This window comes from Lamprocystis purpurea DSM 4197, assembly GCF_000379525.1.
Taxonomy (GTDB): Bacteria; Pseudomonadota; Gammaproteobacteria; order Chromatiales; family Chromatiaceae; genus Thiodictyon; species Thiodictyon purpureum.
This window is the reverse complement of record NZ_KB902474.1, coordinates 8,294-123,636: the sequence shown is the minus strand read 5'-3', so window position 1 is coordinate 123,636 and position 115,343 is coordinate 8,294. Positions and strand designations below refer to the sequence as shown.

Below are 115,343 nucleotides of genomic sequence, written 5' to 3'. Positions count from 1 at the left end.
CAAGGCGTTCGAGTGGTTCGACAAGCGGATCGGTGAGATCCTCAAACAAGAAACCGGAGACCAGGGCCGCCGCCTCGCCCAACTGGTGGAAGACTTGAGTGACCGACTCTTCTTCACCGTGATCACCGTCACTGACGAACTCAACGCCTACAAGGTCTTCGAGACGCTCAACGCCCGCGGTGTGCGACTCTCCGCTACCGATCTGCTCAAGAACTATCTGTTCTCGGTGCTGGATCGCGGCGGCCAAAACGACCACGAACTGCGCAGCCTCGAAGGGCGTTGGGAGTCCATGCTCGGGCGCCTAGGCGCGGAGAGCTTTCCGGATTTTCTGCGCATGCACTGGAACAGCCGCCGCGATTTCGCCCGTCAGGCGGAGCTGTTCAAGACCATTCGCGGACACATCAAGACCCGTGAGGCCGTGTTCCAACTCCTGCGCGACATGGACGAGGATCTCGATGCTTACCTGGCGCTGACGTCCCCGGAAGTGTCGGACTGGTCAAGGGACCTCAAAGGCCTGGCCGGCACGCTGCGCACGTTCAATGTGCGCCAGCCGTTTCCGTTACTGCTCGCGGGTCGACGCGCCTTCACCGACACCGATTTCGCGGGACTGGTGCGCGCCTGCGTCGTCATTTCGCTACGCTACAATGTCATCTGCGGCTATAGCCCCGCCGAGCAGGAACGCATCTATAACAAGGTCGCCGCGCAGATCGCCAGCGGCGGCATTGTCGCCCTCGGCGCGGCCCTCGGTGCAATGGCGGGCATCTACCCGGACGATGCGCCATTCCGCGCCGCCTTCGCCGATAAAACCATCCGCACCACCCAGTCCCGCAACAATCGCGTGGCCCGCTATATCCTCTGCAACTTGGAGCGGCACCTGGCGCCCGAGCATGGGCTCGACTTCACCAGCGACGCCTTCACCCTGGAGCATGTCTTGCCCCAGAACCCCCAGGAGGGCTGGGACAGGTTCACCGACGAAGAGACGGAGGCACTGGTCTACCGGTTGGGCAATATGACGCTGATGCAGACCGGTACCAATCGGAATCTGGGCAATGCCACCTACGCCGTCAAACGCGACGCCTATGCGCACAGCGGCTTTGCGATGACCCGTCAGTTGGCTCAGGACTTCGCGGAATGGACGCCGGAGCGCATCGCGGCCCGGCAACTGTGGATGGCCAACCAGGCCACGGCGATCTGGCGTATTGCGCAGCTTGGGTGAGGTGCCTGGTCCGCACAGCGGACCCTACGGTCAAGTGCCTGGTCCGCGCAGCGGACCCTACGGTCAGGCCGCGATTCGTGGGGCGCGGAACGGATGACGGGCTAGGGTTTTTGGTCACCCCGCGCCTCCTCGCCGTCGACGACACAAAAGAACCGGCAGCGGATGCCGTCGATCTCGATCTGATCCCCGTCGGTGAGTTGCACCGCGTCGTCGCCCCGCAGGAAGCGCTGACCTACCTGGACCTGGTTGGCTTCCCCGATGCGGCTGAGGATGTAGTGCGTGTCGCGATGGGCGATGATGACCTCGTGGCCGCCGATGCGATTCAGGCGGGTGACCGCCCGCCAGATGGGAATCACCTGCCCGAGGTGCGAGCCGCTTTGGACCTGCAGATAGGCCGGCAACAGGTCCGGCACTTCCGACGAATCATCGCGCTGCGTGGTTGGCCGGGCCGGCAGCGTCAATTGCGGTGCGTCCTCATCGGTCAGCGAGACGCTCAGGGTGTGCTTGCCGACCAGAATCAAATCGCCGTCCGCCAGCGGACTGTAATCGACTCGCGTGCCGTTGCGAAACACGGGGTGCGCCGGGTCCAGCGCGGTCAAAGTCAGGCTCTCCTCGGCCTGTTCGATCCGCGCATGCCGGGGGGCGACGGCCAGACTATCGATGCATATCGCGCAGTCAGGATCCCGCCCGATGATCGAGGACACCGCTTCCAGGCGGTAAACCGCAAGCAGACGACCCTTGAACGTCAGGGTAAGTTTGGCCATGCGGTTTCCTGCACGAGTGGATGAACGACGTTGCCGACGGATACGGGCAACCCAGGAAGCCTAGGCTACGGGGCAGGAAGTATATAGCAACTGCGAGGCGGCGATATCCTCAACCGGGGGCCAGCAGCAATTCCAAATTTGAGGGTCTCGTGCGACCCCTGGTGGATGCGGCGCGCACAACCGGCGTGCCGCGTCCCGAACCTTGTGCCGCGCGCCTTATCCACCCTACAACAGCGCCGGTTTTGTAGGGTGGATAAGCGCAGCGCATCCACCATCAGCCACGCCGACGGCTCCGTGCCGGCGGCTCCCGTCCAGATTTGGAACTGCCGCGGGGCCGGGCAAGCAGCCTGCCCGCCCCCCGCCTTACCCCGGCCGCTCCTGACGCCATCCCTTGCGTGTCGCGCGGGGCGGAACTTTGACGGTCTTGACGGCGTTTTCCGTGGTCTGCACGATTTCGAGCGGATGACCATGCAGTTTGAGGCTGGTGCCGGATTCCGGAATGGTTTCCAGGTAGTCCAGGACCAGCCCGTTGAGTGTCTTGGGACCATCGGTCGGCAACTCCCAGCGCAAGGCCCGGTTGAGGTCGCGCACACCGATGCCGCAGTCCACCAGGATGCTGCCGTCCGCGGTCCGATGGATTTCAGGGATGCTATCCGAGGGGTCGGTGGTGAATTCGCCGACGATCTCCTCCAGCAGGTCCACCAGGGTGATCAGACCCATGAAGTCGCCGTATTCGTCGACGACCAGTGCGATCCGCTGTTTCTCGCGCTGAAAGTTCAGCAGCTGCTGGTAGAGCGGCGTTCCCTCGGGAACGAAATAGGGCGGCTGGGCGATAGCGCGCAGGTGCTCCTTGCCGAGTCCTTGATCGAGCATGGCATGCAGCGCATGACGTGCGTGCACGACTCCGATCACATTGTCGATACCGCCGTCGAACAGCGGCAGGCGGGTGTAGCCGGCATTGCGGATGGCCTGGCTGATCTCATCCGCCGGGTCCTGGATGTCGATGCCTTCAACTTCGTTGCGGGGGATCATGATGTCCTCCACGGTGGCGTGCTCCAGGTCGAGGATGGCGAGCAGCATGGAGCGGCTGCGTTCCGGGATCATGGCGCCGGCCTCGGTGACGACGGTGCGCAGTTCCTCCCGGCTCAAGGCCGTACCGGGTCCGGATGACAGGGGCACGCCGATCATGCGCAACAGGCCGTTGGCGATCAGATTGACCAACCAGACCAGGGGATACAGCAGTTTGAGCAAGGGGCCATAAACATAGGCGGCCGGGTAGGCGAGGCGCTCCGGATCCAGGGTGGCCAGGGTCTTGGGGGTGACCTCGCCGAAGATCAGGATCACGAAGGTCAGGAGTCCGGCGGCGATACCGATGGCCGCATCGCCGCCGAGTCGCAGGGCGATGACGGTCGCAATCGATGAGGCCAGAATGTTGACGAAGTTGTTGCCGAGCAGGATCAGACCGATCAGTCGGTCCGGCCGTTCCAGCAATTTGCGGGCGAGGCGGGCACCGCGGTGACCCTGCTCGGCCCGGTGGCGCAGCCGGTAGCGGTTGATGGTCAGCAGGGCCGTCTCGGAGCCCGAGAAGAAGGCGGAGAGCAGGATCAGGATCAGCAGCAGGAGTAAGAGTCCGGTCAGCGGGATGTCGTTCACGATCGGCCGCCGAAGGACTCGGTTTGATAGCATGAGACCTTCAGCGTCTCACTCCAATAGTTGGCCGGGAGCCCGGCCTTGCGTTTGAGTTCGTTCAGGAACTGCCGCGGCTCAGGCAGTGACTCCCAGACCGCCGGCAGGAAGGTTCCGCGCGCCCAGCCGTCTTCCAGGATCAGGCCGTCGACGTGGGGCCGCAACTGGCGCAGGAGGTCCGGTTCGTCCCGGAAGGTCATCGGCCGCGGCGGCGTCAAAACCGAGCAGTCCAGTTCCAGATCCTCCAGTTCCCAGGGCTCCAGCCGTCCGAACCTGGGGTCGCGGAAGGCCGCGGCGAAGGCATTGTCGGCGACGTCCAGGACCAGCGGCTGGCGGGCCTCCAGATGACCGATGCAGCCGCGCAAGGCCCCCCGGCGATGCAGCGTGACGAAGGCGGCACGGGCTGCGCGCAGGACGTCGGGATAATCCGCGGGATTCGGCTGCAAGGGCGCGCCGACGGCGAGGCCGTGGCGGATCGACTCCCAGGCGACCTCGAGCAGCAGTCCGCGCGCGGCCGCATCCAGGGTATGTGCTTCAGAAGAGGGCATAGGCACCGTACCCGACCACCTGGTCACGAGGGCCGGCCGTATCGCCGGAGTTACGCAGGTCCAGGGTGCGCACCGACAGCCCGTGGCCGCGCGCCGCGAGCAAGAGCCCGGCCACCGGGGTGGCGCCGCAGGCGCTGTCGTGGTGCAGCGCCTCGGGTGCGAGCCGCTCGATGGCGCTGCTGGTGGCCCGGTCGGCCCGTTGCGCGCTGGTATAGTCCAGATAGTGACTCAGGTCGGAACTGACGACGATCAGGGTCTCACCCCCGCCCCAAATCCGCTCCAGAAGCTGTGCCACCGCCTCGGGCGCCACGGCGCCCACGATCAGCGGAACGACCCGAAAATCAGCGAGCAGGGTTTGGAGGAAAGGCAACTGCACCTCCAGGCAATGTTCGCCGTCGAAGGCCGCATCCAGCGGCTCGACCTGCGGCAGGTCCGCGAGGTCATCGAGCGCCGCGAGATCCAGCTCGACCGCACCCAGCGGGGTGATCAGACGCTCCGCCGTCGGATAGGCGATGCCGCGAAACGGCAGCCGGTGGGCCGGACCGAGCAGCACCACCCGGCTGATGCGGGCGGCGATCGGGGCGAGCTGGGCATAGGCCGAGGCGGCGATCGGCCCGGAGTACGGATATCCCGCGTGGGGCGCGATCAGCGCCTTGGGATGGGTCTGCACAGTCGGCGCGACGGCCGCCAGCAAGGCGTCGACCTGACGGCGCAGCGTCATGGGATCGGCCGGGTAGAAGCGCCCGGCCACGGCCGGTTGACGATCGATCATCATATGCAACCCCCTTTTACAGGCCCGTCGATGTGGGCCGACTACTATTAAGTGTAGTGAAAGTGCCGCCGCGGGGCGAGTCGGACCGACCGGGCCGGCCCCGGACCACCCGCACCGCGCATCTTTCAGATCGACCGGCGTGCGCTTTCGCGCCGTCATCGCCGACAGTGTCAGGAGTTCTAACCCATGTCCAAGCATCCTACCCAATTCTGGCACGCGCTCCCGGACGGCCGGGTGCAGTGCGACGTCTGTCCGCGGGCCTGCCAACTGCACGAGGGCCAGCAAGGGTTCTGCTTCATGCGCGGCTGCCGCGACGGCGCCCTGGTCCTGGACGGCTACGGACGTTCCAGCGGCTTCTGTGTCGACCCCATCGAAAAGAAACCGCTCAACCACTTCCTGCCCGGTACACCGGTGCTTTCCTTCGGCACCGCCGGGTGCAATCTGGCCTGTCGCTTCTGTCAGAACTGGGACATGAGCAAGTCACGGGAGCAGGACACCCTGGCCGCGGCGGCGACCCCGGAGGCCATTGCCCGACGCGCGGCGCAGCTCGGCTGCCGCAGCGTCGCCTACACCTACAACGATCCGGTCATCTTCCTGGAGTATGCGGTGGATACCGCGGCGGCCTGCCGCGCACTCGGCATCCGTAACGTGGCGGTCACCGCGGGCTATGTGAGTCCGGGTGCCCGCGAGGTGTTTTTTGCCGCGATGGATGCGGCCAACGTGGATCTGAAGGCCTTCACCGAGGACTTCTATCACCGGGTCTGCGGCGCGCATCTGGCGCCGGTGTTGGACACCCTGCGCTACCTGCACCACGAGACCCAAGTCTGGGTCGAACTGACCACGCTGCTCATCCCCGGCTATAACGACAGCGACCAGGAACTGGACGCCATGACCTGCTGGGTGGTGGACAACCTCGGGGTGGACGTGCCGATGCATTTCACCGCCTACCATCCCGACTGGAAGCTGCGCGATGCCCCGCCGACCCCGCCCGCGACCCTGCGCCATGCCTGTGAGATCGCACGGCGCAACGGCGTGCGCTATGCCTATACCGGCAACGTCCACGACAGCGCCGGCGACAGCACCTGGTGCCGCCACTGCGGCGCCCTGCTGATCGAGCGGGATTGGTACCAGCTCGGCGCCTGGGGCCTCGACGACCAGGGCCGCTGCCGTTCGTGCGGCACGCCGCTGCCCGGTGTCTTCGAGGCGCGGCCGGGCACCTGGGGGCCGCGCCGCCTGCCGGTGAGCTTCGGTTAGAATCCAGGCGAGGGCGTCACTGGATCGCATCCTTCACGCCCTGGTCATTCGTGCTCTGTCCTCGATCCGGACCTGATCGCCATGCCGCCACAACTCTCGCTTTCCGGCCTCGTGCGCAACATACCGGTGCTCCTGTCGGCGCTCCTTTGCGCTGGTGCGAGCCTGGTCCTGGTCACGGCCAGGGCTGACCCCGGCGCGGTCCCGGCGGCTTGGCCGGCGACGCTTTATAATCCCAAACCGCTGCCTGACGACCTGATCGTACCGCTGCCGTGCGGGGGTGCGCTCGCCTTCCGGCCGGTGGCGACACCGGCCGGCAGCACGCGCACGGCGTTGGTCGGCGCCTTCACGAGCATGGGCGGGACAGCGGAGCAGCACCTGCTGATCGGCAAGTACGAGGTCACGACGCTGCAATATCTGACGGTCACGGCGCAGGCGGCGGGCGGGGCCTGCCCGCCGGCACCGGCACTGACCGGGGCGGCGGCGGTGACCGCGCAGGTCGGCGTGAGTCGGATCGACGCGATCAACTTCGCCGCGCAACTGTCGCGCTGGCTGGCCGCCAATGCGGAGCGGATTCCGCCGTGCACCGCTGCTGCGACACCCTGTCTGCCGCGAGTCGACGGCAAGCCGGCCTTCGTCAGGCTGCCGCTGGACCTGGAATGGGAGTACGCGGCACGCGGCGGTGCTCTGGTCTCCGCGGAGGACTTTGCGCGATCCCGCTATCCCATGCCGGAGGGACTCGACCGTCATGCCTGGTACAACCGCAACGCGGATGGAACGATCGCACCCATCGGACTGCGCTTGCCGAATCCCCTGGGGCTGCACGACCTGTACGGCAATGCCTGGGAATGCATGAACGACCCCTATCGTTCCGAGCAGTTTCCCGGCCAGGTCGGCGGCGATGTGCTGCGCGGCGGGGGCATCCACAGCACCGACGAGGATCTGCGGGCGGATCGGCAGGTCGAGGTGCAGCCCTATGATGCAGCGGGCGATGTACGGACGGCGGATACCGGTTTTCGGGTGGTGCTGGCGGCGCCGGTGGTGACTTCGATGGCGAAGCGGCTCGCTGCATCGGGAGCGGTCGGCGGGTCAGAGGCCGGAACATCGGCGGCGAATCTTGCGGCTGGACCCGAGGGGGCCGACGAGACGGCGACCGATCCGGTGCCGAGCGCCGAACCCGAGTCGGCGTCTGTTCTTGATGGACGCCTGCGCATCCAGGTGGACACCTCCGCGCTTGTCTTCGTCGACGGCGAAATCAAGGGCGCGGCGGGCATGGATCGACCGATGGAGGTGAGCGGCCTGTCGCGCGGCCCCCATCGGGTCGAGGTACGGGCCGCGGGTTACCCGGATGCCGAGGAGTGGGTCGAGGTCACCGGGGAGGCGCCGGTCGAGCTCAGCTTGCATCTGGAGCCGACGCCGGAGCGGGCCGAGGAACTCCTGGGACTGTCGCCGGCCGATCGGCAGTTGATCGTGGATCAGCTTGGCGAACTCGGCTATCTCTGCCGTTTGACTCAAGGCAAGTTCGGACGGGACTTTCGCCGTGTCCTGGGCGCCTTTCAACGTCGGCAAGACCTTGAGGAGACCGGCTACCTGACGGCCGCGACCCGTACGCTGATCGAGCGGCAAGTCGCCGCGCACAAGCAGCAACGGCAGGCGGCCGGAGCAGGTGTCACCCCGCCGCCGGCCTCCGGCCGCTATCTTCAGCTCCCCGAGCGTCCATCCGGCGGCGGGATGAATTGGACGGACACGGTGCCGCCGTGATGCGGTACGCGGGGCCTTGATCGTAATCCCGGCCAGCGGCTTGCGTAGTCAGGGCTTCCAGCCCTGACGGTGTCAGGCCAGGATGGCCTGACTACGCACCCGGCGAGTCCAAGTGGCCGGAATCTTGGAGGTCTTGTTCGTACTCGGCTGGGGGCGCTGCAGGCCGCATTGGCAACCTCCGGAAGCTGTGAAACCGTGATGTTCTGAATTCTACACGTGGGGCGACTGAAGCCGCGCGTACATGTGCGGCGGCAGATCCTTTCTCGGAAATCACTTTAAACCGCGCCAACTCCAGCAATCGTCGCGTCTGCCGGGGCCGATCCCATCCAACAACATCGCATACCGCGCTGGGCGCGGTTTAGCCCTTGCCAGGTCAAGCCCAAACTGGCTACTCTAAGGCGCTACACATCACAACCGATGTCCGGAACATGCTCACTGCCGCTCAAGTTCGTGCCGCACGCGCCCTGCTCGGGCTCGACCAGCGCCGTCTGGCCGAGGCGGCGGGGTTGTCGCTGCCGACCATACAGCGGATGGAGGCGAGCGATGGGCAGGTGCGCGGCAATGTGGACTCGCTGATGAAGCTGGTCGAAGCGCTGGAACGGTGCGGTGTCGAGCTGATCGGCGAGGGTGCGGTGAGCAGCGGCGGCGGGCGCGGGGTGCGGCTGAAAACCGTGCCGAACAGAACGGGGCGCATCTCAACACCCGGAGCGAAATCATGAGCCAAACCCCATGAGCCTGACCGCGCTCCTGACGCCGGCGCTGTCGATGGACACGGCCCTGCACCTGGCCGGACTCGCGGTGGTCCTGGCCCTGCTCTCTTCAATCGTGTCGCTGGCCGCCCGGCGAGCGCCCTGGGTGCTGCGCCGGGTCGCGACGCCGCTGCTCGGTTTCGTCGGACTCGCGGCCCTGGCGGCCGGGGTGATGGCGCTTTTGGTCGGCGAGGTGGTGTCGGTGACCCTGCCGCTCGGGTTGCCCTGGCTGCCCTGGCACATCCGGCTCGATGCCCTGTCCGGGTTCTTCCTGGCCGTGATCGGGGTCGTGACCTGTGCCGTCGGGATCTATGGTCCGTCCTATGTCCGGAGTTTCGAGCACGGTAAGGATTCGCTCACGGCCCTGGGCGGATTCAGCGGGCTCTTTCTCACCGGGATGCTGCTGGTGGTGCTGGCCGATGACGCCTTCCTGTTCATGGTCGCCTGGGAGTTGATGTCACTCTCGTCTTATTTCCTGGTTGCCTTCCATCATGAACACGCCGAGAACCGCCGCGCCGCCTTCCTTTATCTGCTGATGGCCCATGTGGGCGGGCTGATGATCCTGCTCGCCTATGGCGTGTTGGCCGCCTTCGGCGACAGCTTTGCCTTCGTCGATCTGCGCGCCGCGCCGGTGCCCGCGGTCTGGGCCGGGGTGGCCTTCGCGCTGGCCTTCGTGGGTTTCGGAATGAAGGCCGGTCTGGTGCCGCTGCACGCCTGGCTGCCGGAGGCGCATCCGGTCGCGCCCTCGCATATCTCGGCGCTGATGTCCGGGGTGATGCTCAAAGTCGCGGTCTACGGCTTCATCCGCGTGTGCTTCGATCTGATCGGGCAAATCCAGTGGCAGTGGGGCGTGGTCGTACTGGCGATCGGCTGCCTCTCGGCTTTGTTCGGCGTGCTCTCGGCGCTGATGCAGACCGACCTCAAGCGGCTGCTCGCCTACTCATCGGTCGAGAATCTGGGCATCATTTTCATTGCCCTGGGTCTGAGCCTGGTGTTCCTGAGCGCGGACTTCACCGAACTGGGTGCGCTCGCCTTCGTCGCCGCCCTGTATCACTGTTTGAACCACGCGCTCTTCAAGGGTCTGCTGTTCCTGGGTGCCGGGGCCATCCTGCACGGGACCCACGAGCGCGACCTGGATCAGATGGGCGGACTCTTGCGGCGGATGCCCTGGACCGGGCTCTTTTTCCTGGTCGGGGTGCTGTCGATCTCCGCCCTGCCGCCGTTCAACGGTTTCGTCTCCGAGTGGCTGACCTTTCAGGCGGCACTCCAGGCCTGGCAACTCGACAGCGGCGTGCTGCGCAGCCTGATTCCGATCGCCTCGGCGGTGTTGGCCCTGACCGGGGCACTGGTGGCGGTGACCTTCGTGAAGGTCTACGGCATCGCCTTCCTGGGTCAGGCCCGGTCGCGTCATGTGCGCCGGGCCCGCCGGGGACCCTGGGGGATGCTCGCGGGCCAGGGCTTGCTGGCGGTGCTGTGCCTGGCGCTCGGGGTGCTGCCGACCTGGGTGATCGGGCTGATCGACGCGGTGCCGCGACAGGTGCTGGGCGACGGTCTGCCGCAGGCCGGTGCCTACGGCTGGCTGTGGCTGACCCCGGTCTCGCCACAGACCGCGAGCTACAGCGGCCCGCTGGTGGTACTGATGCTGGCCGGGATCGGCTTGACCGCTTTCTGGGGACTGAACCACCTGTGGGCGAAGGGCGCGGCGGTGCGCTGGGTCCACCGCGGCGATGCCTGGGACTGCGGTTTCGCGCCGCCCTCGCCGCGGATGCAGTACACCGCCACCTCCTTCGCCCAGCCGATACGGCGTGTGTTCGGCCTGCTGTTCCAGATCGAGGAGTCGGTCACCATCCAGGAGGACGGCAGCACGCGCCATCGGCTGCGCATCCGCGACCGTTTCTGGGGTCTGCTCTACCTGCCGATCGCCCGCGCGGTCGAATCTTCGGCGCGCCGGGTGGTGCGGCTGCAATCGGGCAATGTCCGGGTCTATCTCGGCTGGACGCTCGCGACCCTGGTGGGGCTCCTGTGGATCATCACATGAACGCAAGACGCGTGCTCACACGGACCCGCGGGCCCGGCGCACAACGGCAACCGGCGTCCGTTCAAGCATCCGGATCTGCATGGTGCCGTGAGCGGTTTTTCCTGACAGTCGGTCCGGGGTGGCGACATGGGTAACTTCCTGACCGGGTCCGGTTGGGGGATCGCGGCCCTCCAGTCATTGCTCTACGTCGCACTCGCGCCGCTGCTGGTGGGCTGGCTGCGCAAGGTCAAGGCGCGCCTGCAGAACCGCCGCGGGCCGTCCCTGCTCCAGCCCTATCGGGATCTGTACAAGCTGCTGGCCAAGGAGGCGCGGGTCGCCCATACCACCTCGCCGCTATTCCGTGCCGCGCCCTATATCGTCTTCACGGCCACCTGGATGGCGGCGGCGACCGTGCCGCTGTTGGTGGTGGACCTGCCCACCGCGGCCATCGCCGACATCATCGTGCTGGTGGGTCTGCTGGCCTTGGCGCGGGTCTTTCTAGCCCTGGCGGGCATGGACGTGGGCACGGCCTTCGGCGGCATGGGGGCCTCGCGTGAGATGCTGATCGGCGCACTGGCCGAGCCGGCCATGCTGATGGCGGTCTTCACGCTCGCGATGACCGCCCATTCCACCAACCTCTCCAGCGTGATCGATCACCATCTGAGCGACGGCTTCGTGTTGCGTCCGTCCTATCTGTTCGCCCTGGGCGGCCTGGTCCTGGTGGCCATTGCCGAGACCGGCCGGATTCCGGTGGACAACCCGACGACCCATCTGGAGTTGACCATGGTTCATGAGGCCATGCTGCTCGAGTATTCGGGCCGGCATCTGGCGCTGATGGAATGGGCCGCACAACTCAAGCTGCTGTTGTACGGAACCCTGATCGTCAATGTCTTTTTCCCCTGGGGGATCGGCCAGGGGTTGAGCCCGGCCGCCCTGGGTCTGGGGTTGGCCGCGGTGGTGGGCAAGCTCGCCGTGCTCGCCGCGGTGCTGGCGGTGGGGGAAACGGTGCTGGCGAAGATGCGGCTGTTTCGCGCCCCGGCCTTTCTCAATCTGGCCCTGCTCCTGTCGCTGCTCGGCTTGCTCAGCCACGTGATTCTGGAGGTCGGCGCATGAATTTGACCCTGCTGCCGCTCCTCCAGCAGTTGTTGCTGGTGCTGGCGGCCATCGTGCTGTTCCTGTCGTTCGTGCTGCTGGCGCAGGTCCGGCTGATCTCGGCGATCCATGCCTTCGCCTGGCAGGGCGCGCTGGTGGCGGCCGTGACCGCGGTGGTCGCGGCGACCGGGCAGGTCCATCACCTGTATTTCTCGGCCGCGCTGACACTGGCGCTGAAGGCGCTGCTGATCCCCTGGATGCTGCACCGCCTGACCCGCCGGCTGAACCTGGAGCGTCACACCGAATCCCTGCAGAGTCCGGCGCTGGTGACCATGGGTGCGGTGGCGCTGGTGATCTTCAGTTATTGGCTGGTGCTGCCGATGATCCATGCCGAGATGACCTTCACCCGCAACATCATCGCCATCAGCCTGTCGGTGGTGCTGATCGGGCTGCTGATGATGGTGTTCCGGACGCAGGCGGTGGCCCAGGTGCTCGGCTTCATGTCGATGGAGAACGGGCTCTTCCTGGCCGCCGTTTCGGCCACCGACGGGATGCCGTTGGTGGTCGAACTGGGGGTCGCCTTCGACGTGCTGGTCGCCATGGTGCTGTTCGGTGTCTTCTTCCTGCAACTGCGCGACAGCATCGATTCGCTGGATGTCGACCGGCTGAACCGACTGCGCGAGACCGGGGGAGACAGCCAGTGACCCCGCTGCTGCTCGTCCTGCTGACCCCGCTGCTGGGTGCCCTGGCGCTGGGGCTGGTGCGCCGGCCGGTGGTGGCCGGGTGGTTCAATCTGGGCGTCTCGGTGATCTCGCTGGGCGGTGCCCTGTGGCTCGGCGCCGCGGTCGCGGTGACCGGCGAGGTGTCCGGTACGCTCGGCGCGCAACTGTTCGGCCCGAGCGCCGGCCTGGGCTTCCGGGTCGATGCCTTCAATGTCTATCTGGTGGTGCTGACCGCCTTCGTTGGGGTGACGACCAGCATCTTCTCCCGGCCCTATATGCGCTATGTGCTGGAGATCGGCCGGATCGGCCCGCGCCGCATGCGCACCTACCACTCCATGTACCAGCTCTTCATGTTCACCATGCTGCTGGCGCTCACCACCGATAACCTGGGGGTGATGTGGGTGGCGGTCGAGGGCGCGACCCTCGCCACCGTGCTGCTGGTGTCGCTTTATCGGACCCCGGAGGCGGTGGAAGCGGCCTGGAAGTATTTCATCCTGTGCGGCGTGGGGATCGCGCTGGCCCTGTTCGGGACCGTACTGACCTACTTCGCCGCCCAGCAGGTGATCGCCGACCCCGCCGCCGGCCTGACCTGGAGCACCTTGTATGCCAATGCCGGCGGCCTGGAACCGGCGGTGATGCGGCTCGCCTTCGTCTTCCTGCTGGTCGGTTACGGGACCAAGGTCGGTCTGGTGCCCATGCACCAATGGCTGCCCGATGCGCACTCGGAAGGCCCGACCCCGATGTCGGCCGTGCTTTCCGGGCTCTTGCTCAATGTCGCCCTGTACGCGGTGGTGCGGCTCAAGATGCTGGTCGACGGGTCGCTCGCGGAGACGGCCTCGCCGCAGTTGGCGGGCCATTTGCTGATGGGTTTCGGGCTGGTGTCATTCCTGGTCGCCGGGCTCTTTCTGCATCGGCAGCGCGACATCAAACGGATGTTCAGCTACTCATCGATCGAGCATATGGGGCTCATGACCTTTGCCTTTGGATTGGGCGGGCCGCTCGCGACCTTCGGCGCCTTGCTGCACATGCTGGTGCACTCGCTCACCAAGTCGGCGATCTTCATCACCGTCGGCCACGCCACACATATCGCCGGCACCCAGTCGATCGACCAGATCCGCGGCCTGATCCGCACCCAGCCCGCGGTGGGCTGGTCGCTGTTGATCGGGGTGGCGGCCATCGCCGGCTTCCCGCCCTTTGGCGTCTTCATGAGCGAGTTTCTGTTGCTGACGGCGACCATGAAATCAGCCCCCTGGTTCACATTGGCCCTGCTGTCCGGGCTCGCGGTCGCCTTTGCCGGACTGTTCCGGCACATCCATCCAATGGTCTACGGGGTCCCGCCCGAGGGTCAGCAGCCGGTGGAAGCCAACATGATCCCGGTCGCGGTGCACCTGAGTCTGGTGCTCTGGCTGGGGTTGGCGATCCCCGGATTCCTCGCCGGCTGGCTGGATCGGGCGACCTTGCTGATCACGGGCGCGCATCTGCTATGAGCCAATTATGAGTCCATCATGAATCGCTTCGACTGGCTGTCCGAATTCCTGGCGCGGCTGGAGGACGAGCACTTGCTCGCGCACTCCGGCAACGCCCGGCTGCTGGCCCCGGCCCACCGGTTGGTGCTGGATGCCGAGGATTGGGGCAACGTGGCCAAGGTCGCGGCCAGCCTGGGGATGCGGCACGCGGGGGTCTGGGCCGATTGCGGTGCCGACCATCAGCCGGCCGACAGTGAGGATGATGGTCAGCCGGTCGGCCGTCGGCACCAGAACGAGCCGGCCGGCAGCCGGCCACCCAGCAGCATCGCCGTGTACGCCTGTCTTGAGAAAGAGGGCGACTATGTGGTGCTGGAAGCGCGTGTCCCGCTGGAGCGACCCAAGCTGCCCTCCCAGACGCCGCGCTTCCCTGGACTCGACCGTCTGGAGCGGCACTGCCATGACCTGACCGGCGTGGTGTTCACCGGCCATCCGGACACGCGCCGCTGGACCCGCCATCAGGCCTGGCCAGCCGATGTGTTTCCGCTGCGCGCGGACTTCCCGGCGGCCGGGCACGTGACCTGCCAGATCCCGGCCGACGCGGACTATCCGTTCACGACCATCCACGGCAGCGGGGTCTACGAGATCCCGGTCGGCCCGGTGCATGCCGGCATCATCGAGCCCGGTCACTTCCGCTTCCACGCCATGGGCGAAGAGGTGCTGCGACTGGAAGAGCGGCTGGGCTATGTCCATAAGGGGATCGAAAAGATTGCCGTCGGCCGCGATCCGGCGGGGCTTGCGCGCCTCGCCGGGCGGGTCTCCGGCGACTCCACGGTCGCCTACGCCTGGGCCGCCTGCCAGGCCATGGAGCGCGCCGCCGGCTGCGCGGTGCCACCGCGCGCCCTGTGGCTGCGGGCAATCATGGCCGAGCGCGAGCGCATCGCCAACCATTTGGGCGATCTCGGCGCCATCTGTAATGACGTCGCTTTCACCTTCGCCCTGATCCAATGCGGCCGCCTGCGCGAGCGCTGGCAGCGGCGCAGCCGCGAACTCTTCGGACATCGCCTGATGATGGACGCCGTCATCCCCGGCGGTGTCGCCGGCGATCTGACGCCCGCGGCGCCCCGCACCCTGGGTGATGATCAGGCCGCCCTGCGCAAGGCGGTCCTGCCGCTGTTCGACATCATCGACGATCACCCCTCGCTGGACGACCGGCTGGTGACCACCGGGCGGCTGTCGGCAACGGATGCCCGGTCGCTGGGCTGCACCGGTTATGTGGGCAAAGCCAGCGGCCTGCCCTTCGACGTGCGCCGCGACTGCCCCTATCCGCCCTACGATACCCTGGAGGTCAAGCCGTCGGCGGAGAGCGACGGCGACGTGGCCGCGCGGGTGCGGGTGCGCATGACCGAGGTGCTCGGCAGCCTGGATCTGCTGGATGTGCTGCTGGCGACCCTGCCGGAGGGCGCGGTCACCGCGCCGGTGCCAACGGCGGCGTCGGGTGCCGTCGGTCTCGGGCTGGTGGACGGCTGGCGCGGGGAGATCCTGACCTTCGTCCGTTTCGGTACGGACGGACGCGTCGCGCGCTATTTTCCGCGTGATCCGAGCTGGTTCACCTGGCCGGCACTGGAACGGCTGATCCTGGGTAACATCGTCCCGGATTTTCCGGTCTGCAACAAATCGGTCAATGGGTCCTATTCGGGCCAGGACCTGTAGACCATGATTCGCATACTCAAGCAATCCCTGGGGATCGGCGTCATCACCGAGGCCGCACCCGGCATCGAGGATGAGGAACTCGAACGGCTCGGGGTAGAGGTGCTGCGCCATGTCCATGCCCGGCTGGGGCGCAGTCTGTCCATTCGCCAGGTCGATGCCGGCTCATGCAACGGCTGCGAGCTGGAAATCCATGCGCTGAGTAATCCCTATTACGACCTTGAACGCTTCGGCCTGCATTTCGTTGCCTCTCCGCGCCATGCCGATGCCCTGCTCATCACCGGACCGGTCTCGCGCCACATGGAAACGGCGCTGCGTCGGACCTGGCAGGCGACTCCGGTGCCGAAGATCATCATCGCCGCCGGCACCTGCGCCTGCGACGGCGGCGAATTCGGCGTCTCCTACGCGAGTTGCGGCGCGGTCGAGAACGTCATTCCGGTCGATGTGAAGATCCCCGGCTGTCCGCCGGCACCGCTGGACCTGCTGCGGGGGCTGTTGGCGGCGCTCGCGGCGCCGCGGAAATTAAGCTAACCTTGGGCCGAGGCAAGACCAGAAAGAGCATCCGCCGGCGTCATGTACCCGCAACGCCAGGTCGCCTTTGCCTTTTCCCGCAGCATTGAGCAGGACGCTGAGCTGCAGATTGATGGATCGCCCTGGGACACCGGCGCCTTTTTCCGGCACGTCGCACCACTCCTGCGCCTCGATACGGATGAAGCCAAATCGAGCGTATTCCATGCCCACACCCTTGGAGCGCCCTGGTATCGTGACTACCTGGTCGCCTATGTTGCGACCTGTTTCGCCTGCGCGGCCGATTATCTGCGTAGCGGGGCCTATGCACAGCCAGACCCCGCGCAAGTCATGTCTTCGCGCCCTAACGACTTCCTGCTGCGCGTGTTCGAGGTGAGAGTCCGTCCCAGACTGCCCCTGGAATCACGGTGTATCCTCGCTCTTTTTCTTCCATCGCCTCGCTACTTAACACCGTCTATTGCCGAGCACCTGTGCCCGGTGATCGAAGGTTCCGGGGTCCGCATCGAATACTACGGCCGCCCCCCGCGGCACGGTGTCAAGACCAACCCCACCCCAGACGATTTGAGACGCTATGTCACCGCCTGGATGTGCAATCGGATTCAGCGGGAGGCCAAACCATGATCGAGTCGGGCAAGGGCTACGTCGTCATCGGCGCTACTGCAGCTCCGGGCAGGGACGAACTCCCACAGTTTCTCGACCCCGTTTGCCGGGCCCCGGACCAAGACGAGATCTATTTCGTCGCGAACGTAGAACCTTGGGACGGATCGGAACAAGGGTTTTCCCCCGTACCGCGGCTATCTTTCGATGAGGAATGCGAAGCTGGGTATTGGCAACGTCTGGAGCCGGGATTCTCCTTTGCTTGGGACTACCACCTGGTGGCCATGGATGCCGAAGTGCCCCCCATTTATCTCCCGGCTCGCGACGCCGCTTCGGTTCTGTGGAGCCGCGGCAAGGAGGCCCTCGCCGCCGTCGCCGAGGATCTGGAGCGAAGCATAACAACCGATAAAATGGACGAACGCATCTGGTATGCCATTCGCGCACTCCCGAAAGATCCGTTTCCCTTGCTAGCCTTTGTTGCACTGATGCGGGGCCACCTGTCTCCGAGCCTGCTCAAAGAGTTTGAATCCGAGCTGCCAGTGGAATACAGAGGTCCTTCGCCCCTGCACCGGCACGCTCAGGAACATCATTGGGGAGTGTTGCTCCAGAGGATACGCGAAGATCCGGTTGGCGCGCGATTCATTACTACTGTCGGCGACTCGGGCCCTAAGCGCAAGTCATGGCTGGAAAGGTTTCAGGACGTTCCCGTTTTCTTGCCGACCATGCAGCAGGAGTTCGGGTTTAGGTAGCGCCACACCTGCGCCTTCACCCTATCCCATGGTCATCACCTTCTATTCATACAAGGGCGGGGTCGGCCGGACGCAACTGCTTGCCAACGCTGCCGTCGCCCTGGCGAACCGAGGTCGCGATGTCGTCATGGTCGACATGGACCTCGAGAGCCCGGGATTGCACACCTATTTCACGGAGTCCAACGCGGGAGGAGTGGCTCTCTCCGACCAGGATCTCGCGAGTCGCCCCGGCCTGATCGATATCCTCACAGAGCAATGGCAGGACGGCAGCATCCCACCCGACATACGGGGCCTGCTGATGCCCGTGGACCACTCTGCCCGCGAGCGACACTGCGGCTCGTTGCGGCTTCTCCCCGCCGGGTGCCTGGACGAGGGCTATCCGCAACGGGTAGCCAGTTTCCCCTGGGAGGAGTTCTATGCCGACCGCCAGGGCTACGCCTTCATGGAGTACGTGCGCGAAGCGCTCGTTGGCGAGGACGACAGCACTCCGCGGCCTGACTTTGTATTGATCGACAGCCGTACCGGCCTCACGGACATCGGGAGCATCTGTACCGCCCAACTGCCCGACGTCCTGGTCGTGCTGTTCGCCCTCCACGCCCAGGGGATCGATGGCGCCAAGCGCATTGCACGCGCCGTCGATGCCTACCGCTCTAAGGCCGGCCAGGACGCCCGCTTACAAAAGGTTTTCTTGCTTCCGTCGCGGGTAGAAGAGGTCGGTTCCCGAGACGAGCGCAACCGAATGTTGGAGTATGCAACTCGTCAGCTCACGGGATTCGGCGAATTGTTGATCGACCTGTTCGACCGCGTGCCCTATGACCCTGAAATTGCCTACGGCGAACCCATCGTCGTCGGTTCGACCACGGCGCAGTCTACTTACCTTTCTCGGGCCTACGAACGCTTCGTGGATCGCCTGGAAAAGCTCGCGATTGCCAAAGGTACCCAGGACGAGGCACTGGGGCCGCCCGCCGCGGAGCAAGGCCTGGCCCCAGGGCAATTGTTCGCCGCTGTCGACCGCTTAGCTGGCGAGATTCGGCAACTGCTCGACCCCTGGGGGAAAATCCGGAACGGTATCATTGGGGATTTCCTACCCCAGGCCCATGCGCTTGCCGACCTCCTTCGGGGCGCACATGCCGCCTATCACAAAGCGTGCGATCTATTCGGTCGTCTGGCTGAGGATGGCGATTCAGTCCCGTTCCCTCCCCTCCCGGAGCGCCTGACGGACCTCGACTCGTTCCTTCATGAGGTTCGGCGCCAGGCCGAAGTGTGCGCCGACGCTTGGATTGACCGCTGGTTCGAGCAGGCGACCGGGCGCCTGACCGCCGCCAGTGTTGCCGACCCTGAGACGATCACGGGGCACTTGGCGGCGCTGACCACTGCAGCCCGGAGCGAGACCTTCGAAGAGATCGAGGCCCAACTCGGGGCTATCGAGTCGCATCTGCGGCGCGACTCGTTGGACCATCTGCTTCGGGAACGCCGCCTGCGCCCCAAGGACTTTGAGCGGGTTATACCGGAGCCGGCCAGCCGGCGGCAATGGCTTGAGGATCGGCTCGCCCGCTTGCAGGAGGATGGCGATCTTGTAGACCCGAGCCTTCCGAATCAGCTCTGGAACGCACTCAGGTTGCTCCTGCCCCTCCTCGGCGATCGGCCCGACGGCTACCCAGAGCCGATCCATTGGAATGCCTACGACCTACTCTGTATGTTGACCTCTGCGGAGCAGCGAGCGGAGCGACGCGAGGAGGAGCTTCATTGCTTCGTCGAAATCGGATTCGAGCTATGGGCTCGTGATTGGCACGCCCTGTTGTGCAGCGACGGCACCCGCACTCCGGAATGGCCTTGCGATCTCGACGCGCGGGGTCAGCTCCGGCGCGTCGCCGAAGTGGGAACAGATAAATTCAATGAGCTGGTCGATGTGGTCGCCGATGACTTCAGGGCTGGTCAACAATCCCACGCGGCGCTGCGGCGCTTGCTTGAGCAGCGGGGCGATGACCCGGTCGTCGCGGGGGCGATGGAGCGATTGGCCGGGGACCCGACGCCCGGCGCCAGTCGCGACCTGTTGGCAAAATGGCTCTATGTCCGAGCCGCCAAGTCGCCGCCGGACCTGATGGGGTCCTTTCTGCGCGGACTGGCCGACGAGGGGTACGTGGCGGAGGCGTTCATCGCCGCCTGCGCGTTCCGGCAACGCAATCCCGATGCAGCAACTGAAGACTGGTTGGCGGACCTGGCAGCGCGCTATATCGCCTTACTGGCCAGTAACGGGCTGATCTCGGACATCGAAGCGCTGATCGTGCAACCTGACTTCCTTGGCGCCCTGTGTCAAAGCCGCCCGGGCCTCGCGGTAGCGGCGCTGCTGGCCGGATTCGAGCGCGGCGCACCGATCGGTGAGGACGCGCGACGGGTGGTGGTCACCGACCTGTTGCACAACCGACGCCCCAGTGACCTCCCGGAGTCGGTTTACGACTGGCTGCAGCGCGTGGAGCGTGGGGAAACACACCAGGAGGCCCTGGCAACCAGCCTTGCAGGCCTCAGCGAGCGCGTGGAAGGACTGATGAACGTCAGCGTTTATGGCGCATGGGACGGCAGCCCTCATTTCGCCCAGGCGTTCAGAGACGAATGGGAGCCTCGGTACGAGGCGTTGCTCGACGAGCCGGGAAAGCCAGGTCAACTCGCCCTCGTTTCCGCGGCCCCGGAGGCCGAGGGCTGGATCCGTGCGACCGGTAAAACACTCCGGACCAACGGCAAACACCTCAAACAGCCCGATGGGGCCGCCGCAACCAATTTGATTGCGGGCTTTCGAAATATGACGGAGGCGATGGAGGAACTTGCGGCCGCGGCGCCCTCCGGGGCATCGATTCGCACTGTCCTGGAGCAGGAGCGCCAGCGGCAGGAGGCATTTCGCGAGCTGGCGGCCTGGTTCGCGAGCGATGCCGCCGGAGGTGCCAACGGCGCCTATCGGCATGTCTCCGAGGCGTTCGGCCTAGGTGAGCCATGAGCAGCGACTGTCCCAACTGGCTTGAAGCGGCCCCGCCGCCCCTGAGCCTACTGCGTATCGATCCACTCCTGGTCAGGTTAGGCGGGACGGCGCGACAAGACCTCCAGACGTTTCTCGACGACCTCGTCGCATGGAGCGCCGGTATCCGCGACTACGTCTCTGCGGCTGACGGATTTCTGGAACGGCGATCCTTCTCCGAGGCGGCGCGGTGTCTCGTCAACCTTTCCTCCACGCTTTCCTCTGCACAAGTCGAAGGTTTGGACGTCGCTTTACGCTTTCCGCGCCTTTGGTCGGAGTGGCGAGAACAAATCGAGAAAGATATCGGTCGGGCAACGCAGGATAGGCAGCGCTTCGCTGACCAAGATTGCAACCCAGAACTCATGGAGGAGATCGACAAGGCGCTCGCCGATATCGAGGCAGGACTTCGGCGTCTACCCGGCCGCTTGGAAGAATTGACCAGGGCCAATCTTGATCGCCTCGCGGGCATTGACCCCTCCGATCACGCCACGGTAAACGAGCAACGCGAGTACCTCACTCTTTGGCTGGAGGAGGCGGAGCACTCCGCCCGCGAGAGGGACAGGGATCTGGACCAGCGGCTTGGCGTCGTCCGTCATCGTAGCGCCCAGGCCATCGGCAAGGTCCTCAGCATGGAATCGCTGAGCGCTGGGATCGAAGCGCGTGCGCTGTGCCTGCAAGGCGAGATCCGAAAGCACCTGGAGCAGCGGGCCGTTGGCCCGGCCGAGAACGCGTTGGAAGAACTGGAGCAATTGGCCCAGGGGGGAGTCGTCGAGCCGAGACCGACGCCGACGTCCGCGAGTCCGGCCCCGGCCCAAGCTCCGCCCGTCCGGTTATCGACCATTGCGCAGTTGGCGCTCGATGCGCCGAGTACCCAAGCGGCGCCGGAGTCCTTCCCGAAAGAATTGGGCGATCCGCCAGGGTGGGATTGGAATCCGGAGCGGTTAGCCGACTTGGCCGCGCAAGCCTTGGCCTTCGTCAAAGTTGGGCCGGAACAGACTCAAACCGCGGATGCGGAAGTCGCGAGGGGCGCCTATCTGGCGATCAGTGCCAAGCAGCGCTTGATGGCGGGCGAATCGCACGATGCCCTGGTGTTCTTTAGAGATGCCTACACCTGGGCCATGCGCCCGGTACGGGGCTTGCTGGAGCCTGAGCGTGGGCGGTGGCGTCAGGACTGTGCCTGGGGCCTGCTGCTTTGCACCGCATTAGCCTTCAGCCCAAAGGAAGACCGCGAGGCAGTCATCTTCCCGCGGAATCTCGCGGCGCTGTTTCAAAGCGACCTCGGGCGCCTAGCCCTCGGCGTGATGGACGACCGGGAGTTGTTCCCCGACCTTGCCCACATTCTTCTTTCCATGACCACCGAGGCCATGGACCTCTTTCTGCGCGAGCACCTTTGGGACTATCTTGGGTCGCATCCCGTCGCCCTCCAAGACCTGGTGCGCGGTTTTGCGTCCGACTTTCCGGAGCTGCCGGGCCGGGTGCTCGCGGTGATCGCCACCCTGATGTCGGGACTTGGCGAGGGCACGGACAGTGTGGCGGGCGAGGCGCTCAGGGACCTATCCCGGCGAGGGGAAACCGCCGGACGCGATCGACGCCAGACGCGACGCCTTTGCGAAGAGGCGTTGCGGGTACTGCACCCTCAGAGCGACGAATCGGGTCTGGCGGAAGCGGCCCGAGACGGGCTGGAGTCGCGGGTTACCGCCCTCACCGATTCGCCCGTACCGCGCGTCGCGGTGCAACTGGTGGCGGGCAAACAAGGGCTGTCGTCGCGCAAGCGGGTGGTGCTGCGCCTGCATTATCTCAGGGGGGCAGACATCTTGCGCCGGGTCCGGGTCCAGCCGGGGGTGGACCAACAGGACAACCAGGCCGTCGGCCTGTTCGAGCGGCCCGCTGCAATCGGTCGACTCAAGCCCGACAACACGGCCGAGATCGCGGTTCGCTATACACGCATTCCGGACCTGGGCGGACCCGTGACCTTGTTGATCACCGTGAATCAGTGGGACGCCACCGAGGGCGTCACCCTGCCGGTCGAGGTGCATGGCGAGCGTGCGCGCTTCGCGGTCGCCCCGCAGACACCGCTGAAAGATAAGCCCGTGAACCCCTATGTGGTTGGCGGGGCAATCACGGATATCGACCGGATCTTCGGGCGCCAGGAGAAGGTGGAGGAGATCGTGCGCCGACTCATTGGGGAGCGCCAAGACAACATTGTCCTGGTGCTGGGCGAGCGGCGCATCGGCAAGACCACGGTACTGAACCACCTACGGGAGCACCCCGCAATCAAGGACCGTTATGTCTGCGTATTCTCCGACCTCCAGTCGGCGGGGGATTTCCGCGATATCGGGGCCTTCTATCGCGCTTATCTGATCGATCCGATCCTCTGCGGCCTCAGAGACAAGGGTCTTCGGGAAATCCAGGCGCCGAGCGCGGCGGCGCTGTCCGCTGCTCCGCACAAGGCATTCGAGGCATTCATGGCGACAGTCGACAAGGCTGTCGGTGGATCTGGGAAGCGTCTTCTCGTACTGCTGGACGAGCTGGAAAAAGTTCTGGTGGCCGAGGAGCGCCGGCGCGAGCAGTCGGATGTCGAACTGCCGGATGATGTGATCGCGGCTATCCGGGCGGTCTTGCTTGCCTCGCGCTCGGTGAGTTTCGTGCTGGCCGGAGTCACCGACGTCGTACGGCGCCACATTGAGGGGCCAGACAACCGCTTGTTCAGTCTCGCCTTGCTTGTCGAGCTTGGACGTTTAGGTCCTAACGCCGCGAAACGCCTGATCGCCGATCTCGCGGATCCCCATTACGAGGTCACCACGTTGGCCCAAAAGCGGATCATCGCGGAGACTGGCGGTCATCCCTACCTGCTGCAACTCGTCTGCTTTGAACTGTTCGAGCAGATCGTCCAGGAGGGAGAACTGGTGGCCACCGAGGCGGACGTTGTGCACGTCATGGAACAGAAGGTCATCCCTAAAGCCCAACCGTTTAGTTACATCGTGGAGACCATCCGGGATCGCAACGACTTGGCGGTATTGGATGCCCTCGCGGCGCTTCAGACGGGTACGGCGTTCGTGTGCGTCAAGGACATCCACCGGCACCTGCGGCGAAAGGGCGTGGAGTGGTCGGAGGAGGAACTGGTCCGGCGCCTCGACTCAATGCGCCGCCAGGCGCCCAGCCTGATTGCGCGGAGGACCAATCGGCCCTCCCAGTACCGCATCGAAACTCCGCTGGTGGCGCGACATCGCAAGCTCCTGCAGCAAAGCCGGACCAGCCTGGTGGTGCGTACCCCAAGCCCAGCGGCGGAGTAGGCGATCTCAATCAGGACGGTCATGCGGGAGCAGACACCGGCGTTCGCCTTCAAGGGCGGCTGTTGAGCGCGCTTAATGAGATTCCGGCGCGGCTCTACTCAGGGCCGACACCACGCCGCGGCCGCAGTGCATGAGCGAGGGTCGGTACATCCGTGCGCCATTAGCACGACTCGAATGAGATGGCCAGGCCCGTTTAGCTGATGACCGTGTCCGGATAAAATCCCGTATCCATCACCTGTTCGATCGAATACCGACAAGCAGGCGGAAAATCGCCCTCCTCCATGCCGGTCTCATCCGCTGCCCAGCGCAGCGCGCTGTCGTAGGCATCCGCGATCAGATCGGGAAGCTTTGACCTCAGACTGGGGCTGTCGTCCAGTAGCCGGCCGATACGTTTGCGTTGCTCGATCAAGGTCCACCGCCGACTCTTGGTCCTGTTGCCCGGCTGATGTTCCCATATCAGCAGATGCGCCAACAATACGACGAGCCGACTCTCCAGCGCGCGCAGTTCGGTCTTGCCCATAGACTCCAGCTCTTCGGCAAGGTGAACACAGTCGATCTCAGCGAACCGGTGCTCGCGCACCTGCCGGGCGGTCTGCATCGCCCAGGAATAGAGGTCTTGATCGTACAAGGAGGCAGACATGGAAACGATTCCCCGTGTTCGATGGACGCACCGCGCCGACACTCACCGCCGCTTGTTCAGGCTCTCCTGCAAAAGCGCGCCGAAGCTGCCCATGGTCTTTTCCGGCGCCGGCTCGGCCGGCTTGGCGCCGCCCTTGGCCTGGGCTTTCGGCGGGGCGTATTGACGCGCGTCGGGTACCCCCTCGGTCTGCTTGTCGGCATCCAGGGTCAGGCTGATGCGCTTGCGCTCCAGGTCCACCCCGAGCACCGTCGCCTCGACGCTGTCGCCGACAGTCAGCACCTCGCTCGGGTGATTGACCCGCCGACCGGCGCCCAATTCACTGATATGCACCAGGCCATCCACGCCCGCGGCCAACTCGATGAAGGCGCCGAAGGGCTGCAGGCGGCTCACCGTGCCGCGCACCCGGGTGCCGACCGGGAAGCTCTCCGCCGCATCCGCCCAAGGGTCGCGCGACAGGGCACGGATCGACAGGGCAATCTTGGGGCGGCCCTTGCCGTCGGTGGCGGGCTCGATCCGCAGCACCGCGACCTCGACCGCCTGACCGGGGTGCAGCACCTCGCTCGGGTGTTTGATGTGGCCGAAGGCGAGTTCGCTGATATGGATCATGCCCTCGATGCCGCCGATGTCCACGAAGGCACCGTAGTCTTTGAGGGTCGTGACCGTGCCCGGCAGGATCGCGCCTTCTTTGAGGTTGGCACGTGTCTGCTCGGCGCGAATCCGCTGCTCCTCTTCCAGGATGGCGCGACGCGAGACCACCAGATTCGGATGCCGGCCACCCTCGATCTTGGTAACGCGAAAGTCGAGCTTCTGGCCGATGAACTCCGACAGATCCTCGACGAAGCGGATGTCGATCTGCGAGGCCGGGCAGAACGCCCGCATCCCGGCGATCTGGACTTCCACCCCGCCCTTGATCGATCCGGTCACCTGACCCGAGACCGGCAGGCCCTGGCTGTAGGCCTGCCGCACCTCCTCCAGACCGTGATACTTGTGCCCATGCTGACTGCCGAGCAGCAGAAAGCCGCTGTCCGGGTCCTTGCCGGTGACCGCCGCCTCGACCGCATCACCCACCGCGGCGGTGATCTCGCCCTCGGGGTTGCGCAACACCGACACCTCCATCCGCCCCTCGGTCTTACCGCCTAGGTCGATGAACGCAAAGTCATCGCCGATGGAGACGATGGTGCCGCGCACCATCTCGCCCACCTTCGGCTCGCCCTGTTTGGCGGGCCGGGACTGGTCGTGTTGTTTGAGGAGGTCTTCGAAGCTCTCGGAACTGGACATCACTGTGCTCTAAAACGCGGGGACCGGGTAGGGGGCGACAGGCCCCGGACTGTGCCGCGGGACTCGCGGCTATGCCGCAGTATACCCCGGTATCCGGCGGATGCGCCTTTTGGGGGGCTTGGGGTGCGGTCAGCGCGACCACAACGAACTGGCGCAGCAGACGCCGTGCGACCCGCTGGTGTTCGACACCGGGCGAGGGCGCCATCGCCAGCGGCATGCCCCGAATCAGCTCCCAGTCGCCCTCCCAGCGCCGGTAATCGTCGAGACAGTAACGTTCAATCGGGGTATTGATCGGCGCGGTGTCGGACATCGATCCGGTCTCCGTTGGGCCTGGTTGAAGAATCCGCGGTGCTGCACTCGTAGTGGAATCGCCCTTGAAGAAACTCGACGCGGTCATGCTTGACCAGGTAGACGCAGCGGTGCTCCGCGGTGATGCGGCGCGACCAGACGTCCCCGCCCAGATATTTCAGCGGCTCCGGTTTGCCGATACCCGAGTAGGGCTCTCGTAACACCGCCTGCACCAGATCCAGCAGGCGTTTTGCCGTGCGGCGATCGGTGGTGACCCAGTACTGTAAATCCTCAATGAAACCCGGCTGAAAGACGGCGAGCCGCGGCGGCTCAATCTTCAAGGCCCACCGCCTGAGCAAGCGCCTCGACCGACATGGGCTCGCCGGCGCCGTGGCGGGCACTGGCCAGCGCGGCGAGCAGGCGCTCGGCATTCCGCGGCGAGCGCAGCAGGTGCGCCGTCTCCATCAGGCTCTCCAACTCGTCGGCCGCGATGATGGCGACGGCATCGCCGCTGCGGCGTCGGACCATAATCACCTCGCGGTCGTCCACGGCGCGATCCATCAGCGTCTTCAGTTGCCCGCGCGCCTGGCTGTAGGTGGTTTCGATCATGGCGAAGCCCGAGGAGAGTTGGACAGGAAGTCTGTACATTATAGCGAATTCCGGGGACAGTGCGGCTTGGCAGTCTCGCGCGAACGAACGGATTTATTGCCGGACCATGAGCCGGATCGGGTCGGTGTGAGGACGGCGGTCCCGACTCGGCTGACACCCAGCGCGGCGCAGCGTCCCGAAAGTGCGCGATCGATTCTCCGCACAACAGCCGCCCCGATTTAGCGTTGCCGGCTCTGCAGGGAACAACGATGCCCCGCATGCAGCGCGGAGGCGGTACCGCCGACCAGCACCGCGCCCGGCAAAATGGTCTGCAAGTGCGCGGCGGCGGCGAGCACCCGCTCCCAGTCAGGCAGCGGTGCGGTGGGCTTGGGCATAGTGCAACCAGAAATGGTGGCGCTGGGCATAGGGGTCCGCGACCCGCGCCCGGCAGACCTGCTCCACCTTGTCGAGCAGCGCGGGGTCCGCAAGCACCGCCCGGCGCAACGCCGCCCAGTCATCCCAGCGCCCGCGGGCGATCAGGTCGTCGATGGCGGCCAGGGTCAGGCGCTGATGGTTCAGATGGCGGTGTTGCATGGGGTGTGCCGGGTGGAGGATCGCTGAACCGATATCCGCCGAACCACGGCGCGATCCATCAGCGTCGTCACTTGCTCGCGCGCCTGGCTGTAGGTGGCTTCGATCATGGCGGCGCCCGGGAGCGGTGGACGGGAGGTCTGTTCATTGTAGCCCCTCACCGACCCGTCAGGCGGCAACCGCCTCGCGCCCAGCGCGCGGCCCAAGCTGCGCCAGGGCCTGCCCGAGTGCGGCCTCGCGTTCCGCCACCCAGCGCTCCGCGGGCAGGACCTTGCCCAGGCCCAGGTGTTCGAGCCGCTGCCTGGGTTGGCCGTGGCCGACGGCGAGATAGACCTGGGCCCCTTGGGCGAGCGCGTCGCGCACCGTCGACTCGATCGCCACGGCGGTGGTCACGCCCAGGTGCGGCACCTGGCGCAGGTCGATCACTACTGCCTGCGCACCGATGAGCTTGGTCGCCTGGCGGTCGATGGCGACGGCGGCACCGAAGATCAGGGGGCCGCTCAGATACAGGAGCTTGAGACGGCCGCGGCCCTGGGCCAGCAGTGAGCGCTCCTCGCAGGTGAGGCCGGCGCAGGGGATCTCGTCGGCCTTGCGCCGGGCCGGCAGGGTGCAGACGGACTCGGCCTGGGTGTCCGCCAGGCGCCGGATGGTGAGCATGTTGGCGACGAAGAGGCCGATGCCGACGGCGGCGATCAGGTCGACGAAAACGGTCAGGGCGATGACGCCGTACATGATCGCGGCGCCCTTGATCGACACCCGATGCGCCCGGCTCAGGAAACGCCAGTCGATGATGTCGATGCCGACCTTGACGGCGATGCCGGCCAGGACGGCCAGCGGGATCTGGGCGGTGAGTCCACTGGCCCAGATCACCACCACGGCGAGGATGGCAGCGCGGGTCAGGCCCGAGAGCGCGGTGCGTCCGCCGGCCTGGATGTTGACCACGGTGCCCATGGTCGCGCCGGCTCCGGGCAGGCCGCCGAAGAGCCCGGAGACCAGGTTGCCGATGCCCTGACCCATCAATTCCTTGTCCGCCGCCACCGGTTTGCGGGTCAGGCTGCCGGCGATCACGGCGGTCAGCAGGGCGTCGACGCAGCCGAGCAGGCCGAGCACCGCGGCATCGACCACGATGGTCTGCCATTGAGCCAGCGTGAACACCGGCAGGTGCAGCGACGGCAGTCCACTGGGGATGGCCCCGATGCGCCGGATGTCCTGGTCTCCCAGCCACAGCACCGCGAGCAGGGTGCCGGCGACCAGGGCCAGCAGTTGCGGGGGCAGGTAGCGCTTCACCTGACGCGGCAGCAGGAAGAGAATCGCGAGCGTGAGGCCGGCGAGGGCGGCCTCCTGCGGGTCGATGGCGCGGACCAGGTCCGGCAGCGCCTGCAGGGCGCCCAGGACGCCGCCGCCCGGGGCGGCGTGCCCGAGCAGGCCCGGCAGTTGCAAAATAATCAGGATGAAGCCGATCCCGGACATGAAACCCGAGATGACGATGTAGGGCATCATCGTGATGTAGCGCCCCAGCTTCATGGCCCCAAAGGCGATCTGAAACAGGCCCGCCAGCATGACCACCGTGAAGGCCATGGCCAGCCCTTGCTCGGGGTCGGCGGCTACCAGGTTGGTGACCACCGCGGTAAAGACGACCGTCATGGGTCCGGTCGGTTCGGAGATCAGGGTCGGGGTGCCGCCGAATAGGGCAGCGAAGAGCCCGATCAGCACCGCGCCGTAGAGCCCCGCCTCCGGGCCGGCGCCGGAGGCGACACCGAAGGCCAGCGCCATGGGCAGAGCGATGACCGCGGCGGTGACCCCGCCGAAGAGGTCGCCGCGCAGATTGTCGAAGCGGATTTCATTCAGAATCTTCATCCGGACTCACCCGTGCAGATCGACTGGGCAGCTATACATGAGCAGACCATAATCGCGGTCATAGTCCGCCCGAAGTTGGTCGACGATCCGCGCGCACTGATCGCTGTCGGCGACGATATCGACCCGGATGTTTCCATCCTTGCGCCAGTTGCCGGTGCGCAGTCCGTGGGTGCCGAGGCCGCGGGCCTCGGAAATGGTGTAGCCGATGACACCGAGCCGCTTGAAGTCATCGATCAGGCTGTTCTCCAGTACCCCCTCGGTAATGATGGTCAGCAGTGTTTTTGGTTGGGACGTCATGGTACGGATACTCCCAGGCCATGGAAAAACTCGGCCAGCCAATAATAGATGGGCAGGCCAATGAAAATGTTGAATGGAAAGGTCACGCCCAGGGCCGCGCCAATGGACAGCGCCGGATTGGCCTCAGGTACCGCGATACGCATGGCGGCGGGCGCGGCGATATAGGAGGCGCTGGCGTACAGGGTGGCAAGCAGCAGCGTGCCGCCCACGGACAGACCGACCAGCGTGCCGGTCAGGGCACCGATCACGGCGGCCACCAGGGGCATGACCACGGCGAATCCCAGCAGGAAGGCGCCGTAGGTCTTGAGTTCGGCGATGCGGGTGGAGGCGACCAGCCCCATCTCCAGCAGGAACAGAGCGAGCATGCCCTTGAACAGGTCGAAAAACAGGGCATCGAGCGGCTTGATCCCCTCCGGCCCGGCGATCAGACCGATGATCAGACCCCCGCTCAGGAGCAGGATGCTCTTGCCGAAAAAGACCTCGTGCAGCATCTTGCCCCAGCGCACCGGACCGCTGCCGTGTTTCGCCAGGATCACGCCGATGATCAGGGCCGGCATCTCCAGCAGGACCAGAAAGACGATCAGATAGCCCTCGTAAGGGATGGCGCGCTTGCTGAGAAAGGCCACGGCCACCGAGAAGGTCACCACGCTGACCGAACCATAGTGACCGGCGATGGAGCCGGCATCGGCCCGCGACAGGCCGCCCACCGTGCGCAGCACGGGAAAGGCGATGAGCGGGATGGCGGCCGCCGCCACCATAACCACCAGACTGACCAGGGCGATCTCGCCGAGCGGGTATTCGGCCAGCTTCACGCCGCCCTTGAGCCCGATGGCCAGCAGCAGATAGATGGACAGGAATTCGTAGATGCTGCCCGGGATCTTGAGGTCCGAGCGCAGCAGACCGGCTGCCGCACCCAATACGAAGAAGAAGACGACTGGCTCGAATGGCATCGGCTTGACATCCCACCGGGTGGCTAGAAGCGAATCAAGAACAGGTTAAACATGAACATCAGCGTTCCCATTTTCGTTCTCGGCCTTGATCGTCGTTTCGGCCATTGGAGGTCGAGGCTTTAGCCGGTCCGGCGTGCAGGCTAAATTGATTTCTGTTGGCTATGTCGGGAACCGCCACCGGCTAAAGCCTCGGCCTCCGGTCTTCCGGCGGCCGGGACGACAACTAAGGCCAATGGTGCGCCTGGCATTCCTTGATGGATTTTGTTGATCACCGCGTCAGGCTCAAGTACAGGGCGGGAAGCTTTTCGGGCAGCCGGGCGACCTGGTCGAGCACCATGTAATTGCGGGCGCCGAAGATGCGCGAGACATAGTCGTCGGCTGCCGGGTCCAGGCTGACGCAGAAGGTCTGGATGCCGCGCCGATGCAGCTCCTCCACCGCCTTGCGGGCGTCCTGGCGCAGGTATTGCGGGTCGCGCACGTCGTTGTCGGCGGGCTCGCCGTCGGTGAGCACCAGGAGCAGTCGCTGGTGGCTCGGCCGTCGCGCAAGCAGCGTGCCCGCGTGGCGCAGCGCCGTGCCCATGCGGGTCGACAGTTGGCCGGTCATACCGGCCAGACGCGCCCGCGCCGTGTCGTCATAGGGCGCATCGAAGTCCTTGAAGCGGAAATACTCCACGTCGTGCCGTCCGTTGGAATCGAAGCCGTGGATGGCGAAGGGGTCGCCGATCTTGCCCAGGGCGTCGGCCAGCAGGGCCGCGGCTTCGCGCGCCAGGTCGAGCACGGTGCGCGCGTCGGCCGACTCGCGGACCGGATCGTTGGTGGACTCCGACAGGTCGATCAGGAGCAGCACCGACAAGTCCCGCACCTGCAGGCGGGTGCGGATGCCGATGCGGGTGTCCGGCTGCAAACCCAGGCGGATGTCCACCAGGGCGCGGACCGCGGCGTTGAGATCGATCTCGTCGCCGTCCTCTACCCGGCGCTGGCGGATCACGCCCTGGGGCTGGACCGCCTCGATCAGGAATTTCAGGCGCCGAATCAATGGCTGGTGCTGCTCCACCACCGCGTCGATCCGGGCCGGATCGCCCCGCTTGGGCCGCTTTTCGAGCAAGGTGGCCCAGTTCGGCCGCTCCAGTTGGGTCTGGTAGTCCCACTCGTGGTAGTGAAAAGGGGAGGAAATCGGCTCCTTGCCCTCGCGTTCGTTGAAGCTCACGCCGTCATCGTCGAACAGCTCGCTTGCGAGCACCCAGACCTCCTCGGCATCGTCGCCGGCCGTCTCCACGTCCAGGGTGTTGAGCATCTCCATCAGACTGACGTACTTGCGCACCTGCCGGGACTGGCCGGGCAACAGCACCAGGTCCTGCGCGTCGTCCGGGTCCGCCCACAGATGGCGATTGTCGTCCCGGTAGAGGCAGGACGGCTGATCGGTCCGGGGATTGAACGGCAGTTCCAGGGCCCGAGCCGATTCGGCCAGCGCGAGTCCCAGTGCCTGGGCCAGGTCGGTTTCCTCCAAACGCCCGGCGGCGGCGCTGAACGCGGTGCGCGCCTGCTCCACCAATGGATGGCTGTCCCGATAGTCCGGGTCCAGCAGAGCGCGGGCGATCCGGTCCAGCAAGCCGCCCCAGCCATCGCCGCGCTCCGCATCGACGCACAGCAGGGGCTGCCAGATCAGCCGCAGTCCGGGGAAGGCACGCACGGCCAGGGCTTCCACCCGGGCGTCCTCGAAGGCCCCGATCAGCGCCCGCTCCAGTGGACTGCGATCGGCGGCCCCCGGATCCCGGCGGGAATAGACCTGATGGGCGGCGGCATGGGCCGCAGCGGCGCGGTAGATGGCCAAACCCGCGATCCGCTCGCCGGCGGGCAGGGTCAGGTCGTCGAAGGCATCCGGGAGGTGGATGAATGGCTGCTCGATATAGGGCTGGTAGCCCTCGCGGGTCTCGAAGTCGCCGGAGGTGGGGCGCAGGAAAAAATCCCGCGCCCAGAGCGAGCGCAGGTACAAAACCAGCCGGCGCTGCACGTCGACGAAGAGCACGCCGCGCTGCTCTTTCTTCATCACCGCCAGGGCGTCATCGCTCTGCAAGGCGAAGTACCGGGCCTGGGCGGCAAAGTCATGGCGATGGGCCGAGATCCCCCAGAGGGCCCAGCGGCGCAGGCCCCCCAAGGTCAGGTGGCCGAACAGGACATCCAGGTTTTCCAACAGCGGACGGATCGCCCGCGGGGCCTGCGCCAGTAACTGGTCCAGCAGGCTCAGATAGCCCTTGAAGAGCTCGAGCTCACCCAGTCGGGCCGCCGCGGTCGGGGCGGTGGAGAAGAGCAGCGCCAAGACCCCGGCACTGGTCTTGGAATACATCTTGATGGCCGCGGAGAGCAGTTCCGCCACGGCCTGCTCACCGATCTCGCGGGCGACCAGGGGTGCGCCCTCGATGAACGAAACGACCAGGTCGGTACCGCGGCCCAGCGCCTTGAGCCCCGCGGCGCCGCGGATATAGGCGTCCAGTCCGCGCGGCGAAAAGACGCGGGCGGCCTCGTGCCAGGCGCCCTCCAGCACCGCGCCGGCATGTTCGCCCAGCTCGTCGAGAACGTCCTGATACTCGGCCAGTTGAATTGCCATGCTCGCCTCGCCGTACGCCGTCGCCGGATTCAGTCGGGCCAGATGCGCCGCGGATGCAGCGGTCGGGCGGGGTCGTTGAGGTCCGGCAGCCGTGCGGGCGCCGCCGGGGGCGGCGGTGCCTTGGGGCGGGCGGCGGCCTTGGTCGGCCTGATGATCGCCGGGATCGGCGGCGCGATCGACGCGGCGGTCGGCGCCGCACCCTGTGGTTCGTCCGGTGTGCTCATGATCGCGGTACCTCGTGCGTGGTGCCTGTGCGCAGCGACGGGGATTGCGGTTTCAAGCCCCGACCGGGGAGGGGGCGGCGAGGGCCGTCACCTCCGCCGCCAACCGCAGATCGTCCGGTTGCAGAGCGGAGCCCTGGGCGCCAAGGGTGACGTTGACGTAGGTCCGGCCGAAATTCAGGTCCGGATAGACGCCGCTGCGCTCGGACCAGCCGGCCAGGGTGTCGAGCCAGGCCCGGGTCTCGGCATAGGATCCGAACTCGAACCGCCGGGTCAGCAGCGGCGGACGTTGCTGGGCCTGCCAACCCGGCGCCAGCGTCGGTTCAGTCTCGGTCATCGCAGATCTCTCCTTCGTATTCATTCGGGGTCATGGACGCCGGCCGCCGCCTCAGGCCGACGGCGGCAGGGGTGCCGCCAGGATCCGGTTCAGTGTCGCCAAGTGGCGCTCCTCGTCCCGCCGCAGGTCGGCGAACAACTGCGCCGTCGCGACATCGCGCAGGCGCACACAAGCCGCCTCAGCATCGGCATAGAGACGGACCGCGGCCGTCTCCAGCGCGTGACTGGAACGGAGCATCTCGCCGCGGTCGCGGCCCGGCCGCGCCGGGGCCACCTGGGTGGCCTGGGGTGTCAGCCCCAGGAGCAGCAGTCGTCCGATGATCCGTTCGACGTGTTCACGCTCCTCGTCCGCCTCGCGGCGCAGCCCCGCGGCCGCCTCCGGCAGCCCCCACAGGTCGCACAGACAGGCCTGGGTGAGATAGTGCTGGACGGCACTCAGCTCATGCCCCAGAGCCTGGTTCAGGTAGCCGACCACGCGCGGGTTTGCCAGCATGGCGCCGGGCCTTAGCTGCGGGCCGGCGCGATGTCGCCATCGCGACCGCTGCCGCCGGCGCGCGGCGATTTGGGCAGGATGCCTTCCACCTCGCCATGCACGCGGGCGATGATGTGGGCGGCCACCAGGCCGTCGCCCACCCGCTCGCAGGCGTCCGCCCCGGCCCGCACCGCGGCATTCACGGCGCCGGTCTCCCCGCGCACCAGCACCGTCACGTAGCCGCCGCCGACGAATTCGCGGCCGATCAACCGCACCTCCGCGGCCTTGGTCATGGCATCCGCCGCCTCGATGGCGGGCACCAGACCACGGGTCTCGATCATCCCCAAAGCAATTCCAGTCACGTCAGCCATGTGCTTCCTCGATCAGTGTGCGTCAGAGTCCGCTTAAGTCCCGGCGGCGGGTGAACCGCCGCCGCTCGGCCCGACAGGCAGCCGGGGCATATCAAGCCTCGGGAGCCTTGGGCAGGATGTGCTCCACCTCGCTGTGGACGCGGGCGATGATGTGAGCGGCCACCAGGCCGTCGCCGACCCGCTCGCAGGCGTCTGCCCCGGCGCGCACGGCGGCGTTGACGGCGCCGGTCTCCCCGCGCACCAGCACGGTGACATAGCCGCCGCCGACGAACTGCCGGCCGATGAGACGGACCTCCGCGGCCTTGGTCATGGCGTCCGCCGCCTCAATGGCGGGAACCAACCCACGGGTCTCGATCATGCCGAGCGCGATACCTGATACTTCAGCCATTTCTTTCTCCTGACGTTGTGGGGGGGAAGTGGATAGTGGTTAGTGGTTAGTGGTGTTTGATTAAGAACGGGTCACTCAGATGCCACACGACTCGATTCGGGAATGTTCCAGACTGTGACTCAGCTCATTGGCCGCTGCCCTCCTCCCACCGGTCGATGATGCCGGCGATGGTTAGGTCCGTTAGGACCTGGACATCCCCGACAGCGTACCGGGCGGCGGAGCCGCTGACGGTGAAGACCCATTTGCCCGGCGGGACCCCGACCGGATCGCAGGCGACACTGAGCGCGCCGCGCGCGTCCGTGAGCACCCGCAAGGACAGATTCTTCAGACCCGGCGCGCGGCGCGTGGCGACCAGCTCGGAGGTCACTTGCATGATTTCCATCTCATTCTCCTTTCCAGTGGTCGATGATGCCGACGATGGTGAGGTCCGATGGATACTCCTTGCTGCCGGCCGCCTCGCGGGCGGCGGAGGATCCGACACAGATCACCCAGTCGCCGGGCATGCAGCCGATGGCATCCACCGCCACCTGGCGGGCGCCGCCGGCCTTCTCGCGCACCACCAGCAAGGGCCGATGGCCCAGTTCGGCGATGCGGTTGGTGGAGACCAGGGTCTTTTCCACCTGCATGATTTTCATAGCGTCCCTCCGTCAACCAATTCGAGCGGGCTGCCCGCGGGCCGGTCCTGCACCGACAACTGGCAGATCAGCAGGCCCTGGCCGGACAGGTCCGGATAGCGCGCGCCGATCGCCGCCGCGACCCGCCGCACCTTCTCGATGGTGCGCTCGCGGGCACCGGGCACCTGGCTGTCGTAGCGGTAATGCACCGCGACCGGGATCGGCAGGCCCCGTTTGAGGTTCAGCCCTTTGAAGATCTTGATGCCGACGTCCAGATGGGCCGCGCCCTCCTCCACCGTATGCAAATGCGAGTAGTAGGAGATGTTGCGCAACTGCACCTCCTCGAAGCCGTCGCCGACGCTGATGTAGCGCTCCGCGTGGCCCACATCCGGGTAGCAGCCGTCGTACAACTCCTGCACATAGTCGATCTGGGACAGGTTGTTGATCAGCAGATTGGCAATCAGTCGGCGCATCCCCTCGTGGGGTTCGCCGGTGCCTGCCCCCCAGCCGGTGGTCGCGGCGGCGGCGCGGATCGCCTCATGGACCGCCAGTCGGGCCTGATCGGCCGAGAGGCCCTGGGTGTCCCGAAAGACCTGGGCGTTATCCACATAGCGATAGGCATTCAGCGCGCCCTGGGCATCCGGGGTATGGATGCGGATGGCATCGGTATCGGTATCCACCCCGATCAGCAGCAGATCGGTGCCGGCGCCGCAGCAAAAGGAGTTCTCGATCGCCTGCCGGAACTGATTCAAACGCTCCAGCGCCGCATCGATCGCCCGGTGTTCGTTGCTGCCGTGGGCCGCACAGCCCTCGTGGCCGGGGGCCGAGCTGCTGATGTGATAGACCGCGACCTTGAGATAGCGGGTGTTGGCGTCGGCGGTGCTGGGCACGCCCTCGCGGTAGCGCCGCAACTCGGCCGCCATCCAGTGGCGCACGTCGGTCTCGATGTCGAACAGGGCGCCGGCGTAGGCCTTGTGCCAGGTGAACGAGGACAGCGGCAGGCGCAGGATGTAGCGCAACAGGCCCTTGAGTCGGCCATCCGCGCAAGGACTGATGTCGACCGCGTGGAAGCCGCACTCCAGAAAGAAATTGCTGGCGTCGCGGGCGGTCTCGCGCTGGGCCAGGAGATCCTGGGTGAACTGTGCGATGGCCGCCCGCAAGGCGCCGAAGGTGCAGTGCGCGAACAGCGCCCTGAGATCGGGCCCGGCGATCCAGGCCGAGGCCAGCACCGCCGCGGGCAGGGCGTAGCCAAGCCGCGCCTGGGCCAAGGCCTGGGCCCGCTCCGGGAAGTCGGCATCACGCGGCAGGCCGGCGATGGCCTGCAGGGCCGGGACGATGGCGTCGAAGCGGCCCTTCACCGATTCCTCGCAATAGGCCAGCCGGGCGTTGGCGGCCCGGTCGGTCAGGGCATGGGACCCCAGCGCCGACGACCCGCCGACCGACGCCGAAGCGCCGGCGTCGACGACCGGCACAGACCGGGCGGGCGGCGCGCTGGAGGCGACCGCGGCGGCCGCTGCCGGGCGGGTCCCAGTGGCCTTGCGGGCGCGCAGTGCATAGGCATTACGGGTATTCATGGTCCATCCGACTCCCGCTTAGCCCCGAGCCCCGCCCGAGTAGGTGACGCAGGTCCCCTTGGTATTGCCGCCGCTGCTGCCCGTGACCCGGGCCGGGGGCGGGGGCGCGGGGCGCTCCAGGTCCTTGTTGCCCCAAGCGCCGGCGGCCATGGGCAGCCGGTTCTCGCCGCGCAGAGTCAGGTTGCGGCCTTGGGCCCAATGGCCCTCGGTGCCCGTGACCCGCCCGCTGCGCGCCCAGTCATCGCCGGTGATGCGCCGCCCGCTGTCCCGCCCCTCGCCGGTGATCCGGCCGACGGGTTCTTCCATCGGCACGGCCGGTGCCGCCGCGACCGCGGCCGGCGCACTGAAGGCCGGCGCGTGGTAGTCGGTGGGCTGTTCGTCCCGATAACGGAACTCCGGGGTGCCGGAAACCAGGCCCGCGGCCAGATTGACCGGACCGGTGATCCGGCTCAGGCCGCCGCTGCCGACGCTGCCGAGTGCATTGCCGGTGATGCGTCCGCGCGCCGCCCGCGCCGGGGAGACGATGCTGAAGTCAGCCGGGCCCGGGGCGGCCGGCGGCCGCGGTTCGGCGTACGGCAACGGCTGGTCGGCCGGCGCCAGATAGCGCGGGACGCGGCGGGCGGCCGGGGCTGGGGCCGCGGGCGCCGTCTCCACCCGCGGCTGCGTCGCCGAGTGGCCGCCGCAACCACAGGCCCCGCCGCAGGCGCAGCCTTCCGACTGGCCTTGACGCGGGCCGCCGCCGTAGGGCGTACCGGTGATGGCGCTGGCGCTGCCGGGCTCGTTACCGGTGACCAATGGGCTGCGCCCGAGCATGACGCCGGACACCTGTTGTCCCCGCTCGGTCCGGCTGACGCCGACCTTGTCCGCACGGGGGGCGGGAGTGCCTTCGCAGTACGCCTGGTACTGCTCCTGACCGACGTACTCGGTCCCGGTGACGAGCTGGCACTCTCCGTGCTCGTCACCGGTCAGTTTTGGGCCCAAGTTTGGGATCGGATCGGCTCCGAGGCTCACCGCGGTGCCGGTCAGCGTCCGTCCAGCCAGGGTGTGCATCGCCGACACCTTGACCGGGGCGCCGTCGCACAGGCTGGTTTGGCCATACTGGGAGCCGGTCACCCGCTCACAGGCGCCGGGCTCGTTCCCCGTCACCTTGGGCGAACGATCCACCAGGTTACCGGTGATTCGTTGACCGGCACGACTGCTGTCCTCGCCGACCTTGGGCGGGGGCGGTTCCGGACGGGTCCGGCAGATGGTCTGGAACTGCTCGTTGGACAGATATTCGGTTCCGGACACCGGCCGGCAGGCACCGGCCTCGTCACCGGTGACCTTGACCGAGCGCCCGACCTCGGTGCCCGACACCGGGCGGCCCGCCAGGGTGTGCGTTAGCGCGACCTTGGACGGCGGGCCGTTGATGGTCAGACGGGCCAGCCCGGCATCGGCGTACTGCGACCCGGTGACGGCGCGCCGGGCGCCGGCATCGGCGCCGGTCACCGCCCCGGAACGGGCCTCATCGGTGCCGGTGACGACCAGACCCTTGCGCTCGGTTGCACCCACGGCGACCTTCGCCGGACGCGCGGGCAGCATGGTGTTGCCGGGGCTGCTGGGGCAGAAGTCGGCGAGGGCCTCGCTCCCCAGGTACTCGGTGCCGGTGACCGAACGGCAGGCACCGGACTCGTCCCCGGTCACGCGCGGCGAGCGGCCGACCTCGGTACCGGTCATCCGCTGGCCCTGGCTGGTCGCGCTCACGCCGACCTTGGGGACAGGGGGCAGCGGCCGGGTGCCGCAGAATTGGTCGAACTGCTCGGCGCCGATGTATTCGGTGCCGGTGATCACCCGGCAGGTGCCGGGCTCATTGCCGGTGACCTTCGGGTTGCGCTCGACCAGGGTCCCGGTGACGGCGCTGCCGGAAAGGGTGGTGCCGAGCGCGACCTTGGCCGGGGCGGGCGGGCGCACCCGGCCGCTGGGCCGATAGTCCGACGGGGTGCCGCGGCCGTTCTTTCCCAACTCGGCCCGCCGCTGGCGCGCCAGGTCGCGGACCGAAACGGCAGGCCCGGCCGCACCGGGGCGGATCCGGGCGGACCCGCGCCCCGCGGCCAGGCCGCGCGGGCTGGCGGGCAGCGCGGCCTGACCCCGGTGGGAGAGATCACGGCGACGCTCGCGGCACAGCTCGCGGACCGAGGCCGGCAGCCCCTCATTCGACGGGGCCGCCTCGACCAATGAACAGATGGCGTCCAGGAGATCCGCGTCCCCGGCGCCTGATTCTCCACTGCCGACCGGTTCCGCGCCGGCGCTGACTACTGCGCTCTGCGCCGCCGGGGCCACCAGGGGCGCGGCCGGGGAGCCGGCGAAGGCGGTGGCGCCGCTGCGCTGCCGGGCCGGGCGGGAAGGCCGGCCCTGAGCACCGGCCCGCGCCTGCGCCGCGCGGCGTGCGCGGGCGAGATCGCGGCCGTTGGTCGCCCCACCCGGTGACATTCCGGCCGGCACCGCCGTCGTGGACGCCGGGGTCAGGTCGGCGGGAGCGTCGAACGTCTGCGCCTGAGCAGGAGCAGCGACCGGATCGACGCCGCTTGGCCTTGGCACTGGTTCGGGGCGCGCCGGTGCCGCCGTCCTTGGCGCGTTGCGCGCCCCGGCGGACGAAGACTGGGCGCGACCGCCGCGCTGGGCCTGGTCGCGACGTCGCGCCAGCGCCAGCGCCTTGCCGCTCAGCGCGGTGGTGGGCGTGGGACCAGACATGTTCAAATCTCCCTCATGCTGTGGTGCGGGCCGGCCGAACCAGGGGGTCGGCAGCGCAACGGGCGGTCGACGGGTTTACCGGCCGCGGTGGACGACGAACTGCAACCCCTGACTCTGGGAGAAGTTGTCGTAGCCGATCAGCCGCACATGGTTGGCGGGATGGGCACGGTGGCAGGCCTCGATTTCACCGAGCACCCGATCCACCGATTGCTCACCGAACATGGGCAGCTTCCACATGTACCAGTAATATTTACCCGCACGCTGGGGCTCCACGTGCTCGATCGCCGGGTTCCAGCCCTGACTGATAATGAAAGCAATCTGCTCCCGGGTCTGCTCGGCAGTGAATTCCGGCAGATAGGAGAAGGTGCCGTATTTTGGGGTCGATTCGTAGTCCTGCATGTCGGCCATGGTCGTTACCTGATCAGTCGTGGTGAATGGAATCAGCGGTTCTGCACGTCGAGCTTATCGACCGTGTCGAATTCGAACTTGATCTCCTTCCAGGTCTCCATGGCGATCTTGAGCGCCGGGCTGCTCTGCGCCGCCTTGGTGAGGATCGCCTTGCCTTCCTTTTCCACCGCGACACCGCGGTTACGGGCCTCAACGCAGGCCTCGAGGGCGACCCGGTTAGCCGCGGCGCCGGCCGCGTTGCCCCAGGGATGACCCAGGGTGCCGCCGCCGAACTGGAGCACGGCGTCGTCGCCGAAGATCGCAACCAGGGCCGGCATGTGCCAGACGTGGATACCGCCGGAAGCGACGGCGAAGACACCCGGCATGGAGCCCCAGTCCTGATCGAAGAAGATGCCGCGGGCACGGTTCTCGGGCACGAAGGACTCACGCAGCAGGTCGATCCAGCCGATGGTGGCCTCGCGGTCGCCCTCCAGCTTGCCGACCACGGTGCCGGTGTGCAGGTGATCGCCGCCGGACAGCCGCAGGGCCTTGGCCAGGACGCGGAAATGGATGCCGTGGTGCGGGTTGCGGTCGACCACCGCGTGCATGGCCCGGTGGATGTGCAGCAACATGCCGTTCTTGCGGCACCAACGGGCCAGTCCGGTGTTGGCGCAGAAGCCGCCGGTGAGGAAATCGTGCATGATGATCGGGCTCTTGAGTTCCTTGGCGAACTCGGCCCGCTCGTACATTTCCTCCGGCGACGGGGCTGTCACATTCAGATAATGCCCCTTGCGCTCGCCGGTCTCGGCCTCGGCGGTCTCGATGGCGTCCTGCACGAACAGGAAGCGGTCACGCCAGCGCATGAAGGGCTGGGAGTTGACGTTTTCGTCGTCCTTGGTAAAGTCCAGACCGCCGCGCAGGCACTCGTAGACCGCCCGGCCGTAGTTCTTGGCGGAGAGGCCCAGCTTGGGCTTGATGGTGCAGCCGAGCAGGGGCCGGCCATATTTATCCATCTTGTCGCGCTCGACCTGGATACCATGGGGCGGGCCGTTGCAGGTCTTCACATAGGCGAGCGGAAAGCGCACGTCCTCCAACCGCAGGGCCCGCACGGCCTTGAAGCCGAAGACGTTGCCCACCAGCGAGGTGAACACGTTGACGACCGAGCCCTCTTCGAACAGGTCGATCGGATAGGCAATGAACGCATAGAAGCAGGTGTCGTCACCCGGCACATCCTCGATGGCGTAGGCGCGGCCCTTGTAGTAGTCCATGTCGGTCAGCAGGTCGGTCCAGACCGTGGTCCAGGTGCCGGTAGAGGACTCGGCGGCCACTGCCGCGGCGGCCTCCTCCCGATCCACCCCGGGCTGGGGGGTGATCTTGAAGCAGGCGAGGATGTCGGAATCCAGGGGTAGATACTCCGGCGCCCAGTAGGTGTGCCGGTATTCCTTTACGCCGGCCTCATATTTCTTCACAGCCATCGCGGTCTCCTGAGTTTGGTCACTGGCGGATGCCCGCCGGGGAGGAGCGGGATGGCGCAAGGTTAGAGTCCGCGATGCTTCAAGTTAAGCAAATAGATCTTAAGATTACGTTTAGCAAAAACCTGAGGATCGACCCGGATGACACTGCGCCACGCCACCCTCCATCAACTGCGAAGCTTCCCGGTACTGGCCCGTCACCTCAACATGACCAGGGCGGCCGAGGAACTGCACCTGACGCCCGCCGCCCTGTCCATTCAGGTCAAGCAGTTGGCGGAAGCGGTCGGGTTGCCCCTGCACGAACAGATCGGCAAGCGGCTCTTTCTGACCGAGGCCGGGCGGCTGGTGGACGCGGCCAGCCGGGACATCCTGAGCCGTCTGGCCCAGTTGGCCACCGATCTGGCCGAGACCCAGGGGCTGGAGCGCGGCTGCCTGCGGGTGTCCATGGTCAGCACGGCCAAGTACCTGGTACCGCGACTGCTGGGGGAGTTTTGCCGCGCGCACCCCGGCATCGAGGTGGCGCTCGAGGTGATCAATCGGGATGAAATCCTGGACCGGCTCGTGCGGAATCAGGACGATCTCTACATCATGGGGCGGGTACCCGAGGGGCTCAGCGTGGTCGTTCAGACCTTCATGGACAACCCGCTGGTCATGCTGGCCCCGGCCGGCCACCCGCTGGCCGGAGTGCACGCGGTCGACCCGGCCCGGCTGGAGGGCGAGACCTTCATCATGCGCGAGCAGGGCTCCGGCACCCGGCTGGCCGCCGAGGATTTTTTCGCCTCCCACCGGCTGCGCCCGCGCGTACGCATGACGCTCGGCAGCAATGAGGCAGTGAAGCAGTCGGTGGCCGGCGGCCTGGGGCTGGCGGTGCTCTCGGAACACACCCTGGCGCTGGACGTCGCATCCGGCGCCTTTGCCATATTGGACGTGCAGGGCTTCCCCTTGCTGCGCCACTGGTACGCGGTTTATCCGACGGGGAAACAGCTCTCGACCGTCTCCCGGACCTTTCTGGAACACCTGACGGCCGCGGGTGCCCCCCAGGCCGCGGGGGCGCGCGACCATGGCCCTGTATTGTGACGGGCGGGTGTACTGAAGGTCGCTGCGGGCGACAGCGACTGTGCCATTGCTTGATGCCGTGACGACACAAGCACCGGTCGGTTTATGCCGACCCGTTTGGGCGTTGCGAGGCATGATTGCCTCATAACGCGTATACGGAGGGAGGCTAAGCGCGGCCCCCTGCCGATGCCTCTAAACAACCTGAGCATTCGCCGAGAAAGATATTTCACATGATTGTGCTTTCTCTCATTCTTTTGTCAGAGCCACGCGGGCATCCCCCGATTTATGTGGCGTACCCTCAACGCGTTCGTGCGTTATGAGGCAAGTTTGCCTCATAACGCACGAATGGTGCGGCGAGGAGCGGCGCGCAAGGGCTTGACAACCTGGAAAAACCCTGATCCAATTAGAAAAAGGCGACGCGCTATGGGGTAGTTTGTCCGCCGATTTTACGAAAAGCCCTACGAAGATACCTTCATCATGGAAGACATCCAAGTTATTAAAATTTAAGAAAAAAGGCGCCAGGCTCAATTATTAATCCAAGAAATGCCTCCGCCATAAGAACGCAGGTTACCCGGCGTAATCACGAGCGTACAGTTTTTCCGCATCCGGTTCCTCGGTTGGGAGGGTAAAGGGTTCAGGGCTCTTTAATTAGTGAGTACCTATGAAGGTTTCCGAAATCCTTCGATATACTTGATGACGATGGTTGGATGCTAGCGGCCCAACGTGGTAGCCATCGGCAGTATAAGCACCCATCGAAGCAAAGCCGGGTGACTGTTCCCGGAAAGCCGAGCGATGACTTGGCCCCAGGCACGCAGGCGAGCATCCTCAAGCAAGCCGGACTGAAGCGGTGAGGTGTAAGATGCAATATGCTGTAGTAATCGAGAAAGCTGAAGGGAATTTTTCGGCTTATGCTCCTGATCTTCCAGGATGTGTCGCAACGGGTGACACGGTCGAAGAAGTTCGCGCAGAGATTCGGGATGCCATCGTTTTTCACATTGATGGGCTGCGTGAGGATGGAATACCCATTCCTGAGCCAACCAGTGCGGTCGACTACATCGAACTAGCCGCTTGACTGGAGGGCATAAAGAAAGGTATCGCGATGGTGGAACTGGATTCCGGCGATATTGCAAGAGCGGAAATCCACTGGTATGAGGCTCATGGAATAGGCAAAGTCAAGCTGAAGGTGAAAAAATGGCTATAAAATTTGTCGTCTGTCTAGAAAAAAATGATCTTGGTGATTTTTCTACGGAAGATATCTCGTTGGGTCGCCTTTACGAGCTCGTAGACGAAGATGCGGAAAATGGAATGGTGCGGATTATCGATGAGTCTGGAGAAGATTATCTTTACCCCTCATCCTGGTTTGAGCTAGTCGCAATACGCGATGCGACTGCCATGCGTCTGCATGATGCGCTTACAAAGCTTGCTGCTTGAGCCCCCGGAAACAGCCGCGGAGACAGGGAGTTTCGGAACCAGTTCACTCGATCTCGTTCGGAAGCCAAGAAGAATTAGGGGCAATAGGTCAGATCTTGCCTTTTGCCCCAGGAATAAGAAGCCTAATAAGCGAGATCAAAAATGAGCGCGCGCCACAGGCATTGTGACGTTTGCAGGGTAGCGCGCGCCGGCCTTGGTCACGGTTCCGGCCACGCGACATCGTAGGGTGGACAAGCGCAGCGCAGTCCACCAGCGGCGGCGCGGGATTCGTTGGACTGCGCTAGCAGCCTGTCGGAATTACGGTGACAGTTTACTAAATGCACTGAATGCGGATAGGCCTTGAACGCAACCAGCTTGCTGCCGATCTAAGGTTGGCTCCAATAGGTACGTGAAGTAACGTCACATTATTTGCATTTCGTAAACTGTCACCGTAATTGTATTTAGTAAGCTGTCACCGTAATTCCCGAGGCTGCATGGCTGCGTACCGCCTTTCTGCGCGCCGCCCGAGCGGGCGACGCAACCCCCGGCGCGGCGGATGCCCACGGCCAGCGTTATCATTTGGACACCTTGATCATCGGACCCAAGGGAACCGCGCTGGTCCGTACCACCTGGATCGTGCGCACGGGCGAGGACTTCCCCCGACTCACCAGTTGCTATGTGCTCTAACCCGGCCTGGAGGGTGCAATGAACCAAGCCATCAAGCTATTTGACGTCGTGGCGCTGACGACCGACCTGCCCGAGATTGGTCTGGTTGCCGGCCAGGTCGGTACCGTGGTGGAACCCCTCGGCGATGAAGCCTACGAGGTCGAGTTCATCGCGCACCGCCAGGAAGTCGGTTGGGCCGAGTCGTTCAAGTCGGCCGCGGATGGGCGCGTGGTCGAGGGTAAAAAGCTTCATGCGTACCAGTTACTGGCGCTGGGCTGGGTGGGGCAAGGCCGTCCACTGAGTCACGGTTTCGAGCAACAGCCGGTCAAGTCCAAGTCCCCGGAGATGGGTAGTTCGATCACGTCCCGTTGCGGACTGACCCGCAGGTACCAGTCGAGCGGGTGCACGTAAAGAAAGCGCACGTCGTAGTCGCTGTCCGGCGAGGCGAAGCCCCAGCCGCGGCTGCCCGACTCGCAGGCGAACAGCACCCGAACGCCATAGTCGACCTCGATCATCGCCAACTGCCGCTCGATCTCGGAGCGAAACCACGGGTCGACGGGGTGCGCGGTCAGGGTATCCATCGGCGTCCACTTCCGGTAGGGTCGTTCATCGAATGTCCTGCCCGCTCGCTTCCAAGCGGCTCTGGAGCGCCTGCGGCACCCTGAATATCTTCATCACCGCAATCGAATAATTCCTTCAGGAAATTCTGCACGGCCTTTACGCGTGGCGACGCCAGGGCCGCGCCCTTCAACCAGCGATTGTCCTGGAGAGAAACCTGTACCGCTTTGCCTGGCCGCAGGAGAGCAGCCATGGCGCCGATGACAGCTTTGTTCTCGCCCGCAGGCTTCCTGAGTTCATCCAGGTCCTCCTTGATGAGGCCAGGGTCCTGCAAAGCTGCCGCCACGTGACTGCGAGCAGTATTCAATAGCCCCGGATAAACCTGGGGTGCGACGTCGAGCAACAGGTCCTCCAAGGTCCCGGCCCCCACATTGTCCGGCAACACGAAGGCCCCGAGTCTCGGTGGTCCCGCGGTGATCACGCCGGCTTGCGGGTCCAGGACAAAGTTCTTTTTTGCCATGCTATTGCAAATGTCGGTATAGCGCTGAGCAGCGGGAATTGCCTTGTCTGAATCGAGCAAAATACCGATACCCTCGACCGTTATCAGAGCGAGCACACGCGCGTTCTCCTCAACCAGTTCCACCAGTCGGGTGTCTCCCACCGCGCTGTGAACGGCGATGGCATTGGTTGCGCTCTGCATGAACAGCGGGACCGGCATCCGTTTCAGCAGGTCACCGCCCGGCGGGTAGTTGCGTGGGACCAGTACATGCAACGCGGAATCCAGGTCAGTCAATAGCCGCACTCGTTTCAGGCCAAACGGACTTAACAGCCGCTAGACCAACTCCTGGTCGTGCGGACCCTCGACTGCAAGATAGCCGTAGCGCATGATCTATCTCACATCCAAGCCGCGCTCGAAACGCAGTCTGTGCAGCAGGTCCCCGCCGAAGCGCTTGCACGCTGTCCCTGCCTCCGACTGCGTGAGATGAAATGCCACGACGTCGTCTGCGGGACTGGCCGACGGTGCAGAAATCAGTGCGTCCAGCGCCTCCAGGCTGTGGGTCGTGACGAACACCTGGACGCCCAACCTGCGGGCCGCCGCCACCAGCCAATCGAAGACTCGACCTAGTGCACGGACATGGATTCCAGTTTCGACTTCATCGATCAGCAAGATGCCGCCGTCTTTAAGCCGCGGAAGCGTCGCGGCCAAGAGCACAGACCGGCGCATCGCGTCGCCAAAAATCGACAGCGGCGCGATGCCCAGCCTGCGGTGCTTCAGATAGACGGCGGGCCGGTCCCCAGCGAAAGACGCCAAATCAATGCCTTCAATATCCGCATCGAAGTCTCGAAGCAGATCCAGGACCCCTGGAGAATCTTGCTCGAAAATAGTCTTGGACTGCGAGCGTACCGAAACACCTTCATCACCTCGTCCCCCAAGTGATTGATGACCTCCACCGCAATCCGCCCGAAGGCGGGTGTGCGGAAGGGACGGGGCGTATCGCTGTTGAGTGTAGCCCATGCCCGAAGGGCTCAGGATCCGGAGCGCAGCGAGCGTTCGAGTCCGTTGAGCATCCGACCAACGTCCGCCGCTTGGGCCAGAACGTCATTGATAGCGCTTCGGGCGCAAGACCAGAATGACTCTGTACTCACCCAAAGGCCGTAGCGGGACATTCCGTGTCTGTCGGATTCCTTACAAAGCAATGGTGTTCAGGCCGTCAGACCGTCCGGCCGCATCGCGCACGCCCCGGCTAAGCATTCGCCGCATCAAGCTTTTTTGAAACCGGCATCGGACTGGTGCGGGTCTTGCTGCTGAACCGGATTGCGCCGTTGCGCTTTCAGCCCATCCCGGATGACATCATGCCCCATTGCCGCCGCTCCCCCGTCTTCGTGTACCGCCGTCGCACCGCGCCTCCGGGTGCCGTATGAAGACGGTACTCGATTGGTCGGCCTATCAGGATGCCGGGGTCGGCGATGCCTATGCCGATATCCCCAAACACGGCGGCGACTTTGCGAAAGCGGTGGCGGTGTGCATCAACAGCCGTCAATGCGAGGCACTGGGCAAGCTGGTGATGTGCCCGAGCTTCAAGTTGAGCGGCAATCCGCTCTTGTCGACCGGCGGCCGGGTGCGGCTGCTCAAGGCGGCACTCGGCAGCGATGCGGTTGACGCGGCCCTGACGGACCCCGTGCTGGCAGAGGCGATGGATCTGTGCGTCGCCTGCAAGGGCTGCAAGCGCGAGTGCGAGGCCAATGTCGATATGGCGCTGATCAAGGTGGAATATCTGGCGCAGCGCGCTGCCCGGGACGGGTGGAGCCTGCGCAGCCGACTCTTTGCACAGGCGCCCCGCTGGCTGCATCGGGCGCCCTGGCTGAAGACGCTGATACGGTGGCGCAATCGCCACCCGCTGCTGGCCCGGTTGGGCGCACGGTGGCTCGGCATCGCGGCCAACCGGCCCTTGCCGGAGCCGGCGGCGCGGCCGTTCAGCGACGCGGGGCTGACCGCTGAGCAGCTGACCGGCGGGACTGACGGCCGACCCGAGGTCGTGCTGTTGGTCGACACCTTCACCCGCCATTTCGAGCCGGAGATCGCGGAGGCGGCGCTGGCGGTGCTGCGCGCCGGCGACTATGCGGTGCAGGTCGCAGTCGCCGAGCCGACCGATCGGGAACCCGCACGCCCCCTGTGCTGCGGGCGCACCTATCTGGCCCAGGGCATGGTCGAGGAGGCCCGCGTGGAGGTCAGCCGGCTGGCCGCGGCCCTGTTGCCGCAGGTGCGCGCGGGCTGCGTGCTGGTCGGCTTGGAAGCGTCATGTGTACTCGGTTTACGGGACGATGCCCAGGCGCTCGGTCTGGGGGAGGCCGTGGCCGCGGTCGGTAAGCAGATCCTGTTGTTCGAGGAGTTTCTGGCCAAGGAGAGCATGGCCAAGCGGTTGCAACTGCCCCTGCGCGCACTCCCGGGGACCGCCGAGACCCTGGTCCACGGCCATTGTCACCAGAAGGCAGTGGGCGCCATGAAGGCGATGCGTCGCGTGCTGAATCTGATTCCGGACCACCGGTTCGCGCTGATCGAGGCCGGGTGCTGCGGCATGGCGGGCACCTTCGGTTTGGAGACCGAGCACGTGGACATGGCCGCCGCCATGGCGGAACAGGATCTGATGCCGGCCCTGCGGGCCAGCCCCGCGGGGCGCGTGGTGGCGAACGGGTTTTCGTGCCGACAACAGCTGCGCGCGCTGGGCGATGCCCGGCCGCGGCACCTCGCGCTCGTGCTGCGCGAGGCCTTGATAGTGGATTGATCGGGGTGAGTGGCCGGTGGGGGCCACGCTAAGAGAACGCCTGCGGCGTCTCGATCGTTGTCGTTGTCGTTGTCGTAATCGAGATCAGTTGATGATCCCTGCGGGTATGCGTTGGTCCCGTGCGTGGCGATCGAAGCCTTTCAAACGCTTGACGGCCTTGTACGCCCGAGCGACGGAGCGAATCGAAACCCGATCGGCATCGGGGTGCTCATGCCTAACTTGAATCGCTTATCCGACAACGACAACGACAACGACAACGATTGCATTGGTTGTTTAACCTATTTCCGACTCGCGACTATGGGTCATGGAAATCGGCGTGATGCGGTCATAACGACAGACCCGATTCCTGCCGTTGTTCTTTGCCGTATACAGGGCGCGGTCGGCGCGGGTGATGACATCCATGAACATATCCCCAGGGCGAACATCCGTCAGACCGCCGGACAGGGTGATCCGGTAACCCGCGGGGGGATCCGGCCAAGCGGTCGCGGCAATCGCCTCGCGAATCCGCTCGAGCAGCGTCATCCCCTCTTCGAGCCGCGTCGCCGGCAGCAACAGGATGAATTCCTCGCCGCCGTAACGGCCGAATGCAGTGCGGAGAACAGCAGCACGTGGCCCGCGGCGACGCATCCGTAGAATAGCGGGACCCGTACATCGACGGTCTCGGTCGACCAGAACAGCCCCAGCAACAGCGTGTCGATGAGATAGCTGACGCCGATCGCGCCAACCACCATCACACGATAGAGACGGCGACTGCGGGTCCGATTGGCGTCTTTCCACAGGCCAAGTTGTTTCAGCCACAGGTCATCGAGGCTCAGGCTCATCGGGGTCGCCGCGGATCGACCGTCCGGTTTGTTCCGATACCGGCTCGGTGCGATCGGGCGTGTAGGACGGAGTACATCTCAGTGCCTGGAGAACAGATCACGCAATCCGCACAGCAGCAGACTGGGATCGAAGGTCGGGTCGGGCAGCACCTCGTCGTTGAGCACCGCACGCAGGGCGCGGGCGGCGTCCCGCTCACCGGTCAGCAGGACCTGGACGCCGCGCTTGTCCATGCGGCGGCGGAAGCCCTCGCCGGCGCTGGCGGCGACGATCACCGCGACCTCGTCCAGCGGGTGCGTGCCCTCCCCCTCCCAATGGTGGAAGACTTGGGCTTTCGACAGGCGGATGCGTTCCGGCTCGTCTGAGGCGGCGTCGCTGTCGTAGAGCAGCCAATCCCGCGCCTGACCGGCATGGCCGGAGACCTGGGTGTAATCGTTGGTGGCGATGGCGATCTTCATGGTTCATCAGCCTCCGGCAGCGGCAGCAAAGAGTCGCGCCAAAATGTGAATGGTAGCAGGGAACGGGGCGCGGTCCCGGTGATCCTGAAAAAGCCGTTGGCAGCGGAGGAGCTTGAGCGGGGCGCAACCACGTATCCTACAACCCCCGCATCCCTGCCGCCCGCAATGCCGCGGCCTCCGGCCGTTCGATCGCCGCCCGCACCTGCGCCAGCAGACGCGCCTTGTCGGCGCCGAGCGTCCCCTTCAGCACCAGCCAGTTGGATGCGTGATCGGACCGGAACAGGGTCCGCCGCAAGTCCAGCGCGGACAAGAAACCTTCCATTTCGCGGAACAACCCGGATTGCGACAGGGGTTGCCAGTCGGGCCAGGTCGCGCGAAAGCGGGCGCCGCCATCGTTTAGCGTGAGCACCAGGGTGGACAGATACTCAGGCGCCGTGGCATTGATCAGGCGCGCGGAATTGTCCGCGTGTTGGGCGCTCAGCGATTCGCCGCCCAGGCCATTGATGATCATCACCGAGCGGCGAATGCCGGCCTGGCCTAGTTTATTGAGTGCATTGCGGGTCGATTCGACGCTTTCACCCTTGTTCACCCGCGCAAGCACGGTCGCGTCGCCCGACTCCGCGCCAAGGTAAGCGAGCTTCAAACCCGCATCGCATAGCTCCTTGAGTTCGCTGACCGATTTCTTGTTCAGATTGCGCGCCAGGCAATAGCTGGAAACGCGATGCACGGACGGCAAGTGGGTGCGAATCGCCTCCAGATAGGCCAGCAAGCGGCGCGTCGGCAACACCAGCGCATCGCCGTCGGCCAGAAAGACGCGCCGCACCCGATCCCCCTCATCCTCGCCGACACGGCGGATGCTCTCCAGCACTTCGGCGGCATCCCGGGCACGGAAGCGCTTCTGCGGCGCCCGGTACATTTCGCAGAAAGTGCATTGATTCCACGAACAGCCGTCGGTGACCGGCAGAATCAGCGACTCGGCCTCGCTCGGCGGACGATAGACCGGTTCGACGTAGCGGATAGGCGGATCATGATCCAATCGTCGGAACTCCAATCAAGGTTGCTTCTCGACACCTAAGTCGCTGTTCCATCGGCGCATGTCGGCCGGCGCCTTCAGAACGACACCGGCGACGGGTACGCCCAGATCGTCGGCAATGATCCGACACTTGGCCTGGAGGAGAAAGAACACCGGCGCCCGAATGTCGCTGAGTGTCTCGTAGTTGGCCTGGCCCTTGGCGATGATGAGCGGTGCTTGCGCAAAATGAGCGCGAAACGCCGGGGAGCAACGGTCAAGCAAGGTGCCGGGCGCGTCGGAACCGGTATCGATGAGGGTGCTGACCGCATCCAATCCCGCGGCCAAGGCATCCTCCAGGGTTGCATCGTTGATGATCGGGCCGGCCTTGACCGCATAGGTGACCGGCCGGTCGATGGTCTCGATCAGAACGCGATCGAAGACCGTCTCGCCGGCATTGTCGGCCAGGTAGAGAACGGCATCCACGGTACTGAGCGCCTGGCGCAACTGCGGCAGGCCGTCGATGGCGAAGGGCTGTTCGAGCACGCGCGCCAAGGTCGCCTGCAGGTCATACTGTTCCGCGGCACCGTCGTCGATGATGTTGCCGGCGATGGCGATCCGCACCGCGGTCTCCAGTGGATCAGACGCGGTGCGCACGCGATCCCGCAGTTCGGGAAGGAGCCCCAGTGCTTGCGCCGTGGCGTCTTGCTTGCTTTGCCGATAGGGGTCGGGGGTGTTGGTGCGGGCACGGACCATCCGGTGGATACGCTCTGCCATCACCGGTGGCGTGGCCTGCGGCGACAAGGCTTGGAGCAGGTCCATGGTGTCCAGCAGGATTTGGCGTTGCTGTTCCACCGTGGCCTGGGCGCGGCGGGCCGCGCTCAAGGCCTGCCGCAGGAAACAGGGATAACAGTCCAGGTAGGTCTTCATAGGAAAGGTTTCATTGAAAGTCAAGTCAGTCCATTAAGGGGTGCCGGCCTCGATCATCGTTCCGGCCGGACGCGGCACCGCCGCCCGCTGAAGCGTCGGCCTCCGGTCGGCGAAGGTCGAGCCGGCGTGATACGAGCGTGACGCCCTGGCGCCGGTCGATATGATGATCAAGGCGGCGGGATCAGCCAGCCGGCGATCAGGATCAGCAGCACGCCGGCAAACGAGATCCAATACCAGCCGGACAGTGCGGTCGGGCCGTACTCGTACACCATGCCGGCGCTGACCAGCAGCCGGCCCTGGCTGGACAGGATGCCGCTGATGCCGAGCGGCGGTTGCTGGTCCGCGGTGTCGGCGGGTTGTGGGCTGCCCTCGGCTGCGAGTTGAGCGCCCTGCTCGCTGACCGCCAGCGAGGAGAGTCCGTCGTCGCTGCCGATCCACAGACGCGCGCGGCCGGGCGGCGCGTCGTCCGCGAGCAACAGCGACAGCACCCGTTTGCCGTCGAGCGCAGGATGCAGCGACTGCCAGGATTGGCCCGGCTGTGACTGCCAGAAGGCCCCCTGATCGGTTCCAGTCAGCAGCAGACCGCCGCGGGTCGTGGCGAAGCTGAAGACCTTGGCCCCGTCCGGCAGCCCCTGGTTGTTGGGCTGCCAGGCGGCAGCGGGGTCAGCCGCCGACCCGGACAGCACGCCCGCATCGATGGTCCCGGCATGCAGCCACTGCCCATCACCGCGCCGCTGACTGACCAGGCTATAGATCATGGCCTCCGGCCCCGGTGCCTGCCAAGCACCGTCGACCAGCAGGCGCACCCCGGTGGCGGTGCCCGCGAGCAGCCCCTGATCGGTCTGCAACAGGCTGCTGACCCGGCCTGCGAGCGGCGCCGCACCGGCGGGTGCGAAGGCCAATCCGGCGGCGGTTCCGACCGGTGTGCGTCCCGGATCGCCGACCATGGCCAACACCGGTTGACCGCCCAGATCCAGGCGCTCCCGCGTCCATCGCTCGTCGCGCAAACGCCAGACCTCACCGGCCTGGGTGCCGGCCAGGATGTCGCCGCCGGCCGTGGCGATGAAGGCCGTCACATGTCCGGCCCCGGACGGGGTATTGAGCGTCAGATGGAGGCCGCCGGGCAACAAGGGTCCGGCTACCGCGAGGATCAGGCCAAGGATGGTGAAGACGATTCCGAGCGTTTTGCGTTGGTTCATGAAGGACTCAGACGGTTGATGTGTCGTGCGCAAAGGCATTCCCGCAGGAGATCGGCAGGACATCGCCGGGGATGGTACCGCATGGCACGCACCGACCTGCACGATGAAACGCAGGGCCCCGCAAGCGCAGTGATCGCCACGCGGTCGGATCAAGGACCATCGGCACAGAATCGGCGCAGCCGCGGACTGCCGCGGGCGGTCTCTTCGCCCGACGGCAGGGGCACCTGGGCGTCGGCGAGCCAGGCGGCGATGTCATTCCTCACCCGCTCTCCCTGCAAGTCGCGGGTCAGCAGGTGCCAGCCCCTGGCATAGAGCACCAACCGCAGGTCCGGGGCTGGTGCGGGCAGTTCGTCGAGCATGGCGCAGAAGGCCGAACGGGGGATGATCCGATCGTGCTCACCGTAAAGCACCAGGGTCGGCAGCGGCAACCGCGCAGCGGCGGCGCGGGCGCGGTCCATCAGGTTGGTGACGCCCCACAGGGCCTCGATCCGGGTTGCCTTGATGACCAGCGGGTCGGCGGCATAGGCACGCAGCATCGGCCGGTTGTCGCTGGGCGGGCGGCCGAGCCCCTTGCCGGTCACCGTCAACCAGGGCAAGGTGTTGGACGTGAGCGCAAGGGCTGCCCGCTGCACCGGGTGCATGGTGTCACGGGACCAGACCGCGGGGGCGATCAGGACGCGACCCGCCGCCGGGACAGTCTCGGCGGCGGCCATGATCACCGCGCCGCCCATGCTCTCGCCCAGCAGGGTGAGCGGCAGCCGCGGGTGGTGCTGCCGCAGCACGGCCGCCACAGCGCGCAGATCGGCGATCAAGCGGTCCTCGCCCGCCCACCGGCCGCGTCCCGCGGTGGTACCGAAGCCGCGCTGGTCATAGGCGTAGACGAGAAAGCCGCGGGCAGCGAGCGCGGGACCGAGTTGCACGAAGGCGCCCGCGTGGTCGTTGAAGCCATGCAGCGCCAGCACCAGGCCCCGCGCTCCGCGAGCCTCTCCCCACCGCCGCAACGGCAGCCGATAGCCGTCGTCCATCACGGCCGCAGTCGTGATGAGCCGCACCGGCGTGTCCGCTGACCGGGGGCCGACCGGCGGTGCTCCGGCGCAGCCGGCCAGCAGGGCGAGCACGGCGAAGGCCGCCGACACGGCCCCTAGCCCTCGCATCGCGGCCTCGGCCGCCAGGCCGACTCCGGAAATCCGCTCATCCGCCCTGCGGCCCGGTAATCGATCGGCATACGGCTGTGTCAATGGGAAAAACCTCCGGAAGGGCGCACATTGCGTCTGCTCGACCAGCGCTTATCGGCGGTTCGAGCACTCTGTCGCATTTTGCCGGTTCGGACCGGCTAACGACCATGGCGCCCGCGCCGCGCCGGAACATGAAAATCCTCTCGACCGCTGCGTAGTCAGGGCTTCCAGCCCTGACCGTTCCAGTCCCGACGCCGTCAGGCCAGGATGGCCTGACTACGCACTCCAGTGGCCGGAAGGATGACCAAGGCCGGCTGCTGGGGCGCCGTCCTTCCGCTACAGCAGCGCGACCGCCTTGATCTGAATCCACACCGGCAGTCCGGGCGCCAGGCCCAGATGGTCCGCGGAGCGGTGAGTCAGACGGGCGAGCAGGGTGGACTGACCCGCCTGCAGTTGGACCAGGGCCAACGCGGGGTGAGCGTCTTCGCCCAGGGAGAGGACCCGCGCCGGAAGCGTATTGAGGATGCTGGTGCCCGCCACCGGCGCCAGCACGATGCTCACATCGCGCGCGAGGATGCGCACGCGCACCGGGTGGTCGGTCGGCACGCCCGTGTCGCGCACCCACAGATCGACACCGCCGCAGTCCACTTTGAGCAGGTGCCAGCGGGTGTCCCGCTCGGTGATGCGGCCTTCCAGCACCACGCCGGCATCTTCGCCCAACCGGATCGGCAAGTCGAGGCGGGCCAGGGTGGCGGCCAGCGGTCCGCTTGCCAGCACCCGCCCGCCGTCCATGATCACCAGATGATCGGCCAGGCGTGCGACCTCGTCCGGAGCGTGGCTGACATAGAGTACCGGGATCGCCAGTTCGTCATGCAGCCGTTCGAGATAGGGCAAGATCTCCTGTTTGCGCGCCAGATCCAGTGCGGCCAGCGGTTCGTCCATCAGCAGAATCCGCGGGCTGACGGCCAGCGCACGGGCGATGGCCACGCGTTGGCGCTCGCCGCCGGAGAGACGGTCGGGTTTGCGGTCCAACAGAGGAAGGATTCCCAACAGGTCGATCGCCTGATCCAGGCTCACCCGCTGCTCCGCCGGGATATCCGCCGGGGCGCGCTTTTGGCCGTACCGCAAGTTCCCGATCACCGTGAGATGCGGGAACAGGCTGGCCTCCTGAAAGACATAGCCGAGTGAGCGCCGGTGGGTCGGCACCCAGGTGGAAGCGTCCTGCCAGACCTTGCCCTGGAACACGAGACGGCCTTTGGGTGCCCGGACCAGGCCGGCGATGCAGCGCAGCAGGGTGGTCTTGCCGGAGCCCGAATGGCCGAACAGGGCCGTGACTCCGCGTCCGGGCAACTGCTCATCCACTGCCAGGCTGAAGCCGGGCCAGTCGATGTTGAAACGGATTTCGATCGGTTCCATGGCGACTCAGGTGTTCTTGGGATTTGGACGCCAGAGATAGAGCGCCAGCAGGACCAGGAAGGAGAAGATCAGCATGACCGCGGCCAGGCGATGAGCGTCGCTGTACTCCATCGCCTCGACATGGTCATAAATCTGGACCGAGGCGACCCGCGTCACGCCGGGGATGTTCCCGCCAATCATCAGCACCACGCCGAATTCGCCCACCGTATGAGCAAAGGTCAGGATGCCCGCGGTCAGGAACCCGGGCAGCGCAAGCGGCAGGGCCACGCTGAAGAATGCATCGAGCGGCGAGGCCCGCAGGGTCGCCGCCACTTCCAGCGGGCGCTCGCCGACGGCTTCGAAGGCGTTCTGCACCGGCTGAACCATAAAGGGGAAGGAGTAGAAGACCGAGGCGACGACGAGCCCCCAGAAGGTGAAGGGCAAGAGACCAATCCCCAACGCCTGGGTGAGCTGCCCCACCGGTCCGTTCGGCCCCATGGTCACCAACAGATAAAAGCCGAGCACCGAGGGCGGCAGCACCAGCGGCAGTGCCACCACGGCACCGATCGGCCCCTTCCAGCGCGAGCGGGTCCGGGCCAGCCACCAGGCCACCGGGGTGCCGACCAGAAACAGGATCAAGGTGACAACGCTCGCCAAGCGCAAGGTCAGCAAGATGGATTGCAGATCGGTGTCAGTCAGAAACATGGGGTTCCCTTATCGTTCCCTTATCAGTGGGTGTGCTGGAAGATCCTGACCACGGAGTTCAGCAGCACCAGCCCCCAATGCAGCAGACCCGGCTGCGCCGAAGCCAATCAGGCCGCCTGAGGTGCCGATCAGGGAGCAGGCGACGAGCCCCTGACCGGCACGTATCGACCGCTTAGAATTCGTAGCCAAAGGACTTGATGATCTCGCGGGCCTTATCGCCCTTGAGGTAGTCCATCAAGGCGATGACAGCCGGCTTGCCCTTGCCCTTCTCCAGGATCACGGCGTCCTGGCGGATCGTCTCATGCAGCTTGCCCGGCACGATCCAGGCGGAACCTTCGGTGATTTTGCCGTCTTTCATGACCTGGGACAGGGCCACGAAGCCCAGTTCTGCATTGCCCGTGCTGACGAACTGGAAGGTCTGGGCGATGTTCTCCCCGGTCACGAACTTGGGGCTGACCTGGTCCAGCAGTTTGAGCCCCGTCAACACCTCCACCGCCGCGGCGCCGTAAGGTGCGGTCTTGGGATTCGCAATGGCGATCTTCTCAAATTTCCCCTTCGCCAACACCTTTCCTTGATCGTCGACGAACCCCGGCTTGGCCGACCATAGAACCAGCGTGCCGATGGCATAGGTGAACTGGGTCCCCTTCACCGCCGCACCCTCGGCGACGAGTTTGGTCGGGGTCGCATCGTCGGCGGACAGCAGGGCCTCGAAGGGGGCACCGTTAGTGATCTGGGCATAGAACTTGCCGGTCGCCCCATAGGCGGCCTGGATCTTGTGGCCGGTCTCCTTCTCGAAGGCGGCGGCGATCTCTTTCATCGGCGCGGTGAAGTTGGCGGCAACGGCCACTTGGATGTCGTCGGCGCGCGCCCCGAGGGCGGCGGTGAGCAGGGTGACGGCGAACGCTAGTTTGACGATGGGTTTCATGGGTCGGGCTCCGTGAAGCTTGGGAATTGGTTGCATAAATGGCGGCGAGGTTTCCGCCGCCGGAAAGCGAATGCGTTGGATCAACACCAACAGTGACGATTGGCCGAGAGGGCGCCGACCAGTCGGGGTAAGCCGGTGCGCGGGCTTGACATCGTTGCGAGGTTCGATATATAGAGTAAAATATAACGTTGAACGCTATTTGAATAGCAAAACATGGGCCATGTCAAGGTGGCGCGATGGTTGAGCTTAGCGCCCGCCATGGCCTAGAATGCACGCGTCGTGTCGGTCCCGCGTGGACCGGCGGTTCACAGTCCAGTTTCCAACGAGAGAACATCGCTATGAAGATCAGTGCACGCAACCAGTTTCAGGGGAAGGTCGAGACGGTCAAGGCCGGCGCCGTCAACAGCGAGGTGGATCTGGTGCTCCCGGGCGGCCAGAAGATCGTCGCCATGGTGACCAACGAGAGCGCCAAATCATTGGGTTTAAAGGCTGGAACGGATGCAGTTGCCCTGGTGAAGGCATCGTCCGTGCTGGTGATGACTGACAGCTCCGGCCTGCGCTTGAGTGCGCGTAATTGTCTCGCCGGCACCGTCAAGTCGCTGACGCTCGGGCCGGTGAACGCCGAGGTGACGATTGCCCTGGCGGGCGGCGCCGAGGTCCATGCCACCATCACCCACGGGGCGGTGACCGATCTGGGGTTGAAGGAAGGCGGCGCGGCGACCGCGGTATTCAAGGCGCCCTCCGTGATTCTCGGCGTCCCGGCCTGACAGCGTTATCGCACCGATAAATAGCGCTGACCGCTCGCAGGGGATGGACCGCACCTTCCTGGTGCGGTTGCGTTCGTCGTCGGGTGGTCGCGAGGACCGATTCATTGATCGATTTCCAACCACCGGTCCTCGGCGACCATGAACTACATCACTTGCTGGGCGAAGACGTCGCCTTCGGCGATCTGACGACCGAGTCGCTTGGCATGGCCACCCGCCCCGGACGCATCCGCTTTTTCGCTCGCGACCCCATGGTCGTCTGCGGGGTCGAGGAAGCCGTGCGCCTGTTCCAGTTGTGCGGTGCACACGCCCAGGCTGTTGTGCCCTCCGGCAGCGAGGCGCCGCCCGAGACCCTGTTGCTGGAGGCGGACGGCCCGGCCGGCGCGCTGCATCGGGGCTGGAAGGTCGCCCAGACCCTGATGGAGTGGTGTTCCGGAATCGCCACCAGCGCGGCCGGCATCGTCGCCGCCGCGCGGCGCGGTCACCCGGATGCCCTGGTGGCGGGCACCCGCAAGAATGTCCCCGGCACTCGTCGGCTGTCGGTCAAGGCATTCCGCAGCGGCGGCGCAGTGATGCATCGCACCGGGCTCTCCGAAACCCTGCTGGTATTCGCCGAGCACCGCCTGTTCCTGGGTCAGGAGCCGCCCGCCGAGACCATCGCCCGGCTGCGCCGCCAGTGTCCGGAAAAGCGCGTGGTGGTCGAGGTCGCCACCCCGGAGGAAGCCCTGGCCTGGGCCGCCGCCGACGTGCTGCAACTGGAGAAATTCGCGCCCGCGGCAGTGGCGGAGGTCGCAGCGGAACTTGCCGCGCTGGGTTCGCCCGCCGTGGTTGCCGCCGCCGGCGGCATCAATGCGCGTAATGCCGAGGACTATGCCCGGGCGGGCGCCCGCCTGCTGGTCACCACGGCCCCGCATCTGGCGCCGCCACGGGATGTACAGGTGCGGTTTCTGCTGCGCTAAACCGCGTCAGGACCCCCGCGCTTCCTTCCAGGTGACGACTGGCCCCCTCAGGCTGCCAGCGGCGCCCCCGTCGGGGCGGCGGTGCCCAGCGCCCGACGCAGCCACAGGGGTGGCCTGGCGATCAGGCGTTGGACGTGACTGATGACCTCCGGACTCTCTCGGCTCCTCTCCAGCTTCACCGGATAGACCCCCAGAGCGTTCACCGTGACCGCATGCAGGTCCGTCAGCCCCTTGCAGAAGAGCATGGCACAGCCGCTGATTGACGCATAGCGAGCCTGAAGCGACTCGCTGCTGACTCCGCCGGTAGGGTCCGCCATGGCCCACCTCAGACGACGAGCGCTATGCAGGTCATGGCATCCCGGTCGCCGTGGGCCTGGCCGGAGGTCTGTGTCCAGATCACTATTTCGTCTCGAACGTGGCGGACTGCCTGGCCTGGGGACTGCGCCAGGGGTTCGATCTGCTGATCAGCGAGAGCGCGGGGCTGTACAACCGCTGTTCGCCCCATATCAACGGGGTCTTGGCGGTCTGCGTGGTCGATGCGCTGGCCGGAGTGCAGACCCCGAAAAAAATCGGGCGGGCGACCTGATCAGCGCAGCCCCGCACCGGCATTACCGCGGCATCCGCTCTTCCAAACTCAGCGCGGCAACCAGGTCCCCTTCGTCCCCATAGGGTTGGAGGCGGCGATGCACCAGCCAGCGTCCGTCCAGGAGGCGCCAGGCATCGAGTGACTCTCCGTAGGTCAGCGCCGGATAGAGATCGTCGTCGTCCTCCGAGCGCAGTTCGATCAGCCGGTAGTCACAGGCGCAGAAACAGGGCTCGCCCAATCGGTCGCGGCCGACGACCCGCCGAGCGGGGACCTCGTATTCCCGATAGACCCGGAAGGACTGCGGCACGACGGTCTTGCCCCGCCATTCGGCCGGCAGGTGTGACTGCCAGCGGGGGCGGCAGGGCTGGTCGGGGTGTTGTCGAGGTCCTTGCGGTACCTTACCGAAGATACAGGGCGCGCCTGTCATGGTGATTGCTCCGGTGGTTCGCGTCGGACAGGGAATTGACCAAGGACAGGGCACCGATAGCACGGCTGCCAGCAACTGGCCCTGGCCCTGGCCCTGGCCCTGGCCCTGGCCCTGGCCCATGGCGCGATCTTGGTGACGGTCCGGGGACGGTGGAAAACGGATGGGACAGGAGCCCTGTGTTCGAATTTCGTTATTCTTCTAGCAACATTTATACCGACACTTACTTTTCATAAAACACCACATCCCATCAAGGCATTAAGTAACCGTTACTTTTCCGATGCTATAACGGAGCGGGTCGGAAATCACACTGTTCGGGCGGACCTGTCACCTTTCCGACAAGCGCGGTGCGGGCCTTGGGCGCTGAGCGCGCAGCGGGCGGAAGGGGGGTGGCGCCAGGGCCGGAGCGCCTAAGACGGAGACGCAGCCAAAAAGTATACAGCCATCGCAGGAGACCACCGGACGATCGGGTCGGGCTGAAACCCGCCCCTACACCGAGGGTCTGTCAGGACATCAAGTACGAAAGCGATATCTCGCGCTATTCGGTTACAGCATAACAAATACACAGAACGCCGTCCCTACCCAGGCATCCACGTGTCCTTCCCGGCGCGGCATTGAAATATTCTTGCGCGCACTCAGTATCGAAGCCGGTTTTCGCGAGATCAAGCGGGCCTACCGAAAGAACACGAATCACGAACGACTGAGCAAGAAGTTTTACCCCTTTGCTCGCTAGATACGCGCCCCATCCTTTTGAGGCACTGCCGACTTCTATGCCGCGCCCTTGATGAACGACCCCGTCGGGCCACAGCGACCCGAGGTCGCCAGATCGCGCAATATCCTACACGCCACTCTTAACTGGATCGCCAAACAACGCCCGCAGCACCCTTGGACCTTGTATTTCGGGAACATAGCACCGCAATGCAGCCCCGGCAGCCGCGGTTGCCATGTCCGGATAACGATCCAAGTGATCAATGGCTCGGTCAAATGCCTGACGCCAGCCGTGTGCTGGCGCCAGAAACCCCGTCTCTCCATCCCGTATCGCACGACGCAGTGTAAACGTCGGAGAAGCGATACTAATGGTTCCCACTGCCGATGCTTCAAACACCTTTAATTCTGACTTGCAGTTTGTAAACACATTATCCTGGAGCGGAACGACGTTAATTTCAACCTCTGCAATCGACCGCTGGAGATTGAGTATATTCTGCAGCGGAAAGACCTCAACACGCTCCCCGAAGCGTGCGAATCGGCTATGCGGATCCAAGAACCCCACGATTACAAGCACGATTCGCGGGTCGGAGTCCATGAGACTCCACAAGGCATCTTCAATAATCGCGAAATCGCGACGGTGAGTCGGCGAACCGCTGAAGTACCCCAGATGTATTTGCCCATCACGAGCGAAACCGGACGACATCTTGTCCTCAAGTATGCTTGCAGAGTGCCTGAGTTGCGCCCGATTCATGAAATTTGGGACCACCTCGGTAGGCAATCCGGAAAATTCACGGGCACGCTCCGCCAGAAATTCATTTGTCAAGATTACGCCATCACACAACCTCATCAACGCACCATAGCGCCCGAAATCCGCGAACCAATAATCCATATCAGCGTCATTGGTTGAGTGATCCAAATAATTGAGAACCAGATGGACATACCTGTCATCGAAAACAAGATCATCAATATCGTACAATACCCGCTTGCCTTTAGCGCGACCTCTTGCGACCAATTGCGCAAATTCACGAGAATACTTGGCATGGCAGATGACGATGATATCTGCGCGCTCGATAATCGTATCGAGATAGGCCAACTCACCACCCGAGAACCAACTCGCACCAACCGAGGCACCTGTCGTCATAAGTGCTTCTATCATATTCAGAGCGCGATAACGGAAGGTCCCTGCATTCGGATGAGGATAGAAATATGCAACGTGACGAGACCCCTGCTCCAGTCGCCTGAGACGGGTAACGAATGACTCTGCCTCCGGTTCCGGCGCATCGAGAGTGGGAGCCTTCGTTAAAAACATACATTAGCCACAGCGATCAGCGTGCACCGCTTGTAGTGAAACGCCTCGACCTAGCCGCGGCGACCGACAAGAATACACTTTTTGCTTCATACTCTAATCGCGGCGATTCGGGCTGCGCCTCAGCCGTGATCGTCGGCTGTGTCACCGAACAGCGCACGGACGACATCCGGCCTCCGCGCTTCCGGAACATAATTACGCAAAGCCATACCCGCAGCCGCGTTCGCCATTTCAGGATAGTTCTTCAACTGACGAATCCCGCGGGCGAGCGTCGTCCGCCAACGATGAGCCGGCGCGATGAACCCGGTTCCCTGATCCTGAATAGCTCGAGCCAGTGAAAAAATCGGTGAGCCGATACTGATCGTACCTACGGCTGACGCCTCGAATACCTTTAACTCGGACTTACAGTTGGTAAAGACATTGTCTTGCAGAGGCACTACATTTATTTCGACTTCACCGATCAAACGCTGAAGATTGAGTATGTTCTGAAAAGGAAAGACTTCAACCCGATCACCGAACCGCGCAAAACAATCACTGAGATCCAATACTCCGACGACCCTCAGTACAATCCGTGGGTCGGAGTCCATGAGATCCACGATCGCATCCTCAATGATGGCAAAATCACGGCGGTGTGTTGGCGAACCACTAAAGTAACCCACATGAATGCGCCCGTCGCGGGCAAACCCCGACGTCCGCTTGTTGTCAAGAATCTTCGCAGAGTGCGCAAGCTGTGCACCATTCATAAAATTAGGAATAATCGCAATCGGCAGACTGCAGAACTGTTGAACCCGCTCCGCGAGGTATTCGTTGGTGAGAATCACACCGTCACACAGCCTCATCAAAGCGCCATTGCGCCCACAATACGCATGCCAGAAATCCAGTTCTGCTTCTCCCATTGATTGATCAAGTGTATTCAGAAGCACTGGCACATACTGAGCATCGAATACCAAGTCATCGATGTCGTACAAGACGCGTTTCCCTTTAGCGCGGACTCTCGCAACCAATCCCGCAAACTCGACAGAGTACCCGGAGCGGCAAATGACGACGACATCTGTCCGTTCAAGTATCTCCTCCGCGTACGACAGTTCTGCGGCGGAGAACCAACTCGCAGCGATCGATCCGGAAGTCATGGCGAGGGTCTCAATCATGTTCAAAACACGATAACGAAAGGTACTGCTATCCGGTCTTGGATAAAAGTAGGCGACGCTATGTGAGCTTTGGCCCAGTCTTGACAAGCGATCAGCAAACGACTCCGTCCAGGGATCCGGATAATCGACAACAGGGACATCTATCGCGAACATGCGATACTAGCGCGGCAGCGCCTCGACCACGGGCGCGAAGACCGTATCCCAATCACGCGTAATACGTGCGCTCTCGTAATTCGCTTGACGCAACGGTTCGTTCGCTGCAAGTTCCGCAGCCTTCGCCAGAGTTGCGACAAGTTCGTCCAACGACGAATCGGCACAGAGAATATTAGAACAATAACTTTCAGGCGGCGGATCCGAACCGAAGCGGTTGGTCACTACGACGGCGCCAGATGCAGCGAGAGTCAGTACGGAGCTGCCGAGCTGAGGCGCATACGCCAGCGAAAGTCCGACGTCTACCTGCCTAATCAATTCACCAAGGTCATTCATCGAGGGATTCTCAACGACCTTTGGTCTGACGCCTCGCGGCAGTTCCACTATGGGAATGTTCTTCCCAACAAAGAAAAAGTCCCAGTCGGCAGGATTCACGGAGTTATTCTCAATCCCGCTCGCTACTACCTCAAGTCCACGCAAGAAAAGATTGCGGGGGCTGTTTGGCCGAGCGTCGAAAAGAAATCGTCGTTTGCTGTTTACAGGTGTAGGCGCTCGGAAATAAAAAGTTCTGGGATAGGCCGGGTCCAACACGATTCCGCTGCTGGAGACCCCTGTCATGCCCTGCGCGATCAGATAATTGAAGAGCTGCGACGAGGTGACCACGAAACGCAAGCGTGAGTCACATAATATCTCACGACAGCGAAGCTGCTGATCACCCGCGGGATAAAACATGCGCTCGTCATTCTGCACGAGGTAGATGATTCGCGACGGATCGAAGCTCTTCCGCGCCGCCCAGGTCGTCGACCAGGTCGTCGTCAATATCAGCTCGTTACTTGCAGCCGCGAGCGCCCGTGCATCCGCCCGGGTTGGAGCAAATTCAAATTCCATATTGTCGGAGTAAGACAGGGCATGCGCAGCCAGGACTGCTCCGACATACGCCGGCTCGGGCGGTGAATCGCGTGTTACAAAGCGAAGACAAAGACCACGGTGCCGTGCGAGTGCGACAGCCAACAGGATCGGAATATCCATACCACCAAAAGCCGCTTCGGCGCCGAGCGAGTCAGTCACAACCGTCAGCCTTTGGGGCTTACCGGGGCTTGGATCAGGGTAGGTAGCGAGGGAAATCAGTTCCGGCAAAGCAGCGGCTACATGACCGCGCACCGAGGTGTCCGGCAGAGCATCACTGCTGGAGTCGGGAGAAGACTTCACGGTCGTCGCTGATTCCTTCGCTTCAACCTCGACGTGGCCAACCAACGCTTTTAATCGAGCCAGGTAAGCGGGCTCACCAAGAAACACACCCCGCGCTAGGCGGAACGGCTTGGTAATTCGCCAGGACATCGAATTCGCCATGACATCACGTTCATCTGAAGCAACGCCCAGTTCAGCGATGACCCTGTCGCGCTCGGCCAATTGGCGATGGAGCATCTCGATCTCTGAAATGGCCTGATCGCGTTTCGCCAACGCGTGCCGCAGCGTCGCTACCTCTGCAGCTACCTTGTCTCGTTCGGCCGACGCTGGATAATAAGGCCCGGAGGGTGTTGCGCAACAACGGTCGCATTGCTGCTCTATTTCGACTCCCCGATCTCCGAAATACTCGCGCAACACCTGCTTGTCAGCCGAGTCCGGAAGGAGCCAATCGAGTAGAAAGCTACCCTCGCCTTGCGAGAGTTGCATCACACCAAGTCCTTGAGAATGGCCAAACTCAAGATTTAAAGAGTAGAGCCGAGTCAGCTCTTCCCAAAGACGCCAAACCCCGAAATAGTTCTTCTTAACGTTCGTGTGATGAAAGAGGACCACCCCGGAATGTGTAAGTTTCGGGAGCCAGAGATCAAAAACTCTCTTTACTGCTTCATAAGTGTAGAAACCGTTGATATGCAAAAGGTCGATCGAAGCGTCGGAAAAGTGGTCCACTGCTTCGTCAAATCGCATAGGTAATAGGCAAGAAATATCTGCGTATTCGCAGTCATTATACTTCTGTGCATCGGCGAAATCGCATACCTTGCCATGCTCGCTCTGCTGGTCGTTCAGCCAGGCATCGACCGCATAGCACTTGGTTCGGATGCGAGCGACTTTCACTGCCCTGCAGAAGTTAAAATACGAACTGCTATGATGAGTACCAAGATCGAGAATGATATTCGGTTTCAGTGACTGCACTAACCAGATTCCGAAAGGGACATGGCCGCGCCAACCGCTAGGATTCCCGAACCAATCAGGTCGAACAATTGAGGAACGGACAACAGTGGAGTATTCCATACTTCCGTTTAGATACGGCCACGCAATCGTGCAATCATACGTCGCATGGGCAACAGTGCCGCAAGCAGGGACTGCACCGGTCGCAATCCCTCTTGCAACGCGACCAGACTCGTTTCCAACCCGGCCGATCGTGCTTCACCAGCGGCAAGACTGGCCTCCAGTCGGTCGAGTCTGGCCGAGCCTTCCAAGATGATAGGCGAGTCGAGATTCTGCACGGCAGAGTCGTCAAGCAACCAATTGGCCTGTTCCCGCAACTCAGCCGCTATACCCTTGAGAAGGTGGATCCGCTGAGCCTCAACCTCACCTGAAGAAGCGAACTGTCGGCGCCCACGACGTAGATGTACCGTAAATTCCGTTGTTGGCTGCGGCACCACCCAGTCGATCTGCCAATCGACCGCTCCGATTTCGCCTAATTCGAGTATCAATAGTTCAAAACTCGACGGGGTGAACTGCCAGGCATGGCAGTCAACATAGGGTGCGTCAGACTCATCACGCCAAGCATCAAAGGCCACCTTGGCATTCTCTAACCGCACATAAAAATGAAGGTCGGATAGCTTCTCCCGCCCCCAACAGGTTCTGCCACGATCGGAGGCAGAGTAAGCGTTGTGATCGAACAGCTTGTCGGGCGAGTGCCGTGCCAATCTGGCGCGATGTGCTGCCAATATCTGCCCTGTGGTGCTGATAGGCTTGAAGAGATCGAAGCACCAACGTTTATCGGGAACAGCGAGCGCCAGAATGCAGTCTGACGGTTGCAACAACATTGCGGCAGAGTTAAGAAAACCGATAAAGTCAGGAACGTGCTCAATGACATGACTGGCGATAAGCGCCTTGTAGCCTCCCTGCGCTCCAGTCGGGAAGGCATCGCACAGTGACCCTCCGCGCCAAATAACGTCGACATCCTGAATCAAGTCAGGATCTATACTTTTATCCAAAGCGTACTTCGCGATCAACTCATCACGGGGCGCGTGATCCACGACGGTCGTTGTCCAACCCGCTGCCTTAGGCGCGATCGGTGCGTGAAGTGGTCCGATCTCGATGATCCGATCGGCTTTTGTTAGTCCGGCCAGAAGTTGCTGGTTACGCTCATTCATTCGTCGGGCTTCCGTCCGATCAACTCAAAGCCAGCCGCGATGGCCTCTTGGCTCGACTGCGCCAAACTTTTGAAATTCTCCCAGAGCGGCCCTCGTCGTTCCCCGGGGTCACGCCAAGCGGCAATCAGGACGCCCATCTGCACCGTCTGAAAGTCGTCCGCGGCGACCGGGTTTACATCCCGCCGCAGGGCAGTCTCGCATTCCGATGCTAACCAGGCAATCGCATGATAGGGATTGAAATTCTCCGAGACGTGGACTTGCTCGACCGTGAAGTGCTCAAACCAGCGCAGCAGCCCCTGCTTCGTACAATTATAGAAGTGCCAGGGGGCCTCGTGCTCGGGCTGAAGGAACGCGGTTTGGATCAGCACCCACCCACCCGGTTTGAGCAATCGATGAATCTCCGCTGCGGCACGTATTGGCTCCGCATAGTGTTCAAATGCATTCAACGCAACGACTCCGTCGAAAACCCGGTCGGCGAAGGGCAAGCAGTGGGCATCAGCAACGAGATCGGTATGGCGAAAAATCGCCGCTTCGACCTCGATCACATTCGGAAGGCGCTCGGCTGTACCGCCGGCCGAGAGGTTCAGCACAAGACCAGCTGTTGCTCGAATGCGGTCGATCACATGCGCGGGAAGCGGGTTGCTGATGTGATTGGAAGCATAAATCTTGGGTGTCGTGAACCCGCGAAATAGCACTGGGCGGTTAGCAACGATCGGCCAGCGCAGCGACCCATCTTGAGTGCGCAAATCACCGTCCGAAGTGCATTCAAGCGATTGGCCTGTCTGCGGACAGCGCACTATAGCAAGGAGCCGGTTCAGTCGCTCATCATCATTCGCTAAGCTCGCACAGGGTTCGACTTCGACGGGCCGCACGGCAGGATCGACGATGGCCAACCAGGAATGCCTTTGTTCAATATCTTCGACGAGTCGCTGCTTATTCTCGATGACATCCGTCGTCATGCGCAGCATCGATCGGCTGTGGACTCGATACTGCGCGAGTGGGTCTCCGCCGACGCTGACCCCCAACATGCCGCGCTCAGCCAGTCGGCACCAAAGATCATAGTCCTCCCAGCCAAACCGAACATCGTTGTAGCCGCCGACCAACGCCCAAGCTGCCTTTGAGACCACGGCCATGGCGTCGATGTAATTGCCACCAACGAGCTTCGCGACGTCATAGGTTGCTTCACCCATCAGGCCTTCGCCAGCGCCGAACTTCTGGATCACCGGGTATGCATAGGCCGCGCGAGAACTGCGGATCACTCGGAGACAGCGTGCAAGACAATCCGGTAGCAGCCGATTGTCTGCATCAAGCGGTAGAACATAGAGCGTCTCCGCTACACTAAAACCGACATTCCGCGTTGGCCCGAGATGGGCGTTTACCAGGTTATGAAGCACCAGCACCCGATTGAATCTTGACGCGTTCTGCTCCGCCCAGACGCGCACAACATCAAGACTTTCATCGGTCGACGCATCGTCGACAATAATCAGGTCCAAGTCTTCCACCGTCTGCTGTGCGACGGAGTCGAGCGCCTCGACGACGAACTGCGCATAATTATGGACGGGTACGACTACGGAAACCTCGGCTTGGCCTAGCCGGTCACTCGCGAAAACAGTCTCATACTCCGGCAGTGCAGGGGGAGCGGCAACCGTCTGCCCTCGCAATTGAAGCTCGCTCGCGAAGGCGCGAGCGGCGCTGCGTCCACCCTTGAGATAGTCGAGCGCAAATGCCATCAACTCCGCCCGCCGCTCCGCCCCAAAGGTCCAGAGTACTTCGTGCCGTGCCGCGCGAGCCATGCTGTCTCGTAGCGCCGGATCATCAAGAAGCTGCGTAAGGGCAGCACGCCACTCATTCGGAGTGGTCGCAAGGAAGCCTGTTCGACCATGGCGAATAGCTCGGCGAAAAGGACCGGTCGGCGAGGCAATGGTGCAGACGCCGGCGAGCGCGGCCTCGAAGTATTTCAACTCGCTCTTCGCCTCGCAGAAGGGGTTGCCGACCTCGAGTGGAGCGAGGTTAATGTCGAAGCGCGCAACCTCCTCCGGGAGCCGCGCTATCGGAACAAGATCACGCCATTCCACACGCGCCTCCAGTCTGGCCAGGGCCGGAAACTCCTCCAAGTCGACAAGAGGCATTCCTGACTGGCTCTCGCGGAAGAGCACCAGCCTCACGTTCGGGCGCTCACCCAAGACGTCCGCCAGCGCATCGGCGCAACAAGCGAAATCACGCTGATGCGTACGGGATCCGCTGGCATATCCGACTCGAAGCAACCCGTCGGAAGGAGTTGACGCACGTTTCCGCGCAGCGCTGCGTGAGGCAACGAACGTTGCTTCGTCAAAGCCATTTGGCAGGACCAACACGGGCAAGCCAGCCCTTCGAACATGATGCGCAAGCTCCTCCGTCGGCACCGTACAAAGATCCGCTTCCAGCATGGTGTGCCGGACGCGCGCGTAGAACTCCGTCACCGCAGCTTCGGTCAATCCTTGACTACGAATGCCGTCGATCACTTTGGCCCTGGCAAAGACCGGATCGATCATAAGATCGTCGACATCGAAGACAACGCGCGCACCCGCGGCGCGCGCGGCTCCGATCACCGCCGCAACCTGATCCGACCAGACCGCGCGCCAGATCACCAAGACGTGGGCTGAGGCAATCTCGGCCAGCCGATTTTCGCTGTCCTCGATACGCATGATCGAACAGAGCGCTCCTAACGCTCGCGCCGCCTCAGCGTAACACTCAACGCGGTAGTAATGACCAGGCGTGTGAGCCTCACCGCTAACGTAGACGATTCGATACTGAGCGTCTGTCTGAGCCTCTGCGGCCGCCGGAACGGACGGAACCGCGGCATTCTGCGGTCGCTTGGTCGCGCTACGCAGGGGTTCCAAAATTTGACCTAACCTTGCCGTGTAGTTCGGATCGCCGCGCAGTAGTCCTACCACCGCACGTAGCGGCCAAGTGATCCGCCATGAGGTCGAGGAAACCATTGCCGCGCGCTCAGCAGCGAGCGGCGCCAGATCCACGACCTCCGCACGGAGGCTGGAGATCTCAATGTTGCATTCGGCCAGTGTCTTGTTCTGAAGACTGACCTTTCCGATAAGGGTTGCTATTTGTCCATCGCGCTCGGCTATTTGTCGATTGCGCTCGGCCATCTCCCTTGTGAAGTAGTCTACTTGCCTTGTCAGTTCCGACGTTTTTTGCCGCAACTGTGGAATAACTGTATCGGCTTCGGCCATTAACCGCATGGCCGGATATAACAGATCGAACTCGTTCGTGTATCGCCTTAGGACAGTGGATACCTCGGCGGAGTCGATCGACAGCTTATCTCCAGCGACGAGAGACAATATTCTGAATGTTTCCGTTACAAACTTTGGAACTATTGGATCGTCATTCAGATCCTGTAATGTGTAATGGGTATGGCGCAGACTGTCATCCAGGAAACTACTGCAGAAACTGGCAAGCTTGGAGTCGTCCAGTCGTTCGGAAATACCGAGATCCGAAGCGACCCGATGAAGCTCGGATTCCGGTTCTGCCATTAACCGGTCGAATTCAACCACCGTTCGGGGAAATCCGATAGTTTCCACGACCGCCGAGAGGGTGTGCAGCAGCCAAAGATAGAGTGCTTTTTCCTTTGATATCCCATCCCGCTTGACAAGCGATGCTGCCACGCTCAGCGGGTTCCTGATCATCAAGATGCAGCGGACATCGAGGTCGAGCTCGGCAAATACCGGTTTCCAGAACGGCATTAGCCGAGACAGGCGCGGATCTTTAATGCCAAACCAATCGATACCACTCGTCTTTTTCCGTAACAACTCAATCGCGCGTTGCCGGAACGGGACCACGGACTCCTCAGCGAGTCGTTTTTCGAAATCCGATCCCAGGCTATCCCAAGTGCTGCCAAGATGCTTGAGCAACTCCTCATTGAGAGCATTGACGTCCTTATCCTCCCAAAAGCCCTTTTCATTATCTTTTTGCGCCGGTAACAGTTGGTCCCCAAGGTAAACACCAAAAACGCTCAGAGCCCGCGTCATCGCGCTTGTGCCGCTGCGATGCATACCTAACACCACAGCGACGCATTTGATCTTTTCGGAAGTCATTTTAAACCCTTGCGAATATTCAAGCGGGAGCGTCGCGCATCAGGACAACTTCAGGAATGCAATTGAAGTCGATCAAACCGGTAGCAAGACTCCCGGCTTCCGGAAGGACGTGAAACATGGCTGCATCAAGTAGTCGGTGCAGATAGACGTCGACGTCGCCCAGCAAACCGACAACCCCGGCATTCAGAAAATACACGCCGGGATTGAGGCTGCAGGTGAAATGGAATACCGCCTCATAAACGGAACCGGCCGAGATTACCGGAATTGCTTCGCCAGGCGATGCCGCTGACGTAGCGCCGCCCAGTTCAATGCCGCTGACCGTCTTGATCAACATTCCAAAACGGACCGAACTGGCAGCAGCGGTAAACGCCGCTTTATAGCGATACTCATAGCTGCGGCCCCGGATCAGTTTATTCACTCGATCCCCGCCGACCGTAAAAATAGTGGGCTCTTCAATCACGACATTGTGAGATTCATAGGCGATGGTAGCCGCTGGCCGCAGGGCGGGATCGAAGCTCTCCTGCAACTCGTCGTCGATACCAGGCTGCGGCTGTTCAGCCGGCGAATGGATCTCTCCCGCTGTATCAGCCGCCCCTCCACTCATCAGCCGATCACGATCAATGATCTCCTGACGGATCGCGGATCGCCGTTCCACTGAGGCATAAAGCAGTTTCTGATACCGCCCAACGATCTGTTTGGGTAATCCGGTCGCTAGACGCTCGCCGCCATCCAGCAGAATCGCGCGATCACAGAGTTCAACGATCGTTGCACCCGCATGCGAGACGAATAGAATGGTGGCGCCGTTGCTCTTAATGGTCTCAATGCGGGAAAAACACTTCCGCTGAAAAATCTCATCGCCGACGGCCAATGCCTCATCCACAATCAAAATCTCCGGATCGACGTTGATCGCAACAGCAAAGCCGAGCCGCACCACCATTCCACTCGAGTACGATTTCACCGGCTGTTCAATGAACTCGCCAATGTCGGCGAATGCGGCGATCGCATCGAAGCGCTGGTCGATTTCCTCTTGCGTCAGACCGAGCACGCTACCGTTGAGGTAGACGTTTTCGCGTCCGGTGAATTCGGGATTGAATCCGGCTCCAAGTTCAAGGAGCGCCGCGACGCGACCGGTGGTCTCCACGGCTCCAGTCGTGGGCGTCAGCGTCCCGCAGATGACTTGCAACAGGGTGGATTTTCCTGACCCGTTACGGCCGATGATGCCGACCGTCTCGCCCTTGCGCACGTGAAATGATACGTCGCGCAACGCCCAAAATTCGCGGTAGTAATTCGGTGTGACTTTTCCAAGCAGGCCCCGCAAACGCGGCATCACGGACTGTTTCAGGCGATCCTGAGGCCGGTCGTAGATTTGGTAAGACTTACCAAGCTCTCGCACGTGAATAGCAATCTCTTCAGACGACATCGGCGAACCCCTTACGCGTCTTCTGGAACCACCAAAAGCCGCCCCAAGCAATGCCGATGCTCACGGTAGAGTAAAGCAACCAACCGCCCCAATTCGGCATGAGGCCGAACAAGAGCACTTTCCTTCCCTCAACGATGACGAACGTGATTGGATTCAGGTACAAAAGCCACTGGAGTTGCTCCGATAACGCCGTGATCGGGTAGAACACCGGTGCCAAGAACATCATCACACTGGTCACGATTCCGATGGTTTGTGCGATATCGCGGACGTAAACACCAATCGCGGCCAAAAACCACGCGACACCCATCGTTCCCGCTATAAGCGGGGCGACAATGAGCGGAAACAGGATCAAGGTCCAAGGCAACTGATGCATCAGGATGAGTTGCGTGATGAAGAGAACGAGAAGGCTGATCGAGGCATGGAAGAGTGCCGACCCCATGGTGATCAAGGGCAATATTTCGAGCGGAAAAACAACACGTTTAACATAGCTGACGTTAGTGAGAATCAGCGCCGGGGCACGATTGGCGACCTCGGCGAAGAGGCCATGCACAATCATTCCGACAAACAAGATAACGGCGAAACTCGCATGGCTTTCGTCCCCTCCAATCCCCCACCGCGTCTTGAACACCACGGAAAAAACGAAGGTGTAGACGAGAAGCATCAGGACTGGATTGAAAAACGACCAGGCGACGCCGAGGACAGAGCCGCGATAGCGCCCGATCACTTCACGTCGAACCAGTTGGTTGATCAGGCTGCGATTGCGCCAGAGGCTGGAGACCAGCGCGCGGGGTGTCGCCGGGTGTTCCTGATGAGGATTCATGAAAAATTGGTGCTTGGTTGCAAGAACACGCGGGAAACAGTCTTCCGCAAGGCTCGGAGTCCGCTAGTTTAAGCGGTAACCAGCGAAAGAGTCATCCAGTTTTGCTTCAAGACGCGCGCTCATGAATCACGTAAGAGGCGGACGAAGCCCGCCTCAACGCGCCGCCAGGGCAGCGACGATCCGCCCCGCGGCAAGCCCATCCCCATAGGGTGAAACGCCACGCGCCATACTGCGATAGTGTACGGCATCGTCCAGCAGACGCTGCGCCTCAGCGACGATCGTCTCATAGACCGGGCCGACCAGTTTCACGACCCCGGCATCCACCGCCTCCGGCCGCTCAGTCTCCTGACGCAGCACCAGCACCGGTTTGGCAAGCGCCGGGGCTTCTTCCTGCACGCCGCCGGAATCGCTCAGGATCAGGTAAGACCGCTGCATGGCGCCGACGAAGGGCAGATAGTCCAGCGGCGGACACAGGATGATCCCGGGGCAACCGCCGAGGAGTGCTTCGGCAACATCTTTCACGTTCGGGTTCGGATGCACCGGGTAGAGGAACTGGACGTCGGGGTTGGTCTCGGCCAGGTGCCGGATGGCGCGGCAGATCGCGCGCAAAGGCTCGCCGAAGTTTTCGCGGCGATGGGCGGTGACCAGGATCAGACGCTTGTCCGGATCGATCGGCACACCGATCTCGGGGCGGCGGTCGGCAACGCTCAGCAGGGCGTCGATGACGGTGTTGCCGGTCACATGGATGGCGCTGTCGGCGACACCCTCCCGCAGCAGGTTCTGCCGGGCGCTTTCGGTCGGCGCAAAATGCCAGCGCGCCAGGTGTCCGGCGACGATCCGGTTCATTTCCTCCGGAAAGGGGTTGTCAAGGTCACCGGTGCGCAGTCCTGCCTCGACATGCCCAAAGGGGATCTTGCGGTAAAAGCACGCGAGCGCCGCGGTCATGACGGTGGTGGTATCGCCTTGGGCGAGGACCAGATCGGGGGTCTCCTGTGCGAGGGCCTCATCGAGCGCGATCAGCAACCGTGCGGTCAGTTCGGTCAGCGCCTGGTTGGGGCGCATGATGTCGAGGTCACGGTCCGGCGAGATGCCGAACACCGCAAAGACCTGATCGAGCATCTGGCGATGCTGCGCGGTGGCGAGCACCCGCGACTCAAACGCCGGATTCCGGGCGAGGGCGTGGATGACCGGCGCCATCTTGATGGCCTCGGGGCGGGTGCCGACGATCGACAAGACGCGAATCGGGGTGGTGTCGCTCATGATCGGCCTGCCGCTGTGAGAATAAAAACGCGAGGATACCCCGGGTGCCGTATAAAGACGACGCCGTTCAACAATCCACCCGATCCGTGGCTCGATGCGCGCCGCGTACCGAATGCGCGGCGCTAGGTCGCGGCACGCGTTGCCATGCCTTCCAACAGATGTGCGACCGCGCGGTCGGTCAACGGGGCCTGACTCAGCACCCGCGCGGTCCCTTTGCGCAGATGGTCGGCCAGGCTGGGCGTCGCCAGCGTCACGGCGTTCTCGCCCTGACGGTTGGCAAACAGACAGACCCCGCGCAGTTCACTGATCCAGTTGAGGCGTAGGGTTTTGCGCGTCCCTCGGAAACTCTCGAACTCGACCCAGGCGCCAACGCCCAGGGACCGGGCGAGCCACAGATGGCGATCCTCTTTGGGCACCATCCGGCTCACCGCGGCGATCGGTTCCGCCGGGCGATATTCAATGCCCGACGGACCATCGACCAGTTCCAGCGTCCGCAAACCCTTGCGCGCATCTTTGCTCGGCAGAGTCGGCGGCACCGACGCGGGCGCGGTATCAGGCGGTTCACGTTGGCTGTCCGGGGTGCCGTCCTTATGCAGTGCACCAACGTGCAGCTTGATCAACTGGCCGAAAAAGGGGTCCCAGGCATCATTGCGTCCGACGGCCTCGATCGCGATACGCAGCCGTTTCAACAAGTCCGGCAACAGGGTGAGAAGCCGGTTACGCTCCGCCGCTCCCCGCTTTGGCTGGACGCTCCAGATCAGGTCATCCAGCGCGGCCAAGGCCGCGATCCACGGGGCACCCTCACCGCCCGAGCGAACGTAGGTGTTCGTCAGGACCAGGCGCCAGTGGCGGTCGACGAACTCGGCAACCAGGGCGGGCACCGCCCGCTGCGCCAACCGCGCGCGGAGTTCCGCGTCCACGCGTGTCTTGACGACCTCCTGGCGCTCGCGCTGCGCGAGTCTGTACACGGCAGCGGTGGTTCGGGTCTGCGCCCGCGCCTCCTCGTCCTGGAGGAAGTTTGCGAGTTTGAGCACCTGCTTGGCAAAGACGTTGATGTCGGTATCAAAGCCGGTGACTACGGCATCGATGATGGGCTGGATCTGGGCGATCAGACGGGGTTCATCGGCTTCGTTGCGACCCACCCCCGAGTTCGCGATAAGATCGAGCAGGCGCCGGGCCGGGTGCCGTTTGTTGGAGAAGAAGGCTTTATCCAGCAAGGCCGCCTTGAGCACCGGAATTTGCAGCTTGGCGATCTCCGCGCGCAGGGTTGCCGACAGCTCAGGGTCGCTGAAAATGGCATCGAAAAGCATGGCCACGATATCGATCGTCAAGGCATCAACCGGGTGCGGCTGACTCACCATCGCCGTGACGCGCAGTTGCCGCAGTACCGTGGTGGATTCCGGGTCGATCTGCACCTGATCCGACCCGACCCAGTGACGGGCATCCGCACGGCCGCGTTGCAGGCCGGTCAGAGACTCTATCAGTTGACCCAATCCGAGTGACTCCTGATGCGGGTGGTTCCGTGCAGACGATCCCGGCCGCCGGTAAGGGTTGCTCGTGGCTGCCGTGATCGCACGCGCAAGTTGGGCAAACACCTCATTCTCGAACTGTTCGGGCGCACCAGGGTCGGTAACGCCGAGCCCTGCCGCTGCCCCGGCGATCCGCGGCATGGCGACGCTTGGTTCGAACTCAGCCAAGCCCAAGTGTAACGACGACCCTGCCGACACGGGTTCGCGCGACTCGTCGCTTTGCCCCGAATCCGGCATCCCGATCGGAACTTTGGGCGGGATTCCATAATCGATGAGATGGCGGTTGAGGTCGTCATAGAGACTCGGAAGTTCAACCGCCGTCTGACGTTCGAACTGCTTGAGGAGCATCAGCGCCACTTGATCCCCAACTTCCAGTACGGCACAGGCATTGAGCATGGCCGCAAACAGGGCGCGCGGGTAGAGCGGATTGTCGTCCTGGCTGATCCGCGGGAGACACAGCAACCCGGCGAGGCGACGGTCAAGCGCGCTCAGTTGTGATGCGCAGCGACAAGCGGCACGGACTGCAAGCTCGTTGATCGCCAGATCGCGCTCGAAGTCGTCGGCGTCGATCGGGCGGCAGTCGGCGTAGCCATCCGGAACACCGCGATCAAGTCGGAGCGCGGCGACGTTGTGATCAAAAACCTGGGCGTAGCTGTTACTGAACTGTGCCAGCAGCGCTTGGCCTCGACTGCTCAACAGATCCATCGCCGCGAAACACAATTGCTGTTGGTTCAAGCTGGTAGCACGATCAGCCATGCCGAGCAAATCGTCGTTCGCCCGCCCCAGGTTCTCGGCAAAGGCCGTCGCAACACCTTGGGCAAGCCGGTCGCGGCAGACCATCAGCAGGTCAGCCGCATCGACACGCGGTTGCCCCTCCTCAGATCTGGGTATTTGAGCCGCATGGAGCAGCACATTCGATGATTGAAAATTCGGCATGGACTAGGTCCCATCAGGCAGAACCACTCTGCGCCTTATAGCACAAAGACCAGCCTAGCTTAGCGATATGGCCCGCGTTCGGTCGTCACCGATCTGCCGACCCCTATTCTCTCGTTCTTGGAAAGCACACTTTGATACCAAGTATAAACAGGGAATGTTGTGTCACGTTGCCAACCCGATCACATCTCGGGCCCCATCAGCCCCGCGCAAGCAGCAGGTGAGCCAGCGCCATGCCGGTGACCGTCAGGACCAGCGAGCCGGCGAGGTGAACGCCCGCGGCGGCAAGGCCCCAGCCGTACTCGCCCCGCGCGAGCATGGTCACCACTTCAGCGGAAAAGGTCGAAAAGGTTGTGAGTCCGCCGAGAAAACCGGTGATGATAAAGAGTCGCAACTCCGGCGGGAGACCCGGATGGCGCGCCATCCAGGCCACGGCGAGGCCCACCAGCAGGCCGCCCAAGAGGTTGGCGGCCAGGGTTCCCAGCGGTAAAGAGGGGAAGATGGGGTTGAGACGCAGACCCAACCCCCAGCGCAGCAAGGCACCCAGACCCGCCCCGGAAAACACCGCAAGGACGGCAATGAGATTCATGGCCCGCTGACGATCGTTATTCGACCGTCACCGACTTGGCAAGATTGCGCGGCTGATCCACGTCGGTGCCCTTCAGTACGGCGACATGGTAGGCAAGCAGTTGCATCGGAATGGTGAAGATCAGGGGATCGATCAGGTCATCGGTCTCCGGCAGCCGGATCACGGTCACCCCGGACTCTTCCGTGAGCGGGACGGCAAAATCGGCGAAGACGAAAAGTTGACCGCCGCGGGCGCGCACCTCCTCCAGATTCGACTTGAGCTTTTCCAGAAGGGCGTTGTTCGGTGCCACGGCCACCACCGGCATGTTCTCATCGATCAGGGCAAGCGGACCGTGCTTGAGCTCACCGGCCGGGTAGGCCTCGGCATGGATGTAGGAGATTTCCTTGAGCTTGAGCGCGCCCTCCATCGCGATCGGGTATTGCTCCCCGCGCCCCAGGAACAGGGTATGCTGTTTGTCGACGAACTGCTCGGCCAGGGTGGCGATGCGGTCATCCAAAGCCAGGACCTGTTCCATCTTGCTCGGCACCGACCGCATCAGGGCGACCATGCGCGCCTCTGCCGCCTCGCTCAGGCCGTGATAGCGCCCCAGGGCGGTGGTCAGCAACAACAGTGCGATCAGCTGGGTGGTGAAGGCTTTGGTGGACGCCACCCCGATCTCGGGGCCGGCATGGGTCAGGAGCACCAGATCGGACTCCCGCACCAGCGAGCTCTCCGGGACATTGCAGATGGCGAGCGTCGTGGCATAGCCGGACTCCTTGGCGATCCGCAGGGCAGCCAGAGTGTCCGCCGTCTCGCCGGACTGCGAGATGGTCACGAATAGGGCAGACTCGGGGACCACATGACGGCGGTAACGGTATTCGCTCGCCACCTCCACCGTGCAGGGGAGTCCGGCCAGTGACTCCAGCCAGAAGCGCGCCACCAGCCCGGCATGATAACTGGTGCCGCAGGCCACGATGGTGACCGCCTTGACTTGGGCGAACAGGTCCGGGGCGGTGTTGCCGAAGCCCTCCGGCAACACCCGGTTGCCGGCCAGCCGGCCCTCGAGCGTATCGGCGATGGCGCGCGGCTGCTCGAAGATCTCCTTCAGCATGAAGTGGCGGTACTCGCCGCGCTCCGCCGAGTCCGCGGCGACCGCGGACTCCTTCACCGGGCGCTTGACCAGTTCACCATCGCGACTCCAGATCCGGACCGTGTCGCGGGTCAGCTCCGCGATGTCGCCTTCTTCCAGGAAGATGAAGCGATGGGTGACCGGCAGCAGGGCGAAGACATCGGAGGCGATGAAGTGTTCGCCGAAGCCGACGCCGATGACCAGCGGACTGCCCTGGCGGGCGGCCACCAGATGTTCAGGATCCTGGGTGTCGATCACGCCCAGCGCAAAAGCGCCGGTCATGCGTGCGGTGGCACGGCGCACGGCCTCGATCAGGGGGTAACCGGCGGTCAACTCGTCATAGACGGCGTGGACCACCACTTCCGTATCGGTCTCGGAGGTAAAATGGTGTCCGGCCGCCTTCTGCTCGCGGCGCAGTTCCTCATGATTCTCGATGATCCCATTGTGGACCAGAACACAGCGGTCACGACAGATGTGCGGGTGGGCGTTGCGCACGGCGGGCTCGCCATGGGTCGCCCAGCGGGTGTGGGCGATCCCGAGCGTCCCCGACAGCGGCGCGGCCGCAACCTCGTCACGCAGACGCGCCACCTTGCCCAGGGTGCGTAATCGATTGAGCTTACCGACCTGGTCCAGAACCGCAATGCCCGCGGAGTCATAACCGCGGTACTCAAGGCGCCGCAGCCCCTCCAGCAGGATGGCCGCGACCGGACGTTGGGCGATGGCACCGACAATGCCGCACATGGTAGTTACTCCGCAATGAAAGAAAAGAACGCCAGGAGTCCAAGGCGTCAGCCTTGGCCCCCGCAGACCAAGGCGGAAGCCCCGGACTCCCGCAACGCGCCTCAGACCTTGGGCAACTTCTTTGGCCGCTGCCAGCCGGGGATGGTCGCCTGGCGGGCACGGGTGACCGTCAATTGGCCGGGCGGCGCATCCTTACTGATCACCGAGCCAGCCCCGATGGTCGCCCCGGCACCGACGGTCACCGGAGCGACCAGCGCGGTATTGGAGCCGATGAAGGCACCGTCTCCGATGACGGTGACAAACTTATTCGCCCCGTCGTAGTTGCAGGTAATGGTGCCCGCGCCCACGTTGACCCCGGCGCCGATCTGCGCATCGCCCACATAGGTCAGATGGTTGACCTTGCTGCCGACACCGATGCCGGCCTTCTTGATCTCGACGAAGTTGCCGATGTGGGTGTCGGACGCGAGCCGGGCTTCCGGCCGCAGACGCGCGAACGGACCAATGCGCGCCCCCGTGCCGACCGCGGCACCCTCGATGACGCAGTTTGCGAAAACTTCGGTCCCGGCGCCGATATGGCTGTCACGGATCAGGCAATTAGGTCCGATGCGCACCCCGTCGCCGAGCTGCACCTCACCCTCGCAAATCAGGTTGATATCGATGAAGCAGTCGCGCCCCGTGGTCAGACGGCCGCGGATATCGATCCGCGCCGGGTCGGCCAGGGTGACCCCATTGCGCATCAGATCCGCCGCCAGGCGCTGTTGGTGAAAGCGTTCCAGGGCCGCGAGTTGCAGCCGGTCATTGACCCCGGAGACTTCTTCGATGGTCAGCGGATGGACGCTCGCGACCCGCACCCCATCAGCCACCGCCATGCCGATGATATCGGTGAGATAGTACTCGCCTTGAGCATTGGCATTGGTGAGGCGCCCAAGCCAGGCGTCGAGCCGGGCGCGATCCGCCACCAGAAAACCGGTGTTGGCCTCGCGCACGGCCAACTCCTCCGGCGTCCCGTCCTTCTGTTCGACGCTGCGCAGGATGCACCCCGTTGCATCGCGGATGATCCGGCCATAGCCGGTTGGGTCATCCATCATGGCGGTGAGGATGCCCAGACTGGTGTCGGCGGCGGCATCGATCAGACGGTGCAGGGTATTCGCATCGACCAGGGGCACATCGCCGTAGAGCACCAGCACGCGGTCCATAGCAGCCACCGCGGGCATGGCCTGCATGACGGCATGGCCGGTCCCGAGTTGTTGGGCCTGCTCCACCCATGCACAGGCGCGGGTGGACAGGGCGGCGCGCACCTGCTCACCCCCGTGGCCATAGACCACCACGGTCGCCGCGGCACCGAGGCAGGTCGCGGCGTCCAGCACATGACCCAACAGCGGCCGGCCGGCCAACGGGTGTAGGACCTTGGGCAGGTCGGAGTGCATGCGCTTGCCCATTCCGGCAGCCAGGATGATGACGCCGAGCTTCATGTGTACGATTCCTCGCGGAGTGGTTGATGCTGGAGCCTGGAGTTCAGTGGAGCGCGCTGCCCGGCAGGGCGCCGGCCAGACCGTCCTGAGTCAGCTCAGCCGCGGTCGGTTCGCGCACTTCTTTGATCCAGACATGGACCTTGAGCGACTTACCGGCGAGCGGGTGATTGCCGTCGATGGTCAGCGTGCCCTCGCCGATGCGGGTCACGTAGAAGGTGCGAACGTCACCGCTGTCGTTCTGCATCTGGACCTCGGCGCCCACGAAATGAAACTCGGGCGGGACGTTGTCCAGTGAATCGGTAAAGGTCAGGTCCGGATCATGAGGTCCGAAGCCGTCCTCCGGGGTGAGCAGCAGGTCCACCTGATCACCGGCGCACTTGCCGCTGACCGCCGCGTCCATGCCGCCGATCAACTCGGTCCGGCCGCCATGGATGTAGCCGACCGGCAGATCGGTCTGCTCCAGGATGCTCCCCTGGGTATCGGCAATGCTGTAGGTCAGACTGACATACTTGCCGGGACGGACAACCTGAGCGGATTGCGGGTCAGGCCGGGCGGGAGGCAGGGAATCGGACATAGCGCACCTGGATGCCTTGGCTTAAGTCTGGGAGCGCTAGGGTACCGCACTCGCCCCGTTTCGATCCAAGCCTGTAGGATAGGAGGACGACCTGGGTATGGGGGTGGGGAATCGCAGATGCGTAAAGAGTCAGCTCAGTGGCGGTGGCGGGTTGCGGGCGCCGTGATCCTGATCGCGGCGCCGGCGGCGCTCTGGACCTGGTGGGCCGAGGATCATCCACGCGAGGAGCGGCGGCTGCGTGCGCTTGTCCATGACCATCTGGAGCACTGGTTTCCCGATCAGATGGCCGCCAACGATGGGTGGCACGGGCTGCATCCGCGGACCCCACCGGGCGCTCCCGCCGCAGCCCATGTCGTCCTGGTGCACGGACTCGATGAACCGGGCACCATCTGGGATGACCTGATCCCCGCCTTGGACGCGGTCGGCACCACGGTCTGGGAATTCCGCTACCCCAATGATCAGGGCATCGACCGCGACACCGCCTACCTGGCCGAGCACTGGCCGACGCTCCCGGCGGACCAGCCCGTCGTGCTGGTGGGCCACAGTATGGGCGGGCTCGTGATTCGGGACTTTGTCTCACGCTGGCGTCATCCGGTGGGTCTGCCGGCGCGGGTCGCGGGGCCGCCGGTGCGCGGCGTCATCCTCGGCGCGACGCCCAACCACGGGTCCGCGTGGGCGCGGTTACGCGTCTGGCTCGAACTGCGCGACCAGTTCCATCTCGGCACAGACCGCCGCTACTCACTCTTCGCCGCCCTGCGTGACGGCACCGGCGAGGCCAAGATCGACCTGCGTCCCGGCAGCGACTTCCTGACTGAACTGAACGCCCGGCCCTGGCCGCGGGAGATCCCGATCCTGCTGATCGGCGGTGTGCTCCTGCCGTCGGAGTCGCAGTGGCGTGAGGGCATCGCCCAGGCCGCGGCCGACACCCAGTCCGCGGAACTCGGGGAGACACTCGACGCCTGGTGGTCCAGCCTCGCCGACGGGCTGGGCGATGGCGTGGTCACCCTGGAGTCGCTCGCCCTCCCGGAGGCGGCGCCGCCGATCATCGTGGAAGCCTCGCACCGCGGCATGTTCCTGCGCTACCTCCCCGGCGACCCGCAGCCGCCGGCGATTCCCCACGTCATCGCCGCACTGCGTGCCTGGGAGCAGGATTGAGCCGTCAGGCGGTTTGCGGATTCGCAAATCGCCTTGAGCCATTCACTCGCTATTCACCGCGCGCCTGCGCGTAAACTACGCGGACCAGCCCCACCGCCGAACGGCGCGGTGCCGGTCTGCATCCAACACCTGATCCAAGGAAATCGCGATGTCCCCAACCGACCCCCCCAGACCGACTGCCTCAGGCCCTTGCGACCCACTCAAGATCGTCTTCTTCGGCTTGGGCGCGGTCGGGTCCAATCTGCTGATCTGTCTTGCTGAATTGGCCGAGCGCGACGGCGTCCCGGTGCGTTTCGTCGTCTATACCATCGACCCGGCGGGGGCACGGGATGCGCTCTTCCACGCCGAGCGGTTGTTCGACCGAATCCGCTTCATCGGCCTGCCGGACTTCGCCCCGATCTTCGCCGGTGCCGCCGCCCACGACACCGAAATGGCCGGCGCCGCGCTGCTGGTGAACGCGGCCCTGCCCGAGTTCAATTGTCCGATCATCGAATTGGGGATTCGCCTCGGCGCTCATACGCTGGATCTCGCCGCCGAGATGTATAACGAGCGAACCGACCGCACCCTGACCTTCGCCCAGTACGATCATGATGCGGCGCTGCGGCAGCACGGGGTCGCCGCACTGATCAATCAGGGCATCTCGCCCGGTGTAACCGATTTTCTGATCGGCGGCTGCATTCATGAGATCCTTGCCGCCGGGCGCTATGAGCTCGAGATCGAGAGTGTGGATCTGTACTTGCTCGAAGACATCGAGGCCGACTCGGTGGTCTTTTCCTGGTCCCCACTGACCGCGCTCGATGAACTGGCCGCGCGTCCGCGCACCCTGATCGACGGCCGCATGCAGGTCATGGAACCTTTCGGCATGGCGCGCTATTACGCCTTTCCGAATGAGCCGCGGCCGACCCGCCAGTATCCGCTTTATCAGGAAGAACTGCTCTCGCTGCATCGGGCCTTTCCCGAGATTCCGACCATCGGAGTCTATACCGGAGGCTCCGAGGTGGAACTGGTGAAGGCGCTCTTTCAACTCAACCTGCTCTCCAAACAGACCCTGCCGGACCAGCCGGAACTGACGGTCGAGGCGATGGTACGGGCCATCCTGCCAGGCATGCAGCGGCCCCGGCGGATCGAGGAACTGCTGCGCAACGGGGTCATCCGCCGCACCCACTTCTGCGCCGCCGCCGAAATCCGCGTTTCCGAGACGGTCCGCAACGACCGTCAGACGGTGGTCGAAACCCTGGGGCTCAGTTATCACCGGTATCAGGGGCTGCTGGGATCACCTTACGCGGGAGCCACCTACATCTCCTATCCGACCGGGGTGGGGGCGGCGATCATGGCCTGGCATACACTTCAATACGCTCGCACCACCCCAGGTGAGATCGTCGGCGTCATCACCGGGGAAGACCTAGCCCGATTGCTGCCCCGCGCCAGCGCGGATGCCATCCGCCGCGACCTGGTCGCCTGGGATATCGATCTGTTCCAGAGCCTGCGCGACGCGACCGAGTTGTAAGCAAGTGCAGCACTCCAGCTATAGCGCTACCGTTTCCGACCGTTGTCGTAATCGTAATCGACCCGACCGAGACCCTCGGTCATATCCCGCAGTGCCGACGATCGGTCGACTACGACAACGAATAGGAACGGTAGCGGAATGATTGGCCTACCGCACCAGACGATTCTCGGACAGTCTATTAGCTCCTACCAACACGAGAGAACCCTGGAACCCCGCTTCATGGGCCGCGGACTGGGAATCTCGACCCTGGCCGTATTCCTCTCGCTGCTGTTCTGGGGCTTTGTGTTCGGGACCATCGGGGTCTTCCTGTCGGTACCGCTGACCATGGTGCTCATCATCGTCCTGGATGCCAGCCCGCTGACCCGCCCCATCGCCATCCTGCTCGGCCCGGATCTCGCGCCGGAAGCGCCGCCCGCATCAGGCGACGGCTCAGCCGGGCCGCAGACGCCGGCGCAGCAGACCCAGGACCTTCTTGCCCAGGAGCGGCAGGATACCCAACAGGGCCAGTGACGCGATCAGGTCCGGCGAAAACACGTCGGACAACTGCTCGACCTCAGCCAACTGGGTACCGGCATTCACATAAACCAGAATGCCGGCCAGCATGCCGAGTTGCGTCACCCAATAAAAGGTGCGGCTCTGCATCGGCGTCAGCCCCATCACCATGTTGATGATGAAGAAGGGAATCACCGGCACCAGCCGCATGGAAAAGAGATAGAAGGGACCATCCCGCGCCACCCCGGCATTGACGGCGGCCAGCCGCTCGCCAAAGCGGCGCTGGATGCTGTCGTGCAGGATGAAGCGGGACAGCCAGAAGGCCAGCACCGCCGCCAGCGCGGCAGCGAACGAGGCGATCAGCACGCCCTTCCAGAAACCGAACAAGGCACCGGCGATCACGGTCATCAGCGCCGCGATCGGTAGAAACAGCGTCACCACCACGAAGATGGCGAAATAGCCGCCGACCACCAGCCAGGGCTGCTGCAGGTACCAGGCATCAAAGCGGTCGTGACTGGCCTGAAAGGCGTCGAGCGTCAACTGATGATGCAGCCCGAAAGCAAAGAAGGCGACGATCAAAGCGGCAATGGGCAGCAGCAGGGCGAACCGTTTCATGGACGAATACTCGTGTTGCGGGGTCGCACGACGGCGTTTCCGCAGTGGACCCGAATCCATCATGATACCGCGTCGCGCGGCGGCCGCGGGTGCGATCAGAACTGGTACCCGGAATCTCGATCACCACATCAGTTCTGATCGCACCCGACCGCTGCCCGGCTTCATCTATACTCCGATCAGCATCCGCCCCCCAGGCCGCCGGAGCGACCGCATGAGCAACAGCCGACTGCAACCCGACACCGGTCCCTTCCGGGCCGATCAACTGCGCGACGGTGACCGCTACGAGCTCACCAACGGCCACCCCATCTACTGCGCCCCCGCCGGACGGGACCACGCCGGTCCCAACGCGACCGGTGCCGCCCTGCTCGACAGCGACCCGGATGTGCAATGGACCGGCGTCGATGCCGGCTATTCGCCGGACCCCGGGACGCTGCGCGCACCCGATGTCTCGGTGGCTACCCCGGGCGGAGACGGCGGTTGGATCCCCGATGCGCCGCTGCTGGCCGTCGAGTACGCCGCGCGCGGCCAGGACGAGGCGGACCTGCGCACCAAGATCGCCGATCTGCTCGGCCACGGCACTCGCCTGGTATGGGTGGTACGGTTGGTGGGTCCGCGCCGGGTCGAGGTCCATGCCCCAGGGCAGCCGCTGCAGACCCACGGAATCGGGGAGTTGCTCGTCGCGCCCGGCATCCTGCGCAATCCGGTTCCGGTGGCCGCCCTGTTCGACCGCGACGCCGCGCAGGACGTGATCCTGCGCAACCTCCTGCAGCGGCGCGGCTACGCCGGCCTGGAGGCCATTCGCGAGGAGGGTCGCGAGGAAGGCCGTGATGAGGGCCTGGCCGATGCGATCCTGACCCTGCTGGCCGCCCGCGGCCTCACGATCGACGACGCGACCCGCGACCGCCTGCGCGGGACCCGCGACGCCGGCCAACTGCGCGCCTGGCTGCTCGCCGCGGCCCAGGCCGAGACGGTGGTTGGGCTGTTCGAATCTGAATATAGCGTTCGCACCTGATATCCAGACAGAGCTTCGTGTAGGGGCGGGTTTGAAACCCGCCCCTACGTCCGGTTATCACGTCCGAAGGCTATCGGGAACCGTTTCAGTATTCATGCTCGAAGGCCGCACCCGCTCGGGTGCCGCCGGAGGCGCCGACATCCGCTTCCACCCTGATCCGCGGCGTGACCTCGATGCGCAGCACACCCTGGGTTTCACCCGCCCGCACGCCCTGGCGGGCACCGAGATAGACCCGCTCGGTGAGTTGGCGACCGGTCTCCAGGCTGGAGTCGCCGCGGTCATCGGTTCCCAGCCGCAGACGCTCCAGTCCGAGCCCAGTACTCACGCGATCCAGTATTCCCAATCCAAGCAGACCGCCGCCCAGTTCGACACCCGCGAGCGAGGCCGCCGCCGTCCCAAGCCGCACCGCCTGCACCGGCGACAAGCGTCCGCCGGCAACCCCGAACAGCAGGCGGGACAGCACCTCATCCTGCGGCAGCGGAGGTTCCCCGCGCAGTTCGATCCGCGGCTGTTGCGCGGTGCCCAGCACGGCCAGGATTGCGGTGCTGCCGGCCGCCGTGGCGCGCGCCTCGAAGTCGAGTGTGGGATCGATTCCGTGGGCCCCATCGAACCCGATCCGCCCGCGGCTGAACTTCAGGGTCTGACCTGCCAGGTCATAGCTGCCCCGCCGCAAATCGAAGCCGCCGCTGATCGCCGGATCGGCCAGGGTCCCGCGCAGCCGCACCTCGCCGCCGAGTTCCGCGTCGACCCCGCGGCCACTTACATAAACGGCACGAGGGGCGGCGAGCAGCAAATCCAGCCCAAGCTCAGGAGCCAGGGTCGACGGTCGCGCTGCCGCGACCGGACGGCCGCTACCGCCGCGCTCCCGAACCTGGAGGGTGACGACGGCGGCGGGCAGACGCTCGGGCAGCCGGACCTCGATGCGGCTGAAGCGCACCGTGCCGACGGCGTCGAGGAGCTCGGCCGCGCGTCCGGACAGCCGCAGGTCAGCGTCTCCCTGCACATCCAGTTGATCCAGTTGGATCGGCCTGGCCTGGCGCGCGATCAGTCGCAGATCGACCGGCACTCCGGGCGCCAGCACGCCGATCGTGCCGGTGAGTTCGACCGTACCGCGTCCCGCACCCGCGCCTGTTCCCGATGCAGCGGCCGTCTGCGCCGTCAGACGTTCCACCCGAACCTGATCGTCGTCCAGTCGCAAGCGGCCCTGAATCCCGGTCAGGGCCAGCCCGATGGTGCGGTCCCACAGGGCCGCATCGGTCAGTCGCAGCGTGCCGTCCAGGCGCGGCGCCGTGATCGTGCCCGCAATGGCCGTGGCGAGCACCGCCTGCCCGCTCAGTTGGCGGCCCCCGCTGGTCAGCAGCGGGTCGAATAACGCGAGATCGACCCGTCCGTCGGCGCGCAGCGCCAAGGTCCCCAGGGCAAACGGCAGCCGTCCGGCGACCCGTCCCTGCACCCGCAGATCGGTGCGCGGCCCGGTCGAGGCCCGGGCATCCAGCCGCACCCCGTCAGCGGCGAGATCCGCCGTGACCTTGATCTGTGCCGGCGGAATCCCCCGACCCGGTCCCGTGGTCAGACGCAGGCCGCTCGCCTGAGCGCGCACGGAACCCAGTGGGGCGTCCAGGGTTCCGGTCAGCTTGAGATCAGCACCCAGGGTGCCGGTCAGGGGCAAATCCGGCGCGACCAGTTGCACCAAGTCGAGCGGCAGTCCGGCGACCGCCGCCCGGAATTCCAGCCGCGGTGTCAGGCGCCCGGCGACCTCGATCGAACCCGTCCGCAACCCCAGACGCAGCCGATCCACTCGCAGACCATCCGACAGGTCGAGCACGGCCGGGGCGAGCAGCCGCAGGGTCTCGCCGCGCGCCTGCGCCTCCAGGTGCTGGAGCGCCAGACGGCGGGCGGGGGCGTCCAGCCGCGCCCGGGCTGCCAATTGGAGCGGGCCGACCGGATCGGCCAGCCGTGCGTCTGCCGTCAGGTCGAGCGCGGCGGCCGGGCCGCGGATGCTCAGCGACGCCTCCCCGCCGACCGCCCCCAGCGCAAGCCCACGCAGGTGCAGTGTCGCCTCGGTCCGCGCTTGCCCCTGGGGCTCGGTCACTTGGGCGGTCAAGGCGAGCGTCTGGACCCCGACCGCGCCAGGGAGCATCAGCCCCTCGCCCGCCGCCTCGATCAGCGCGGTGCCGGCCGGGGTCAGGGTCAGACGCGCGCTCAGGCGCCCGGCCAACCCGGCGGCCGCTTCCGGCGGCAGCAGCGGGGCGAGATCGGCCAGCCGCTCGACCCGCAGCCGCAGCTCGCCTTGCGGCAGCGCGGCCCCGCGCGGCAGGCGCAGGGTGCCGGCGGCGGCGACACTGGCCCAGCGGCTGTCGCCGAAGGCGAGGTTCAGGCTGCCATCGGCGGCACGTTCGGCCTGGAGATCGATCCTGACCGGCTGCCCGGCCCAATCGCCCCGCAGGTCGAGTGACCCGTCGGGCACGGCGGGTCGGGCGCTCAGACGCCCGGTCACCTGGCCAGCGAGAGGTCCCGTGCCGACACCTTGAAATCCGGCCTGCGCGGTCAGATCGGCGACCAGCAGGGGCGCCCGCGGCTCACCCTTGAGTTCACCCTGGGCCTGGATCCGCCCGGACCAGCCGGGGGCCAGGACGCTGAGGTCGGTCAGGTCCAGCGTCCAGCCCAGTGCCAGGACGTCTCCCGCGGCCCGGCCCTGGACACTGGCCTGCAGCCGTGCGCCCTCGATCCGGGCCGCGGCGATCTGCCAGGCCGCACCGTCGGCGCGGACGGACAGTGCGAGACGGGCCGCTGGCCCGAGCAGCCCGGCGATGGGTGCCGGGGCCTGGGTGAGCGCCAGCTCGCCTGTCGCGTCGAGGCGGGACGCGCCATCGGCGACACCATCGAGGTCGAAGCGGGCGCTGCCGGCCAGCGCCGTGCCGGCCAGACCGCTCAAGGCGGCAAGATCGGGCAAGCGCAGGGTCGCGTGCCCGGCGCGTGCAGTCAGGCCAACCGCGGCCTGGAGGTCGATGAGTGGATGGCCGATGGCGATCTGCACCGGGAGCGCGGGGTCCGCGGGGCTCAGTTCGCCTGTCAGGCGCAAGGGTACGGCCGCCAGCGTCTCGGGCAGCGCCACGGGCGTACGCAGGCCGCTCATCTCCAGTGCGAAACCCAGACGCGTCGCGTCGCCCTCGGCGGTCGCGATCAGGCGTTCCACTGAGAGATCGCCGGCCGCCGGCCCGTCCCACTCGACCCGTGCCGTCCCCCGCGGTGCGCGCAGGCTGCCGTCCAGATCCGCCCTGACGCTGAGCCGCTGCCAGGCGATGGCCGGCAACCCTTCCAGCGCCAGCGCCAGGGCCGGCACCTCGGCGGAGAGGCGCAGCCCGGCGGCGGACTGGGACTCCAGATCGAGCACGCCCGCCGCGGTGGCCTGGAGCGGTCCGGCCGCGAGCTCGGCGTTCAGGACGAGCGCCGTACGCGGTCCCGCGACCGCGGCGTCGAGACGCCAGCCGTCCAGCACCGCGGGCAAGCGCAGTCCCACCGCCGCGGCCAGCGCGGCGACCAGACCGCCGGGGGCCTCCTGGAACGCCAGGTCCAGCCGGTCGGACGCGCCGCCGCTGTCCAGATCCAATCGGTAGCGGTCCGTGCGGCCGGGGGCGGTGATCCGCACGCGCGCCTGCAGGTGCGCGGCACTCGCCACCGAGCCGCTGCCCGTGATGGTCAAGGCCGGCGCGCCCGGCACGGCCCCGTCGAGGTCCAGGCGGTCGATGGCCAGGTGTCCCAGCAGGATGCGCACCGGCAGCGCGATACCGACCGCAGCCTGCTCATCCCCGGCCGGCACCCGGTGCAGCACCACCGAGCGGGCCGTCAGCGCCGCGATGGTAATGGTCCCGCGCAGCAGCGGCAGCAGTTCGAGATCGAGCACCGCCTCCTCGACGACCAGCCAGACGCCGGCCGCGTCGCGCAGTTCCAGGCGCGCGATGCGCGGCGCCGTCGGCAGAGTCCCACTCAAACCCGACAGCATGACCTGCCCGCCGCTCAACTCCGCCAAGCCCCACGCGATGACCCGCCGGCCGGGGTCCGTATTGGCCGCCAACAGCAGCAGCGCCAACGCCAGTAACGGCAGCAGCAGGAGCGTCAGCAGTGGACGAAGGACGTGGCGCATGGCTAGAACGCCTGCCCGATGCCGATATAGAGTTGCAGCGGCGAATCCCCCTGATGCGGGTTGAGTGGGGTGGCGATATCCGCTCGGACCGGGCCGATGGGCGTGTGATAGCGCACACCGAGACCGAGACCGACCGCGAGTCCATCCGCGTCTGGAGTGCCGGTCGCGGATACCGCGCCGGCGTCCAGAAACATGGCCAAGCCCCAGTTGGCGCCGAAGCGGCGGCGCCATTCCAGGCTGGCCTCGAACAGACCGTCACCGCCCGCGGGCGTTCCCGAGGGCGTGCGCGGGCCAATGGATTGGAACGGATAACCGCGGACCGAGCCGCCTCCGCCGGCATAGAAACGCCAATCCGGCGGGACCTGATCCGCCACGGCGCCCAGGATGCTGCCGAGCACCAGTCGGCCGGCCAGCACCGACTGGCCGCTGCCGATCCGGGAGCTGGAAGGGCCCGCATGGGCCCAGGCCAACAGGTCGCCGAGATCCAGATAGGCCGATCCGGCCAGGCGCCCGCGCACGAAGCCCGGCCCATCCCGCGCCAACTCCTGACCCAAATGTTGGGTGGGCGCCGCCTGGGCCGTCAGGCGCAGGCCGCGCCGCGGATTCAGCGGATCGTCCGTGGTGTCGTAGGTCAGTGTCAGCGGCAGTGAGAGCAGGCGGTAATCCCGCGGATCGTCCTCCTGGGTGACCCGCGAACGCTCGAAGGCCAGGCCGGCGCTGCCGGACAACTGCTCGGAAAAACGCCGCTCCAGCACCGCGCCGGCGGTCACCGCCTCGCGGTCATAGGCTTCGAGGCTCTCGTTCACGGCGCCCAGATCCAGGCGCAAGGCCAGATCGCGCAGCCACCGGTCCGGGATGCGCAAGGACCCGTTGACCAGGTAGCTGGCCGCCTGCGGCCCACCCTCGGTCACCTGTCCGAGGTCGGCCCGCAGAGTCAGTTGCTCGGCTCCGCCGAACAGATTGCGATGCGTCCAGGCGGCCGAGCCGGTCGTACCCTCATCGCTCGAAAAGGCCCCGGCCAGGCGCACCACGCGCAACGGGCGTTCGGCCACGTCCAGGGTCAGAGGCAAGCGCCCCTCGGCATCCGGCACGGTTCCCGGCGTGAGCCGCGCCCAGGCCAGCACGCCGTCGGCCAGCAGGTCGCGGCGGGCGGCCTCCAGCCGGGCGGGGCTGAAGGGCTCACCCGGCTGCAAATCCAGACGGCGGCGCACATAGTCCTCGCGAAGTCGAGTCAATCCGTTGATTGTAATCGATCCCAAGGTCACCCTTGGACCAGGCTCCGCCAGATAGACGACGTCCATGCGGCGCGTGTCATGATCCACCAGCGCATCCGGCGGCGGAACCTGGGCAAGCGCGAACCCATCCTCCCGCAGCGCCTGCAATACCGCCTCCCCGGCGGCCAGCACCGCGGCGGCACGCGCTGGGTCGCCGGATTTCAGATTGAAAGCGGCACGCACATCCGCGGGTACCGGGCCGTCGAGCCGCACGATCCCCAGTCGGTACAGCGGACCGGACGCGATGTTAACCGCCACCTTGACCGGGGAGCCGGCGGGCCGATCCTCGAGCACGGGGAACAGGGTCGGATCATCGATCGCGCGCCCCGCGATCCGGATTTGAATCCTGCCGTCGTAGTAGCCGAAGCTGCGCAACACCGTATCGAACCGCACGGCATCGGACTCGGCTCGGGCGAGCAGCGCAAAGGGTCCCACCGGGGCGCGCTCGCGCAACCCGGCGAGTTGGGACGCATCCCTGATCGCCTGATCGATTGCGGCATCACCGGTCGGCATGATCACCAGGGTGTAGGCGAGGGGGCTCGCGGCGCAGACCAGTGGGCCGGAACCCAGACCGGCCAGCAGTCCCGCCATCACCACCAGCCAGGCCAGCGCGCGGCGGGCACGGTGGGCCATACAGCGCCAATCGACTGAAAGCTTAGCCGATCTCACGCGCGATGGCACCAGCGCAGGGAACAATGAATGCGGTCGCGTTTCATCTCAGTGACGCCGGCAGGCCCCCTCGTCGTCGCAACGCCCGAGCACCGAACGCCCAACAGGGGGCGCTCAGGATACTACGAACAGACTGACTCTTCGGCAAGGCGGACCGCGGGGTTGCACAGCATTATCGTGTACGATGAGATTTTTTGATGCAAAACTCGGGTTCGGCTGCTACAACGTGCCGCGGAACTTCCAATCGCACCAACAACACCAAAGGGGACACTATTGTGATGTTTCAAGTCCGCATCCATGGCCGCGGCGGCCAAGGCTGCGTTACGGGAGCAGAAATGCTCTCGATCGCCGCATTTCTCGAACAAAAACACGCGCAGGCCTTTCCGAGCTTCGGCTCGGAACGCACCGGGGCGCCGGTGGTGGCCTTCTGCCGGATCGCGGATCGCGAGATCCGGCTGCGCGAACCCATCATGCAGCCGGACGGCCTCATCATCCAGGACCCCACCCTGCTCCACCAGGTGGATGTGTTCAGCGGGCTGGTGCCGGACGGCTACGTCCTCATCAACACCAAGAAGAGCTTCGACGACCTCGGCATCAGCGAGCGTTTCGCAGGCTGGCACCACTCCCACCTGTGCACCGTCCCGGCGACCGAGATTGCGATGGAGCACATTGGGCGCCCGTTACCGAACGCCATCCTGCTGGCAGGCTTCGCGGCGATGAGCGGGGCGGTCTCCCTCGAGTCGGTCCACGCGGCAATCAATGAGAAATTCACCGGCAAGGTCGCGGCAGGCAACATCGCCGCCGCCAGCGCCGCCTATGAATTTGTTAAGAAAGAATCGGAGGACTACCGCCGTGCTGAAACAATGTGAAGGCTCCCATGCGGTCGCCGCGACCGTGGCCCTGTGCCGGCCGGAGGTGATCTGCGCCTACCCGATCTCGCCCCAGACCCATATCGTGGAAGGGTTGAGCGAGATGGTGCGGGACGGCACCCTGCCGGGCTGCGAGTTCATCAATGTCGAATCGGAGTTCGCCGCGCTGTCGGTCGCCATCGGCTCGTCCGCGGCCGGGGCCCGCTCCTACACCGCCACCGCGAGCCAGGGCCTGCTGTATATGGCCGAGGCGGTCTGGAACGCCTCCGGGCTCGGGTTGCCGATCGTGATGACGCTCGCCAACCGCGCCATCGGCGCGCCGATCAACATCTGGAATGACCACACCGACTCCATGTCGATGCGCGACGCGGGCTGGATTCAGCTCTTTGCGGAGAACAACCAGGAAGCCGCCGACCTGCACATCCAGGCCTTCCGGCTGGCGGAAGAAGTCTCGCTGCCGATCATGGTGTGCATGGACGGCTTCATCCTGACCCATGCCTACGAGGGCGTGGACATTCCGACCCAGGAACAGGTCGATGCTTATCTGCCCCCATACGAGCCACGGCAGGTCCTCGATCCTCGTGACCCCGTCTCCATCGGCGCCATGGTCGGCCCGGAAGCCTTCACCGAGGTGCGCTATCTCGCGCACGCCAAGCAGATGCAGGCACTGGAGCTGATTCCCCAACTGGCGGCCGAATTCCAACAACAATTCGGGCGTGATTCGGGCGGACTGATCCGGCAATATCGCATGGAGGACGCGGACACCGTCGTGATCGCCCTGGGTTCGGTGCTGGGCACGATCAAAGACACGATCGACGACCTGCGCGACGAGGGAAACAAAATCGGCGTACTCGGCATCACCTCGTTCCGGCCTTTCCCGCTCACCGAGATCCGCGATGCGGTGAGTCATGTGCGCCGGGTGGTGGTCGTGGAGAAGTGCTTCGCCGTGGGCATCGGGGGCATCGTTTCACGCGATGTGCGCTCCGCCATGCGTAACCGGCCGCAGCCGCTCTACTGCGTGGTCGCCGGGCTCGGCGGGCGGGCCATCACCAAGGACTCGCTGCACCAATTGTTCATGGAAGCGATCGAGGACAAGCTCGAACCGCTGACCTTCCTCGATCTGGATTGGAATGCCGTCAACCGTGAGCTCGAGCGCGAGCGGCTGACGCGCCGCTCGGGTCCGATCGCCGAGAACCTGCTGCGCGACCTGGGGGTCGTGGCCGCCCGCGTTGGTTGAGTGAGGCACCTACAATGACAGCGACCACCATCAAGTTCTATCAGACCGGCACCCACACGGTCGGCAATCGCCTGCTCGATCCGGAACACCGTTCGGTGCAGGCGGACATGCGGCGCACTAATTCGCTCAACTCCGGACACCGCGCCTGTCAGGGCTGCGGCGAGGCGCTGGGCGCGCGCTACGCGATCGACGCCGCCATGCAGGCGACCGACAATCAGTTGATCGCGGCCAACGCGACCGGCTGTCTGGAGGTCTTCTCGACGCCGTATCCCGAGACCTCTTGGCAGATCCCCTGGATTCACTCACTGTTCGGCAACACCGCCGCGGTCGCCACCGGCATCGCCGCGGCCATGCGGGTGAAAGGGCGCAGCGACGTGCGCGTCGTCGCCCAGGGCGGCGACGGCGGCACCACCGACATCGGCTTCGGCTGTCTGTCGGGGATGTTCGAGCGCAACGACGACGTGCTCTACATCTGCTACGACAACGAGGCCTACATGAATACCGGGGTGCAGCGCTCCTCGGCCACCCCCGGCGCGGCGCGCACCGCAACCACCCCGGCGGTCGGCGACGCACCCGGTAACGTGTTCGGACAAGGCAAGAATCTGCCGCTGATCGCCATGGCTCACGAGATCCCCTATGTAGCCACCGCCATCGTGTCGGAACTGCGCGACCTCGAGGCCAAGGTCAAGCGCGCCATGGAGATCCGCGGGGCGCGTTACATCCATGTCTTCGTGCCCTGCCCGCTGGGCTGGGGAACCAATTCCTGGGACACCATCCACATCGCCCGACTGGCGAAAGAGACCGGGGTCTTCCCGGTGTTCGAGGCGGAGCGCGACCGGATCGTCAGCGTCTCGAAGATCCGCAAGCAGTTGCCGGTGGAGGCCTATCTGCGGCCACAACGGCGCTTCGCACATCTCTTCTCGCCCACACCGAACACCGAGGCCATTGCGCACATTCAGGCGCTGGCCGACCGTAACATCCGGCGCTTCGGACTGGTCGATCCCGCGGCTGAAACCGCTGTCGCAGCCCCTGTCGCAACAGGTAACCCGTGATGGAAAAACCATTCGCAATCACACTCGATGTCGGGTCCTCACTGGCCAACAAGACCGGGACCTGGCGTACCTACCGACCGCAATATGTCGACCGGCTGCCGCCATGCAACAACGCCTGTCCCGCGGGGGAGAACATCCAGGAGTGGCTGTTCCACGCCGAGTCCGGTGACTATGAACAGGCGTGGCGCGCGCTGACCGCGAACAATCCGCTGCCCGCCGTGATGGGCCGCGTCTGCTATCACCCCTGCGAGACCGCCTGTAACCGCGGTCAACTCGATGAGTCGGTGGGCATCAACTCGGTCGAGCGCTTCCTGGGCGATCAGGCGATCAAGCTCGGCTGGAAGTTCACGCCACCCGCGAGCAGTTCCGGCAAGCAGGTGCTGGTGGTCGGCGCCGGCCCGTCCGGGCTCTCCGCCGCCTACCATCTGGCGCGCCTCGGACATCGGGTCACCATCCAGGAAGCCGGGCCATTCGCCGGTGGCATGATGCGCTTCGGCATCCCCAAATACCGGCTGCCGCGCGATGTGCTGGACGCGGAGGTCCAGCGCATTCTCGATCTGGGCGTGGTGCTCCAGCTCAATACCAAGGTTGAGAACATCGAGCAGACCATGAAGGACAGCGGCTTCGATGCCGCCTTCCTCGCCGTGGGTGCCCACATCGCCAAGCGCGCCTACATTCCGGCCGCCGACTCGGCGCGGATGCTCGACGCCATGCAGGTGCTGCGTGGCATGGAGGATGAGGAAAAGCCGATGCTGGGCCGCCGCGTGGTGGTCTACGGCGGCGGCAACACCGCGCTCGACGTCGCCCGTACCGCCAAACGCCTGGGCGCCACCGACGCCATCATCGTCTACCGCCGCACCCGCGAGAAGATGCCCGCCCACGACTTCGAGGTCGAGGAGGCGCTGCAGGAAGGCATCATGATCAAGTGGCTGTCCACCATCAAGAACATGTCGGACGAGGGCACCCTCACCGTCGAGAAGATGGCGCTCGATGCCACCGGCTTCCCGCAGCCCACCGGTGAATTCGAGACGCTCGAATCCGACTCGCTGGTGCTGGCGCTTGGCCAGGATGTGGATCTCTCGCTGCTCAACGGCGTGCCGGGATTGGAGATCAAGGACGGCGTGGTGCAGGTGGGCACCAACATGATGACCGGCCGCGCCGGCATCTTCGCCGGCGGCGACATGGTGCCTTCGGAGCGCACCGTCACCGTGGCCATCGGTCACGGCAAGAAGGCGGCGCGCAACATCGACGCCTGGCTGCGCGGCGAGACCTATGCGCCGGCACCCAAGCACGCGTTGGCGGAGTTCGATAAGCTCAACACCTGGTACTACGACGACGCACCCAAGATGGTGCGGCCGACGCTCGACCTGGCGCGGCGCCAATCGACCTTTGAAGAGGTCGTCGGCGGGCTGGACGAGAGTACCGCACTCTTCGAGGCGCGGCGCTGTCTGTCCTGCGGCAACTGCTTCGAATGCGACAACTGTTACGGCGTCTGCCCGGACAATGCCGTGATCAAGCTCGGCCCCGGCAACCGGTTCGAGTTCAACTACGACTACTGCAAGGGCTGCGGCATCTGCCGCACCGAGTGCCCCTGCGGTGCCATCGTGATGGTGCCGGAGACCATCTGACCTCGCCCCACGGGCCGGACGGGGCGCAAGGCCCCGTCCGCGACCCAGTGGCCTTCAGCCGCACGCATGACCTCAGGGCAGCAGATCGCCGACCAAGAGGTGTTGCGTGAGGATTTCCAGCGGAGAGACCTGGGCATCCGACGGCAAAACCCGCTGCTGGGCATAACCGCTGTTCTGCGGTTCGCGGCAGACCTCCAGGGTTTCCTCGTTCAAGTCCAAAATCCAATACTCAGGCACGCCCGCACGGGCGTAGGCCGCGAGCTTGCGGCCGCGATCATAGGCGAGTGTGGTGTCGGAAATTTCGCAGATGAGTCGCGCGTGGGCGGGGTGGGCGTCGCGGTAGTCACGCGGTTTGCCGGGGACGACGGCGACATCGGGTTCGGGTGCCGAGTGATCATCAAGATTGAACGGGAGTTGGACGCGCACGGTGACGCCGGGGCCGAATGCGCTGCGCAAGGCGTCTGCAACCAGCGTGACCGCGGTGGCATGCCGACTCTTCTGGGGTGCCATGTCGATGATCTCCCCGTCCAGCAATTCCACGTGGTCGTGCGGCCCGAATACGCCTGCATCGATCATCCGGTCATAGTGTACCCGGCTGAATCGATGCCGGTTCAGTTCCAGCACGGCGCTCATGTTGCGGCGGCCGACGTCAACACTGTTTGCACGCCTGTACCGGCAAGCCGCGCTTGATCCAGCCGGGTCCGGCGGCGCTGCCGACCATGCCCTCCTTGATGTTGTAGACATGGGTAAAGCCGCGCGCCTCGAGTTCTTTTTGCATATAGGTGGTGCGATTACCGGTGCGGCAGATGAGCGCGATGGGGGCATTGCGGTCGCCCTTGACCTCGGCGAGCACGGCCTCGGCAAAGCCGTCCGGCCCCTTGGGGTTGCGCATTTCGATCCGTACCGCACCCTCGGCGACGCCGGTTTGGCGCCATTCCTCGGGGGTGCGGATGTCGATCAGGGTGAGTGCACCGGTGCGTGCCTGATCGTTGGCCTCCGGGGCGGTCAGGGTCGGCCCGGCCTCGGACAGGCAGGCGGTCAGCAACAGGCCGGTGAACAAGGCCAAGGCTTGGCGTTTCAGGGGAAAGCGAAGGATCATCGTCGGAGTCTCTTGAATGGGGGGACGGGTCAGACTCGTCCGGTTACAACTGAGTCGGCTGAGTTAGGTCGCTGAGCCGCGATTCCAAGTGCCTGAGGTCATGACCCGGAATCGGGTCAACAAGATTGTCGGAAATCGCCTTAGGTGATTTCCGGGAAAGGATTCGCCGATGTGGCGGGGCGACTGAAGTCGCCCCTACAGCCCTACGGATCTTGCGGTCAGGTCTGTTGCTGATCGCGCGGGCATCAGTCCGGATGCGCGGCCGGGGCTGGTCCCGCCAGACCCCTCACGGCAAACTCCCGATCGGCCCGGCGCCCCATCGCACGGATGACCGGACCCAGCGTCAGGCCCTGCACCAGGATCGAGAAGACCACCACGATGTAGGTGACCGACACCAACAGGTCGCGGATCTCGCCGTGCGGCAAGGCCAGGGCCATCGCCACCGAGATGCCGCCGCGCAGCCCGCCCCAGGTCAGGATCGCGACCACACCGGGGGCAAAGGTGCGGAACCGGGTCAGGGAGGCCATCGGTAGGCCGGTACTGACTGCCCGGGCGACCAGGACTAGCGGGATGGCCAGCAGACCGGCGAGCAGGATCGATCCGGTCAGGGTCAGCACCATCACCTCGAGCCCGATCAGCACGAACAGCACGGCGTTCAGGATCTCGTCGGTCAGCTCCCAGAAACTGTCGACATGCCGCATCGTCTGGTCCGACCAGACTCCGTCACGGGCCAGGTTGCCGATCAACAGGCCGGCGATGACGACAGTGATCGGCGCTGAGACATGCCAGTGTTCGGCCACCGCATAGGCGCCGCTTGCCACCGCGAGGGTGATCAGTACCTCGACCTGATAGTTGTCGATACTGCGCATCATGTAATACGCAAGACCGCCGCTGACCAGACCCAAGGCGAAGCCGCCGACGGATTCTTGCAGGAAGGTAGTCAGAAAAAGCCCCGGATGGAGCTGCTCGGCGCCGACGGCGATTTGCACCAGTACCAGGAAGAGCACCACGGCTGCACCGTCATTGAACAGCGATTCACCGGTGATCTTGGTTTCGAGGCTCTTCGGCGCCGCGGCCTGCTTCAGGATGCTGAGGACCGCGATGGGGTCGGTCGGCGAGATCAGGGCGCCGAACACCATGCAGTAGATCAGGGGAACCTTAAGCCCCAGCAGAAGGAACAGGAGCCAGGCGCCAAAGCCGACCAGCAAGGTCGAGATCAGCACTCCGACGCTCGCGAGCAAGGCGATGGCCCATTTGTGTTGCGCCAGATCGGAGAGTTTGACGTGCAGCGCTCCGGCAAAGAGCATGAAGCCGAGCATGCCGTGTAGCACGGCCTCGTCGAAGGGGATGCTGTCGAGCATCCGCTTCACGTCCTCCTCCAGTCCGTCGCTACCCGGAATCGGCAGCAGCAGGGTCAGTGAGATCAGCAGCGCGATCAACATCAGGCCGATCGCGGTCGGCAGTTTCAGAAACCGGTGGTTGAACCAACTGAACAACGCGGACAGCGTGAGCAGGGCGGCAATGATGTCAAAAAATCGCATGGCGAGTTGCGTCCCCCAGGGTGGTATAGCCTTCGAACGTGATTACCGGACGTAGGGGCGGGTTTTAAACCCGCCCCTACACGAAAGTCTGTCCGGATATCAGGTGCGAACGCTATATCGTCCAGTTTGATCTTGCGGGCCTTGATCATCGTCCCAGCTGTAGGGTGGACAAGCGATAGCGCAGTCCGCCGAATCCCGCGCCGCCGCTGGTGGACTGCGCTGCGCTTGTCCACCCTACGATGCCGCGTCGCCGGAACCATGATCAAGGCCATTCTGCGCGTCCGGATCGGCAGGGGCAGCCTTCCCAATCCGGTGCTGCCTGGCGGCAACCTAAACGCAAGGCTCCATAAATGCAATTCCGGTCGGTCGCGACCCTCAGTCGGGGACGATTCTCAGCAAGCGTCCGTTGGCCTCGTCGGTGAGGACATACAGGAAACCGTCGGGCCCCTGCCGCACGTCGCGCACCCGGGCGCCGATGGTGAGCTTCTCCTCGCCCGCCACCCGCTCGCCGTCCAGGTCGATTCGGCGGACTTGGCCGAACTTCAATGCACCGCTGAACAGGTCGCCCTGCCAGCCCGGCAGGCGCTCGCCGCTGTAAAAAGCGAGTCCACTTGGGGCCTTCGACGGAACCCAGACCAGCCGGGGATCGACCATCCCCGGCCCGCTGGTGTCGTCCGCGATCTTGGGTCCCCAGTATTCCATGCTGTAGGTCACCACCGGCCAGCCGTAGTTGCCGCCGCCGACCAGGAGGTTGAGTTCATCCCCGCCGCGGGCGCCGTGCTCGGTGGCCCAGACCCGGCCGGTGCGGGGGTCGCGGGTCAGGCCCTGGATGTTGCGGTGACCCAGGGTCCAGATCTCGGGGCGGTCGCCCGTCCGGTTCACCAAGGGGTTGTCGGGAAGCGGCTGACCGTCCTCGCTCAGACGCACGACCTTACCGAAGTGGGTACCCGGGTTTTGCGCCTGGTCGCGGATGTTCGCTCCGGCATGGGCGATCGGCGGATTGCCGCCGTCGCCGATGCTCATCAGCAGGGAGCCGTCGGGCAACCACAGCAAACGCGAGCCGAAATGTTGGCCGTCGTTCTTGGTGTCGGCGTTGCGGAAAATGACCTGCAGGTCTTCCAGCCGGCCCGCGCGCAGGCGCCCCCGTGCCAGCGCGGTGCGGTTGGCGTCCTTGGTGCCCTGGGCAAAGGTGAGATAGACCTGTTGGTTCTCGGCAAAGCGCGGGTGCGGTGCCACATCGAGCAGACCGCCCTGACCATAGACCAAGACCTCCGGCACCCCGGCGATGGACTTGGGGTCCAGCCGGCCGTCACGCACGAGGCGCAGGCGCCCGGGCCGCTCGGTGATCAGGGCCGTGCCGTCCGGCAACCAGGCGATGGACCAGGGGTGTTCGAGCCCGGTGACCAGGGTCTCCGCGCGCCAGCCGCGGGCCTCCGGCACATCGCCGCTGATCGGCGCCGGTCCGTCCGGCGGCGCACAACCGGCCACCGGAAGCCACGCCAGCAACAGGGGAGCCAGGATCGCACGGATGCACATGGGCGAACGGATCATGACGCTCGCGTCTCCAGATGAGCATAGGGCGGCTCGGTCTGTAACCGCTGGTCTTCCAGCGGACCGCCCACGGTGAAATGGTAAAGCGATTGCCACCGGGTGTCCGCAATTCCCAGCAGATCGTGCACGGCGTCGTCGAAGAAGCAGCCGATGCCGGTCCCACGCAGCCCCGCCGCCTCCGCCTCCAGATAGAGGATCTGACCGATCAGGCCGCACTCCCAGAAGAGTTCCCGATAGTGCCAGGGTCCATCCGCGAGCGCTGCATCGAAGTCCGCCAGCATCCCGACCGCAAAGGCGCTGTCGGCGGCAATGTCCTGATGACAAGCGAGCTGGCGTGCCGCCGCGCGGGCGTCGCCTTGGACCAGGCAGAACAGGGGTAGGTGGGCGGGTGCGGCTTCAAGGGGCTCCCAGCGCCAGGCTTTCCCCAGGCCGGACCGTAGCGCGTGGATGGCCGCGGGGTCGCGTGCCAGGCAATAGAGCCCGGGGGCAATCCCCTCCACCCGGTGGACGAACAGGGCCAGATGGACGCGGGGCGGCCCGTTCCAGGCGTCCAGGGGCGGCACCCCGGCGCGCGGCAAGAGCGCGTCCAGCATGGCGAACCAGCGCTGCGCCGACAGCGGCGTCGCCCCGTCGAATTCCTGAGCACTGCGGCGCTGGCGGATCAAATCGGCGGCGGTGAGTGTGCAGGGGTTCGCCGCCGGCGGCGGGAGGCTCGGGTGTTGCGTGGCGACAGGGAGTGCCGCCTCCGGGCGCTCAGCGGCCTCATGCACGGTGGCGATTCCCGACCAGTGCCGGTAGTCCCGACTCAACAGGTTCGCCCTACCCTGGAAACGCCGCGGTTGCTGGCGCAGTCGCGTGAGTTCGGCCGCCGGCGGGACCGCGGGGCCGACCCAGAGTGCCACATCCGCGGCCTCTTGGTGACCGGGCGGAAACTCATCGGCTCGGTCGAGCCCCAGCAGCCCGGCCAGCACCGCATCGCCCCAGGGCAGCCGCGTCACCTGCCAGCCCAGAACCGCGGCGGCATAGGCGACCGCCGCGATGGCGTGGCCGAGATCGTGCTGACAGTAGCGGAAGGCGCGCAGGCCGTATTTCCAGGCCTCGCGCCAGTAAATGCTGCTGAGCGCCAGCACCAGGCCCGCGGTTGGCGGCCCCGCCGCCGCTGTCTCAAGGTCGAGCGCACGTTGCTCCAGCCGGTGATCCCGACTGACATAGTGGTAGATCCCGCCGGCGAGACCCGCCCGGGCGTCGGTGATCAGATAACACTCGGTCGGGTGCAGATTCCCGCTGGATGGATTGCAGCGCAGTGCCCATCGGGCATCGCCATAGGACTTCCAGGCCGAGAGTCCGAACGACAGCTCCAACAACACCGCCAGATGCGCCAGATCCACCGGCGCCGGATGCGGCCGCTCCCCGCCGCGAATCCCTGAGAACAGCGCCGTCTCGGCATCGGCCGCCAGCCGCAGATCGATCCCCGGTGCTCCCGTGAAGACCCGAAACGGGTCCGGCTGATTCGCCCAGTCCAAGCCGCCCGGACCAGGCGCATAGCCGTTGAGGTGATGTTTGCTTTGCTGATGGTAGGCGTAGACCAGTTCCAGGGCGGTCATGCCGTCGCCGACTCCGGTTCCGGCAGTCGCGACGGGGCCTCCCCGCGCGCTTTGAGCACCTCGAAGGGGTCAGGCCCCTGGCGCTGGTGACCGGCGGCGGCGAGTCGCTCGAGATAATCGAACCAGAGCGGCTGCCAGGCGCGGCCGAGCTTGTAAAGGTACTGCCAGTCGTAGAGGCCTGACCGATGCCCGTCGTCGAAGTGAATCTTCAGGGCATAGCTGCCGATCTGCTCCAGGTCGGTAATGCCGACCTGTTCCTTGCCGACCTGTAGCTTGGCGGTCGCGGGCGAGTGCCCGCGGACCTCGGCTGAGGGCGACAGAACGCGCAGATACTCGCACGGCAGACTGAACCGGGCGCCGTCGTCATAGGTGAGCTCGAGCACCCGTGACTGCTGGTGGAGGTTGATCTCGGTCGGCAATGGTCGGTTTTCCATGGTGCGGTAACTCGCGTTGATTTTCTCCGCGAGGTTGGGACGGGGAAGCGCAATGCCAACGGATTGATTGCATTATGAAGTATGAAGTATGAATTATGAAAAGCCCCCTTGACTTGGGCCATCATCAAGCAGACGCTTCATACTTCATACTTCATACTTCATACTTCTCTTCAGGTTCGGCTGAACCGCGCCGTGCGCGGAAATGCCTGCCCCTTGGCATCGAAAAGGTAGCAGGCGTCGGCCGGCACACCGATGTCGAACTGGCTCTGCGGCGCGGCGGGGGTTTCCGGGCGCACCTTGACCGTGAAGTCCTTGCCGCCCACTTCCAGGTAGACGAAGGTCTCGGCGCCCAGATGTTCGGCCACCTGAACGGTACCGGTGACCCGATTGTCGGCACGCGGGTCGTCGAGCATGACCGTGTGCTCGGGCCGGATGCCGACCTCGACTTTGTCTCCCGCCCGGCCCCGGCTGCTGTCGACCGATGCGGTCAGGCTGATTCCGGTGTCGAGCTTGATGCGGGTCCGCTGTTCGCCGGCTTCCTCGATCATGCCGTCCAGGAAGTTCATTTTGGGCGAACCGATGAAGCCGGCGACAAAGCGATTGGCCGGCGCATGATAGAGGTCCAGCGGCGGGCCGAACTGCTCCAGGTTGCTGGCCGCGCCATCGTCGGTGAGCGGACTCAGGACGACGATCTTGTTGGCCAGCGTCATGGCCTCGACCTGATCGTGGGTTACATAGATGGTGGTGGATCCGCGCTCCTGGTGCATCCGAGCCAATTCGATCCGGGTCTTCACCCGCAGGGCGGCGTCGAGATTGGACAGCGGTTCGTCGAGTAGGAAGACGTCGGGGTGCTGGACCAGGGCGCGGCCGATCGCGACCCGCTGGCGTTGACCACCGGAGAGCGCCTTGGGCTTACGCTCCAGGAAGCTGTCCAGACCCAGCATCGCCGAGGCCTGAGCCACCCGCTCCTTCGCGATGGCCTTGTCGATTTTCTTGATCTTGAGTCCGAAGGCGAGATTCTCACGCACCGTCATGTGCGGGTAGAGCGCATAGGATTGGAACACCATGCCGACGCCGCGATTGACCGGCGGCACGTCATTCATCCGTTTGCCGCCGATGTAGAGGTCGCCGGAGGTGATGTCGTCGAGCCCGGCGATGGCCCGCAGCAAGGTGGACTTACCGCAGCCCGAAGGGCCGACGAAGACCACGAACTCACCCTCTTTGATGTCCAGGTTGATATCGCGCAGCACATCGCGCGCGACACCGGGGTTGTAGTTCTTGACCAGGTGATCGATCTTGACGTCAGCCATCTCTTCCAAGCTCCTGGGGGGCGTTTTGGCAACGGATTATAAAAGTGATTTCTGTCACAGTGGCCTTGGTCATGGTTCCAACCACGCGAGATCGTAGGGTGGACAAGCGCAGCGCAGTCCACCCGGCCAACGCCTCGTATTAGCCCTTGACCCCACCGGCGGTCAGGCCGCCCACCAGCCAGCGCTGAGCGAGCAAGAACACCAGGGTGATCGGCAGACCCGACATGACGGCGGCGGCGGCGAAGTCGCCCCATTTGTATTCCTGTGGATTCAGATAGTATTGTGAACCCACCGCCAGCGTCAGCTTGGCCTCGTCCTGGAGTAGAATGGAGGCCACCGGGTATTCGGTAATGGCGGTAATGAAAGCCAGGATGAAGACCACCGCCAGGATCGGCACCGAAAGCGGCAGCAGGATCAGCCGGAAGGCCTGCCAGGGTGAGGCGCCGTCGAGCATGGCGGATTCCTCCAATGACTTGTCGATGGTCTCGAAATAGCCCTTGATGGTCCAGACGTGCAGGGCAATACCGCCGAGATATGCAAAGATCAGCCCGGGGTGGGTATTGAGCCCCAGCGGCGGAAAATACTCGGTGATCCGGCTGAACAAGGCGTAATAGGCCACCAGCGCCAGGACCGCCGGGAACATCTGGAAGATCAGCATTGCCTTGAGTAACAGGCTGCGCCCCGAAAAGCGCAGCCGGGCGAACGCGTAAGCACAGGTGGTGGAGAGTGCAACGATCAGGATCGCCGAGATGACGGCCACCTTGACCGAATTCCACAGCCACAGCAGCACCGGAAAAGGCGGTGGGATGGTCCGCCCGGACTCATCAATGATGGACATGCCCAGCGCGAGCCGCCAGTGATCCAGGGTGGGATTGCTGGGGATGATGTCGCCGACCGCGAAATTCCCGGTGCGGAATGAGATGGCAATGACCATCAACAGCGGGAAGATGATCAGGGCAAGAAAGAACCACAGAAAAACATGCGCCGCCAGCTTGCGGTAGATGACGGATTGCGATTCAACCATGGCCATTGCGGTATCCCCTTATCGGTTCGGCAAAAGGTGCTGTTCGCTCTCAACGATCCACGCGCATCAGCTTGATGTTGATCAGCGCCAGAATGCCGACCATGATGAAAATCAGAGTCGCGATGGCCGAGGCCAGTCCGTAATCCTGTCCCGAACCCTCGAAAGCGATGCGGTAAGTGTAGGTCACCAGCAAATCGGTCGTGCCGGCCGGCGTTTGGGCGCCGATGATGTCGGGACGCCCCTGGGTCAGCAATTGAACCAGCACGAAGTTATTGAAATTGAACGCGAATGACGCGATCAACAGCGGCGTCAGCGGCTTCATCAGAATGGGCAGCGTGATGCTGAAGAAGTCCCGGATGAAATTGGAGCCGTCCATTGCCGACGCCTCGTAGAGGTCCGCCGGGATCGCTTTCAGCAGTCCCATGCACAGGATCATCATATAGGGGTAGCCGAGCCAGGTGTTCACGATCAGCAGCATGGTGCGGGCGAGCGTGGGATCATTGAACCAGCCGGGTCTGATACCGAAAACCTGACTCAACAGCAGGTTGATCTCGCCGAAGTTCTGGTTGAAGAGTCCACGGAAGACCAGGATCGAGATGAATGCGGGCACCGCATAGGGCAGGATCAGCAGCAGCCGATAGAGGCCGCGGCCCGCGAGTCCCTCCCATTGCACCAGACTCGCCAGCACGGTGCCGATGGCGAGCGTGAACACCACGGACAGGAAAGAGAAAGTCAGGGTCCACCCGAAGATCTGCAGGAAGGGCCCCTGCACCCCAGGGTCGGTCAAGACCCGCAGGAAATTCTTCCAGCCGACGAAAACGCTGAATCCGGGGGCGATTCCCGGCCCGGTGAATTCACCTTCGGCGTTGATCTGCCGATAGAAACCGAGCCGCATATCCGGTGCGATGCGCTCCTTGGTCTGCTGGTTCACCAGGATCGATCCGTCCCCGCCCTGGGCGCTCGGCAAGACTTGAAACAATGGGCGCGTCGCCGAGAACTGGCGCATCCCGCTCATGCGCAGATCGCTATGGTCGGGCAAGTGTGCCACCACGTTCTGCATCACGCCGCGCAGCCGCACCAGTTCCTTGACCGCCAGCGGCGGCTGGTCCGGCGGAGTGTCGATGGCGGTCAGGTCGATCTCGATCGGCGCGGTGGCCGCCGGCGGCTGGGCCTTGGCGTCGGGAATACGCAACTCCACTGGTTCGCTGATAAAGCGTTCGCCGGTCTTGGCCGTCAGGGCCAGACGATAGGTCTCGGGGCCGGCGGCGTAGAGACTGAAGTCGTAATTCTGACCTTCGATCCGGTAGGTTTGCGACAGATGGTAGTGGCGCGCCCGCTCGAAGGTCAGGATGTTGCTTGCACTGAAATTGGTGAAGGCGATCCAGATCGTATAGGCGAGTGGAAAAACGATGAAAATGAACATGGTCGCCACACCAGGGAAGATGTAGCGATGGACATAGGCGCGCTCGGCCGCGAATACATAGAGACCGGTGGCGACCAGGATCAGGAACACCAGGGCGAAAACGGTCTCGCCCTGGATGTACATCAGGGTCACGGCGTACAGGTTGATCAGGGCGATCAAACCGAGAACGGCCCATTTGAGCCAATGCGTCGCGGACGTACCCGCACCCTCGATCGAGACAGTTGTGACCGCCATGATGATCCCCCCCTTGGTCTGTGGTGCAGTGGCCCGCCGGCCTTGTATGCCTGGCGTCCCTCGTGGGAGCGGCCTCCGGCCGCGATGCGAGGCCGCGTTAACCTGCGGCCCTGCGGCACATCGCGAGGTCCCGTCGCGGCCGGAGGCCGCTCCCACAGGGTCGCTGCGCGACGTCCGGGCATTGGCCGGACGCGGCCTGCTACTTGGCGGTAACGGTCCGCTTGGCCGCGTCGTCCAGTGCGGCGTCGACTGATTGGCGGCCGGCCGCGACGTTCTTCAGGGCGCTTTCCAGGTTGGTCCAGTAGTTGATCATTTCCGGGACGCTGGGCATCGGCTCGCCGGCGGCGGCATTGTCGAAGGTGACTTTGATGCGTTCGTCCGCCGCGAGTTGCTGCTGGAATTCCTTGAGTGCGACGGCTCCCAACGGCTTGTCGTCATTGACCGACTTGAGACCCGCGGGCGTCAGCAGGTATTCCTCCAGGAAGAGCGTCGCCAGGTCTTTGTTGGGGCTGGCGTTGTTGATCGCGCCGCCGAGCACACCAACAAAGGCGCGGGCCGGCTTGCCGCCGAGGGTGGGCAGCGGGGCAACGCCGTAGTTGACGCCGCTCTTGTTCAGGTTGTCCCAAGACCAGGGGCCGTTGATCGTCATGGCCGCCTCGCCTTTGTTGAACTTGGCCTCGGCCACTCCATAGTCCACGCCGCGCGGCATCTGTCCCTTCTCGATCATCCCGGCCAGGAAGCCCACGCCCTGCTTGGAGCCCGCGTTGTTGAGGCCGGTGTCCTTGACATCATAGCTCCCGTCAGCGCGCTTCTTGAAGGCGTAGCCGCCGCCGGCGGACATCAGCGGGTAGGTGAAGTAGGGGGTTTCGAAGGCCCAGAGGATAGCGTGCTTTTTGTCCTTCTGGAGTTTGGCGTCCAGCGCGGCCATTTCTTCGAAGGTTTTGGCCGGGCCGTCCGGCATCAGATCCTTGTTATAGATCAGCGAGAGTGCCTCGACGGCGATGGGATAGCCGTAGATCTTCCCGTCGATGGTGACGGCATCCCAGGCAAAGTCATCGATCTTGGCCTTCATCTCCGCGCTGGGGGTCAGCGGCGCGATCAGGCCGCCCTTGGCCCACTCGCCGTAACGATCATGCGCCCAAAACATGATGTCGGGTCCTTGGGCATTGGATGCCACCTGCTGGAAGCGCTGTTCGACCTTGTCCGGATGGGAGACCTCGACCGGCACACCGGTGTCCGCCGTGAAGCGCTTGGCGACCTCGTCCAGGCCGTTGTAGCCCTTGTCGCCGTTGATCCAGAGAACGAGTTTGCCCTCTTCGAAGCCGAGTGCGGTACCGGCCAGGGAAAGCGTTGCGGTGGCGACGACCAGCGCGATGAGTTTCTTCACGATCAATGTCCTGCCTATGGCGTAGTTGTTTTTGCGTTGTCCCGAGGGCGTCGCGGGAGAGCACCCAAGTCGACGTTCCGGCCTCGATCAAGATTCCGGCCACGTGGGCTCGCCGGGTGCGTAGTCAGGCCATCCTGGCCTGGCACCGTCAGGGCTGGAAGCCCTGACTACGCACGCCGCTGGCCGGGGTTACGACCTAGGCCGACGTTCCAAGTCCTCACCTGCGCAATTCCGGCCGCAACGACTCCGGAATCAGGACTCGGTTCACCCCGCCCCGACTGGGGGGCTCCTGTTCAGGCGATCCCAAGCCGTCACCCGAGTATAGACCAGGGTCTTTCGTTGGGGAACAGCGGCGTCGGCCGCGCTCGGCGTGTGGCGCGTCACACCCTTCCCGGATGTTGCGTGATCACGACAGACTTGCTTTTCAGTTTCTGGTCGCTCTAAAACACGGAATTTTCTATCAATAAAAAATACTTTTAAAACATGGCTCGACAAGCTGTTTCGTAGGGTCTACATTAAGCCATGAGGCGTCTGTGCTCAAAATGCGACGTGGTAGCAGTGTGTCGCCCCCAAGACCCTGGAGGACTCGATCAATGAAACTTCGCGTGTTGACGACGGCACTTGCCGCGTCTCTGGCATCAGGCGCCGTCCTGGCCGCAGACGCCGCCAAGAACTACATCCCTGATTTCCACGGCTACCTGCGCTCCGGCATCGGTGCGACCGGGGGCGGCGGCGATCAATCCTGCTTCCAGTCGAACGGGGCGGATACCAAGTACCGTCTGGGCAACGAGTGCGAGACCTACATGGAAATCGTGCTCGGTAAGTCCTTGTGGGAGCAGAACGCCCAGAGCTTCTATGTCGACACCCGAATCGCCTACAAGTCGGCCGCGCAGAACGACTGGTCGGAAGACCCGGGCGACGGGTCCGGCTCCAACAGCGACGCCATCTCCGGTGATCGGGCGATGACGGCTCATCCGTACCGGGACTCTGTGGTGTCGGTGCGCGAGGCCAATGCGCAGTTCCGGGGCGTGATCTCCGGTCAGGAGAAGTCGAATCTCTGGGCCGGCAAGCGTTTCTATCAGCGCCATGACATCCACATGGCCGACTTCTACTACTGGGACCTCTCGGGACCAGGGGTCGGACTGGAATACTGGACCCTGGGCCCCGGCGACCTCTCGCTGGCCTGGGTGCGCAACACCGACGGTCCCTGGGTCAACGGATATGGTACTGAGTTCTACAACGACGAGATCGTCCGCCCCAATGTCATCAACAACGTACTCAGTACCCGCTACGCGAACCTGACGACGAACAAGGACGGCTCTCTGGAGCTCGGCATCGAGTACGGCACCGCGGATCTGACCAACGACCAGGACAGCGTCAAGGCGCGGGTACTTGCCTCCGGCGAGATCGAACGGATGGAGCCGTTCGAATACAATAACGGCTGGCTGTTCACTGCTGAACATACCCAGGGAAACTGGTTCGGCGGCTTCAACAAATTCATCGCGCAGTACGCCACCGGCAGCATGGCGGCGACCGGCAACAACAACACGCACTCGAGCAGTAATGCCGGGGCGGATTTTTACGGCCTCGACAGCGAGGGTGATCCGACCATCCTCCCGGCGCTCGATTACATGTGGCGGGTCATCGATCACGGCACCATCGCCATCGGTAGCCGGGTCGAGATGATGTATGCGGTCTGGTACGAGTCCAAGAAGCGCAACTCGGCAACGCTGAACAGCGGTTTGGCGGCGACCGGCAGCGGCGGAGAGAAGAACTGGTTCTCGATCGGCATCCGGCCGCAGTACAACTGGACCGACACCATGAATACCGCGCTGGAGGTCGGGTATGACGACGTTTCCTTCTCCAATAATTATGCCGGTTATGGATTGTCTGCCGCGGATCTGGCCGAACTGCCGGTGGGACTCGATCCCAACGTGCTGCGCTCGTGCGCCACGCGCGACGACCACTGTGTTCTGACCAAGGTCACCCTGGCCCAGCAATGGCAGGCGGGTCCGAGTATCTGGGCGCGTCCGGTGATCCGTCTGTTCGTCACGTATGCGGACTGGAACCAGGGTAACTTTCCCCAGACCCCCGGTATTATCTCGGCCCAGGACACCAGCGGCGTGACCTTCGGTGCTCAAGTGGAGGCTTGGTGGTAAGGTGTCGACCGTCCCGGCCGGTGGGACGGCGAGCAATCCGTGTTGAGGCGGCAGTGCCGGTCAGGGGCTGCCGCTGGTCATCGTGTCATGCAAGCCCAGGAACCCCGTATGCCCAGATCACTCACCGTTGCACTCGTTTTCAGCCTGGCGACACTCGCCGGCTGCGCCGGCACGGGCAAGAACTCCTGGTTCGCACCCATGGAGTCCCGCTCACCCATGTACACCGCGGTCAGCCCGAGCGCCGCGGCCAGCCAGGAAATCCTGAATGCCGCCGCGGTCTGCTGCGACGCGCTTTCGGAACTGCGGTTCGCGCCGCTGGACACCACGACCACCCGGTTCTATGAGATCAATGCCGCCTCTCAGGCCTTTGCGTTCTCGACCGGCAAGAGCCTGCTCCAGGCCTTCAGCATTCCGGACGATCTGGAGCGCGCCACCCTCACCATCGACGCCGTCGCCGGGGCCACGGTCTTCGTGCCGACCGTGCTCATCCTGGACCGCGACTTCAACGTGACGCGGGCCATCGAGTCGAGGAGTTTCAAGTACACCCCCGCCGGGTTCATGGAGCCGCAGCGGTTGCGCGGTCGGGTGTTTCTGGACCGCCGCCAGGGCAGTGAGCTGGCGGGCGAGAAGTATCTGGTGATCTTCACCACGGACAAGGACATGCGCGGCTCGACCCGGATGATCAGCGAGGCGCGGCTGTACGCCCGGGCGCGCGGCTTGGCCGACCCAGGGCTTCCGGATCCCGTGGCCCGCCATGCGGCGACCGGTGTCTTCCGCATGGATGTCGGTGAACTGGAAACCGCGGCCCCCGCGGTCAGCCGCGCGTATGTCCAACAACAACGCGGGGCGACGCGCTACGTGACACCGGCACCGGCGGTGACCACCGCGACACCCAAGGCGCCCGCGCCCGTTGCGCCGCCCTCGCCTGCGGCAACGCGGAAGGCGACCGCCAAGCCAACCGCGCCGACCAAGGGTCCCCAGCCGATGCTGCCGGAGACGCAGCGGATGTATGACGGGATGATCGAGGAATCGGTGTCGGTCGGTGACATGGATCGCGCCTGGCGGCTGGTGCAGGAGGCGGAGCGCGCCGGCTCCACCAGTGCCCGGACCACCTTCGTGACCGCGGTCAAGAACAAATAGCGGGCCGGCACGCGCGCCTTGACCATCTCCGGCCGCTCGCAGCAGCGCCATCCCGGCGCTTCGAAGCGGCTGGAAGCCGCTTCGACGGCCGGCGCGCGCGCCGGGTCGACGCCCGGGAGGTGTCGGCGCCGCGTTTTTCCGAACGAGGTCGTCGGCTTTTGCGCTGGTCTTCGGTAGACTTCCGGGATTCGGTTCACCAACCCCGGAGTCACCCATGCACCGCACCAGCGGCATCCTGCTGCACCCCACCTCGCTCCCCGGACCCTTCGGTATCGGCGACCTGGGCCCGGCGGCCCATCGTTTCGTCGATTACCTCGCCGATGCCGGACAAGGTCTGTGGCAGGTCTTGCCTCTGGGCCCGACCGGGTACCGGGACTCGCCCTACCAATGCACCTCGGCCTTCGCCGGCAACCCCCTGCTGATCAGCCCGGACCTGCTGCTCGCCGCGGGTTGGCTCGATCCCGCCGACCTCGAACATCCGCCCTTCGCGGCCGGGCCGGTCGACTTCGGTCTGGTCAACGCCTGGAAGTGCGATTTGCTGGAGCGGGCGTGCCAAGGTTTCCTGGCCCGCGCCGATCAAGGCCAACGGGACGCTTTCGACCGCTTCCAGGCCGAGCATCAGGACTGGTTGCCGGACTATGCGCTCTACGCCGCTCTCAAGACCGCGCATCGGACCCGGCCCTGGACCGACTGGCCCGAGCCGCTCGCGCGGCGCGATCCGGCGGCGCTGCACGCCTGGGCCGCGGAGTACGCGATCCAGGTCGAGCGTCAACGTTTGATCCAGTTCTTCTTTTTCGGCCAGTGGACCGCCTTGCACGACGCTGCCCGGGCCCGCGGCATCCGTCTGGTCGGCGACATGCCGATCTTTGTCGCGCACGATTCGGCCGAGGTCTGGGCGCATCGCGACTGGTTCCGGCTGGAGCCCAACGGCCAACCCACGGTGATCGCCGGGGTCCCGCCGGACTACTTCAGCGAGACCGGCCAGCGGTGGGGCAATCCGCTGTATGACTGGGACGCCCTGGCCGCGGACGGTTACGGCTTCTGGGTGCAGCGTCTGCGTCGTCTGTTGCAGGTCACCGATCTGGTGCGCGTGGACCACTTCCGCGGCTTTGCCGGATTTTGGGAGATTCCCGCGCACGAGGAGACGGCGGTCAACGGACATTGGGTGACGGGTCCGGGACAGGATTTGTTCGACGCCTTGCGCAAGGCGCTCGGGTCGAGTCTGCCGTTGATCGCCGAGGATCTGGGGGTCATCACCCCGGACGTGGAGGCGCTGCGCGACGGGCTCGAACTGCCGGGGATGGCCATTCTCCAGTTCGCCTTCGATGATCCCTGTGAGCATTTCGGACACTGCGCCTTCCTGCCTCACAACCATCAGCGGCGCCTGGTGGTCTACACCGGCAGTCATGACAACAACACCATTGTTGGCTGGTGGGCGGAGCAGGATGACGATACCCGCGCGCTGGTGTGCCGCTACCTGAACACCCACGGTGAGCACATCCACTGGGCCTTCATCCGCGCGGCACTGTCCTCGGTCGCCGCGCTCGCCCTCTTCCCCATGCAGGATGTCCTCGGTTTCGGTGCCGAGGCGACCATGAACCGCCCCGGAACAGCGGACGGCAACTGGACCTGGCGGATGCGCGACGAAGACCTGCACCCGGACAGCGCCGCGCGGCTGCGGGATCTGAGCGGGCTGTTCGGCCGGTCACCCCATGTACCGCCAAGCTGATCACACTGCCTGCCAGGAATAATGGTGGATGCGCTACGCTTATCCACCCTACAAAAACCGGCGCTGCTGTAGGGTGGATAAGGCGCGCCGCACAATGTTCGGGACGCGGCACGTCGGCCGTGGGCGCCGCATCCACCAGAGGTCGCACGAGACCCCTCAAACTTGGAATTGCTGCACCGCCTGCTCACCCATCGCCACGCGGTATGATGTGCGATCCATTCTCCAATCAAGGCTCCTCAGTGCCCATGAAAGTCAGTGAAATCAAGAAAGGAATCGTTATCGACGTGGACGGCGCCAACGTCTACGTGAACGAGGTTCAGGTGCAAACCGCCTCCTCGCGCAGCGGCAACACGCTCTACAAGCTGCGCGGCCGCAACGTCGTGACCCGCCAGAAATTCCAGGGGAGCTTCAAGGGCGACGAGGTCGTCCAGACGGTCGATTTCGAGCGGCGGCCGATGCAGTACCTGTTCGAGGACAGCGACGGCTGCACCTTCATGGATCGCGATACCTACGAACAGCACAGCTTCGATCTGGAAGCCCTGGAGCAGGAACGGCCCTATCTCACCGAGGGCCTGGAGGGGATCTTTGGTCTGCTGGTCGACGGCGTCGCCGTGGGGATCGAGCTGCCGGCCACCGTCGTCCTGGAAGTGATGGACTGCGCCCCGGCCATGAAGGGCGCGTCCGCCTCTGCCCGCAACAAACCCGCCACCCTGAGCACGGGCCTGGTCGTCCAGGTGCCCGAGTACATCGTCACCGGTGAGATGATCAAGGTGAACACCATCAGCGGGGACTTCATGTCACGCGCCTGAGATGAAGCCCGACACCCGCACCGCCATGCGTCAACTGATGGCCCAGGTGCGGGCGGCCATCCCGTTCGACGCGCCCGCGGCCCAGGTGTGCACCGGGACCTGCGCCAGGTGTTCCATGAAACTCCTGGAGTTTCTGGGAACCGAGCTGCAAGCCTGGGAGTATCACCTGGATGCCGGCGAAAAGCCGACCCTTGGCGATCTGTCCCGCCTGGCCCGGACCAGTCGCAAGGTTTACGCGGTACTAGAGCGCAATGGCCTGGTGGCTTGTGAATCATGACGATCGACGAATCCGACTGGAAGACCTACAAGCGCCTGCGGGATTTGGCCCAGGAGCGCTTCTCGCAACGCGTGCTGGACGCGTGTCGGCGAATCTGCGGCGATGAATCCTTGTCCGTCCAGGAACGGCACCTCGAACTGTCCCGGTTCCTGCGCGAACGGGATCGGGAGATGCCGATGATCTTCGATTCTCTGCGCCGCTCGACCGCCGTGCTTTGCCTTATGGCGATGGGCAGCCGCGGGCTGTTGACCGAAGAGGAGGTGTCGGACCTCAGTCCTGAGCTTCAGCGGACGGTGAGGTTCGCGCAAAACGGCGGAGGCGGGCCGAGCCTACGGAACGGGGATGCCTGAAGATGTACCAACGTGTAGGGGCGACTTTAGTCGCCCCTAAAGCCCCCTAAGGCGATTTCCGAGAATTTTTATACCAAGCAGGCCGGCGTGATCAGGATGTCCCACTTGGGAAGTGTCGGACTCCGTTCCAGCCGAAGGGACAAGGGGTCAAAGGGACAAGGGGTCAAAGGGACAAGGGGTCAAAGGGACAAGGGGTCAAAGGGACAAGGGGTCAAAGGGACAAGGGGTCAAAAGGGACAAGGGGTCAGGTCTTTCCTCTTGAAAGGGACAAGTAGGACAAGGGGTCAGGTCTTTCCTCTTGCCTAAGAGGACAAGGGGTCAAGGGACAAGGGGTCACAAGGGACAAGGGGTCAGGTCTTTCCTCTTGCCTAACACGAGGCAAAAGGAAAGACCTGACCCCCGGCTCCCTGACCCCCGGCTCCCGTGACCCCCGGCTCCCCGCTCTTGCACCTCGCGGGGAGCGTGCCGGGCGTCTACGATAAAACCGTTCACCTTGATCAGCCAAGCCACGGGGTTATCCGC

Annotated in this window: 103 protein-coding genes and 2 pseudogenes (1 of these 105 cut by a window edge); 38 read left to right on the top strand and 67 right to left on the bottom strand. The window is 64.6% G+C overall.

Going from position 1 to position 115,343, the window contains the following annotated elements:
* Positions 1–1,216 carry the 3' portion of a DUF262 domain-containing protein gene (locus tag A39O_RS0110010; RefSeq protein ID WP_020504519.1) on the top strand. The gene continues 503 nt to the left of window position 1, outside the view, so 1,216 of the gene's 1,719 nt are visible here — the last part of the coding sequence; the start codon falls outside the window, past its left edge; the stop codon is at positions 1,214–1,216.
* A gap of 101 nt (positions 1,217–1,317) precedes the next feature.
* Here A39O_RS0110010 and A39O_RS0110005 read toward each other — a convergent pair whose 3' ends face one another.
* From A39O_RS0110005 to amrB, 4 genes are all read right to left on the bottom strand, one after another.
* The gene (locus A39O_RS0110005; RefSeq protein WP_020504518.1) at positions 1,318–1,980 is read right to left on the bottom strand and encodes an FHA domain-containing protein; all 663 of its coding nucleotides are present in this window, start codon (positions 1,978–1,980) and stop codon (positions 1,318–1,320) included.
* 363 nt (positions 1,981–2,343) lie between these two features.
* The gene (locus tag A39O_RS0110000) at positions 2,344–3,633 is read right to left on the bottom strand and encodes an HlyC/CorC family transporter (protein ID WP_020504517.1); all 1,290 of its coding nucleotides are present in this window, start codon (positions 3,631–3,633) and stop codon (positions 2,344–2,346) included.
* The gene (gene amrA / locus A39O_RS0109995) at positions 3,630–4,214 is read right to left on the bottom strand and encodes an AmmeMemoRadiSam system protein A (RefSeq protein ID WP_020504516.1); all 585 of its coding nucleotides are present in this window, start codon (positions 4,212–4,214) and stop codon (positions 3,630–3,632) included. Before amrA ends, A39O_RS0110000 begins: the two co-directional genes overlap by 4 nt.
* A complete protein-coding gene (gene amrB, locus A39O_RS0109990) occupies positions 4,201–4,989 on the bottom strand; it encodes an AmmeMemoRadiSam system protein B (protein WP_020504515.1) in 789 nt (262 codons plus the stop codon). The genes amrA and amrB overlap by 14 nt, the downstream gene beginning before the upstream one ends.
* Before the next feature lie 183 nt (positions 4,990–5,172).
* Here amrB and amrS point away from each other — a divergent pair, with 183 nt between their 5' ends.
* From amrS to A39O_RS0109925, 13 genes are all read left to right on the top strand, one after another.
* A complete protein-coding gene (gene amrS / locus A39O_RS0109985) occupies positions 5,173–6,240 on the top strand; it encodes an AmmeMemoRadiSam system radical SAM enzyme (protein WP_020504514.1) in 1,068 nt (355 codons plus the stop codon).
* A gap of 81 nt (positions 6,241–6,321) precedes the next feature.
* Positions 6,322–7,998, top strand: coding sequence for an SUMF1/EgtB/PvdO family nonheme iron enzyme (locus A39O_RS32965; protein ID WP_020504513.1), 1,677 nt, complete (start codon positions 6,322–6,324; stop codon positions 7,996–7,998).
* A gap of 428 nt (positions 7,999–8,426) precedes the next feature.
* A complete protein-coding gene (locus A39O_RS0109975; RefSeq protein ID WP_020504512.1) occupies positions 8,427–8,717 on the top strand; it encodes a helix-turn-helix domain-containing protein in 291 nt (96 codons plus the stop codon).
* A 10-nt stretch (positions 8,718–8,727) separates the two neighbouring features.
* A complete protein-coding gene (hyfB, locus tag A39O_RS0109970) occupies positions 8,728–10,785 on the top strand; it encodes a hydrogenase 4 subunit B (RefSeq protein WP_020504511.1) in 2,058 nt (685 codons plus the stop codon).
* A gap of 126 nt (positions 10,786–10,911) precedes the next feature.
* On the top strand, positions 10,912–11,877 hold the full coding sequence (locus A39O_RS0109965; RefSeq protein ID WP_020504510.1) for a respiratory chain complex I subunit 1 family protein: 966 nt from the start codon (positions 10,912–10,914) through the stop codon (positions 11,875–11,877).
* Positions 11,874–12,560 (top strand): formate hydrogenlyase, encoded by a 687-nt coding sequence (locus A39O_RS0109960; RefSeq protein ID WP_020504509.1) that lies wholly within the window; start codon positions 11,874–11,876, stop codon positions 12,558–12,560. The genes A39O_RS0109965 and A39O_RS0109960 overlap by 4 nt, the downstream gene beginning before the upstream one ends.
* A complete protein-coding gene (locus A39O_RS0109955; protein ID WP_020504508.1) occupies positions 12,557–14,065 on the top strand; it encodes a hydrogenase 4 subunit F in 1,509 nt (502 codons plus the stop codon). Before A39O_RS0109960 ends, A39O_RS0109955 begins: the two co-directional genes overlap by 4 nt.
* 18 nt (positions 14,066–14,083) lie before the next feature.
* Positions 14,084–15,754, top strand: coding sequence for a hydrogenase large subunit (locus tag A39O_RS0109950; protein WP_020504507.1), 1,671 nt, complete (start codon positions 14,084–14,086; stop codon positions 15,752–15,754).
* 3 nt (positions 15,755–15,757) lie between these two features.
* On the top strand, positions 15,758–16,282 hold the full coding sequence (locus A39O_RS0109945) for an NADH-quinone oxidoreductase subunit B family protein (protein WP_020504506.1): 525 nt from the start codon (positions 15,758–15,760) through the stop codon (positions 16,280–16,282).
* Between the two features lie 42 nt (positions 16,283–16,324).
* Complete coding sequence (locus tag A39O_RS0109940; protein WP_020504505.1) at positions 16,325–16,900, top strand: hypothetical protein; 576 nt, start codon at positions 16,325–16,327, stop codon at positions 16,898–16,900.
* Complete coding sequence (locus A39O_RS0109935) at positions 16,897–17,625, top strand: hypothetical protein (protein ID WP_020504504.1); 729 nt, start codon at positions 16,897–16,899, stop codon at positions 17,623–17,625. The genes A39O_RS0109940 and A39O_RS0109935 overlap by 4 nt, the downstream gene beginning before the upstream one ends.
* A gap of 28 nt (positions 17,626–17,653) precedes the next feature.
* Positions 17,654–20,614 carry a KGGVGR-motif variant AAA ATPase gene (locus A39O_RS0109930; RefSeq protein ID WP_020504503.1) on the top strand — a complete coding sequence of 987 codons (2,961 nt, stop codon included), beginning with the start codon at positions 17,654–17,656 and terminating at the stop codon, positions 20,612–20,614.
* Positions 20,611–23,925, top strand: a complete 3,315-nt coding sequence (locus A39O_RS0109925; protein WP_157639931.1) for an ATP-binding protein — start codon at positions 20,611–20,613, stop codon at positions 23,923–23,925. The genes A39O_RS0109930 and A39O_RS0109925 overlap by 4 nt, the downstream gene beginning before the upstream one ends.
* A 193-nt stretch (positions 23,926–24,118) precedes the next feature.
* Here the strand turns inward: A39O_RS0109925 and A39O_RS0109920 are convergent, their stop codons facing one another.
* The 22 genes and pseudogenes from A39O_RS0109920 to A39O_RS0109820 all read right to left on the bottom strand — a co-directional run bounded on the left by A39O_RS0109920 (position 24,119) and on the right by A39O_RS0109820 (position 41,587).
* The gene (locus A39O_RS0109920; RefSeq protein ID WP_020504501.1) at positions 24,119–24,565 is read right to left on the bottom strand and encodes a DUF29 domain-containing protein; all 447 of its coding nucleotides are present in this window, start codon (positions 24,563–24,565) and stop codon (positions 24,119–24,121) included.
* A 42-nt stretch (positions 24,566–24,607) separates the two neighbouring features.
* The gene (locus A39O_RS0109915) at positions 24,608–25,843 is read right to left on the bottom strand and encodes a 30S ribosomal protein S1 (protein WP_020504500.1); all 1,236 of its coding nucleotides are present in this window, start codon (positions 25,841–25,843) and stop codon (positions 24,608–24,610) included.
* A 275-nt stretch (positions 25,844–26,118) separates the two neighbouring features.
* Positions 26,119–26,472 (bottom strand): Txe/YoeB family addiction module toxin, encoded by a 354-nt coding sequence (locus tag A39O_RS38220; RefSeq protein ID WP_020504499.1) that lies wholly within the window; start codon positions 26,470–26,472, stop codon positions 26,119–26,121.
* Positions 26,462–26,779 carry a type II toxin-antitoxin system Phd/YefM family antitoxin gene (locus tag A39O_RS0109905; RefSeq protein WP_245561856.1) on the bottom strand — a complete coding sequence of 106 codons (318 nt, stop codon included), beginning with the start codon at positions 26,777–26,779 and terminating at the stop codon, positions 26,462–26,464. Before A39O_RS0109905 ends, A39O_RS38220 begins: the two co-directional genes overlap by 11 nt.
* A 179-nt stretch (positions 26,780–26,958) precedes the next feature.
* Positions 26,959–27,114 (bottom strand): hypothetical protein, encoded by a 156-nt coding sequence (locus tag A39O_RS41715; RefSeq protein ID WP_020504497.1) that lies wholly within the window; start codon positions 27,112–27,114, stop codon positions 26,959–26,961.
* Positions 27,086–27,313, bottom strand: coding sequence for a hypothetical protein (locus A39O_RS0109895; RefSeq protein ID WP_020504496.1), 228 nt, complete (start codon positions 27,311–27,313; stop codon positions 27,086–27,088). The genes A39O_RS41715 and A39O_RS0109895 overlap by 29 nt, the downstream gene beginning before the upstream one ends.
* On the bottom strand, positions 27,295–27,420 hold the full coding sequence (locus A39O_RS43125; RefSeq protein ID WP_281170069.1) for a hypothetical protein: 126 nt from the start codon (positions 27,418–27,420) through the stop codon (positions 27,295–27,297). The genes A39O_RS0109895 and A39O_RS43125 overlap by 19 nt, the downstream gene beginning before the upstream one ends.
* Positions 27,421–27,478: 58 nt before the next feature.
* Positions 27,479–29,167: a SulP family inorganic anion transporter gene (locus A39O_RS0109890; protein WP_020504495.1), complete on the bottom strand. Its 1,689-nt coding sequence runs from the start codon at positions 29,165–29,167 to the stop codon at positions 27,479–27,481.
* Positions 29,168–29,173: 6 nt separating this feature from the next.
* Positions 29,174–29,464: a P-II family nitrogen regulator gene (locus A39O_RS0109885; RefSeq protein WP_020504494.1), complete on the bottom strand. Its 291-nt coding sequence runs from the start codon at positions 29,462–29,464 to the stop codon at positions 29,174–29,176.
* A complete protein-coding gene (locus tag A39O_RS0109880) occupies positions 29,461–30,414 on the bottom strand; it encodes a sodium-dependent bicarbonate transport family permease (RefSeq protein ID WP_020504493.1) in 954 nt (317 codons plus the stop codon). The genes A39O_RS0109885 and A39O_RS0109880 overlap by 4 nt, the downstream gene beginning before the upstream one ends.
* A gap of 268 nt (positions 30,415–30,682) precedes the next feature.
* Complete coding sequence (locus A39O_RS0109875; RefSeq protein WP_020504492.1) at positions 30,683–33,019, bottom strand: nitric oxide reductase activation protein NorD; 2,337 nt, start codon at positions 33,017–33,019, stop codon at positions 30,683–30,685.
* 29 nt (positions 33,020–33,048) lie between these two features.
* Positions 33,049–33,243, bottom strand: a complete 195-nt coding sequence (locus A39O_RS0109870) for a hypothetical protein (protein WP_020504491.1) — start codon at positions 33,241–33,243, stop codon at positions 33,049–33,051.
* A 52-nt stretch (positions 33,244–33,295) separates the two neighbouring features.
* On the bottom strand, positions 33,296–33,577 hold the full coding sequence (locus tag A39O_RS0109865; protein ID WP_020504490.1) for a 4a-hydroxytetrahydrobiopterin dehydratase: 282 nt from the start codon (positions 33,575–33,577) through the stop codon (positions 33,296–33,298).
* Between the two features lie 51 nt (positions 33,578–33,628).
* Positions 33,629–34,069 carry a ferritin-like domain-containing protein gene (locus tag A39O_RS0109860; protein ID WP_020504489.1) on the bottom strand — a complete coding sequence of 147 codons (441 nt, stop codon included), beginning with the start codon at positions 34,067–34,069 and terminating at the stop codon, positions 33,629–33,631.
* A gap of 11 nt (positions 34,070–34,080) precedes the next feature.
* Entirely contained in the window at positions 34,081–34,419 is a 339-nt protein-coding gene (locus A39O_RS0109855; protein WP_026199289.1) for a BMC domain-containing protein, read from the bottom strand.
* 91 nt (positions 34,420–34,510) lie between these two features.
* Positions 34,511–34,807 (bottom strand): BMC domain-containing protein, encoded by a 297-nt coding sequence (locus A39O_RS0109850; protein WP_020504487.1) that lies wholly within the window; start codon positions 34,805–34,807, stop codon positions 34,511–34,513.
* Between the two features lie 136 nt (positions 34,808–34,943).
* Positions 34,944–35,189, bottom strand: a pseudogene (locus A39O_RS0109845) (carboxysome peptide B); the annotation flags it as partial.
* Position 35,190: 1 nt separating this feature from the next.
* Positions 35,191–35,442, bottom strand: coding sequence for a carboxysome peptide A (locus tag A39O_RS0109840; RefSeq protein WP_020504485.1), 252 nt, complete (start codon positions 35,440–35,442; stop codon positions 35,191–35,193).
* Complete coding sequence (locus tag A39O_RS0109835) at positions 35,439–36,995, bottom strand: carboxysome shell carbonic anhydrase (protein WP_020504484.1); 1,557 nt, start codon at positions 36,993–36,995, stop codon at positions 35,439–35,441. The genes A39O_RS0109840 and A39O_RS0109835 overlap by 4 nt, the downstream gene beginning before the upstream one ends.
* An 18-nt stretch (positions 36,996–37,013) precedes the next feature.
* The gene (locus A39O_RS32955; RefSeq protein ID WP_040527633.1) at positions 37,014–39,725 is read right to left on the bottom strand and encodes a CsoS2 family carboxysome shell protein; all 2,712 of its coding nucleotides are present in this window, start codon (positions 39,723–39,725) and stop codon (positions 37,014–37,016) included.
* Positions 39,726–39,800: 75 nt separating this feature from the next.
* Entirely contained in the window at positions 39,801–40,133 is a 333-nt protein-coding gene (locus tag A39O_RS0109825) for a ribulose bisphosphate carboxylase small subunit (RefSeq protein ID WP_020504482.1), read from the bottom strand.
* Between the two features lie 32 nt (positions 40,134–40,165).
* Entirely contained in the window at positions 40,166–41,587 is a 1,422-nt protein-coding gene (locus A39O_RS0109820) for a form I ribulose bisphosphate carboxylase large subunit (RefSeq protein WP_020504481.1), read from the bottom strand.
* 138 nt (positions 41,588–41,725) lie between these two features.
* On the opposite strand from A39O_RS0109820, the gene A39O_RS0109815 reads away from it, so the two are divergent.
* The 6 genes and pseudogenes from A39O_RS0109815 to A39O_RS38205 all read left to right on the top strand — a co-directional run bounded on the left by A39O_RS0109815 (position 41,726) and on the right by A39O_RS38205 (position 45,127).
* The gene (locus tag A39O_RS0109815) at positions 41,726–42,661 is read left to right on the top strand and encodes a LysR family transcriptional regulator (RefSeq protein ID WP_020504480.1); all 936 of its coding nucleotides are present in this window, start codon (positions 41,726–41,728) and stop codon (positions 42,659–42,661) included.
* A gap of 640 nt (positions 42,662–43,301) precedes the next feature.
* Positions 43,302–43,491: pseudogene (locus A39O_RS38215) on the top strand (type II toxin-antitoxin system HicA family toxin).
* Between the two features lie 8 nt (positions 43,492–43,499).
* Entirely contained in the window at positions 43,500–43,712 is a 213-nt protein-coding gene (locus tag A39O_RS38210; RefSeq protein ID WP_083924615.1) for a type II toxin-antitoxin system HicB family antitoxin, read from the top strand.
* Positions 43,713–43,831: 119 nt separating this feature from the next.
* Entirely contained in the window at positions 43,832–44,071 is a 240-nt protein-coding gene (locus tag A39O_RS40650; RefSeq protein WP_157639929.1) for a hypothetical protein, read from the top strand.
* A 459-nt stretch (positions 44,072–44,530) separates the two neighbouring features.
* Complete coding sequence (locus tag A39O_RS43515; RefSeq protein WP_407635633.1) at positions 44,531–44,737, top strand: DUF6883 domain-containing protein; 207 nt, start codon at positions 44,531–44,533, stop codon at positions 44,735–44,737.
* Positions 44,738–44,755: 18 nt separating this feature from the next.
* Positions 44,756–45,127, top strand: a complete 372-nt coding sequence (locus A39O_RS38205; RefSeq protein ID WP_083924614.1) for a DUF4926 domain-containing protein — start codon at positions 44,756–44,758, stop codon at positions 45,125–45,127.
* Here A39O_RS38205 and A39O_RS0109790 read toward each other — a convergent pair.
* The 3 genes from A39O_RS0109790 to A39O_RS32945 form a co-directional block, all read right to left on the bottom strand.
* Complete coding sequence (locus tag A39O_RS0109790) at positions 45,019–45,297, bottom strand: nucleotidyltransferase domain-containing protein (RefSeq protein ID WP_020504474.1); 279 nt, start codon at positions 45,295–45,297, stop codon at positions 45,019–45,021. The genes A39O_RS38205 and A39O_RS0109790 overlap by 109 nt on opposite strands.
* Positions 45,285–46,067: a DUF3226 domain-containing protein gene (locus tag A39O_RS0109785; RefSeq protein ID WP_026199288.1), complete on the bottom strand. Its 783-nt coding sequence runs from the start codon at positions 46,065–46,067 to the stop codon at positions 45,285–45,287. The genes A39O_RS0109790 and A39O_RS0109785 overlap by 13 nt, the downstream gene beginning before the upstream one ends.
* A 96-nt stretch (positions 46,068–46,163) precedes the next feature.
* Entirely contained in the window at positions 46,164–46,790 is a 627-nt protein-coding gene (locus tag A39O_RS32945; RefSeq protein WP_020504472.1) for an AAA family ATPase, read from the bottom strand.
* 403 nt (positions 46,791–47,193) lie between these two features.
* Between A39O_RS32945 and A39O_RS0109775 the strand changes: the two genes are divergently transcribed.
* Positions 47,194–48,558, top strand: a complete 1,365-nt coding sequence (locus A39O_RS0109775) for a (Fe-S)-binding protein (RefSeq protein WP_020504471.1) — start codon at positions 47,194–47,196, stop codon at positions 48,556–48,558.
* A 273-nt stretch (positions 48,559–48,831) separates the two neighbouring features.
* Here A39O_RS0109775 and A39O_RS0109770 read toward each other — a convergent pair whose 3' ends face one another.
* From A39O_RS0109770 to modA, 10 genes are all read right to left on the bottom strand, one after another.
* On the bottom strand, positions 48,832–49,110 hold the full coding sequence (locus tag A39O_RS0109770) for a diguanylate cyclase domain-containing protein (protein WP_157639927.1): 279 nt from the start codon (positions 49,108–49,110) through the stop codon (positions 48,832–48,834).
* Complete coding sequence (locus A39O_RS40645) at positions 49,077–49,379, bottom strand: hypothetical protein (protein WP_020504469.1); 303 nt, start codon at positions 49,377–49,379, stop codon at positions 49,077–49,079. Before A39O_RS40645 ends, A39O_RS0109770 begins: the two co-directional genes overlap by 34 nt.
* 78 nt (positions 49,380–49,457) lie before the next feature.
* The gene (locus A39O_RS0109760; protein ID WP_020504468.1) at positions 49,458–49,835 is read right to left on the bottom strand and encodes a NifB/NifX family molybdenum-iron cluster-binding protein; all 378 of its coding nucleotides are present in this window, start codon (positions 49,833–49,835) and stop codon (positions 49,458–49,460) included.
* A gap of 136 nt (positions 49,836–49,971) precedes the next feature.
* The gene (locus A39O_RS0109755) at positions 49,972–50,871 is read right to left on the bottom strand and encodes a radical SAM protein (RefSeq protein WP_020504467.1); all 900 of its coding nucleotides are present in this window, start codon (positions 50,869–50,871) and stop codon (positions 49,972–49,974) included.
* Between the two features lie 15 nt (positions 50,872–50,886).
* Positions 50,887–51,774, bottom strand: a complete 888-nt coding sequence (locus A39O_RS0109750; protein WP_020504466.1) for a damage-control phosphatase ARMT1 family protein — start codon at positions 51,772–51,774, stop codon at positions 50,887–50,889.
* A 167-nt stretch (positions 51,775–51,941) separates the two neighbouring features.
* Positions 51,942–52,973, bottom strand: coding sequence for a hypothetical protein (locus A39O_RS0109740; protein ID WP_020504464.1), 1,032 nt, complete (start codon positions 52,971–52,973; stop codon positions 51,942–51,944).
* A gap of 149 nt (positions 52,974–53,122) precedes the next feature.
* On the bottom strand, positions 53,123–54,211 hold the full coding sequence (locus A39O_RS0109735; RefSeq protein WP_245561854.1) for an alpha/beta hydrolase: 1,089 nt from the start codon (positions 54,209–54,211) through the stop codon (positions 53,123–53,125).
* Between the two features lie 273 nt (positions 54,212–54,484).
* The gene (gene modC, locus A39O_RS0109730) at positions 54,485–55,564 is read right to left on the bottom strand and encodes a molybdenum ABC transporter ATP-binding protein (RefSeq protein ID WP_020504462.1); all 1,080 of its coding nucleotides are present in this window, start codon (positions 55,562–55,564) and stop codon (positions 54,485–54,487) included.
* 6 nt (positions 55,565–55,570) lie between these two features.
* Positions 55,571–56,248: a molybdate ABC transporter permease subunit gene (modB, locus tag A39O_RS0109725; protein ID WP_020504461.1), complete on the bottom strand. Its 678-nt coding sequence runs from the start codon at positions 56,246–56,248 to the stop codon at positions 55,571–55,573.
* Positions 56,249–56,420: 172 nt separating this feature from the next.
* Positions 56,421–57,173 carry a molybdate ABC transporter substrate-binding protein gene (gene modA, locus A39O_RS0109720; RefSeq protein WP_020504460.1) on the bottom strand — a complete coding sequence of 251 codons (753 nt, stop codon included), beginning with the start codon at positions 57,171–57,173 and terminating at the stop codon, positions 56,421–56,423.
* A 338-nt stretch (positions 57,174–57,511) separates the two neighbouring features.
* Here modA and A39O_RS0109715 point away from each other — a divergent pair, with 338 nt between their 5' ends.
* Both A39O_RS0109715 and modD read left to right on the top strand, forming a co-directional pair.
* Positions 57,512–57,940, top strand: a complete 429-nt coding sequence (locus A39O_RS0109715) for a TOBE domain-containing protein (RefSeq protein ID WP_020504459.1) — start codon at positions 57,512–57,514, stop codon at positions 57,938–57,940.
* 104 nt (positions 57,941–58,044) lie between these two features.
* Positions 58,045–58,896, top strand: coding sequence for a ModD protein (gene modD / locus A39O_RS0109710; protein ID WP_020504458.1), 852 nt, complete (start codon positions 58,045–58,047; stop codon positions 58,894–58,896).
* Between the two features lie 47 nt (positions 58,897–58,943).
* On the opposite strand, the gene A39O_RS32940 is transcribed toward modD, so the two are convergent.
* Entirely contained in the window at positions 58,944–59,213 is a 270-nt protein-coding gene (locus tag A39O_RS32940) for a hypothetical protein (RefSeq protein ID WP_020504457.1), read from the bottom strand.
* A 50-nt stretch (positions 59,214–59,263) separates the two neighbouring features.
* On the opposite strand from A39O_RS32940, the gene A39O_RS0109700 reads away from it, so the two are divergent.
* Positions 59,264–59,482, top strand: coding sequence for a hypothetical protein (locus A39O_RS0109700; RefSeq protein ID WP_026199287.1), 219 nt, complete (start codon positions 59,264–59,266; stop codon positions 59,480–59,482).
* 22 nt (positions 59,483–59,504) lie between these two features.
* On the opposite strand, the gene A39O_RS32935 is transcribed toward A39O_RS0109700, so the two are convergent.
* The 14 genes from A39O_RS32935 to A39O_RS0109630 all read right to left on the bottom strand — a co-directional run bounded on the left by A39O_RS32935 (position 59,505) and on the right by A39O_RS0109630 (position 81,096).
* Positions 59,505–59,909, bottom strand: a complete 405-nt coding sequence (locus A39O_RS32935; protein WP_040527632.1) for a hypothetical protein — start codon at positions 59,907–59,909, stop codon at positions 59,505–59,507.
* Between the two features lie 835 nt (positions 59,910–60,744).
* Positions 60,745–61,923, bottom strand: coding sequence for a glycosyltransferase (locus A39O_RS0109690; RefSeq protein ID WP_026199286.1), 1,179 nt, complete (start codon positions 61,921–61,923; stop codon positions 60,745–60,747).
* 119 nt (positions 61,924–62,042) lie between these two features.
* Complete coding sequence (locus tag A39O_RS0109685) at positions 62,043–63,068, bottom strand: glycosyltransferase family protein (protein ID WP_020504453.1); 1,026 nt, start codon at positions 63,066–63,068, stop codon at positions 62,043–62,045.
* A gap of 159 nt (positions 63,069–63,227) precedes the next feature.
* Positions 63,228–65,372 (bottom strand): class I SAM-dependent methyltransferase, encoded by a 2,145-nt coding sequence (locus A39O_RS36460; RefSeq protein ID WP_157639919.1) that lies wholly within the window; start codon positions 65,370–65,372, stop codon positions 63,228–63,230.
* Positions 65,373–65,479: 107 nt separating this feature from the next.
* Positions 65,480–66,562, bottom strand: coding sequence for a methyltransferase domain-containing protein (locus A39O_RS32925; protein ID WP_020504451.1), 1,083 nt, complete (start codon positions 66,560–66,562; stop codon positions 65,480–65,482).
* Entirely contained in the window at positions 66,559–70,650 is a 4,092-nt protein-coding gene (locus A39O_RS32920) for a glycosyltransferase (RefSeq protein ID WP_020504450.1), read from the bottom strand. Before A39O_RS32920 ends, A39O_RS32925 begins: the two co-directional genes overlap by 4 nt.
* Positions 70,651–70,669: 19 nt before the next feature.
* On the bottom strand, positions 70,670–72,070 hold the full coding sequence (locus A39O_RS0109665) for an ABC transporter ATP-binding protein (protein WP_026199284.1): 1,401 nt from the start codon (positions 72,068–72,070) through the stop codon (positions 70,670–70,672).
* Complete coding sequence (locus A39O_RS0109660) at positions 72,060–72,890, bottom strand: ABC transporter permease (protein ID WP_026199283.1); 831 nt, start codon at positions 72,888–72,890, stop codon at positions 72,060–72,062. The genes A39O_RS0109665 and A39O_RS0109660 overlap by 11 nt, the downstream gene beginning before the upstream one ends.
* Positions 72,891–73,043: 153 nt before the next feature.
* Positions 73,044–74,150 carry a non-hydrolyzing UDP-N-acetylglucosamine 2-epimerase gene (gene wecB / locus A39O_RS0109655; protein WP_026199282.1) on the bottom strand — a complete coding sequence of 369 codons (1,107 nt, stop codon included), beginning with the start codon at positions 74,148–74,150 and terminating at the stop codon, positions 73,044–73,046.
* A gap of 122 nt (positions 74,151–74,272) precedes the next feature.
* Entirely contained in the window at positions 74,273–76,615 is a 2,343-nt protein-coding gene (locus A39O_RS0109650; protein ID WP_026199281.1) for a DUF1631 domain-containing protein, read from the bottom strand.
* A gap of 196 nt (positions 76,616–76,811) precedes the next feature.
* A complete protein-coding gene (gene crcB / locus A39O_RS0109645) occupies positions 76,812–77,201 on the bottom strand; it encodes a fluoride efflux transporter CrcB (RefSeq protein ID WP_020504444.1) in 390 nt (129 codons plus the stop codon).
* Between the two features lie 16 nt (positions 77,202–77,217).
* The gene (gene glmS / locus A39O_RS0109640) at positions 77,218–79,050 is read right to left on the bottom strand and encodes a glutamine--fructose-6-phosphate transaminase (isomerizing) (protein WP_020504443.1); all 1,833 of its coding nucleotides are present in this window, start codon (positions 79,048–79,050) and stop codon (positions 77,218–77,220) included.
* Between the two features lie 101 nt (positions 79,051–79,151).
* Entirely contained in the window at positions 79,152–80,522 is a 1,371-nt protein-coding gene (gene glmU, locus A39O_RS0109635; RefSeq protein WP_020504442.1) for a bifunctional UDP-N-acetylglucosamine diphosphorylase/glucosamine-1-phosphate N-acetyltransferase GlmU, read from the bottom strand.
* Between the two features lie 43 nt (positions 80,523–80,565).
* Positions 80,566–81,096 (bottom strand): FKBP-type peptidyl-prolyl cis-trans isomerase, encoded by a 531-nt coding sequence (locus A39O_RS0109630; RefSeq protein WP_020504441.1) that lies wholly within the window; start codon positions 81,094–81,096, stop codon positions 80,566–80,568.
* A gap of 117 nt (positions 81,097–81,213) precedes the next feature.
* Between A39O_RS0109630 and A39O_RS0109625 the strand changes: the two genes are divergently transcribed.
* From A39O_RS0109625 to A39O_RS0109615, 3 genes are all read left to right on the top strand, one after another.
* Positions 81,214–82,251: a lipase family alpha/beta hydrolase gene (locus tag A39O_RS0109625; protein WP_020504440.1), complete on the top strand. Its 1,038-nt coding sequence runs from the start codon at positions 81,214–81,216 to the stop codon at positions 82,249–82,251.
* Positions 82,252–82,399: 148 nt separating this feature from the next.
* Positions 82,400–83,758, top strand: a complete 1,359-nt coding sequence (locus A39O_RS0109620; RefSeq protein WP_040527629.1) for a saccharopine dehydrogenase family protein — start codon at positions 82,400–82,402, stop codon at positions 83,756–83,758.
* A 138-nt stretch (positions 83,759–83,896) separates the two neighbouring features.
* Positions 83,897–84,268: an AI-2E family transporter gene (locus A39O_RS0109615; RefSeq protein WP_083924611.1), complete on the top strand. Its 372-nt coding sequence runs from the start codon at positions 83,897–83,899 to the stop codon at positions 84,266–84,268.
* Here the strand turns inward: A39O_RS0109615 and A39O_RS0109610 are convergent.
* Positions 84,188–84,865, bottom strand: a complete 678-nt coding sequence (locus A39O_RS0109610) for a TVP38/TMEM64 family protein (RefSeq protein WP_040527649.1) — start codon at positions 84,863–84,865, stop codon at positions 84,188–84,190. The genes A39O_RS0109615 and A39O_RS0109610 overlap by 81 nt on opposite strands.
* Before the next feature lie 211 nt (positions 84,866–85,076).
* On the opposite strand from A39O_RS0109610, the gene A39O_RS0109605 reads away from it, so the two are divergent.
* A complete protein-coding gene (locus A39O_RS0109605; protein WP_040527648.1) occupies positions 85,077–85,877 on the top strand; it encodes a Uma2 family endonuclease in 801 nt (266 codons plus the stop codon).
* A gap of 85 nt (positions 85,878–85,962) precedes the next feature.
* Here the strand turns inward: A39O_RS0109605 and A39O_RS0109600 are convergent, their stop codons facing one another.
* Both A39O_RS0109600 and A39O_RS0109595 read right to left on the bottom strand, forming a co-directional pair.
* A complete protein-coding gene (locus A39O_RS0109600; RefSeq protein WP_020504435.1) occupies positions 85,963–90,021 on the bottom strand; it encodes a translocation/assembly module TamB domain-containing protein in 4,059 nt (1,352 codons plus the stop codon).
* A 2-nt stretch (positions 90,022–90,023) separates the two neighbouring features.
* Complete coding sequence (locus A39O_RS0109595) at positions 90,024–91,928, bottom strand: autotransporter assembly complex protein TamA (RefSeq protein ID WP_020504434.1); 1,905 nt, start codon at positions 91,926–91,928, stop codon at positions 90,024–90,026.
* Between the two features lie 314 nt (positions 91,929–92,242).
* Between A39O_RS0109595 and A39O_RS0109590 the strand changes: the two genes are divergently transcribed.
* Genes A39O_RS0109590 through A39O_RS0109575 form a run of 4 tightly spaced genes read left to right on the top strand, consistent with a single transcriptional unit; the run spans position 92,243 to position 96,750 of the window.
* Entirely contained in the window at positions 92,243–92,833 is a 591-nt protein-coding gene (locus A39O_RS0109590) for a 2-oxoacid:acceptor oxidoreductase family protein (protein ID WP_040527627.1), read from the top strand.
* Positions 92,817–94,070 carry a transketolase C-terminal domain-containing protein gene (locus A39O_RS0109585; RefSeq protein ID WP_020504432.1) on the top strand — a complete coding sequence of 418 codons (1,254 nt, stop codon included), beginning with the start codon at positions 92,817–92,819 and terminating at the stop codon, positions 94,068–94,070. Before A39O_RS0109590 ends, A39O_RS0109585 begins: the two co-directional genes overlap by 17 nt.
* 14 nt (positions 94,071–94,084) lie before the next feature.
* A complete protein-coding gene (locus tag A39O_RS0109580) occupies positions 94,085–95,122 on the top strand; it encodes a thiamine pyrophosphate-dependent enzyme (protein WP_020504431.1) in 1,038 nt (345 codons plus the stop codon).
* The gene (locus A39O_RS0109575; RefSeq protein WP_020504430.1) at positions 95,122–96,750 is read left to right on the top strand and encodes an NAD(P)-binding protein; all 1,629 of its coding nucleotides are present in this window, start codon (positions 95,122–95,124) and stop codon (positions 96,748–96,750) included. The genes A39O_RS0109580 and A39O_RS0109575 overlap by 1 nt, the downstream gene beginning before the upstream one ends.
* A gap of 72 nt (positions 96,751–96,822) precedes the next feature.
* On the opposite strand, the gene A39O_RS0109570 is transcribed toward A39O_RS0109575, so the two are convergent.
* From A39O_RS0109570 to malE, 10 genes are all read right to left on the bottom strand, one after another.
* Positions 96,823–97,383: a Uma2 family endonuclease gene (locus A39O_RS0109570; RefSeq protein WP_020504429.1), complete on the bottom strand. Its 561-nt coding sequence runs from the start codon at positions 97,381–97,383 to the stop codon at positions 96,823–96,825.
* A gap of 16 nt (positions 97,384–97,399) precedes the next feature.
* Positions 97,400–97,849 carry a rhodanese-like domain-containing protein gene (locus A39O_RS0109565; RefSeq protein ID WP_020504428.1) on the bottom strand — a complete coding sequence of 150 codons (450 nt, stop codon included), beginning with the start codon at positions 97,847–97,849 and terminating at the stop codon, positions 97,400–97,402.
* 245 nt (positions 97,850–98,094) lie between these two features.
* Positions 98,095–99,390, bottom strand: a complete 1,296-nt coding sequence (locus A39O_RS0109560; protein ID WP_020504427.1) for a cation:proton antiporter — start codon at positions 99,388–99,390, stop codon at positions 98,095–98,097.
* A gap of 375 nt (positions 99,391–99,765) precedes the next feature.
* On the bottom strand, positions 99,766–100,941 hold the full coding sequence (locus A39O_RS0109555) for a PQQ-dependent sugar dehydrogenase (RefSeq protein WP_245561852.1): 1,176 nt from the start codon (positions 100,939–100,941) through the stop codon (positions 99,766–99,768).
* On the bottom strand, positions 100,938–102,545 hold the full coding sequence (locus A39O_RS0109550) for a SagB/ThcOx family dehydrogenase (RefSeq protein WP_020504425.1): 1,608 nt from the start codon (positions 102,543–102,545) through the stop codon (positions 100,938–100,940). The genes A39O_RS0109555 and A39O_RS0109550 overlap by 4 nt, the downstream gene beginning before the upstream one ends.
* Positions 102,542–102,979: a gamma-butyrobetaine hydroxylase-like domain-containing protein gene (locus A39O_RS0109545; RefSeq protein ID WP_020504424.1), complete on the bottom strand. Its 438-nt coding sequence runs from the start codon at positions 102,977–102,979 to the stop codon at positions 102,542–102,544. The genes A39O_RS0109550 and A39O_RS0109545 overlap by 4 nt, the downstream gene beginning before the upstream one ends.
* 170 nt (positions 102,980–103,149) lie before the next feature.
* The gene (locus A39O_RS0109540; protein ID WP_020504423.1) at positions 103,150–104,289 is read right to left on the bottom strand and encodes an ABC transporter ATP-binding protein; all 1,140 of its coding nucleotides are present in this window, start codon (positions 104,287–104,289) and stop codon (positions 103,150–103,152) included.
* A gap of 139 nt (positions 104,290–104,428) precedes the next feature.
* Positions 104,429–105,319: a maltose ABC transporter permease MalG gene (malG, locus tag A39O_RS0109535; RefSeq protein WP_020504422.1), complete on the bottom strand. Its 891-nt coding sequence runs from the start codon at positions 105,317–105,319 to the stop codon at positions 104,429–104,431.
* Between the two features lie 43 nt (positions 105,320–105,362).
* The gene (malF, locus tag A39O_RS0109530) at positions 105,363–106,970 is read right to left on the bottom strand and encodes a maltose ABC transporter permease MalF (protein ID WP_020504421.1); all 1,608 of its coding nucleotides are present in this window, start codon (positions 106,968–106,970) and stop codon (positions 105,363–105,365) included.
* A gap of 199 nt (positions 106,971–107,169) precedes the next feature.
* Complete coding sequence (gene malE, locus A39O_RS0109525; RefSeq protein WP_020504420.1) at positions 107,170–108,357, bottom strand: maltose/maltodextrin ABC transporter substrate-binding protein MalE; 1,188 nt, start codon at positions 108,355–108,357, stop codon at positions 107,170–107,172.
* 593 nt (positions 108,358–108,950) lie between these two features.
* Here malE and lamB point away from each other — a divergent pair.
* From lamB to A39O_RS32910, 6 genes are all read left to right on the top strand, one after another.
* Positions 108,951–110,516, top strand: a complete 1,566-nt coding sequence (gene lamB, locus A39O_RS32915) for a maltoporin (RefSeq protein WP_020504419.1) — start codon at positions 108,951–108,953, stop codon at positions 110,514–110,516.
* A 108-nt stretch (positions 110,517–110,624) separates the two neighbouring features.
* A complete protein-coding gene (locus tag A39O_RS0109515; RefSeq protein ID WP_157639917.1) occupies positions 110,625–111,656 on the top strand; it encodes a MalM family protein in 1,032 nt (343 codons plus the stop codon).
* Between the two features lie 214 nt (positions 111,657–111,870).
* Positions 111,871–113,385 (top strand): 4-alpha-glucanotransferase, encoded by a 1,515-nt coding sequence (malQ, locus tag A39O_RS0109510; RefSeq protein WP_020504417.1) that lies wholly within the window; start codon positions 111,871–111,873, stop codon positions 113,383–113,385.
* 245 nt (positions 113,386–113,630) lie between these two features.
* Positions 113,631–114,194, top strand: a complete 564-nt coding sequence (gene efpL / locus A39O_RS0109505; protein ID WP_020504416.1) for an elongation factor P-like protein EfpL — start codon at positions 113,631–113,633, stop codon at positions 114,192–114,194.
* Position 114,195: 1 nt separating this feature from the next.
* Positions 114,196–114,471 (top strand): hypothetical protein, encoded by a 276-nt coding sequence (locus tag A39O_RS0109500; RefSeq protein WP_020504415.1) that lies wholly within the window; start codon positions 114,196–114,198, stop codon positions 114,469–114,471.
* A complete protein-coding gene (locus tag A39O_RS32910; RefSeq protein WP_020504414.1) occupies positions 114,468–114,821 on the top strand; it encodes a hypothetical protein in 354 nt (117 codons plus the stop codon). Before A39O_RS0109500 ends, A39O_RS32910 begins: the two co-directional genes overlap by 4 nt.
* Positions 114,822–115,343: the final 522 nt, after the last annotated feature.

Coding starts and splice junctions, on each gene's coding strand:
- A39O_RS0110005 (WP_020504518.1), bottom strand. CDS start 1,980: ATGGCCAAACTTACCCTGACGTTCAAGGGTCGTCTGCTTGCGGTTTAC.
- amrA (WP_020504516.1), bottom strand. CDS start 4,214: ATGCCCTCTTCTGAAGCACATACCCTGGATGCGGCCGCGCGCGGACTG.
- amrB (WP_020504515.1), bottom strand. CDS start 4,989: ATGATGATCGATCGTCAACCGGCCGTGGCCGGGCGCTTCTACCCGGCC.
- amrS (WP_020504514.1), top strand. CDS start 5,173: ATGTCCAAGCATCCTACCCAATTCTGGCACGCGCTCCCGGACGGCCGG.
- A39O_RS32965 (WP_020504513.1), top strand. CDS start 6,322: ATGCCGCCACAACTCTCGCTTTCCGGCCTCGTGCGCAACATACCGGTG.
- A39O_RS0109975 (WP_020504512.1), top strand. CDS start 8,427: ATGCTCACTGCCGCTCAAGTTCGTGCCGCACGCGCCCTGCTCGGGCTC.
- hyfB (WP_020504511.1), top strand. CDS start 8,728: ATGAGCCTGACCGCGCTCCTGACGCCGGCGCTGTCGATGGACACGGCC.
- A39O_RS0109965 (WP_020504510.1), top strand. CDS start 10,912: ATGGGTAACTTCCTGACCGGGTCCGGTTGGGGGATCGCGGCCCTCCAG.
- A39O_RS0109960 (WP_020504509.1), top strand. CDS start 11,874: ATGAATTTGACCCTGCTGCCGCTCCTCCAGCAGTTGTTGCTGGTGCTG.
- A39O_RS0109950 (WP_020504507.1), top strand. CDS start 14,084: ATGAATCGCTTCGACTGGCTGTCCGAATTCCTGGCGCGGCTGGAGGAC.
- A39O_RS0109945 (WP_020504506.1), top strand. CDS start 15,758: ATGATTCGCATACTCAAGCAATCCCTGGGGATCGGCGTCATCACCGAG.
- A39O_RS0109940 (WP_020504505.1), top strand. CDS start 16,325: ATGTACCCGCAACGCCAGGTCGCCTTTGCCTTTTCCCGCAGCATTGAG.
- A39O_RS0109935 (WP_020504504.1), top strand. CDS start 16,897: ATGATCGAGTCGGGCAAGGGCTACGTCGTCATCGGCGCTACTGCAGCT.
- A39O_RS0109930 (WP_020504503.1), top strand. CDS start 17,654: ATGGTCATCACCTTCTATTCATACAAGGGCGGGGTCGGCCGGACGCAA.
- A39O_RS0109925 (WP_157639931.1), top strand. CDS start 20,611: ATGAGCAGCGACTGTCCCAACTGGCTTGAAGCGGCCCCGCCGCCCCTG.
- A39O_RS0109920 (WP_020504501.1), bottom strand. CDS start 24,565: ATGTCTGCCTCCTTGTACGATCAAGACCTCTATTCCTGGGCGATGCAG.
- A39O_RS0109915 (WP_020504500.1), bottom strand. CDS start 25,843: ATGTCCAGTTCCGAGAGCTTCGAAGACCTCCTCAAACAACACGACCAG.
- A39O_RS0109905 (WP_245561856.1), bottom strand. CDS start 26,779: ATGTACAGACTTCCTGTCCAACTCTCCTCGGGCTTCGCCATGATCGAA.
- A39O_RS41715 (WP_020504497.1), bottom strand. CDS start 27,114: ATGCCCAAGCCCACCGCACCGCTGCCTGACTGGGAGCGGGTGCTCGCC.
- A39O_RS0109895 (WP_020504496.1), bottom strand. CDS start 27,313: ATGCAACACCGCCATCTGAACCATCAGCGCCTGACCCTGGCCGCCATC.
- A39O_RS43125 (WP_281170069.1), bottom strand. CDS start 27,420: ATGATCGAAGCCACCTACAGCCAGGCGCGCGAGCAAGTGACGACGCTG.
- A39O_RS0109890 (WP_020504495.1), bottom strand. CDS start 29,167: ATGAAGATTCTGAATGAAATCCGCTTCGACAATCTGCGCGGCGACCTC.
- A39O_RS0109885 (WP_020504494.1), bottom strand. CDS start 29,464: ATGACGTCCCAACCAAAAACACTGCTGACCATCATTACCGAGGGGGTA.
- A39O_RS0109880 (WP_020504493.1), bottom strand. CDS start 30,414: ATGCCATTCGAGCCAGTCGTCTTCTTCTTCGTATTGGGTGCGGCAGCC.
- A39O_RS0109875 (WP_020504492.1), bottom strand. CDS start 33,019: ATGGCAATTCAACTGGCCGAGTATCAGGACGTTCTCGACGAGCTGGGC.
- A39O_RS0109870 (WP_020504491.1), bottom strand. CDS start 33,243: ATGAGCACACCGGACGAACCACAGGGTGCGGCGCCGACCGCCGCGTCG.
- A39O_RS0109865 (WP_020504490.1), bottom strand. CDS start 33,577: ATGACCGAGACTGAACCGACGCTGGCGCCGGGTTGGCAGGCCCAGCAA.
- A39O_RS0109860 (WP_020504489.1), bottom strand. CDS start 34,069: ATGCTGGCAAACCCGCGCGTGGTCGGCTACCTGAACCAGGCTCTGGGG.
- A39O_RS0109855 (WP_026199289.1), bottom strand. CDS start 34,419: ATGGCTGACGTGACTGGAATTGCTTTGGGGATGATCGAGACCCGTGGT.
- A39O_RS0109850 (WP_020504487.1), bottom strand. CDS start 34,807: ATGGCTGAAGTATCAGGTATCGCGCTCGGCATGATCGAGACCCGTGGG.
- A39O_RS0109840 (WP_020504485.1), bottom strand. CDS start 35,442: ATGAAAATCATGCAGGTGGAAAAGACCCTGGTCTCCACCAACCGCATC.
- A39O_RS0109835 (WP_020504484.1), bottom strand. CDS start 36,995: ATGAATACCCGTAATGCCTATGCACTGCGCGCCCGCAAGGCCACTGGG.
- A39O_RS32955 (WP_040527633.1), bottom strand. CDS start 39,725: ATGTCTGGTCCCACGCCCACCACCGCGCTGAGCGGCAAGGCGCTGGCG.
- A39O_RS0109825 (WP_020504482.1), bottom strand. CDS start 40,133: ATGGCCGACATGCAGGACTACGAATCGACCCCAAAATACGGCACCTTC.
- A39O_RS0109820 (WP_020504481.1), bottom strand. CDS start 41,587: ATGGCTGTGAAGAAATATGAGGCCGGCGTAAAGGAATACCGGCACACC.
- A39O_RS0109815 (WP_020504480.1), top strand. CDS start 41,726: ATGACACTGCGCCACGCCACCCTCCATCAACTGCGAAGCTTCCCGGTA.
- A39O_RS38210 (WP_083924615.1), top strand. CDS start 43,500: ATGCAATATGCTGTAGTAATCGAGAAAGCTGAAGGGAATTTTTCGGCT.
- A39O_RS40650 (WP_157639929.1), top strand. CDS start 43,832: ATGGCTATAAAATTTGTCGTCTGTCTAGAAAAAAATGATCTTGGTGAT.
- A39O_RS38205 (WP_083924614.1), top strand. CDS start 44,756: ATGAACCAAGCCATCAAGCTATTTGACGTCGTGGCGCTGACGACCGAC.
- A39O_RS0109790 (WP_020504474.1), bottom strand. CDS start 45,297: ATGGATACCCTGACCGCGCACCCCGTCGACCCGTGGTTTCGCTCCGAG.
- A39O_RS32945 (WP_020504472.1), bottom strand. CDS start 46,790: ATGGGCTACACTCAACAGCGATACGCCCCGTCCCTTCCGCACACCCGC.
- A39O_RS0109775 (WP_020504471.1), top strand. CDS start 47,194: ATGAAGACGGTACTCGATTGGTCGGCCTATCAGGATGCCGGGGTCGGC.
- A39O_RS40645 (WP_020504469.1), bottom strand. CDS start 49,379: ATGAGCCTGAGCCTCGATGACCTGTGGCTGAAACAACTTGGCCTGTGG.
- A39O_RS0109760 (WP_020504468.1), bottom strand. CDS start 49,835: ATGAAGATCGCCATCGCCACCAACGATTACACCCAGGTCTCCGGCCAT.
- A39O_RS0109750 (WP_020504466.1), bottom strand. CDS start 51,774: ATGAAGACCTACCTGGACTGTTATCCCTGTTTCCTGCGGCAGGCCTTG.
- A39O_RS0109740 (WP_020504464.1), bottom strand. CDS start 52,973: ATGAACCAACGCAAAACGCTCGGAATCGTCTTCACCATCCTTGGCCTG.
- modC (WP_020504462.1), bottom strand. CDS start 55,564: ATGGAACCGATCGAAATCCGTTTCAACATCGACTGGCCCGGCTTCAGC.
- modB (WP_020504461.1), bottom strand. CDS start 56,248: ATGTTTCTGACTGACACCGATCTGCAATCCATCTTGCTGACCTTGCGC.
- modA (WP_020504460.1), bottom strand. CDS start 57,173: ATGAAACCCATCGTCAAACTAGCGTTCGCCGTCACCCTGCTCACCGCC.
- A39O_RS0109715 (WP_020504459.1), top strand. CDS start 57,512: ATGAAGATCAGTGCACGCAACCAGTTTCAGGGGAAGGTCGAGACGGTC.
- A39O_RS32940 (WP_020504457.1), bottom strand. CDS start 59,213: ATGGCGGACCCTACCGGCGGAGTCAGCAGCGAGTCGCTTCAGGCTCGC.
- A39O_RS32935 (WP_040527632.1), bottom strand. CDS start 59,909: ATGACAGGCGCGCCCTGTATCTTCGGTAAGGTACCGCAAGGACCTCGA.
- A39O_RS0109690 (WP_026199286.1), bottom strand. CDS start 61,923: ATGTTTTTAACGAAGGCTCCCACTCTCGATGCGCCGGAACCGGAGGCA.
- A39O_RS0109685 (WP_020504453.1), bottom strand. CDS start 63,068: ATGATTGAGACCCTCGCCATGACTTCCGGATCGATCGCTGCGAGTTGG.
- A39O_RS32925 (WP_020504451.1), bottom strand. CDS start 66,562: ATGAATGAGCGTAACCAGCAACTTCTGGCCGGACTAACAAAAGCCGAT.
- A39O_RS32920 (WP_020504450.1), bottom strand. CDS start 70,650: ATGACTTCCGAAAAGATCAAATGCGTCGCTGTGGTGTTAGGTATGCAT.
- A39O_RS0109665 (WP_026199284.1), bottom strand. CDS start 72,070: ATGTCGTCTGAAGAGATTGCTATTCACGTGCGAGAGCTTGGTAAGTCT.
- A39O_RS0109660 (WP_026199283.1), bottom strand. CDS start 72,890: ATGAATCCTCATCAGGAACACCCGGCGACACCCCGCGCGCTGGTCTCC.
- wecB (WP_026199282.1), bottom strand. CDS start 74,150: ATGAGCGACACCACCCCGATTCGCGTCTTGTCGATCGTCGGCACCCGC.
- A39O_RS0109650 (WP_026199281.1), bottom strand. CDS start 76,615: ATGCCGAATTTTCAATCATCGAATGTGCTGCTCCATGCGGCTCAAATA.
- crcB (WP_020504444.1), bottom strand. CDS start 77,201: ATGAATCTCATTGCCGTCCTTGCGGTGTTTTCCGGGGCGGGTCTGGGT.
- glmS (WP_020504443.1), bottom strand. CDS start 79,050: ATGTGCGGCATTGTCGGTGCCATCGCCCAACGTCCGGTCGCGGCCATC.
- glmU (WP_020504442.1), bottom strand. CDS start 80,522: ATGAAGCTCGGCGTCATCATCCTGGCTGCCGGAATGGGCAAGCGCATG.
- A39O_RS0109630 (WP_020504441.1), bottom strand. CDS start 81,096: ATGTCCGATTCCCTGCCTCCCGCCCGGCCTGACCCGCAATCCGCTCAG.
- A39O_RS0109625 (WP_020504440.1), top strand. CDS start 81,214: ATGCGTAAAGAGTCAGCTCAGTGGCGGTGGCGGGTTGCGGGCGCCGTG.
- A39O_RS0109620 (WP_040527629.1), top strand. CDS start 82,400: ATGTCCCCAACCGACCCCCCCAGACCGACTGCCTCAGGCCCTTGCGAC.
- A39O_RS0109615 (WP_083924611.1), top strand. CDS start 83,897: ATGATTGGCCTACCGCACCAGACGATTCTCGGACAGTCTATTAGCTCC.
- A39O_RS0109610 (WP_040527649.1), bottom strand. CDS start 84,865: ATGAAACGGTTCGCCCTGCTGCTGCCCATTGCCGCTTTGATCGTCGCC.
- A39O_RS0109605 (WP_040527648.1), top strand. CDS start 85,077: ATGAGCAACAGCCGACTGCAACCCGACACCGGTCCCTTCCGGGCCGAT.
- A39O_RS0109600 (WP_020504435.1), bottom strand. CDS start 90,021: ATGCGCCACGTCCTTCGTCCACTGCTGACGCTCCTGCTGCTGCCGTTA.
- A39O_RS0109595 (WP_020504434.1), bottom strand. CDS start 91,928: ATGGCCCACCGTGCCCGCCGCGCGCTGGCCTGGCTGGTGGTGATGGCG.
- A39O_RS0109590 (WP_040527627.1), top strand. CDS start 92,243: ATGTTTCAAGTCCGCATCCATGGCCGCGGCGGCCAAGGCTGCGTTACG.
- A39O_RS0109580 (WP_020504431.1), top strand. CDS start 94,085: ATGACAGCGACCACCATCAAGTTCTATCAGACCGGCACCCACACGGTC.
- A39O_RS0109575 (WP_020504430.1), top strand. CDS start 95,122: ATGGAAAAACCATTCGCAATCACACTCGATGTCGGGTCCTCACTGGCC.
- A39O_RS0109570 (WP_020504429.1), bottom strand. CDS start 97,383: ATGAGCGCCGTGCTGGAACTGAACCGGCATCGATTCAGCCGGGTACAC.
- A39O_RS0109565 (WP_020504428.1), bottom strand. CDS start 97,849: ATGATCCTTCGCTTTCCCCTGAAACGCCAAGCCTTGGCCTTGTTCACC.
- A39O_RS0109560 (WP_020504427.1), bottom strand. CDS start 99,390: ATGCGATTTTTTGACATCATTGCCGCCCTGCTCACGCTGTCCGCGTTG.
- A39O_RS0109555 (WP_245561852.1), bottom strand. CDS start 100,941: ATGATCCGTTCGCCCATGTGCATCCGTGCGATCCTGGCTCCCCTGTTG.
- A39O_RS0109550 (WP_020504425.1), bottom strand. CDS start 102,545: ATGACCGCCCTGGAACTGGTCTACGCCTACCATCAGCAAAGCAAACAT.
- A39O_RS0109545 (WP_020504424.1), bottom strand. CDS start 102,979: ATGGAAAACCGACCATTGCCGACCGAGATCAACCTCCACCAGCAGTCA.
- A39O_RS0109540 (WP_020504423.1), bottom strand. CDS start 104,289: ATGGCTGACGTCAAGATCGATCACCTGGTCAAGAACTACAACCCCGGT.
- malG (WP_020504422.1), bottom strand. CDS start 105,319: ATGGCCATGGTTGAATCGCAATCCGTCATCTACCGCAAGCTGGCGGCG.
- malF (WP_020504421.1), bottom strand. CDS start 106,970: ATGGCGGTCACAACTGTCTCGATCGAGGGTGCGGGTACGTCCGCGACG.
- lamB (WP_020504419.1), top strand. CDS start 108,951: ATGAAACTTCGCGTGTTGACGACGGCACTTGCCGCGTCTCTGGCATCA.
- A39O_RS0109515 (WP_157639917.1), top strand. CDS start 110,625: ATGCCCAGATCACTCACCGTTGCACTCGTTTTCAGCCTGGCGACACTC.
- malQ (WP_020504417.1), top strand. CDS start 111,871: ATGCACCGCACCAGCGGCATCCTGCTGCACCCCACCTCGCTCCCCGGA.
- efpL (WP_020504416.1), top strand. CDS start 113,631: ATGAAAGTCAGTGAAATCAAGAAAGGAATCGTTATCGACGTGGACGGC.
- A39O_RS0109500 (WP_020504415.1), top strand. CDS start 114,196: ATGAAGCCCGACACCCGCACCGCCATGCGTCAACTGATGGCCCAGGTG.
- A39O_RS32910 (WP_020504414.1), top strand. CDS start 114,468: ATGACGATCGACGAATCCGACTGGAAGACCTACAAGCGCCTGCGGGAT.